Genomic DNA, 88,769 nt, shown 5'->3' with positions numbered 1-88,769 from the left:
TGAGTCCCGACAAAAAACCAGAAAAACTGGCAATCATCAAAAATACTCAAAGAAACCATAACCACCACAACACAAACCCACCACAAAGGCAGATCCATGAAGACAATGGCCACGGGTAAAAATTGGCATTGACCATAAAGCACGCTGTTGAGTTCTCAAGTTTCGGGTGCGACCCGCGCCCACATCCCTCGACGTGTGCTTGGGGCAACTCGATCAATCTTACCGGGCTTTCTGCGCCATTTCAAATCGGCGTTTCCGGCCTGGCTTGGAGAAACACATTGCTGTGTTTTCCCCGTTTCGTCACCTTGCGGCAACTCATTCTACTTTAGTGATCCGCATCGTCGGCGTCAAACCGGCGATCCTGACCGCTTCGGACGCACCGGTCCCCTCAGAATCGAGGTGGTTTGGTGTGCCGGCTCCAATCGCTGCTGCGATTTCGGCTTGAGAAGCTTAGCAGCTCTTGCGAGCCTCTGCCACTTGCGCCGATCGGTTCTGTGGGACCGAGGTCCGTCGTTCCGAGAGCTGGATCAGGATACACACATCTGGGTCGCAATTGCACATCCGCACGGCCAGATTCGAACGCATCGGCTCCTTGACCTTGCCAGAGGCGAATCAGGCGGTTCGAGCTGCGCCATCGCGCGCGCTGCCCGGCTCGGGGCGCGCCGCGATGTCCCGCTCCAGCAGGGTGCGCATCCGGTCCTCCTGCTCACCGGACTCCCACGCGATCTCGTCGAAGGCCTTGCGCGCCTCGTCCACGACGTGCTGCCACCCCGTGCTGCTGATCAGTCCGAGAGCCAGGGCCCGGTTCGCCGCACCCACGTAGGTGTCGTGGAACCAGATGCGGTGCTCGGCGTGCCCGCGTCGTTCCTCCTCGGGGGTGTCGACCACGTCGTGGATGAAGACGGCGTCCACCACGTCGGGGTGCAGCTCCCACAGCCGCTCCCCCACCTTCACGTCGCCCTGGCCCGAGTCACCCATGAAGGTCATCCGGTACTCGGGGAACAGGCGTACGTAGTGGTCGATGTTCTCCATCTTCTTGCCGGCCATCCGGTCCAGCGTGACCAGGCTGAACAGGCTGCCCGACATCACCGACAGGTCCGCGATGCCAGCCTTCTTGAGGCTCTCGCGGGAGTGGTTCTCCACCGGGCCGAAGAAGTCCATCGGTCGGGCGGTGACGAAGGTCAGGTCGCCCACGCTCTTCGGGTCGTCGTGCGGCCCCTGGTCCAGCGCCTCCTGGAAGGCCAGCACCCCGGGGTACATGGTCCCCTTCGGGTAGCGCTTGTCGTGGAGCTTGCAGAAGACGGTGTCATCGATGTCGGAGAGCACCTTCGCCTCGGTCACCGGCTCGTCGGGCACTGACTCGGCGAAGTGCGCCAGCAGCTCCTCGCGCACCTGCTCGTCGTCGATGTCGACGAAGACCAGCCCCTCCAGGTCGTGGTGGTCGTTGCGCAGGTTGAGGAGGTTCTTGAGGTGGGTGAGCTCCTCACCCCGCAGCTCCCGCACCAGGGACAGGATGACCTGCTCGTCCTTCGAGGAGGTCCGGCCCACCTGCAGGCCGTGGATCAGGTTCGCGCAGGACTGCAGGTCGAGCTCGCCACGTCGCTCCACGGCGAGCAGGCTGACCAGGGCCTCGTGGTTCCGGGCGCCGAGCAGATGGTCGTCGAGGGCCTCGAAGAGGCGCTCGGCCAGTTCGTCGTCGCCCATCAAGGCGTTGAGCTGCTCGGTGGGCAACTCCTGCAGCAGCGTCAGGATGCGCAGCTCCGCCTCCTGGTCGGTGTGGTCGGCGAGCAGGTCACGGACCAGGCTCAGGTCTGCGGTCATCGGGTCTTTCCTTCCGGAGTGTTCACCAGCAGGGATCTGGGGTGGACGGACAGCGTGGCCTCCACCACCGGGCCGAAGACGTCGCCGTCGAGCTGCAGCTCGGTGGGCTCGTCGGGCACCAGGCGGACGCGACGCGCGTCGTGGTGGACCAGACAGGGGCTCTCCGCCCGGCGACGCGCACCCGCCAGGGCGATCGGGAACCACTGCCGCAGCCGGGTGACCCGCACCTCCATCACGTCGAGCAGTCCGTCGTCGAGCTCTCGTGCGGGAAAGATGCTGATGCCCATGGGGATGCGGGGGGCATTGCCCACCAGACAGCTCCACAGCGCCCGCGGCAGCGCCGGCTGGTCGTCGAGCTGGACCAGCATCCTCACCGGTCTGCGCACCAGGTGCCGGCTGCCCGACTCGAAGTAGGCCAACCAGCCCAGACGACGCTTGAGACCGGGACGGGTGGCCGCGACGGTGAGGGCGTCATTGCCCAGCCCGGCCAGCACCAGGAAGAGGTGTTCGCGCGAGTCCTGGGTGGGAAGGGACTCGGTGCGGAAGCAGGCCACGCCCAGGTCCAACCGACGCGGGCTGCCGAACATGGCCACCCCGACAGCCGCCTCCAGCCGGCGGGGAGACAGCCCCAGGTTGCGCGCGAAGATGTTGGCCGTGCCCAGCGGGACGATCCCGATGGCGGTCTGCGTGCCACGCAGGCGCTCCGCAACGGCCCGCACGGTGCCGTCCCCACCGCCCACCACGACCAGGTCTGCGCCCAGCTCCAGCGCCTGCTCTGCCTGGCTGCCGCCGAAGTCGAATTCGGTGGTGGGCAGGTGGCGCCAGGCGGGCCAGCCGTGCTCGCGCGCCAACCGGTCGAGCAGCTCGACGGTGCGGGCATGACCGCGCGCCACCGGGTTCAGGATGGCCACCGGCCGCGCCGGGGCCGGACGGGTCGCGCTCACCGCAGCAGACCCTGCTGCAGCAGCCGGGCGATCGGCTCGTCGGCCTCCAGCCAGACCAGCGCGTCGAGGTCGACCGGAGCCACCCAGCTCAGCTCGTCATGGCTGTCACCGGGCAGGGGTTCACCGGCCACCAGGCTGGCGAAGAAGACGCGCAGCTCCAGCTCGTCGTTGATCGGCCAGGCCCCGTCGACGCTCTCGAACTCGGCGTGCACCTGGATCCGGCAGCCCAGCTCCTCGTGCACCTCGCGCTCCAGGGCCTGCTGCGGGCTCTCCCCTGGCTCGACCTTCCCGCCCGGGAACTCCCACTGCAGGGCCAGCTCGGCGGGGCGGTTGCGGCGGGCAGCGAGCACACGACGATCGTCGTCGACGATGATCGCGCCCACCACCAGCCGCGGGCTCATGCCGTCGTCTCCTGCTTGGCGGCACGGGCCGCAGCCTTGACCGCCTTCTTGGTCTCGCGCACCTTGAGCAGGGAGGCCTCGTCGGTGATGTCGGCCACGGAGCGGAAGCCGGGCTCGCCGAACTCCCCCGCCGCCTGCTGCCACCCCGAGGCCTGCAGGCCGCGGCGCTTGCCGAGCAGGGCCAGGAAGATCCGGGCCTTCTGGTCACCGAAGCCGGGCAGCTTCTTGAGCCGGGCCAGCACCTGGCGCCCGTCGCCGTCCGCCCAGAGGTTCGCGGCCCGGCCGTCGTACTCCTCGGTCAGCACGGTGCACAGCTGGTGCAGCCGCGCCCCCATCGAGCCGGGGAAACGGTGCACGGCCGGCTTGCGGGCGCACAGCTCCACGAAGTCCGCCTCGTCCATCGCGGCGATCGCCTCGACGTCGAAACGGCCGCCCATCCGCTCCGCGATCACCGCGGGGCCGGCGAAGGCCTTCTCCATCGAGATCTGCTGGTCCAGGCACATGCCGGCCAGCAGGGCGTTGTCGTCGCTGGCCAGCAGCTCGTCGGCCGTCTCGTCGCCGATGAGGTGGAAGTCGGTCATGCGCCACACCCTACTTACTCGAACAGGACGTACTCGGGCACCGGCTTGAGGCCCATCACCTCGGCCGGGGTCATCAGCCGCCCGCCGGTCTGCACATCCTCCTGGTAGAAGAGCTTGAAGCCGGCATGAACGAAGGCCGGCATGGTCTTGACCACGTTCTGGTAGGTGTCGATCTTGGCCCCGGGACCCCCGATGCCGTCCACGGACTTGATCATCACCACGCCCTTGGCCGGCTTGAGCGCCTTCTCGTTGCGCACCACGCCCGGGTTGAGCTGGTGGAAGACCATCACCTTCTCCGGCAGGCCGTGCTCGGCCACCAGGTCCGAGACCCAGGCCGCTGTCTCGTTCAGCTCCTGCGCGGTGACGTGGCCGAAGGTCTTCATCGGCACCTCCCCGGGGCCCATCCGCCACTCCGGGTCCAGCGCCAGGCCGACGTCGGGCTGGGTGAGCCACTTCTCGAAGGCCTTGACCTCCACCGGGAAGCTGCTGCGACCCGGCTGGATGTTGAGCAGCAGCATGGCCTTGTGCTTGCGCGCCACGGTCAGCCACTCCTGGATGACGGCGTCGTCGGTACGGCTGCGGTACATGCCGTCCTTGCCCGCGGAGCCGTGCACCGTGGTGGCGATCAGCTCCATGATGGGCATGATCTTGCGGCCCTTCGCGTACGGGGCGGCCCGCTTCTCCATCTCGATGACACGCTCGTCGAGGTCTCCGATGCCCAACCGACCCTGGCCCGGCGCGCCGGGCTGGCCGGAGTAGCCGAACAGGCGGTAGCTGGGGAACAACGTCCGTCCGCCTCGAGGCAGCTCGAGCTGCGGGGTGGGCGTGGGCGTCGGGCTGGCGGCAGAGCCCGCCGCGCCGCTCGCGGAGGCGGTGCTGGTGGAGGTGGCCGAGGTGGTCTTGTCCTCACCGGAGCAGGCCACCAGGCCGGCTGCCAGTGAGGCACCCAGCAGGGCTCGTCGGGTCATCGGAGTGGGGTGGGTCCAGGACATGCGCGCCACGCTACCGAGAACCGGCCCAGCCCCAGGAATCCGCCGCGATCCGTTCTCCGGTGGCAGAACGACACGCGCCCCGCAGGCACCCGGACGGGCACCTGCGGGGCGATGAATGCGCGTTGCTGCTGGGATCAGAAGTTGATCATGTGGCCGACGACACCCTCGGCGGCCTCCTTGATGGCCTCCGAGAGGGTGGGGTGGGCGTGCACGGTGCGACCGATCTCGTCGGCGCGCAGCTCGTACTGCTGGGCGAGCACCAGCTCGGGCAGCAGCTCGGTGACATCAGGGCCGATCATGTGGGCGCCGAGGATCTCATTGGTCTTGGCGTCCGCCACGATCTTCACGAAGCCGACGCCCTCGCCCAGGCCCCAGGCCTTGCCGTTGGCGGAGAAGGGGAACTTGCCCACCTTGACCTCGAAGCCCTTGTCCTTGGCCTGCTGCTCGGAGTATCCCATCGAGCCCACCTGCGGCTGGCAGTAGGTGGCGCGCGGGATCCAGTCGTAGTTGACCTGGAAGGTCTCCTCGCCGGCCAGGGTCTCGGCGGCGACGACGCCCTGGGCCTCGGCGACGTGGGCCAGCATCATCTTGCCGGTGCAGTCGCCGATGGCGTAGATGCCCTCGACATTGGTGCGCATGTAGTCGTCGATCGCGATGGCGCCGCGGTCGGTGAGCTGGACGCCGGTCTTGTCCAGGCCGTAGCCCTCGGTGCGCGGGGCGAAGCCCATCGCCTGCAGGAACTTGTCGGCCTCCAGCACCTGGGCCTCGCCACCCTTGGCGGGCTCGACGGTGACCTTGACGCCGGAGCCGGTGTCCTCGACGGTCTTCACGGCGGTGCCGGGCATCACCTTGATGCCGAGCTTCTTGTACTGCTTGGACAGCTCGGCGGAGATGTCCTTGTCCTCGGCCGGGACCATGCGGTCCAGGTACTCGACGATGGTGACGTCGACGCCGTAGGAGTTCAGGACATAGGCGAACTCGGTGCCGATGGCGCCGGAGCCGCCGATGATGATGCTCTTGGGCAGCTGGTCGGCCAGGATCGTCTCCTTGTAGGTGACGACGTTCTGGCTCACCTCGGTGCCGGGCAGCAGCTTGGTGGTGGCACCGGCGGCGATGATGCAGTTGTCGAAGGTGACGTCCTCGGTGGAGCCGTCGTCCTTGGTGACCTGGATGGTCTTGGCATCGGTGAAGGTGCCCCAGCCGGAGAACTCCTGGATCTTGTTCTTCTTCATCAGGAAGTGGATGCCCTTGACCATGCGGTCGCTCACCTGGCGGGAGCGGGTGAAGGCCTTGCCGTAGTCGGCGGTCATCTCACCGGACAGGCCGAAGGTGTCGGCCTCCTTGGTCACGATGTGCACGATCTCCGCGTTGCGGAGCAGCGACTTGGTGGGGATGCACCCCACGTTCAGGCAGACGCCACCCCAGTACTCCTTCTCGATGATGGCGGTCTTCTTGCCCAGCTGGGCGGCGCGAATGGCAGCCACGTACCCACCAGGGCCGGCGCCAAGGACAACAACGTCGAAATGTGCACTCATGGCGTCCACTCTAGGGCACCCCGGGAGCTCACCCGATGACCAGGACCGGCACCGCGGCGGAGGCCGGAACGGCCCGCCCGTGCACCGGTCCGCGGGGCCCCTGGACGCGGGTCGGCAGCGTCGCCGAACAGCAGGCGGTCGGCAAGGGCGTCACCGCCTTGGACTGATGACACTTGAGGGCAATTCTCACGTGCCACTCAGGCTTCTGGGCCATGGATATCTCAACTGTGAGTTATGTTGGGATGGTGACTGAAACCACACCCGCCTCCATCGGCCGCCTGATCCGTGACGCCCGCAAGCAGCGTGGACTGACCCAGAACCAGCTCGCCGAGGTGCTCAACACCTCGCAGAGCGCGATCCACCGGATCGAGGCCGGCAACCAGAACCTGAGCCTGGACATGATCAACCGCATCGCGGAGGCGCTGGAGTCGCCGCTGATCACCCCGGCCACCAGCGGCACCATGAACTTCCGGATCCAGGGCGGCACCAAGCTGGCCGGCTCCATCGAGGTGCGCTCCAGCAAGAATGCCGCCGTCGCCCTGCTGTGCGGCAGCCTGATCAACCGCGGCAAGACCGTGCTGCGCGGCATCGCCCGCATCGAGGAGGTCAACCGCCTGCTGGAGGTGCTGACCAGCATCGGGGTGCAGGCCACCTGGAACGAGGACCGCACCGACCTGACGCTGCAGCGCCCGGCCGAGCTGGACCTGGATGCCATGGATGTCACCGCGGCCCGCCGCACCCGCAGCATCATCATGTTCATGGGCCCGCTGCTGCAGCAGTACAAGGACTTCCGGCTCCCCTACGCGGGCGGCTGCAACCTGGGTGCCCGCACCATCGAGCCCCACCTGCAGGTGCTGCGCCCCTTCGGTCTCGAGGTGGAGGCCACCGAGGGCTACTACCAGGCCAACGTCGACGACGAGTCGGTGGCCGAGGTGCGACGCATCACGCTGACCGAGCGCGGCGACACCGTCACCGAGAACGCGCTGCTGGCCGCCGCCCAGACCCCCGGCACCACCATCCTGCGCAATGCCTCGCCGAACTACATGGTCCAGGACGTCTGCGTCTTCCTGCAGATGCTGGGCGTGGAGATCGAGGGCATCGGCACCACGACCCTGAAGGTGACCGGCCTGGAGCAGATCGACCGCGACGTCGAGTACCACATCTCCGAGGACCCGATCGAGGCGATGAGCCTGCTCACCGCCGCCATCGTGACCGAGAGCGAGATGACCATCACCCGCTGCCCGATCGAATTCCTGGAAATCGAGCTGGCGGTGCTCACCGAGATGGGTCTGAAGTACACGCTGAGCGAGGAGTACACCAGCCGCAACGGCTACACCCGCCTGGTGGACCTCACCGTGCACCCCTCCCAGCTCAAGGCGGCGCAGGACAAGATCCACCCGCTGCCCTTCCCCGGCCTGAACATCGACAACCTGCCCTTCTTCGCCGTGATCGCCGCGGTGGCCGAGGGCTCGACGATGATCCACGACTGGGTCTACGAGAACCGCGCCATCCATCTGCTGGAGCTCAACAAGCTGGGCGCCAACTGCCAGCTGCTGGATCCGCACCGCCTGATCGTGGGCGGACCCACCCGCTGGCGCGGACGCGACATCGTCTGCCCGCCGGCCCTGCGTCCCGCGGTCTGTCTGCTGCTGGCGGCGCTCGCCGCGCGCGGCGAGACCGTGCTGCGCGATGTCTACGTGATCAACCGCGGCTACGAGGACCTGCCGATGCGCCTGAACCGTCTGGGTGCGCGCATCGACGTCTTCCACGAGTGAGCCGCAGGCGCGTCACAGGCTGAAGGTCTCCACCAGCCGGGTGCCGCCCGACTCGTACCAGACCAGGTCCACCCGGTCTGCGACCACGAGCACGGGCAGCACCCGGCTGGTGGCTGTTCGGACCCAGTCCTCGTCGATCCCCGGGCCGACGGCGTCCAGCGTGACGTGAGGACGCACCGGGAACTCGCCACGGTAGGGCAGGACCTCGGGGAACTCGCGGCGCAGCACGGCGGTGAGGCCGCGCGCCCCGTCGTCGGGCTCGGGGACGGCGTGGATGATCCCGTTGGGAAAGGTGTCCAGACGACGCAGCCAGAAGCGCACCGGGCCGTGGCCCTGCAGCGCCCGACGCACGCGCTCGGAAGCAGGCAGCACGTCGAAGGGGCCCAGCAGGGTCAGATGGGCATGGACGAAGCTCTCCCCCGCCGGTCCCGGCTGGCCCAGGAAGGAGGGGTCGTAGTGGGATGTTCCACCGCGGACGAAGTCCTCCAGCGGCGGCACCGGCAGCTGCAGCACGCCGTGCCCGCGCCAGCCGGGCATCTCAGCCGATCTGCGTCGCGCTGAAGCGGTGGCTGGGCGTGACCAGCTCCTGCTGTGCCTCCACCAGCGCCAGCTCGCTGCGCCCCAGGTCTGCGGTGGCCCGCAGCACGCTGTAGACCACCGAGGCGGTCTGGGCCATGGCCTGCGCCGCGCTCTCGCCGCGCAGCAGGCCCGCGAGGAACATGGCGGCGGTCAGGTCTCCCGTTCCGGTGAAGTAGCCCTCGATCAGTGGGGTCTCCACCTGCCAGGCGCCCGCCTGGTCGACGACCACCATGCGCAGCACGTCGTCGGGCAGGTCCGGCGTGGTCACCGAGGTGACCATGACCGTGCCCGGCCCCCGACGGCGCAACTGCTGGGCGGCCTCGACCACCTCGGCGAGGCTGGCGGGGCTGCGGCCGGTGAGGAAGTCCAGCTCGAACAGGTTGGGAGTCAGCACATCGGCCTGCGGGACCACCTGGTCCCGCAGGAATTCCGGGATGCCGGGCAGGCAGTAGAAGCCGGTGGCGGTGTCGCCCATCACCGGGTCGCAGCAGTAGATCGCCCGCGGGTTGCGACGCCGCAGCAGCGCCAGGGTGTCCAGGATCACCTCGCCCATCCGCGCGTCGCCCTGGTAGCCGGTGAGCAGGGCGTCGGCCTGGCCCAGGAAGCCGCGGTCGTCGATCCCCTGCACCACCTCACGCACCTGGTCGGCCGGCAGCACCGGACCCCGCCAGGCGCCGTAGCCGGTGTGGTTGCTGAAGGTGACGGTGTGCACCGGCCACACCTCCACCCCCACCCGCTGCAGCGGGAAGACGGCGGCGGAGTTGCCGACGTGACCGTAGGCGACGTGGGACTGGACGGACAGGATGCTCACCCGCGCCATTCTGCCAGCCGACCGCACGCCCTCCGGGGAGGCACCGACCCCCGACCAGGGGAGGAGGTGGGATCCGCCTGTGGTCGCTTGGGAGGCCGACACCGGCTCTGGCACTCTGGTGCGCATGCACAACGAGCGTCACCAGGGCGAGCAGGTTCTGGACGAACCTGCCGGGGACGGATTCCCCGCCGACCTGGCCTCCGACGTGGAGCCCCGCCCGCACCTGCTGCGCACCGCGCAGGACGGTGACCGGTGGGCCTGGCGTGCCCGGATCCGGAGCAGCCCGGTGGCGCTGTTCTGGTACCGGATCGGCGTGGGTCTGGTCGGCGGCCTGCTGATGGTGGCCTCGGTGCTGACCGGATGGCTGCCCGGCCCCGGGGGCATCCCGCTGTTCATGCTGGGCCTGCTGGTGCTGTCCAGCGAGTTCAGCTGGGCGCACGGGGTGATGATGTGGTTCAAGAAGTGGCTCGACTGGTTCCAGAACTGGCCGCTGCCCGCCCGACGTGCCTTCTGGACCTTCGTGGTGGTGTGCATCCTGGCCACCTGGTACGCGATGGCCGCCTGGCACGGCCTGCCGGACTGGCTGCCCGAGGCCCTCGCCGCGCAGCTCGACCGCCTCCCCCTCGTGGAGCGCTGAGCCGCAAGCGGCCCACTAGGGTGGGCGCCATGCGTGCCCGTGACTTCGCCTACTTCGACCAGCCCTTCATCCCGCTGGCCCACCGCGGAGGCTCACTGCTGGAGGGCAACCAGGGCCGCGAGAACACCTTGGAGGCCTTCGGACGGGCCGTCGAGCTGGGCTACCGCTACCTGGAGACCGACGTGCACGCCACGCGCGACGGCCACCTGGTGGCCTTCCACGACGACCGGCTGGACCGCGTGAGCGACCGCACCGGCCTGATCGCCGAGCTCAGCCTGGCGGAGGTACGCAGCGCCCGGGTGGGCGGAGATGCCATCATCCCCACCCTCGACGAGGTGCTGGAGCGGTTCGGCCAGGCGCGCCTGAACATCGACATCAAGGCGCCGGGAGCCGTGGAGCCGCTGGCCCGCACGCTGGCTGACCACGGCGCCGAGGACCGGGTCTGTGTCGGTTCCTTCGGCGAGGACCGGCTGCGGCGCTTCCGACACCTCACGGGGGGCCGGGTGGCGACCTCCGCCGGCCCGGTGGGTGTGGCCTGGACCGCGCGGGTCCCGCTGCTCCCCCGCCTGCTGGCCAGCCCCGCGGTGGCCTTCCAGGTGCCGGAGGAGCACGTGGTGCGGGGACGACGGGTCAAGATTCTGACGCCATTCCTGCTGTCATCGGCGCACCGTCGTGGCAAGGTGGTGCATGTCTGGACCGTGAACGATGCGGACCGGATGGACGGACTGATCGACCAGGGCGTGGACGGGATCGTCACCGATGCCGTGGACGTGCTGCGTGGGGTGCTGGAGCGGCGGGGGATGTGGCCCCGGGGTCACCGCGAGCCGACCTCCCCGCAGCTCTGAGCCGACGTCGGCGGGGGAACAATCCAGCAGCAGCATTCGTTGTCAGTGGTGGATGGGGCAATCGCCCACGCCATCACCGGCGGGGGTTCACCGATCCGGGGCGAGAAGGAGGAAGAGGCATGGCAGATCGTGCACTGCGCGGCATGGGACTGGGAGCCAAGAGCTTCGAGGACGAGGAGGGCATCGAGTTCGCCGCCCGCCAGACCGTCGGCTTCGACTGCGCGAAGGAGCACCACTTCGAGGTGACCTTCGCCATGGAGGCCGAGCTCCCCGCCGAGTGGGAGTGCCCGCGCTGCGGCTCGCAGAGCCTGCGCAGCGACGGCACCCAGCCCGCGGAGAAGGTCACCAAGCCGCAGCGCACCCACTGGGACATGCTGCGCGAGCGTCGCAGCATCAAGGAGCTGGAGGTTCTCCTGGAGGAGCGCCTGGAGCTGCTGCGCAAGGACCAGTGACGGCTCGCGGGCCCGACGGCACCGCAGAGGACAGGCCCCCGACCATCACGGTCGGGGGCCTGTTCCGTCTGGGGGCCGGTGGTGCACTGCTCAGAGCACGGTGCCGGTGATCGCCGGCGGCTCGCCGCCATCCTGGTCGCGGCGCTGCTCGGGGCGCGACCCGGGGGCGGGCTCGTCGACGACCTGGCCGGGCACCGTGGCCCCGGGATCGCTGCGGGCCCGCAGCAGATCCATCTCGACGCCGGTGCGGGCCACCTGCCGGGCGGCGAAGAAGCCGACCACCGAGCGGGCCAGCGGCCTGGTGAAGGGCAGCAGGAAGATGAAGCCGAACAGGTCGGTGAAGAATCCCGGCAGCATCAGCAGCACCCCGCCGACCAGGATCAGGGCGGCGTCGGTGAGCTCCGCGGCCGGCATCCGGCCCGAGCCAAGGGTCTGCTTCAGCGCGGTCCACGCGCGGCTGCCCTCGCGGCGCATCAGCCAGGCGCCGAAGGCGGCCTCCACCACCAGGATCGCGATGGTGGGCAGGGCCCCGATCCAGTTCCCGACCTTGAGCAGCAGCCAGAGCTCCAGCAGGGGCAGGGCCACCAGGAGCGCCACCAGCACCGGCAGCGCCCACTGGTTGCGTCGCCGCGTGCCGGGGGCAGGTGCGGCAGACATGGCTCAGTCCTTCTTCTGCTCGCGGGCCTCGGTGACCTTGCGGCCCACCGTCTCCGCAGCCTGACGGGCCACCGGCTCGGCCTTCTCACGGGCGCCGAGGGCCAGGTTCTTGAGCTGGTTGGCCCGGTGCTCCGCGCCCCACAGCGTGGTGCGGATCAGGGCCTCGGTGACGATGTCCTTGCTCATCTTCGACTCGCCGCGCTCCCGCTCGATGAACTCGATCGGCACCTCGACGATCTTCAGGCCGGCCTTGTCGACACGCCAGGCCAGATCCAGCTGGAAGCAGTAGCCGGCGCTGGCGATCTCGTCCAGGTCGATGGCGCGCAGCGTGGAGGCACGGAAGGCGTTGAAGCCGCCGGTGATGTCCTTGACCTTCATGCCGGTGCACATCCGGGTCCACAGGCTGCCGCCGCGGCTGATCAGCAGCCGGCTGGTGGGCCAGTTCACCACCGAACCGCCCTTGACGTAACGCGAGCCCTTCACCATGTCGGCGTCCTCGAGCGCCTCCAGCAGGCTGGGCAGCTGCTCGGGCTGGTGCGAGCCGTCGGCGTCGTGCTCGACGAGCACGTCGTAGCCGTGGTCCAGGCCCCAGTGGAAGCCGGCCAGGTAGGCGGCACCCAGGCCCTGCTTGCCCTTGCGGTGCATCACGTGGACGTGCTCGGGATGCTGTTCGTGCAGCCGGTCGGCGATCTCGCCGGTGCCGTCGGGCGAGTTGTCGTCGGCCACCAGCACATGGGCGTCGGGGACGGCCCTGCGGAGGCGGTTGACGATGTTCTCGATGTTCTCGGCCTCGTTGTAGGTGGGAATGACCACCAGCACCTTGTCGAGCGATTCGGTGCGATCCACCATGATGTCCCCCATCGACTGTTCCCCGCCCGGATGTGTGCGGTCAGTCCATGCTACCCAGTGCGCCGGGTCCGACCTGCGGCGGCACGGGCCAGGGCCAGGACGACCAGGGCCACAGCGGCCAGGGAGGCCACCAGCTCGATCGCCGGCCCGGTCTGCACCGCCGGGGTGCGGCCCTCGCGGGTGGGCACGGTGAAGGTCTGCGCAGCTGCGGTGCCCTCCCGGGTGGCGCCGCTGACGCTGCCGTCGGCGTGGACCAGCCCGGACAGCGAGTTGGTGGTGGAGACGACGATCTCGCGGCGCAGCTCCATGGCACGGGCCCTGGTGATGGCGAACTGCTGTTGCGGCTGCCCGGTGCCGGTGTAGGTGCCGTTGTTGGACTGCACCACCAGCAGCTGGGCGCCGTTGGTCACGGTCTCGTGGACGGTGCGGTCCCAGGCCAGCTCGAAGCAGATGATGTCGCCGATCCGCAGCTCGCGCCCCCGGCCGTCGGCGCCCAACCGCACGTCGAGCACGCCCGGGCCGGTGCCCGGCACGGACTGTGCGCCCACCTGCTCCAGCACCGGCAGCACAGGCAGCAACTGCGCGCGCAGCGGGATCCATTCCCCGAAGGGCACCAGGTTGCGCTTGTCATAGCGGGCGGTGGTGGTGCCGTCGGCCAGCCACCACAGGGCGCTGGTCTGCCGCTCGTCGGCGCCCGGGCCCTCCATCACGGCGCCCACCAGGATGGGCAGGGCGCTGATCGCGCTCGCCCGTCGCACCAGGTCGCGGGTCTGGGCATCGCGGGTGGGGTCGATGTCGGTGGAGTTCTCCGGCCAGAGCACGAAGTCCGGCACCGGGTCGATGCCGGTGCGGGCCCGCGCCATCAGCGTGACGGTCTGGCTGACGTGGTTCTGGGTCACCGAGCGGGCATAGCCCATCGCCTCCGGGCCGGCGGAGCCGTCGACATTGCCCTGCACCATCCCGACGTTCACCGTCCCGGTGGCGCGGCCGGGGCCGATTGCACGCCCGACCAGCGCTCCCCCCAGCAGCAGCACCATCACCAGGCCGAGCGCCAGCAGCCGCTGGGCTCGGGCCAGGGCCGGCTGCAGCAGCACCAGCAGCAGCCCGGAGCACAGCGCGACCAGCCAGGACACGCCCCCCACGCCGAGCAGCGGCAGCCAGCCGGCCAGTGGGGAGTCCACCTGGGTGTAGCCCAGCCTCATCCAGCCGAACCCGCCGAAGGGGATGCGGGAGGCGCCGAATTCGGCCAGCGACCAGCCGCAGGCCACCAGGGCGGCGCGGGCCAGCGGCGAGCGGGTGAAGCGTGCCGCGGCGACGCTCACCAGGCCCACCAGGCCCTGCCACAGCGCCATCAGGCAGAGCAGCGGGGGCACCACATACCAGCCGATCACCGCCACCCAGGACAGCGAGACCAGCCCGAGGCCCAGACCGAAGATCCAGCCCAGTGAGAAGCCACGGCGCAGCGGCACCGCGCGCGCCCCGTCGGCCGAGGCGTGCTCGCCACGCAGCACCAGCCAGCCGAGCGCGGCCAGGGCCGGGAAGACGAGCTGCCACAGCGCGGTGGGCTGCCAGGCCAGGCCGGCCAGGCCACCGAGCAGCAGGGCCAGGGCGCGCTCGCCCCAGCTCGCGCTGCGCTCAGCTGGTCGGCGCATCGAGCATCGGGCGATCCTTGAAGATCGTGGTCAGCACGACGGTGGTGACCGTCGTGACATTGGCCTCGGTGCGGATCCGGGTGAGCAGCGCGTCCAGCTCGGCGGGGGTCCCCACCTGCACCATCAGCAGGTAGGAGGCGTCGCCGGCCACCGAGAAGCAGGAGGTGATCTCCGGCAGCGAGGTGAGCTTTCCGGGGGTGGCCTCGTCGGCACTGGGATCCAGCGGACGGATCGAGATGAAGGCCGTCAGGTTGCGGCCCAGCGCCTCCGGGTCGATCGTGGCGTGGTAGCCGGCGATGATGCCGCGCTGCTCCAGGCGTCGGACCCTCTGCTGGGCGGCCGAGGTGGACAGCCCTGTCTCGCGGCCGATGTCGGTATAGGACATCCGCCCATCGCGCGCCAACAGCGCCAAGATTTGTTGGTCAGTGCTCTCCATGGGGCAATCGTGACACTATTTGGTGGTGAATGGCTCACCGCTCATGATTTTTGATACCGCATCGATGTACTTCCGTGCTTTCTACGGTGTGCCCTCCTCGGTGCGAGCCCCCGACGGCAGCCCGGTGAATGCGGTGCGCGGTCTGCTCGACGCGATGACCCGGCTGGTGGAGCAGTACCGCCCCGGTTCGTTGGCCTGCGCCTGGGACAACGACTGGCGCCCGGCCTGGCGGGTGGAGCTGGTGCCCAGCTACAAGACCCACCGGGTGGCCGGCCAGCAGGAGCAGGCCACGGAGGCCGCAGAGGTGGTGGGCGCCGGGGCGCTGGCCGCCACCGGAGGGCTCGCGGAGGAGTCGCCTGAGGGCCTTGGTCCGCAGGTGCTGGTGATCCGCGAGGTGCTCGACGCCCTGGGGATCGCCGTGGTGGGCCGTGACCACCACGAGGCCGACGACGTGATCGGCTCGCTGGCCACCCAGTTCGGCGGCGAGAGCCTGGTGGTGACCGGCGACCGTGACCTCTTCCAGCTGGCCGACGAGAGCACCCGGATCATCTACATCGGCAAGGGTGTGGCCAAGCACGACCTGGTGGACCCCGCCTGGGTGGAGCAGAAGTACGGCGTGCCGGCCTCCAGCTACGTGGACTTCGCGGTACTGCGCGGCGACCCCTCCGACGGGCTGCCGGGTGTGAAGGGCATCGGCGACAAGTCCGCCGCCCAGCTGGTGGCGAAGTACGCCGATCTGGAGGGCATGGTGCAGGCCGCAGCGGATCCGGCCTCGACGATGAGCCCCTCGCTGCGCTCCAAGCTGGCCGGCCAGGTGGACTATCTGGGCCGCGCCCGCACCGTGGTGCAGGTGGTGCGCGACCTGGAGCTTCCGGAGCTGGGCGACGGCAGCCTGCTGCTGGGCCCGCAGCGGATGGACACCGACCGGCTGGAGGCGCTCGGCGAGCGCTGGGGCCTGGGCTCCTCGCTGGAGCGGATCACCGCCGCGCTCGCCCACTGAGCCGGACGCACGACGGCCCCGGATCCTGCCGCACGGGCAGGTCCGGGGCTGTCGTCGCGGTCAGGCGCGCTCGGCCAGGGCACGCACCCAGCGGTAGAGCGCGAGCACCAGCAGCACGAACAGGATCATGCCCAGCCACTCGGCGGTGCCGGCGAAGCCCTTGCCGACCACGGCCAGCGGACTGTCGTTGCCGGTGGCCGCCACGACGCCAGCGAACAGGACGCCGAACAGGCTCTCGCCCACGATCAGGCCGGTGGCCAGCAGCACGCCGGTGCGGCGGGCCCGGGCGGGATCGCTGGTGCGATCCGCCCAGCGGTCGTGGAACATGCCCAGCAGCGCGCCCAGCGGGATCATCAGGGTGAGGTTGATCGGCAGGTACATGCCCATGCCGACGGCCAGCGGCGGGAGCTGGCGTCGACCCTTGCTGGTGCGGCGCAGCAGCTCGTCGACGACCACCACGGCGACGCCGATCAGGGCGCCCAGGCCGATCAGGTTCCAGTCCAGGCCGCCACCCAGCACGCCCTTGGCCAGGGCGGAGATCAGCGAGGCCTGCGGGGCCGACAGCGCGTCGGGGCCCGCGCCGGGGGCGCCGGCGAAGCCGAAGGAGTGGTTCATCACCGAGAGGATCGGCGGGATGATGGCGGAGCCGAAGCCGACGCCGATCACCAGCGCCACCTGCTGCTTCCAGGGGGTGGCACCCACCAGCTGGCCGGTCTTCAGGTCCTGCAGGTTGTCATTGCTGATGGTGGCGACGCCGAAGACGATCGCGGTGGTGAACAGGGTGTAGCCCACCAGCGCGGCAGTGGTGTCACCGCTGGAGGCGCCGTGCACCGCCTTGATCAGCAGGGCGGCCAGGATGGAGACGATGATGCCCACACCGGAGATGGGCGAGTTGGAGGCGCCAATCAGGCCGGCCATGTAGCCGCAGACCGAGGCCACGAACAGCCCCACCAGCAGGATGAAGAGCACCGAGGTGGCCACCAGGCCGGCGGCCGAGCCCTGCAGCGGGGTGCCGCGGGTGAACAGCCACAGCAGCGCACCGATCGGCACCATGGAGGCCAGCGTGGTGCCGGCCACCACCTTCATGGACAGGTCGCGTTCCTCGACGGCGACCTCGAGGCCGTCGTGGCGGGCGCGCGAGGAGGCCAGCGAGTCGCTGATCCCCTTCAGGATGGGGCCGATCACCTTCAGCAGGGTCCACAGCGCGGCCACCGCCATGGTGCCGGCGCCGATCATGCGCACCTGCTTGCTGAAGACGCCCTGCACCGCGTCCAGCAGGGCGCCGTCGATCGGCACGCCCTGGCTGCGCAGCGGCAGGATGACGCCGAAGCTGATCAGCAGGCCCACCACCATGGCGATGCCCACGCCGATCCCTACCAGGTGGCCCACGCCGATCAGCGCCAGCGAGAGGGAGGTCCCCAGCCAGGTGCCGCCGGTGCCGATCCGCACCGCCTTGTCGACGCCCTCGGCGACCAGCTTGAGCTTGCCCAGCAGCATGAAGCCGAAGGCGGACAGGCCGGCCACCGTGATGGCGCGCAGGCCGCGGGCGTTCTCCGCGGCGCCGCCGGCGGAGTCACCCACGCGCAGCACCTCGGCCGCGGCCACGCCCTCCGGGTAGGGAAGGTCGGAACCGGTGACCAGCGCGCGGCGCAGCGGGATGGAGTACATGACGCCCAGCACGCCGCCCAGGAAGCAGACCGCCGCGGTGGTCCAGTAGGGGAAGCCGGTCCAGTAGCCCAGCATCACCAGGCCGGGCAGGACGAAGATGATGGCGCTCAGCGTGCCGGCCGCCGAGGCGATGGTCTGCACGATGTTGTTCTCGGCCAGGGTGTGGTCCGCGACGAAGCGCAGCACGGCCATGGAGATCACGGCGGCCGGGATGGAGGTGGCGAAGGTCAGGCCCACCTTGAGGCCCAGGTAGACGTTCGCGGCGGTGAAGACCAGGGTGATGACGCCGCCCAGCAGGACGGCGCGCAGCGTGAGCTCGCGCACCGGGGTGCGGGCGGCCACGGGTTCGGACACGGGAGGACCTTTCGTCGACATCGGTGCTCGACGTCGCGCAGCCCGTGCTGCGGCGACCGGGGGAACGGCCGACGGCGTCGATGTGCCCCGGCGCGGGCGGCGCGCGGTCACGCGACCGGTACGCCCGACCGGCGGGGGCGCCGACGAGGCTACTCCCCCGTCGGCGGCGCCACCCAATCCGGCGCCGGCTCAGCGGCCGGGAGCGCGCAGCACGTAGACCGCGGCACCGGCGGTGAGATTGGCCGCCCGCTCCCCCAGACGACTGCGCCGACCCTGTTCGTCGAGGGCGATCTTCTGCTCCACGAGCAGGCCCCGTTCATCGAACAGTTCCTCCAGGTCCACCAGCGTGGCGTGGTGCAGGTTGGGGGTGTCGTACCAGGTGAAGGGCAGGTCGCGGGAGCGTGGCATGTGGCCGGTGAGCAGCCGCAGCCGGTGGCGCCACAGCCCGAAGTTGGGCATGGAGACCACCATCCGCGGCGCGATCCGGGCCATTTCGTCCAGCACGTGCTGGGGGTGCAGGACGGCCTGCAGGGTGCGGGAGAGCACCACCACGTCGTAGGAGTCGTCGGCGAACTCGTCGAGCTGGTTGTCCAGGTCAAGCTCGATCACCGGCACCCCGCGCCAGATGGCGCGCAGCACCTCGGCCGGGTCCTTCTCCACGCCGGTGCCGGTGCATCCCCGCTCCCGGGAGAGCACGTCGAGCAGCTCGCCGGAGCCACAGCCCAGGTCGAGCACCCGGGAGCCCCGCGGCACCAGGTCGGCCACCAGCTGCAGGTCGGCGCGCAGACCCAGCGCCGCGGCGGTGGCGCCGTGGGAGGCGGTACTGCGGGGGGCGCTCATCGTCGACCTCCGGTGTGGGTGCCGGCGTGCACGTGCGGGTGCTGCGCCGAGGGGTTGGTGAGGAAGGCGCGCACGGTCTCGAGGTAGACCGGGACGTCGAGCAGGAAGGAGTCGTGGCCCCAGGGCGAGCGGATGTCGCGGAAGGTGACGCGCAGCCCGGCACGCTCCAGCTGGCGCACGATGCGCCGCGAGTGGTCGGTGGAGAAGCGCCAGTCGGAGTCGAAGCTCACCACCAGGTAGCTCACCGGGTGCTCGACCACCTGCTGCAGCGCGTCGGGGGCGCTGAACGGGTCGAAGTAGTCCATCACCCGGGTCAGGTAGAGGTAGCTCAGCGCGTCGAAGCGGGACAGGAAGGCGGTGCCCTGGTGGTCAAGGTAGCTCTCCACGGCGAAGTCGACGCCGAAGCCGGGGCTGGTGCCGGGGTTCTGGGGACGTCGGCCGAACTTCTCGGTGAAGCCCTCCTCGGAGGTGTAGGTGATGTGGGCCATCATCCGGGCGATGGCCAGCCCGACGTCGGGGCTGGTGCCCTGTTCGGCGAACTGGCCGTGGTGGAAGTCCTCGTCGCGCATGATGGCGCGTCGGCCGACCGCGCTGAAGGCGATGTTCTGGGCGGTGAGTCGGCTGGAGGAGGCGATCACCACGGCATGGCACATGTCGGTGGGATGGCGCAGCGACCAGTCGAGGGCCTGCATGCCCCCCATCGAGCCGCCCACCACCGCGTGCCAGCGCTTCACCCCGAGTTGGCGTCCCAGCTCGCGGTGCACCTCGACGAAGTCGCTGATGTCGAGCAGCGGGAAGTCCAGGCCCCAGGCGCGGCCGGTGGCGGGATTGGTGGAGCTGGGGCCGGTGGTGCCCGAGCAGCCGCCCAGCAGGTTGCTGCAGACCACGAAGAAGCGGTTGGTGTCGATCGGCTTGCCCGGCCCGATCATGGTGTCCCACCAGCCGGGGTGGCGGTCCCCCTCGTGCCAGCCGGCGGCATGGGCGTCGCCGGTCAGGGCATGGCAGATGTAGACCGCATTGGTGCCCTCCTCGTCCAGCTCGCCGTAGGTCTCGTAGGCGACGGTGACCGGACCCAGCTCCGCCCCGCCGGCCAGCCGCAGGGGCTGATCGGCGGAGAAGAGCTCGGCGGTGAGGGTGGTGGTGAGGCCGAGCTGGCGGGGGGCCTGGCTCACCGGGCGCCCTCCTGGCGGGTCCGTGCCAGCGCCTGGTCCAGGTCGGCCAGCAGGTCGTCGACGTTCTCGATGCCGACGCTGAGGCGCACCATCTCGCCCGGCACGCCCGCGGCCACCAGTTCGTCGGCGGTGAGCTGGGAGTGGGTGGTGGTGGCGTTGTGGATCACCAGGCTCTTGGTGTCGCCGATGTTGGCCAGGTGGCTGAACAGCTCCAGGGAGTCGACGAAGGTGCCGCCCGCCTCGCGTCCGGCCTTCAGGCCGAAGGAGACGATGCCGCCGTGGCCGTGGCCGGTGAGCACCCGGTCGGCGACGGCCTTGTGGGGGCTGGACTCCAGGCCGGGGTAGTTCACCCAGGCCACGTCGGGGTGCTGCTCCAGGTGCTGGGCGATGGCCAGCGCATTGGTCGAGTGGCGCTCCATGCGCAGGTGCAGGGTCTCCATGCCCTGCAGGAAGAGCCAGGAGTTCATCGGGGTCTGCGTGGCGCCGGTGTTGCGCAGCAGCACGGTGCGCGCCCGGGTGATGTAGGCGGCGGCGCCGGCGGCCTCGGTCCAGACCACCTCGTGGTAGGCGTGGTCGGGGCCGGTGAGGTTGGCGAAGCGCTCGGCGTGCGCGCTCCAGTCGAAGCGGCCGGCGTCGACGATCACGCCGCCGATGGCGGTGCCGTGGCCGCCCAGGTACTTGGTGGCGGAGTGCACCACCACGTCGACGCCGTGGTCGAAGGGACGGCACAGGTACGGGCTGGGCACGGTGTTGTCGACGATCACCGGAAGCCCCAGGGCGTGCGCGGCCTCGCTCCAGGCGTCGAGGTCCATCACGTTCAGGCTGGGATTGCCCATCGACTCGCCGAAGACCAGCTTGGTGCGCTCGTCCACCACGCCGGCCAGGGCCGCAGGGTCCGAGGGGTCGACGAAGCGGGTCTCGATGCCGAACTGCGGCAAGGTGTGGGCGAACAGGGCGTAGGTGCCGCCGTAGAGGGTGGACAGCGCGACGATGTTGTCGCCGGCGGCCGCGAGGTTCAGCACGGCATAGGTGACGGCCGCTGCGCCGGAGGCGGTGGCCAGCGCCCCGATGCCGCCCTCCAGGGCGGTGATCCGCTCCTCGAAGACGCTGGTGGTGGGGTTCATGATCCGGGCGTAGATGTTGCCCGGCTCGGCCAGCGAGAACAGGTTGGCGGCGTGCTCGGTGCTGTCGAAGGTGAAGGCGGCCGTCTGGTAGATCGGCACGGCGCGGGCCTTCGTCGTCGGGTCGGAGGTCTCCTGTCCGGCCTGGACGGCGAGGGTCTCGGGACGCAGGGTGCTGCTCATGGGGCCTCTTCCTGTGCGGGTGTTCTTGCTGGTCAGGCTAGTTGGTGCGGCGTCGGCCCGGCTCGCCCGGCCAGCATGCGGCGCGGATCGGCGGCGGACGCCGCCGCGGACCAGGCTGTTCGAGGATCGCGGATGTCGCTACCGTTGGTCCGTCCCCCGCGCACGGCAGCGCGAGGTGCTCGACTCCTGGAGGTCCCGTCCCGTGAAGCAGCCCACCGACCAGGCCGGTTTCGGCCTCGACCTGCCACTGACCGCGCAGGGGCGGGTCGACGGGCGCAGCGCCCGCAAGGTGGAGACTCGGCGGCGCATCATCACCGCCGCCAGCGAGCTGTTCGCCGAGCAGGGCTACACCGGCACCTCGATGGACCAGATCGCCGAGGCCGCCGGGGTGAGCAAGGGCACCATCTTCTACAACTACAAGAACAAGTCGGAGCTGTTCGAGCAGCTGATCCGCGCGGCCGCGCTCACCATCGCCGAGGAGATGGAGCGGGCCCGGGCAGGGCTGCGGGGCTGGGAGGCGCTGAACGCCGCCACCTGGGCCGTGGTCAAGGCGGTCTCGGTGGCGCCCGCCCCGGCGCAGATCGTGGTCACCGAGCTCTTCCGCACCCAACGCACCTGGGCCGCTTCGCTGGACGAGTCCCGCCGCATCCTGATGCGCCCGATGGTGGAGATCTTCGGCGAACTGGCCGAGGACCGCCATGCCGTCACCGGCACCACGCTGCTGCCCTCCGACCAGCTGCCGAACGTGGCGATGTCGGTGCTCGGTGCCCTGGTGGTGGCCACCCTGGACCGGCTGGCCTTCAGCCCGGAGCGTCCGCTGGAGGCGGTGCACCAGGTGCTGATGCAGGCGATCAGCGGCGTGCGGGTCTGAGTCAGGCCTTGTCGCCCTCGAAGAGCTGGCGGTAGCGCTCCTTCACCACACTCCAGCCGTGCTCCTGGGCGTCCTGGCCGACGCAGCGGCCGGTCTCCAGGCCTCGCAGCCGTCGCTCCAGCACCACCAGGCAGACGTGCCATCCTCCCGCCATGTCGGCCGCCAGCTGCGCATCGCGCAGCTCGTGCACCAGGTTGAGCTGCGTGCCCTCGCCCGAGGGCGCCAGCTGCCAGGTGAGGACCTCGGGGCCCCAGCGGTGCTCCAGGGCCCACGGCGCGCGCACGTCGCCGACCTCCGCATCGACCGCCTCTGCCCCGGGCTGCTCGCTGCTGGTGGCGGGGCCGCGGCTGGTCAGGGGCCGGTCGGGCACCACCGGGGACCACTGCTGCAGCAGCTCGGGCTCGGTGATCCAGCGCCACAGGTCGGCCTGTCCGGTGGGCAGCGCCACGGTGAGGGTCAGCACCCCCTGGTGGAGCCGGGCGGGGGTGAGTGCCTGCGTGACGGCCTGGGCCAGTTCCTCGTCGTGTGCCATGGGCGGTATTCCACCACAGCCGGGGCGGGCCGCTGGACGCACGACGTCCCCGCACCCGTGAGGGGTGCGGGGACGTCCCTGCGGAGCGGGTCAGCCGATCTTGTAGACGTGGTAGTCGTTGATGCTCACGAAGCTGTCCACGAAGCTGCCGTCGGCCTGCGGGGTGATGGTGCGCTGCTCGCCCACCACCTCGATCGTGCGGCCCTTCAGCTCGGCGTGCAGGGTGAAGCTGCGACGTCCGGCCGCGGCGTCGTCGGTGCTCATGGCGAAGACGTAGGCAGAGCCGTCGTGCACCTTGAGCATGGTCTCCAGGTCCTTGCCGAAGTCCCACTCGTAGCTCTGGGTGTTGAGCACCGGGGCCAGGGACTGGATCAGGGTGTTGACCTCGCTCATCGCCTGCACGGTGTCACGGCAGGCGTAGCCGGCCTGCTGCCCCGCGCGCAGGGCGTTGCCGGTGGAGCACTTGCCGCCGAAGGACTGGTTGAACCAGACCAGGCCGCGAGCCTCGTTGATGATCGAGCTCATCGCCGCCGCCTTCACGTCGGCCGGCTTGAGCGCATAGTGGCTGGTGCCGTCCACGGTCACGTCGACGTTCTCGATGAAGTTCCACACCGGGGTGAGCTTGCCGTCCTGGGCATCGCGCCAGCGCAGGGACTTCACGCTGCGGCCGTAGTTCTGCCCGGTGCGGCAGCTCGCCTTGGAGAAGGGCGTGGCATAGGCGTGGCCGTTGGGATTGGCCCAGTCGCACTGGTTGCTGGAGAACCAGTAGGTGTCCAGGCTAGTGGTGTCGGTGAAGTCGTTGGCATAGCTCCTGGCCGCCGCATCCCAGGCGCGGTTGCCGCCGTGCCAGGAGATCACCATGCCGGTGTAGTTGGCATAGCGGATCTTGTCGTGGTCGGGCAGCTTGCTGGTGAGCTTGCGCATCAGGGCCAGTCCCTCGGTGGCGCTGAAGCGGCCGTCCACCTCGTCGTCCAGGTAGTCACCCACCCAGGCCGGGTCGTCGCGGTCCATGGTGCGGGTGCCGTGACCGATGTAGCTCATCTTGTTGCGGCTGAACAGCTTCGCGTCCATCTGGTCGTTGGTGACGATGTAGGTGTTGATGCCCATCTTCTTGTCGGCCTGCAGCTCGGCGTCGGTGCTGCCACCGCCCCACCAGACGCTGATCGGGAAGTGCTTGGGGTCGTTCCAGCCGCCGCGCACCGCATCGGGGAACTTCGCGTAGTAGCCCGCACCGCCCTCCCAGGGGATGCGCGGCAGGGACAGGCTGGTCACCTGGCCGCCGGGCGCGGGCTGGCCGGTTCCCGGCCCGCCGGGGGCGGGAACCTCCGGCGTGGGCTGGGCGCTGGGCGCCGTGGTGGCCGGCGGCTCAGTGGGCGCGGGGGTGCTGGTGGAAGCGGAGAGCGCGACGACCACCTCCCGGCCGGCACCTGGAAGGTCCAGGGTGGCGGCCAGGCGGGGGGCCTCGCTGCCGGTGCGGTTGGCGCGGCCGGTGAGCCGCAGCGGCTGGCCGGCCATCTGGGCCGAGGTGGTGGCCACCACCTCCGCGCCGCCCTTCCAGCAGCCGGAGGCCTGCCAGTTGATGTCCACGTCCACCCAGCTGCCCTGTGCGGTGCCTCGCTGCAGCACCAGCCCGGTGCAGTCCAGGGTCGCGCCGGCGACGGGGGTGACACGCAGCGCGAGGCGCTGGCCGGAGCCGGCCGGCAGGTGGGCGGCGGTGGCGCTCCAGGTGAAGCCGGAGGGCAGGGACTCGGCCATGCCGGGCAGGTCGACCTGGCGCGTGCTGGTGCTCTGCCCCAGCGTGCTGCTGCCGGCCGGGGCCCGCTCCACGTCGTTCAGGGTGCCGACCAGACGCACCTGGCGCCCGACGAGGCTGCTGGTGACGGTGGTGACGAGGTTCACGCCGCCGCTCCAGCAGCCGGAGGCCTGCCAGTCGGTGGCGATGTCGGTCCACGCTCCCCCGTCGCCGCGGGCCTGCAGCTTGACGGTGGAGCACTGCAGGGTGCTGCGCCCGGCGGGGGTGACGCGCAGCGCCAGACGCTGGCCCCGGTGGGTGCTGGTCAGCTGGGGGGCGTCCATGGTGAAGCCGGTGCTGGTGCCGGCCGCCTGTGCCGGGGTGAGCGGGGCGAGCAGGGCGCCCACGGCGAGGGTGGAGGTGGTCAGCGCGAGGGCGCGTCGCAGGGGCATGGCGGAGCCATGCAGGATGCTGGTCATGGAGAGGGGATTCCTTGGTCGAGGGCTGTGGCGAGGTGGAGCCAAATCCCCCGAAATGACTGCCCGCGCCTGCGGGCCATCCGACGTGACGGTCGGGCCGGGCCAGTGCCGGGGAGGCGCTGGTTCCAGCCCCCCCGGCTCGTGGATTCCACTGGTTATGATGCTAGGCATAAAACGGTTAAGCACCAAATTCAGCAGCTCATCAGATCTTCACTTCTTCAACTCGCTGAACACTTGAGGCAGCAGAAGGCCACCTGACCAGTGCAAACACCTCAAAGCTCGTGCCAGCAGGGAATCCGACGAGACGACGGGCCGGTGCGCACGCCCGCACCGGCCCCTCGCTCTCCTGCCGCCCGCACGGCGCGGCGGGGCCTGTCAGCGTGAATTGATCCGGTAGATCTCCTCCTGGTAGGGGGCGGCGATCGCACCCGAGACCCGCAGGTCCAGCACCAGGAAGCGACGCTGCTGCACCGGCTCCTCGCGCCATGCCGCGAGCCGCTCCAGGTCCGCCAGGCTGCGCACCACCACGCCCTCGGCGCCCAGCGCGCTGCCGAGCGCCGCGAAGTCCACCTGCGGGATCATCATCGGCTCACGCACCACGCCCTTGCGCCCGTAGACGTGCACCTCGGCACCGTAGGCGGCGTCATTCCAGACCACCGCCATGCCACGGCCGCCCGAGCTGCGGATGGCGGACTCCAGGTCCGCCAGCGCCATCAGGCCCCCGCCGTCGCCGGTGGTCAGCACCACGGTGTCCTGCGGGCGGGCCAGCGCGGCCCCCACGACGCTCGGCCAGCCCAGGCCGATGGACTGGAAGGCGGTGCCCACCATCATCATCCGGTCCGGGGCGGCCACCGGCCAGTACATGTTCGCCCATCCGATGAAGTGGCCGCCGTCGGAGACCACCACGCGCTGCTCGGGCAGCAGCTCCGCGATCCGGCGGGCTGCGGAGCGTGGGTCCAGCAGCCCGTCGGCGGCCTGGTCGTCGCCGGGCTCGTAGCGGCGGGCCGCCGCGACGTCGACGGTCTCGCGCCATCCCGAGGAGGTCATGCCCTCAAGGCGTTGCACCAGCTGCTCGGCCACCAGCCGGGCGTCGCCGCGCACGAAGCCGCCCACGTGGGCATGGCTCGCCGAGGGTGCGATGTCCACCTGGAAGACCCTGGTGCCCGGGGCGAAGAGCTCACCGAAGCGCATCGTGAACTGGTTCAAGCCGGCCCCGAAGACCACCGCGACGTCGGCCTGGCGCACCAGCTCCATCGCACCCTCGGCCCCGAAGCCGCCGGCCACGCCCAGGTCGTGGGCCTGGTCGGGGAAGACACCCCGCCCCAGGGCGCTGCTGGTGGTCAGCGCACCGGTCAGCTCGGCCAGTCGGCCCAGGCCCTGCGAGGCACCGGCCAGCCAGGCGCCCCGCCCGGCCAGCAGCAGCGGTCGCTTCGCGGTGCGCAGCGCCTCGGCCAGCTCGTCGAGCAGGCCCAGTGCGAACTCGCCGCGCGGTGCCAGCGGCTCGGGCAGCGAGAGTCCCGGCAGCTGCGGCACCTCCCCCACCTCCAGGGTGGCGACGTCGTAGGGGATGGCCAGCACCACGGGCACCCGGTAGGTCAGCGCGTGCTCCAGCGCGATCACCGTGGTGGCAGCCGCGTCGGTGCGGCCCACGGTGTAGGTGCGCGCCCCCACGCCCGAGGACAGTGCGATCTGGTCCACGTCCCAGGGCCGGGGACCGCTGGTGGGCTCGTCGCCCACCACCAGCACCAGGGGCACCTGTGCCTGGACCGCCTCGGCCAGGCCGGTGAGGGTGTTGGTGAAACCGGCACCATAGGTGGCGGTGGCCGCCGCGATGCGTCCGCTGGCGCGGTAGTAGGCGTCGGCCGCCACCACGGCGCCCTGCTCGTGGCGCACGGCGGTGTACCTGGTGGAGGTCTCGCGCTCGAGGGCGTCGAGGAACCAGGCATTGCCATTGCCCATCACGCCGAAGACGGCGTCGACGTGCTGGGCCAGGGTGAGGGCGACGTGGGCAGAAGCGGTGGACATGGGTCTCTCCAGAAGGTTGTCAGCGGGTGGCGGCGCGGCGGTCGCGGGCACGCTTGCCCAGCCAGATCACCAGCAGGCCGAGGATCCACAGGGGCAGGGCCACCAGGCCGGCGCGGTAGTCGGGCAGGAAGAGCATCAGCACCAGCAGCATCGCGAAGTAGACCAGGCAGATGATGTTGGAGAGCGGGCTGAAGGGGGCACGGTAGGCGGAGCCCTCGCCGCTCTGGCGCAGCCGGGAGCGGAAGCGCAGGTGGGCCACCACGATGGAGGTCCAGCTGATCAGCTCGGCGCAGACGATGATCGAGATCAGCACGAAGAGCAGCTTGTCGCCGAAGACCATGGTGAGCGCCACCACCAGCCCCATCAGGGCGGCATTCACCAGCAGGGCGCGCAGCGGCACACCGCGTCGGTTGGTGTGGTCGAAGAAGTCCGGCGCCTGGCCGCCGCGGGCCAGGTCGCGCAGCATCCGGGCGCCGCTGTAGGTCATGGTGTTGAAGACCGACAGGGCAGCGGCGATCACCACGATGTTGAGCAGGGTGGCCGCTCCCCCGATGCCCAGGCCCACCAGGACGCGCACGAAGGGGCTGGAGTTGGCGTCGAGCTGGTTCCAGGGCCACAGCAGCAGCATGATGCCCACACCACCGACGTAGAAGATGATGATGCGCACCAGGACGGTGTTGATGGCGCGCGGGATGCTGCGCGAGGGCTCCTCCACCTCGCCGGCGGCGGTACCGATGGAGACGATGCCGCCGAAGGTGAACGAGACCGCCACCAGCGAGAGCAGGATGCCCTTGAGACCGGTGGGCGCGAAGCCGCCGTGCTGCCACAGGTTGCCGAAGCCGATGGCCGGCTCGGGCCCCAGGCCCATCACCAGGCACAGACCGAGCACGATCATGGCCACCAGGGCGACCACCTTGACCGCCGACATCCAGAACTCCACCTCACCGAAGGCGCCGACGTGGATCACGTTGAGCAGGGTGATGGCCACCAGGCAGACCACGGCGGTGAGCCACTTGGGATGACCGGGGAACCAGAAGTCCATGAAGGTGCCTGCCGCGGCCAGCTCCAGCATGCCCACCACGATGGTGGTGAACCACCAGTTCCAGCCCACGACGAAGCCGGCGGCGGGACCGATGTACTCGCGGGCATAGGCCGCGAAGGAGCCGGAGATGGGGTGGGCCACGGCCATCTCGCCCAGCATCCGCATGATGAAGAAGACGATGGTGCCCGCCAGCAGGAAGGCCAGCAGCACCGCCGGGCCGGCCAGCTGGATCGAGGCACCCGAACCCAGGAAGAGGCCGGTACCGATCGAGGAGCCGAGCGCGATCATCTGCAGGTGGCGGGCCTTCAGGCCCCGGGCCAGGCCCTCGTCGGGCAGCAGGGCGGTGTCGCTGGGCGGCAGGGCCGGGGGCAGACTGGCGCGGACCGGCCGGGCGGGGCTCCCGTCCGTCGCGGGGTGCTGGACCTCGTCGATGCTCATCGCGTCTCCTCGTCGAGAACTGTGGTGCAGAACGGTCGTCGCCTGTGAGCTATGTCACAGCAACGCCTCGACCATGCTTGGCCACAATGTCGCCCTTGTCAGCAGCCCGTTGTCGCAGCTAGCTTTGACAAATGTCGCAAAGCCAGATGGATGCCGGAGGCCTGAGCCGCCTGCAGTCCGTCGTGGACCAGCTCGCCGAGGAACTGGGACGCTCGGTGGAGGTGGACAACCCCTCCTTCGAGGTGCTGAGCACCAGCGCCCAGATCGGGCCGATCGACCAACGTCGCATCTCCTCGATCATCGACCGCACCCCGCCGCCCGAACCACTGCCCTGGCTGCTCGGCTTCGGCATCCAGCAGGCCACGGCACCGGTGCGCATCCCCGCCAATCCGCAGTACGGCATGCTGCCGCGGGTCTGCTTCCCGGTGCGCCGCGGCACCGAGCTGTGCGGGTACCTCTGGCTGATCGACGAGCCCCCGGTCAGCGCGGCGGAGATCGAACGCACCCTGCTCGCGGTGCGGGACCTCTCCCGGCTGGCCAAGCGGGTCGACGAGGACCTGCAGGAGCGCGCCGCACAGCTGGCCCGCCGCACCGCCGCGGTGCTGGCCGGAGCCCCAGGCGGGTTGGAGGAGGCACGACGCGAGGGACTGCTCCCCCATGACGGCCAGGTGGCGCTGCACCTGCTGCGGCTGGAGGAGGACGCCGAACCCGAGGCGGAGAGCGATCCCCCGGCCCGGCGGCTGCAGCTCGAGCTGAGCCGGATGCGCCGGCTGCGTCCGGTGCTGCCCGGTTGGGACCACGGGCAGGTCTACGTGCTCGAGGCCAGCCGGACCGAGGCCGAGCGGGCCCGGGCACTGGACGACGTGCGGGCCGCCCGGATGCTCTCCCGGGTGCGGGCCAAGGGCATCGGGTCGGTGGAACTGGACCAGGCAACACTGCCGATCGCCCTGCGACGAGCCCACTTCCTGGCCGAGTTGGCCGAACTGCTCGGCCGCGGCTCCGAGGCGCTGACCTGGCAGCAGGCCGGCGGCTGGCGGCTGCTGCAGGGCTGGCCGCAGACCGCCGCCAGTGTGGCCGCCATCAGCCCCGACGCGGAGCGCCTGCTGCAGGCCGGGAGCACCGGCCACTGGGCCACCGTGCTGGCCTGGCTGGAGCACGGCCGCGGCACCAATGCCACCAGTGAAGAGCTCTTCGTGCACCGCGCGACCCTGCACTACCGGCTCTCGCGGGCCCGCGAGGTGCTGGGCCCCGAGGTGCTCGACGACGGCTGGCGCAGCACCGCGCTGCATGCGGCGCTGAAACTGCACCAGGCGCTGCAGGCTCCCCGGACGGCCGACGCGCCGCGAGGCATCACCTGACAACCGGGGGAAGAGCTTGCTCACCCCGTGATAGAAGAGGCAGGTGAGCGAGCCCAACCTGATCCGCGTCGAGGGCACCGAGCGCACCTTCAACCGCCTCAAGGTGCTCTTCGTGCTGCTGCTGCCGCTGGCGATGTCCCTGATGGCGCTCAGCTCGGTGAACGTCGCCCTGCCCACCATCGAGCAGGGCCTGGAGGCCAGCTCCGGGGACGTGCAGTGGATCCTGTCGGGCTATGCGTTGAGCTTCGGCGTCGCGCTGACCCCGGCCGGCCGGCTGGGTGACCTGATGGGGCGCGGCACCTGGTTCCTGGTGGGGCTGGCGCTGTTCGTGCTGGCCTCGATCGCCTGCGCGCTGGCCCCCAGCCCGCTGCTGCTGAATGCGGGCCGGATCGTGCAGGGCCTGGGCGCCGGTCTGTTCAGCCCCCAGGTGACCGGCATGATCACCCAGTACTTCCAGGGCCGCGGCCGGGCGCGGGCCTTCTCCATGTTCGGCCTGGTGATCTCCGCCTCGGTGGCGGTGGGGCCGGTGCTCACCGGTGCCATCATCGGCTGGCTGGGCCCGGAGTGGGGCTGGCGCTGGGCCTTCCTGATCAACCTGCCGCTGGGCGTGCTGGGCATCGTGCTGGGCCTGGCCTGGTTCCCCTTCGAGACCGAGCGACGCCGCCGCTCCCGCCCGGCGGATCAGCCCTCGGCCCGGCTGGACCTGGACCCGATGGGCATGGTGCTGCTGACCGTCGCCATCCTGTGCCTGATGTACCCCTTCATGGCGCATGCCGCGTGGGCCTGGGCCCTGCTGCCGGTCGCGCCGGTGCTGCTGTGGGCGTGGGTGCGCTGGGAGCGCCGCTACCTGGACGGTGGCCGTGAGCCGATGGTCGACCTGCGGCTGTTCGACTTCCACTCCTTCCGCAACGGGATGCTGGTCTCGGGCGTGATGTTCCTGGGCGTGGCCAGCACCTTCGCCGTGGCGGCCGTCTACGTGCAGTCCGGCCTCCACGTGCCGGCGCTGCAGGCCGGGCTGATGGGCCTGCCCAATGCCGTGGCCAGCGCCTTCTCCGCGGTCTGGTCGGTGAAGTACGTGATGACCGCCGGGCGCCGCCTGGTGGTCTGGATGCTGGGGCTGATGGCGCTGGGCACCGCGCTCAGCATCGCGGTGATCCTGGGCGGGCTCTCGTGGTGGTGGCTGGCGGCCACCCTGACCCTGAACGGCTTCGGCATGGGTGCCATCGGATCGGCGAACCAGACGCTGAGCATGGAGGACGTGCCGCCCCGTCATGGTGGCACCGCGGGCGGCATCAAGCAGACCGTGGAGCGGATCGGTGCGGCGCTGGGCAATGCCATGATCACCGGCATCCTGTTCGGCATGGTCGGCGGCGGGCTGGGCTGGAACCTGGCCTTCGCCGGGGCCTTCGCGGGCATCGTGGTCTGTGTCCTGGCAGCCATGGCCATCGCGGTCCACGACGAGCGGGAGCACCGCATCCGTCGGGCCTGATGCCCCACCCTTGACCAGGCACCGCTCGGCCCGAAAGGTTGGAGGCCATGCGGATGAGCCAGACAGCAGACCTGTGGTGGAAGAACGGCGTCTTCTACTGCGCCCCGGTCCAGGCCTTCCTGGACACCGACGGTGACGGGACGGGCGACCTCCCGGGCATGACACGCCGCATCGACTACCTGGCAGACCTGGGTGTCACTGTGCTGTGGCTGATGCCCTTCTATCCCTCCGGCGGGGTGGACGACGGCTACGACGTCACCGACTTCTATGGCGTCGACCCGCGCTACGGCAACCTGGGTGACTTCGTGGAGCTGGTGCAGACCGCGCAGTCACGCGGCATCCGGGTGATCATCGACTTCGTCATGAACCACACCTCGGACCAGCACCCCTGGTTCAAGGAGTCGCGCAAGAGCGTCGACAACCCCTACCGCGACCACTACGTCTGGCGTTCCTCGACGCCACCGGACACCTCCGAGGCGGTCGTCTTCCCCGACGTGGAGGACAGCCTGTGGGAGCTCGACGAGCGAACCGGCGAGTACTACCTGCACAACTTCTACCGCCAGCAGCCGGACCTGAACGTCGCCAACCCGGTGGTGCGCGAGGAGATCACCAAGGTGATGGGCTTCTGGCTGCAGCTGGGCGTCTCCGGTTTCCGGGTGGACGCGGTGCCCTTCATGTTCTCCCGCGACGACCTGCCCGCCGAGGAGTCGAGGTTCCAGTACGACCCGCACGAGGCGTTGCGCCACCTGCGGTCCTTCTGCCAGCGCAAGGGTGCCGACATCGTGCTGCTGGGCGAGGTGAACGTGCCCTTCGCGGAGCAGAAGAAGTTCTTCGGCGGCAGCGACGGTGACGAGCTGACGATGCAGTTCGACTTCATCGGGATGCAGGCCTTCTGGCTCTCGCTCGCCCGCCAGGACGCCCGGCCGCTGGCCAAGGCGCTGCGTCGACGCCCCGAGACCGACGTGGTGAGCCAGTACGCGAACTTCGTGCGCAACCACGACGAGCTCACCCTGGACAAGCTCACCGAGAGCGAGCGCCAGGAGGTCTTCCAGGCCTTCGGCCCGGACCCGGACATGCAGATCTACGAGCGCGGCCTGCGCCGACGGCTTCCCACCATGCTTCAGGGCGACCCACGCCGTATCAAGATGGCCTACTCGCTGATGTTCAGCCTGCCCGGCACCCCCACGCTGTTCTACGGGGAGGAGATCGGGATGGGCGAGAACCTCGACGTCGAGGGTCGCTATGCGGTGCGCACCCCGATGCAGTGGAATGACGAGCCACTGGGCGGCTTCTCCACCGCCAGGCCCTCGCGACTGGTGCGCCCGCTGCCCGGCGGCGGCTACGGGCCCGAGCACGTCAACGTCGCCTCCCAGCGGCGCGACCCTGACTCGCTGTGGCGCTTCATCCGCAAGCTGGTGCGCGTGCGCCGCCAGTCACCGGAGGTGGGCTTCGGGGACTACACCGAACTGCGCTGCTCCGACAACCACGTGCTGGCCCATGCCGTGCAGGTGGACGACTGGAGCCTGGTGGCGGTGCACAACTTCTCCCCCGAGGCCACCACGGTGCGGCTCGACCTGGAGCCGACGGCCAGCGGTCGTCCCGCGATCCTGAGCCTGGTGGACCTGCTCTCGGATCGCTGCATCGTCGCGGATGTCGATGTCCTGGACCTGGAGGTGGCGGGCTACGACCATCACTGGTTCCGGGTGCACCGCGAGGGCGACGACCGGATCGGCTGAGCCGGGCTGACGACGGCCCCGGGTGCTGTTTAGGAGTGGACGTGATGGCAACTGAATGCCATCCGGCGGGCCCTCTTAACGACTGTCTGCGTGGAACGTTCAACTGATTTCGGTTCAGTTCGCCTAGTGGGCACCGGCTTGAACGCTCTACCCAGCCACACAGGCATTCCCGCGCCTGTTGCGGGGGCCTGCCCGGCTCGGTTCCACTGGCCACGGCCCGCGGACGTGGGCCACGGGACACCCCCGAACTCCTGTGGAGGAAGACATGAACAAGTCCATCGTGACCACCGCCATCCTTGGCCTGGTTGCCCTGCCCGTGCTTGGCGCAAGCCCGGCCCACGCCGATGCCGACTACCGCAACCCCAGCACCTACGAGGAGGCGATGGTCGGTTACGCCATGGCCACCCGCCACCTCACCGAGGCCCAGGCCAAGCAGCACCTGGCCCGCCAGGCCAGCCAGCAGGCCACCCTCGACAAGCTCCAGGCCTCCGGCATCACCGTCGACGGCTCCTACCTCGACGCCGACAACCAGCTCGTGGCCGTGCTGCCCAACGGCAAGCACGCCGCCACCGTGCGCCAGGCCGGGCTCGGCGTGCGCATCGGCCATGGCGCCGCCGCGCTGCAGAAGAAGGCCGACCGGATCGCCACCGCCCACCGCGGCAAGGCCTACGTCGCCTCCGTGATGCCCGACATCACCACCGGCAAGGTCCAGGTGACCCTCACCGACCAGGCCCCCTCCTCCCTGGCCCGCTCCCTGAAGGCCGACGCCGAGGTCAGCGTCGTGTCCGGGCGCCAGAACAGCGTCCAGGCCGACGTGCTGGCCGGCCAGGACATGATCATGCCCCTCAACGACGGCAGCAACCGGATGTCGGCCTGTTCGAACGGCTTCATGGGCACCCAGTCCAATGGCAACACCGTCATGCTCACCGCCGGCCACTGCATCGAGAACACCAGCCTGCAGGTCACCAATTCCGAGGGCGTCCACGTCGGCAGCATCCTGCACACCCGCTTCCACACCGGCCAGGCCAGCATCGACATGGGCCTGGTGGACATCGACGCCGACGACACCCCCTACGGCTGGGTGGACTCGCGGGGCTTCGACGGCTACTACGCCGTCAAGGGCATGAGCAAGAACGCCGTGGGCACCCAGCTGTGCAAGTCCGGGCGCACCACCGGCTGGACCTGCGGCTCCATCAAGGGCTACGGCACCAGCGTCAACTACGGCAACGGCACCACCGCCAGCGGCCTGATGACCACCACCGTGTGCACCGAGCAGGGCGACTCCGGCGGCGCCTACATCGGTGTCGGCGACCTGGCCCAGGGCATGACCTCCGGCGGCCCGACCCAGCAGAGCTGCGGCGGCTACAACACCGGTTACACCTCCAGCGGCACCTCCTACGTCCAGCCCGTGGTGGACGCCGCCAACTACTACGGGGTGAAGCTGATCCTGGCCAACTGATGCCCGCGGCGGCTCCAGCCCGCTGACCATCCGAGCACGACGAGGGGTTCCGGCTGACGGCCGGAACCCCTTCGTCGCCGCCTCGGCCCGACGGGGTGGCCCGGCGTCAGTGGGCGGGCTGCCCGGATCCCCTCCCCGGGGAAGCAGAGGCCTGCCGCGCCTGCTCGGCCACGGCGTCCAGGGATCGGCGCAGCTGGTCTGTGGGCTCGTCGTCGGTCAGCACCAAGGGCACGCCGAGGTCTCGCGCCACCCACATCAGGTGCCAGGCCAGAGTGTCCCAGTCGGCTCCCCCGACCCGCATCCGGCAGCCCGCGGACGTGGGCTCCAGGCCCTCGCGGTGGGCGGCGGGGATGCGCGCGGCCGCCCGGTCCGCGTCGACGGCGAGCTCGACGGCCACCACGCACGGGTAGCGCGAGGACAACGGGCAGTCGAAGCCCGGTGGCGGTGGCACGCGCACGGCGCAGCGCCAGGTGGTGGTCTGCAGCTGGTCGATCCGGTCCACACGGAAGACGCGCCACTGGTCGCGGTCCCGGTCGTGCGCCTGCAGATACCAGTGCTCGCCCTGGGTGAGCAGCCGGGCCGGCTCGACCTCACGCAGCGACTGCGAGCCGTCGGGCTTGGTGTAGCGGAAGCGCACCACGTGCTGGTCACGACGGGCCGTGGCCAGCGCGGAGAGCACCTGCCAGTCCACAGCGGGGCGGGTGCGCGGCAGGCTGCCGGTGGCCTCGTCGAGCGCCGTGGCCAGGGCGCGGAGCCGCGGCGGGAGCACCTGGTCGAGCTTGGCCAGCGCCCGCAGCGCCGCCTCCCCCATGGCGTCCTGTCCCTGCAGGGCGGCCATTCGCAGGCAGGCCACCAGAGCCACCGCCTCGTCGTCGTCCAGCATCAGCGGCGGCAGACGTCGTCCGGCTCCCAGCCGGTAGCCGCCGTCCAGACCACGATCCGCCTCCACCGGGTAGCCGATCTCCCGTAGCCGGGTCACGTCGCGCCGCACCGTGCGTTCGGTGACCTCGAGCCGATCGGCCAATTCGTGGCCCTGCCAGCACCTGCGAGACTCCAGCAGCGCCAGCAGGCGCAGCACTCGGTGGGTGGTCCGGGACATGAGCCCAGTCTGGCGCAGGCAGCGGACACATTCTGTCCGGATGGCTTGGTTCTGTGGTTCCACGACGCCCGGCACGGGCCCGACCAAGGAGACCGACATGTACCTGCCCGAGATCCACGACGAGCGTGAGACGCTGTGCAGCTCGCTGGCCGCGCAGCTCGACGGTGTGCGCGGCACTGTCCACGGCCTGAGCGACGAGCAGGCCCGGCTGCGGCCGCTGCGCAGCGCGCTGAGCCTGTCCGGCATCCTCAAGCACGTCACCTACGCGATGCTGCAATCGCTCGTGGGGGCTGGCCTGCGGAAGGCAGAGGAGGCTGACCAGGACTTCTACGCCAGCTTCGAGCCCACCGAGGCCGAGACCCTGGAGGCCCTGCTGCAGCGCTTCGACGAGGTGCGCGAGGAGTATCTGGAGATGTGCCGCGGCGGGGAGCTGGACGCGGTGCTTCCCGTGGGCCCGATGCCCTGGTACGGGCTCGACGAGCCGCAGCCGGCGCACCTGCGCTACCTGTACGTGCACCACATCGAGGAGTTCGCCCGTCATGCCGGGCATGCCGACATCATCCGCGAGCAGATCGACGGTGCCGATGCGGCCTCGCTGATGGCCACCATCGAAGGGCGCCCCGCCAACCAGTTCGTGACCCCCTGGGAGCCCTCGAACTGACAGCCGCCAAGCGGCCGGTGCGAGGCACGGCAGCACCGGCCGTCTGCCCGCGTGGCCTCACCCAGCGTCAGCCGCGCTGAGATCGCTTGAGTCGCGCACGATCAGCCAGCCCGCGAGGGCGGCGCCGCAGGTTCCGAGGCACAGGTCACCCAGGGTGTCGGTGTAGGCCGTCGTGAGTTCGGTGCCGAAGCGAATGAAGCTGGCCCACTCCCCCAGTTCCCAGACGATCGCGAGCATCGCCCCGAGCCCGGTGATGGCCAGGAAGCGTACCAGTCGCGGCGCCAGGCGTCGCGGGTCGAGCAGCAGGCCGAGGCCTGACATCAGCAGGAACCAGTTCAGGAAGTGGCACAGGTCGTCCCACCAGACGACGCGGTCGTAGAGATCCAGGCTGTTGCCCGTCACGTCCACCAGGAAGGGCGCCATGACGAAGGCCGAGGCCCGCCAGCCGAGCGCATCCCCGGCCCACGGGTACCGCAGCCGGCGCACCAGCGGCAGGGCCAGCATCATCACCGGATAGGCGACCAGCCGGGCCGCGAAGGCCTTGCCCGCGAAGTTCGACCACCACGGTGACAAGGGAGCCAGCACCAGCTGCCCCAGGGTGAGCACGAGGACCACCGCGCACCAACGGCGACACCGGGTCGCGAGGAGCTGCGAGCTGTTGCCATCCATCCGGTGATCCAAGCACAGGCGGGGCTCGGCATGGCGCTGTTCACATCGTTCGAGGCCATGGGTCCGTTCAAGGCCGGGGTCCTCGCCGGCCGGTTCGCCGGAGCCTCGCGCATCGGCTCGGGCCCGGGGCTATCCGGGGACAGGGCTCTGTTCGAGCCAGGCACCGGGTGAGCGTCTGGCATCGCCCGGACCCATCGGCCAATCCGTTCGAGCACCAACCAGGATCCACCCTGAGATGATCATTCACAGGGCGGGCAGTGCGGCTGCCTGGTGCTGTGGCTCGTCGACCAGCTGGGACTGCAGCTTCAGCAGGACGGTGGGTGCGTCGACAAGGCCAGCCTGGAGGAAGGCCACCTGTGGGTGCTCCCGGCCCGCCAAAAGGGCGACCAGTACCAGGTGCGCCACGGGGGGACACGCCCGCTGGACGTCGCCGGGACCCTGGCGAACATGCCCCAGGAGATCCGCGACAAGGCGCGCGAGCATGGCCCGAGCCGCGACTACGAGGTGACCGGAGAGGAGGGCGAGCCCGTGCCCCAGTCGCGGGTCGACAGGCGCCTGGAGGAGATGCGCGAGGAGTACGCCCAGCACGCCCAGATGGCCGTCGGTGAGCGGGACGCGCGTGGCTACGGCTGGGACATGCTGGTGGCCATCGCCGCGCTGAAGATCGGCGGCCTGACGCTGACCCCCACCACGAAGGACGGCCAGGAGTTCGAGCCCTACTCCGAGGAGGAGGCCAGGGAGATCTTCGAGGACGTCGTCCCCCAGGAGATGCGCGACGCAGTCCCGGACAAGTGGCTGGCCAAGCTCCCACACGCCGTCGCCTGGGAGTTCACCGACCCGCTGACGGGCTACGGCAAGCGTGTGGACGTCGAGGCCCTGGCCGACGGCAAGAAGCGCCCCCAGGACGAGCAGGAAGACCAGGACTGGCTGGCGCAGCTGGCCCGCAACGACAAGGGCTTCCTGGAGCGCACCACCGGAAACCTGGCCTCCGTCATGGAGCACGACGACGTCGTGCAGCACCTGGCGACCAACACCATGGGCGGCTTCCTAAGCTGGCGGCACCTGCCCCCGTGGCGATCCTCCAGCAGCGCCGCCGGGCTCTCACCCGAGGTGACCGACGCTGACCTGGTGCGCGTCCAGGACAAGCTGAAGGGCTACTTCGGCCCCGGCACCAGGGCGCTGACCAAGGAGGAGTGCACGGACGCCGTCGTGCGTCGGGCGGGCGACAACTCCTACAGCCCGTGGCGGGACCACCTGGACGCGCTCCCGGCCTGGGATGGCGTCGAGCGGATCCCGACGTGCATCGACAGCGTGGCGGACACCCCCTACAGCCGCCAGGTGCTGCTGAACTTCTTCCTGGCGATGATGGACAGGGCCTACCGGCCCGGCTGCCAGGTCGACAGCATGCTGGTGCTGTGGGGCGTGCCGGGCGTGCGCAAGTCGTCCTGGTTCCGCGCGCTCGCGCCGGACGGCATGCTGGCCGAGCTGGACGCCGTCCCGGACACCGGCCAGCAGAAGGACGCACTAGCGCGCGCTCACCGGGCCGCCATCGTGATGCTGGACGAGATGGACCGCATCACCCGCAAGGCCGACGTGGCCGCCCTGAAGGCCTTCCTGACGGGACGCGAGGACACCTGGCGAGCGCCCTACGGCAGGATGGACCACCGGCACCTCCGGCAGTTTGTGGTGGCGGGCACCACCAACGACGCCCAGTTCCTCATGGAGACCGACGGAGCCCGCCGCTACTGGCCCCTGGAGGTCACCGCACCAATCAGCCCTGACCGCCTCACCCGCGACTTCATGGACCTGCTCCTGGCCGAGGCCCGGGACCGCTACAGGCGCGGCGAGCGGATGGACTACTCCAGCAGCTTCGAGGCCCAGGCCGACCAGGTGCGGCTGGTCAACATGTTCGACCCCGTCGGCGACGCAATCGACCGGTGGCTGGCTGACGCTGACGAGGAGGAGACCGGGCGTCTGGCCCCGGCCATCCTGGTGCGGGAGGTCCCGGAGCTGCGTGATGTCAACCTGGTGCGTGACAAGGCCACCCAGACGAAGATCACCAACGCGATGAACCGCCGTAACGACTACCGCCGCCTGGGCGCTCCGGCCAAGATCGGGAACGTGAAGCACAAGACGGTCTGGGAGCGCGTCGACTGACCCACCAGCCCCCGTCTGCGATCTCAGGCGGGGGCTTCTTCATGCTCGAAGACCGGCGAACATAACAGGACTCTGACTAGGTGCGGTGCACGTAGCCCAGGCTATGAGCCCCCGTACGCGAGATACGGCCTGGGCACCCGGTGGCCCTGGTGGCCCTCCGGTGCCCCTTCCGCTAGGCCCAGGGCCACCGCTCGATGCCCTTGTACACAACGAAAAGCGCCACCCGGTGGCCCTGGTGGCTCTGGATCTCCTATAGAGGAGCTTCTACTAGCAGGCGACGTGAGGGGACGTAGGTGAGCGTAGCTGGGAACAATGGAAAATCAGGGCCACCAGGGCCACCGCGTTGGCTGAATCCGTTGAAGGTAAAAGAATCCGCGGGTGGCCCACCCGGTGGGCCTGTGGGACACCCCCGAGCAACGGCGCCGTCACCCCGCCCGCCGGCAGGCAGTCCTCCCCGGCGGGCGGGACGGACTACAGAAGGACCGGCCAGCCGACCATAGTCGACAGTTCGGACCGATCGGGCCTGGTCGATGGCGTTAATCGTGTGGGGCATCGCGTGCTAACGCCTGCCTGGCGCCATAGCAGGTGCACGTACCTGGAGGCAGCTACTCTCGGCCTGCTCGGCCTGGCGAACGGTCAGCAGATGGCCCGGCAGTGGCCCAAATAGGGAACGTGGGACACAGCTCGGCCACGCGTCAACCACGGAGACGGCGGTCCAGCTCCCACCGAGCGAGAACATCTGGCAGGAGCTCGGAGAACTTGAGGCCGGCGATCGCATCGTCGTCGATATCGAGCGGCATGTCCTCGAACTCGGCACCGTATTCGAGGCGTGCCAGCACCAGGGCCTCCTGCACCATGCCCAGCGTCGTTCCGGCACGCAGGCCGATCCAGGCGTCGCCGAAGGTGACCTTGCCGTCCATCAAGCCGGGGTTGACTCGGCCCAAGGCGGTGGCGAGGACCATGTTGCGCCGGCCCCCGGCCCAGTTCCACCAGCGCGCATCGGCCTCGCGCTGCACGACGCGCGTCGAGTGGGCGTCCACCTCCTCGGCGCGCTCGTCGCGTAGCCGTGCCAGCGCCGCCGCCGCGCGTTGGGACTGGCGCACCCCCGCAGGATCGGCTCCCAGCAGGACACGCCGCATGGCCTCGCACAGCTCGAGCGAGTCCATCGGGAGGGAGTTCTGCCAGCGCACCACTCCCCCGTGGTCGGCCGGCTCCACGCAGCAGCGGCGACGCGACCAGTCGATGTGCGTCACCCGCCACGGTCGTCCGCCCAGCGTGATGAACCGCGGTCCGTCCACCTTCCGCAGCAGCGTCAAGGGGTCGAGGAAGCCGATGTCGGCGCGCCCGTGCAGCACCAGGAACTGGGGCGGAGCGGTGAACACGGCCATCAGGTCGCGGAAGTAGGTCCTGCCGTAGCGCCGTTCCGCCGTCGGCCCGATGAACAGCAGGTGGCCGTCGCGGTCGAGGTGGCCCAGCTCTTCGAGGCCCTGCACGATCCGCTCCACCAGGGCGCCGTCCACCCAGCCCAACCCGCGCAGTCGCGCCACCAGCTCAGCCTGGCCCAACGTCCCCTGCTGGATGGTGATGCCCAGTGCCTGTTGCGCGATGATGTGCAGCGGTTCAGGCGGCGGCACCAGGGGCTCGACGTAGCCCTCGCCCCACAGCAAGGCGATGCCGGCGGCGCGCAGGAAGTCGTCGTCCTTGATGCCCAACACCAGCATGTTGCGGACGGTGCCAGGGCGTCGTCCGGTGCGGCCCAGCCGTTGCAGAAGTGAGGCCACGGTGCGAGTGGAGCCGACCTGGACGACGCGGTCGAGGTCGCCGACGTCGATGCCGAGCTCCAGCGTGGAGGTGGCAACGATGACGCAGTCGCGCTCCTGGGCGAAGGCTTCCTCGGCACGTCGCCGGTCCTCCTGGGACACTGACGAGTGGGACACGAAGGTGGTGACGCCGAGCCCGCCCAGTCGCTCGGCCAGCTCCTCCACCTGGCGCCGGGACTCGCAGAAGACGAGCCGCTTCTCGCCGTGGTGCAGGCCGGCGATCACCTTCGCTGCGTTGGCGAGGCTGCCCACGAAGTCGAGCTGCACGTCGGGTTCCGGGCCGCTCACCGCGACGGTCGGATTGACGAGGACCCCGGGAATGCCCTTGGCGCGATTGTTGCCCTGCAGCCAGCCGAGCAGCCAGTCCGCATTGCCCACCGTGGCGGACAGGCCGATGCGCTGCAGCGGGTGCCCGACCAGGTCTTCCAGTCGTTGGAGCACGCCGAGCAGGTGCCATCCCCGGTCGTCTCCGGCGAAGGCGTGGATCTCGTCGATGACGACGGCCTGAACCCCAGCGAAGATGGCCCGCGGGTCAGTCGTGGTCGAGATGAGCATTGCCTCGATTGATTCGGGCGTGGTGAGCAGCACATCGGGGTGGTCGAGCAGCATGCGCTTGCGCTGCCCAGCTGTCGTGTCGCCGTGGCGCACTGCCGAGGTGCGTCCCAGCCAGGCGGTGTAGCGCTCGGCGCGCAACTGGATGTTGTTCACCAGCGCCTTGAGCGGGGTGATGTAGAGCACCGAGGTGCCCTGCCAGTTCTGGGTGGTCATCCGCGTCAGCAGCGGGAACAACGCAGCCTCGGTCTTGCCGCCTGCGGTGGGTGCCAGCAGCAGTGCATCGTGGCCTGCCAACAGCGGCTCGATCGCCTGCTCCTGCAGGGGCCGCAGCGAGGGCCAGCCGAGGTCGTTGACGATGTGGTGCTGCAGCGACGGCGTCAGCCGCTCGAAGCCGCCCACCTCACTCGTCCAGCGTCAGGTCGATGTCGTCGACGCTGGTGGCCGGGGCCGGCGGAAGCGAGCCCATGGCGGCTCGTTCGGCGTCGGTGAGTTCGTCGGTGCGCACGGTGAGGGCGTAGTCGCGGCGGGGGTCGAAGTCGGGGAACTGGTCGACGCGGTCGAGCACCTCGCCCACCAGCTTCTTGATGAAGATGCGGGGCGCGACGCCCACCTGCCCACCCAGCCTGCCGCCAGTGGCAGCGGCGAGGTCTGCCACATAGGCCTGGTCGACCACCCGGCGCACCCGCTCCGGGTCGCCGGCACCGTCGGCGAAGAGCTCGACCACCTTCATGCCCACCTCGACCAGCTTGGCCTGGGTGAAGCCGCCGAGCCGGATCTGGATGGCGCGCGGATTGTCGAACCGGGCGTCGGTGGAGAAGTCGGTGGCCAGTCGCTGGGCCAGCGGGGCGAGCCGCTGCACGCCGGACGGCCCCTCGAAGAAGGCTGGGGTGCCGGTCAGCACCAGGTACAGCCCCGGGTAGCGGCCGGAGTCCACCTCGTCGATGAGCTGGCGCAATGCGTTCAGTGCCTTGTCGCGCACGTCGCCGCGAATCCGCTGCAGGGTCTCCACCTCGTCGAGCACCACCAGCAGGCCGGGGTGCCCGGCGTCGCGGAGCACCAGCAGCAGTCCCTGCAGGAAGCTCATGGCGCCGAAATGGTCGAGGTTGCCCTTGATGCCGGCGCTGCGCTTGGCGCTGGCCGCCACCGAGGGCTGCCCGCCGAGCCAGGCGGCGAGTCCGTCGGCGGTGGCGAGGTCACCGGCCACCACGGCTTCACGGTAGCCGCGCAAGGCCTGGGCGAAGGCGGGGGTGCGCGTGGATACGGCCGCCAGCCGCTCTTCAAGGATGCGGTTCACGGCGGCGTCGATGATGTCCTCGTCATCGCTGCCGCTGGTCTGGGCGGCCTCCTGCTCGAGAGCGAACAGCCAGGCGTCGAGCACACCGCGGAAGGCGCTGGGCGGCATGGAGGCGGTGCGCAGCGACTCGGTGATGCGACGGTAGACCGTCTCCAGCTTGTGCAGCGGGGTCTCGGTCTCGCTGATCTGGACCTCGGCGGTGGCGAATCCCTTGGCCAGGGCCTTCTCGGCCAGGTGGCGGGTGAAGAAGGTCTTTCCGGTGCCGTACTCCCCGCGGATCGCCTTGAAGACCGAACCGCCGGCGGCGACGGTGGTGATCTCCTCGTCGAGGGCGGTCTGGAAGGGGTCGAGCCCAACGGCGAGCAGGTCGAGGCCCTGCGCAGGCACGGTGCCGCGGCGCAGGGCGTCGATGACCTCGCGGCGGCGGCGAGCAGAGACGCTCATGTCACACCCCAAACTGTTCGGCGAGGATGTCGGTGTCGAGCACCACACTGCCAGCGTCATTGCGGATCACGGCGTAGCCCTCCACGTTGAGCAGCTTCTGCAACTGGGCAAAGGCCCCGACGAAGCTGCGCTCCGGTACACCCAGGGTCTGGGCCACCACCGGTGCGGGGAGCCGCTGGTCGGGCACCCCGGCCAGGCGGTCGATGAGCGCAGCGACCCGGTCGTCGGTGATGACGATGCGGCCCGCAATCTGGCGCTGCGCCAACCACACCGGGCTGGCGACCACGCGCGCCCCGATTCCGAGCGTCGCGGGCTGGGCGACCACCGGCTCGACCTCGTCGAAGAGGGTCTGCTCGGCAGGCGCCGGCACGGGTGCAGCCACGGCGGCCTTGGGCTGGATACTGAGGGGCGCATCCCACCAGTCGGGGTGCTGCGAGACGGCGGGCGCACAGCCGGCGAGCTGCACCCCCAGCGGCGCCATCAGGACGAGCGGCACCACCACTTCGGCAGGTGCCGCCCCGCCGTGGTAGCCGGCCTTGAGCGGTCCGTAGCGCAGCACCTCCGAGACGGCGAGGATCTTGGGACCACCGACGACGCGGGGCCCGTCGACCAGGACTTCGCCTTGGCCAGCCGGCGGCTCGGTGCTGCGCACCCGACCGCCCTCGCTGGTGATGCCGGGCAACTGCGAACCGGCTCGACGCTCCACGATGTGGCCGTGGTCGGAGGTGATGATCACGGCCCGGCCGGCCGCTGCAGCAGCAGTCAGCAGGGGCCGCAGGTGCTTGATGTCGTCGGAGGCCCAGCGCATGCCGCCCGGGTCGCTGCGGTCGAGGGCGTCATCGACGGTGTTGAGCACGCAGGTGACCACCGGGGTGCCGTTGACGTCGCGGACGGCCTCAGTCACGTCGCTGGCCAGCTGGTAGCCGTCGGCTGAGGTGTCGAGCTGCTTCTTGTGGAAGATCGCGGCATGGCCGCCGCCCAGCGAGGCGACCAGCTGCGGGTGCAGCTGCTTCTCGGTGGTCTGGCTGCCCGTCATTCGCTGCCCGCACAGCAGCGAGGTGCGGCTCACCGTGGTGAGCGTCGGCAGTACTGCGATGGCGGCGGCTCGGCGCTGGTGGCCGGGCAGCAGGTATTCGCTCCACCCGTCGGGGCGGTCGAGCAGCTCGTCGAGCAACTCGGCGGCGACGCGGCCGCTGAGCCCGTCGAGCACCAGGAAGAGCACCGGCTGCTGCTTGGCCTGCGGCACCACCACGGTCTCCACGACGCGTTCCAGCGGCAACACCGAATCGCCGTCCCCGGGGAATGGGCCGTTCAGGCCATCCTGGCTGGCGGTGGAGAGCACCAGCGCCTCGGCGAACTGCTGGTCGTGTGCGGCCCTGCGTGCGCGGGCTCGTGACACGAGGTCTCGCAGTGCGACGGCCGCATCCACGTCCTCGGTGCCGTGGGCAGCGTCGTGCAGGGCGGAGTCGACCCAGCTGTCGACGGCGAGCTGGCGCTTGGCGCCCTGGGCCACGGTCGTGACGGGCTGGTCGTCGGTGGCGAGCCAGCGGGCCAGCCGCAGGGAGGCGTGGCAGGCCTCGAGGTCGGGATCTCGGCGTAGCTGCTGGCCGCGGGCCAGGCTGTGCCGGGTGACCTCCAGCCAGGCCAGTTCGAGCTGGGTCAGGTCGGGGTCGGCCAGGTGGCGGCTGAACTCGCGGATGCGGGCTCGCAGGCCGCTGCGCAGCAGCGGGGAGAAGATGGCGAGATTGTCAGCGTCAAGCCCGGTGAGGATCTCGTCGGCCTGCAGCACGATGCGATGGCCGGTGGCGCGTCCGGCATCGCTGTCGAGCAGGTCCTGGGTGACCATGGCGGACAGGGTTCCCAGCGCGTCGGCGATGCTGGTGGTGCGCAGCTCCGGGTTGGTGGTGGTGGCCAGTCGTTCCAGGGCGGCGCGGGCAGCCGGCGCATGGATGGCATCGTCGCGCGCCGCGACCTTGCGCAGCAGGTCCACCACCAGTCCGAGGGGAACCAGCCGGCCCAGGTGTGCCTCCCGGAGGTGGGCGGTGACCACGGGTGCGGCGGGGCCGGTGCGGCCGGCCAGCCAGGTGAGGGTGGCCGAGGTGAGCGCGTCGCCGCCCTCGGTGCGCAGCCTGGCGATACGAGCCAGGGCGTGCTCGTCGGTGGTCCACCGGGCCACGGCCAGCCCGTCGATGGTGCCGGTGGGCAGGCCGAGACGACGTCGAGCTACGGCGCCCAGTGCATGGTCGCGGGTGAGCACTCCGGCAGGGGCGGCCGGCCAGTCGGCGACCACTGTTTCGTCCGACCCGCCAGCCGGCAGTTCGTCGGCCTGCAGTTCGTCGGCCTGCAGTTCGTCTGCATGGTGCAGCGCGATCAGGCCTTCGGCGATGGCGCGGTCATTGGGCAGGTGCGCCAATGACCGGTCGACGCCATGGGCGCCGAAGATGAGCCAGGCGCTCTGCCAGGGGTCGATGCCGCGCACCCGGGCGTCGATGAAGTGGGCGAGCACCCCGGCGCCGAGGTCTTCGTCTGGCCGGTCGGTGATGACCACCAGCCAGGTGCCTTCACCTCGTTCCTGCAGGGCTTCCAGGGCGGCCAGCGAGGAGACGCAGGGCCGCACCTTGACGGTGATCTCGCGCCCGGCCACCCGGTAGGTGAAGTCCTGCTGCAGCGACGGTTCCGGGACGGCGCGCAGCGCCATCACCGGGGCGTCCCCGGGCCGGGTGCCGTAGTCCTTGCTGACGGCCTTGTCGATCTCGCCGCGGATCACCGCGGGGGTGATGGTGGCGCCGGTGGTCCCGGTCAACGCTTGAGGTCCCACCGGACGGTGACCTCCTTGCCGGGATGGGCCCGCAGGAAGGCCTCTAGCTGCTGCAGGATCGTCTGCGATTGCCCACTGCTCGCGGTGAAGACGTGATCCACGCCGGCGGTGGACGTCACGTCGACCAGGGGCACCACGTTGGGATCCGTGATCGGAGCGGGGCTCGACCTCGAATCGACGGGGTGGGGCTCGGGATTGGGCACCACCGGCTGCACCGACACGGCCCAGTCGATGGCATCGTTCTCGGCCCGCCGCAGCGCCGGGGCAAGGGCGGTGGCGAACTCGTCGTTGCCGAAGGCGGCCAGCAGCGTGGTGCGGATCTCGGTGGGCCTGGCCTGTCCGTTGTCGAGGATGCCCATCAGCCGGTCCCAGTTGAGGTCGCGGATCTTGGCGGCCGTCGCCTCCGCGGTGGCGAGCGAAGTTCCGGTGGCCTGCTCGGTGCCCTTGAGGTCGAAGGAGGCGAGCGTCCGCACCAGGATCAGCCCGTCGAGCGGGGCGAGCGTCTTCACCAGTTCGTGTGCGTTGGCTGCGATCGCGAGCCGCTTGCCGGGCTCGACGCCGAGCCGGTGGCCGGCGGTGCCGAGTTCAGTGACCAGTGACGAGGCGGCAGGTCGCAGCTGGGTGGCCTTCTGCTTCACGTCGTTGGCGAGCTTGGCCATCACCGGCGGGGTCAGGTAGGGCTGGGCGTGGATGCCGAAGATGGCCCCGGCACGGCGCACCGCGAGGTCCCAGTCGGCCTTCTCGGGCAGTTCCAGCGGCCGCAGCTCCATGCCCGGCGTCAGCGACCCGGGTCGCGGCTGCTGGTCGGTCAGCGGCGCCCCGTCCTTGAACCAGGCACGCTGCCGCAGCAGGCCCCAGGCGATGATCACCAGGTCCTTCATCGGGTCGGTGAGGCCACGGGCGGGTTCCACCCGGTCCAGGATCTGGCGGAGCGCCCCCACCGAGACGGGCTTGCGGTCGGCCCCAGCCAGCGCGACGCCCTTCTCGATGATGGTGCCCCAGTCGCCGAAGTGCTCGTCGCCGAACAGGAAGTGGGTCTCGGCGGCATGGCCGGTCTTGAGCACATTGGCCACGCGCCGCACGGCGCGCTTGTCGCCGACCAGCTCGACGCGACGGTCGGGGTTGTCGATGGCGCGCACCAGGTGCTGTGCGACGAGGTTGAGCTCGCTGGTCTTCACCGGCTCGTCCTCGGGGACGAACTTCGGGTGGTCGGGGTAGGTGGCGTCGTAGGCGCCGCGCAGCAGCGAGTCCTTGGCGGTCTGGAAGCCGGTGCCTGAGACACCGTCGGGGGCGTAGACCGGGTCAAAGGAGCTGATCAGCCGCGGGGTGCGCTCGGCCGGGTCGATGACGCCCGGCTGGGCCTCGGTGATGCCGTATACCTGCTTCAGGGTCTCGCGCAGGCCGGCGCGCAGGCTGTCGCGCTGCGCGGCGAGGATGGCGCGGGCGGAGGCCCGGTCTGCCTCGCTGAGGTGGTCGGAGTGGTCGCGCCAGCGCTTGTCGTTCTCCAGCAGCCAGTCGAGCACGCCCAGCCGACGCAGCTCGATGCGCTTGCTCTCGGAGAGAAAGCTGGGCAGCCAGACCAGGGTGTAGGCCTGCAGGCCCTGCTCCTTGAGCCGCTCCACCCGGGCCAGGTCTTCGGTGGAGGAGAAGTTGCCCTCGTCGAGCGGGTAGTCGACCACCAGGCGCCAGGCACCGGTCTGGGCGGGCTCGAAGTAGCTGTCGGGCAGCCAGTCGCTGCGGCGCACGTTGCCGAAGATGATCTCCGTCGGGCGCTGGGTGCCGCGCCACATCACGGTGCTGGGCAGGGCGCCGGTGATGTCGGTGGCGCTCGGGTCCAGGCCCAGTTCGGCGCAGATCAGGTTGGAGACGGTGCTCTGCTGGTTCTCCAGCGAGTCGTGACCCTTGGCCTTGTCGACGACGGTCTCGTAGGCGACGTCGGTGAGCTGCACGTGGATGGTGGCGTCAGCCCGCTCCCCTTCGACCCGCACCTCGGGGATGCGCTGCGCCCACTGCCGCACCTTGGAGAGCACCATCGGTGCCTCCGCGCCGGGCAGCGGCGAGGCGATGGAGCCGTGATTCAGCGAGGCGAGGCGGCCCGCGTCGAGGTTCTTCAGGGCCGGCACCTTGGGGGCGACGGCGCTGAGCAACAGCGTCTTGGCGAGCCGGTCGTCGGCCTGGTACGGCTTGGGCAGTTCAGCGCCGGAGGCCAACTGCTCCTCGGTCATCTTGTGGGCCTGCAGCACCTGGGGCCGCAGCTTCTCCAGGTAGAGGGTGTCGGCATTGCGGAACTGGCGGGCGGTCTGCTCGTCGATGGCCTGCCCGATGGTGCCCTGCACCAGGTAGGGGTAGGCGTCACCAACCGGGATCACGTCGTCGACGGTGAGGGTCTCGCGCTGGTCCACCAGCATCTGCTGCATCACCTTGAGCGCGGTGCGTTCCCGCTGCATCACCGAGGCCAGCGACTTCAGCGTGCTGACCAGCGCCGGCGAGAAGGGGTAGGTCATCCGGAAGGTGGCCTCGCTGGCGCCGCGGTGCTCGTCATCGGTGTTGGACCCGTCGAGCAGCACGTCCCACACCCGCGGGTCACGGTCGATGCGACGGAAGGCCTCGTCGAGCACGGCCTGCGCGGCCGCGTCCTTGGGCGCGAGCAGTCGCTTGCTGGCCACGTAGGGCAGGTTGTCGTCGCCGAGCGTGATCTTGGCGAAGCGGCCCTCCTGGAAGCGGAAGCCCTGCTCGATGAGTTCTTGTTCCTGGCCGCTGGCGCCGGAGTCGGCGAACCACTTGCGCAGGTCCATCTGGCGCGCCACGAAGGAGATGATCGGGATGTCGCGGCGGCCTCGGGAGCTCTCCACCAGCTTGGTGAGCTTCTGGCTTTCCCGCCCGAAGCGTTCCCGCTCCTGCGCCATGAAGGCCAGCCACAGCACGAGTTCGTCGAGGAAGAAGACGACGGCGTCGTGGCCAAGGCTCTTGGCGTGTGTGGCGATGACCGCCAGGCCGCCCTCCAGGTCGATGAAGTCGTTGGAGTCCTTGGCCTGGGTGAAGTAGCGCTCCACCAGCGCGGTGACGAGCTTCTGGCGGGTTTCGCTGTCGGGCGCGGCGGCCACGGCGGCGTCGTAGCTCTCGGCGGTCCACGAGTCGTCGAGCACGTCGGCCCACGGGTCGTCGGGGTCAGCGGAGCCGCCCAGACCTTCGAAGAAGGCCGTGTCGCCCATCCGGTGGCGCAGCGTGGCGGCGTCCCGCAGCAGGCCGTCGGAGCGGTGCAGCGCAGGCAGCAGGCAGGTGGGGTGCAGCTCGCGGATCTGACGCAGGTAGCCGGAGAAGATGGCCTCCTCCATGCTCTTGGAGTCGAGCAGGTGGAAGGCCAGCGGCAGGATGTTCCTGCCGGCCAGGTCGGCGTCGTGACGGGCGATCACCGGGGCCAGCTCGGCCTTCTCGCGGGCAGCGGGTTCGTGGCGCAGCATGGCGTGCAGCACGGCCATGAAGTGGCTCTTGCCGGAGCCGAAGGAGCCGGCCAGGAAGGCGGCCTTGCTCTCGCGCTCCCGGATGGCGCTGCCCACCAGCCCGAGGGCCTGGTCGAAGGATTCGGTCAGCTGGTCGGTGACCACGTAGTTGTCGATGGTGCGCCGCACCGCGTCGCTGCCGACGGAGTCGGTGAGCTTGAGGACGTAGTCGTTGGCCTCGACACGTTCGGGAATGTCGATGACGTCCTTGAGCTTGGTGCTCATTGCCGGCTCCTTGGGCTGGTGATGGGTCAGGCCCGGGGCTTGCGGCCGCGGGTGGTGGGGGCGGGACGCCAGGCGTCCAGCTCGTCGAGGGTCCTGTCAACCTGCTGGCTGCGCTGGCGCAGCTGCTCGCGGGTGAACTCGGCCATGCTCATGCCGTAGGTCGGGTCGTAGTCGCCGTGCCACTGCTCCACCCAGGGTTGCAGTTCGACCAACCCGGCGACTAGCGGCACCAGCCGCTCCTCGTCCCAGCCCTCGGCCTGCCGGGCGCCGATGATGATGCCCAACGCCAGCGCCTGCTCCAAGTGGTTCCAGCCGGCCCAGCCCAACAGCTCGCTGGTGTCGGTGGACCGCCCGGCCTCCGGGTACAGGACGAAGCGCTCCTTGGGCACGTCGAGCTTGCCGCGGGCCTGCCACCACTCGGTCTTTCGGAAGTCGGCCGAAGTGTACTTCGGCGGCACCGGAATGGTGCCAACATCCACACCGGCATCTTCCTGCCGCTGCAGCTCCCAGGTCTTCTTCCACGCCTCGAACTTCCGCAGCCCGGTGTCCTTGAGCCGCAGTGCTGCCAGGTAGGGCACCGCCTCGGGCACGAGCAGCTTGCGCAGGGACTGGCTGGGCAGCACGCCGGCGCGCCCCTCCCACAGCCGCAGCACCTTCACCAGTTCCGTGTCACGACCCACCAGGTCGGCCAGCTCATTCACCGACCGCGGCGCCGGACGACCCTGGGCGTCGAACCAGTACTCCCGGCTCTCCAGGCGATCCAGCAGCCAGGTGCGCAGTGCCTTCCCCTGCTTCTTCTCCCACGGCTCCGACGCCCAGCGTCGCTTGTACTCCGGCCGCTCCAACAGGTTGATCGCCTTGTCAGACTCGATCAGGTCGATCCGCCGCTGCACCAGCGCCCGATAGTCCTCCGGCCAGTGTGTCGGGATCTCGGTGACCGGGGTGGAGCCATGACGCGCGAACCATTCCCCGTCAGCCTCACCCGCTGCGACCCGACGAGCCAACACGATCTCGAAGGCACGTTCACCTAGCTCGACCCGCGGCGGCTCTCCAGCGCAGGTGAGGTCTGCGTCGATCAGGCCGTAGAGCCGGTAGCACTCCCAGTCCAGTTCTTCCTGGTGCGCGATCATCTCCTGCTGGAGCCCATCGGCCGCAGCCCGCGCCTCGTGGAGGGCCTGGACGTGCGGACGATCCCCGAGAACCGCGGCTGGCTGGTGCGCCGCCAGATCGCTGGCGAGGCGATCCAGGATTCGGCCGCGCTCCAGGGGCACCCGCGAGGGCAGCGGGAAGTCCTTCAGCGTGGTGCCGGTGAACTCGTACCGATCGGACCACGGCTGCTGAGACACTCGGGCGCCGTCTTGCCCCACGGGGTCACCGCCCTTGGGATAGCTGTTTTGCTTGAGCCAGAAGCAGGCCGTCGACGAGTTGAGCACCCCCAGCAGCGCAAGGTGGTCGTCCTCGGTGGCCTCCGCCGGCAGCTTGATCACCGGCGCGGACTGCTTGAACACCTTCCCGCCCCGGTCCAGCACGAAGTGGTTGTGCGTCGCCACGAAGGCGAAGGTGAGCGTCCACTGGTGTGCCCCGGGATCCTTGGGCAGCTGGTGCCACTCGTAGAAGGGTCGCCCATCCGAGAAGTACGTGCCACCCGAGAAGGTTGCTCGAGCTCCAAGTTCCGTCCGGCAGACCCAGAGTCGGTTCGCCCATCCAGGAAAGGCGCTCAGAGGCTGGAGCTCGTGCTTGGCGTTGTACGGGAACCACGTCGGTACCGATTCCGTCACAGCGAAGTCGCGCACGTTCTCACCGATGACCAGATCCCTGACAGCCAGTGGCTCCAAGGAGTGGTCCCGGACCGTGTTGGGGGTCACCATCATGGAGTCGTCGGAACCCATGATGCCGAACACTCCGATTCGGTAGGCCCGGGGGCCCAACCGTTCGTGCGCAGCATCGATATGTGTCAAGACGTCGGTGGCGCCGCCACCGCTCAGGCTCCACGGGTGTGCCGCCAATGAAGCCCGAGGCAGGTCGCTGATACTGACGAAATCGCCATCGAAGCCGGGGTGCTCAACCTGCTCGACCAATTGCCGCCACACGAGGCCGCTCGCCGGTTCGGCGGGCTGGCCCGGTTCACCGCGAACGCCGAGGACAGCGCGCACGGTGTCGGTGGTCGGAATCTCGGCTTGCCCCACGATGATCACCGTCGGGGTGCCGTGACCGGGGATGTAGGCGCCCGACGTATCGGCGACCAGCCGAAGGTCAAGGCTTGGCAGGACCTCCTCGATCAGGCGCGAGCCGAATTCGCGTTTCATGAACGAGTTCGAGGTGATCTGTCCCACCCAGCCAGCCGGGCCATTCTTGGGCTTGGCCAGCTGGAAGAAGCGCTCCATGAAGGGCGCGGACAGCGCGTACTTGCCCTTGCAGCTCTTCGGGTACAGGGCTCGATAGGTCTTGTTGAGCGCCTTGTCCTTCACGGTGATGTAGGGCGGGTTGCCCACCACCACGTCGTACTGGCGCGGCTCCAGGATGCGGGCCAGCGCGGCGGTGTCTTCGGTCTCGAAGGAGAAGAGGTTCTCCTCCTCCACCAGGGTGTCCTGGGTGTAGCTGAGCAGGCTGTCACCCGCGGCCAGGTTCAGATCCAGCTCCGGAGCACCCTCCAGCGAGGTGCGGCCCATCGCCTGCAGCGCCGCCACCGTCAGCCGGAAGCGGGCGACGGCCACGGCGAAGCCATTGATGTCCACGCCATGGACCGACGCCAGCGCACGGCGCACCACCTCGTCGTCCGGCAGGTCGGACTGCTGCTCGCGCCACAGCGCGACAAAGCGATCGAAGGCGCCCAGCAGGAAGTGGCCCGATCCACAGGTGGGGTCGATCAGCGTGAAGCCTTCCAGTGGACGCTCCTCGAGAGCCGGGGTGAGGGTCTGGTCGAGGATGAACTCCTCCACGAAGACCGGGGTCTGAAGCAGCGCGAAGGTCTTCTTCGCATACTCCGACAGGTCCTGGTACAGGTCACCGAGGAAGCGCGTCGACAGGCTCTCATCACGCAGGTCGTGCACCAGCTCACCATCGCTGGTGCGGCGGCGCCAGAACTGCAACACCTCGCCCGCCATGTCACCCGACGGCGCGATCAGGTTCAGCGCGGCCGGCGGGGCCACCAGCCCCTTGGTCGCAGGCAGCGCGGCGAGGTGCTTGATGCCCTGACCGATCCACTCGCGGTAGGTCAGCGTCGGGAACTCGCGGAAGAAGGCGTTCTCCGCATCCAGGGCCTCCTGCCGTCGCTCCGGCGGGCCGGCGATCCACACCGGCGAGAGCAGCGCGTTGTCCTCGCAGAACCGGATGAAGACGGTGGTCAGCACCCAGCTCACCGCGGCCTGGGTCAGTCGGTCATCACGGAAGGTCTCCCACGCCGCGGCGGAACGCTCGGCCTTGTTCGCCTCACGATGCTCGTCCTGCCATTGCTTCGTGAGATTCGCGTCCTCCGCCAGCCGCCGGCGCAGATCATCCTCGACGCGCAGCACCAGCGCCTTGAGTTCGGTGGTGAGCTGCGAGGTGGCGGTCATGCGGTCGCTCCTGAGGCGTCTGGTGCGGGGGTCTGGGAGAACAGGCGGTTCCACTGGATGTCGAGCCACGTGGGGTCGATCGGGACGAACTGGTTCGGGGAGCCCTGCACCGGGTGTCCGTCGAGCACCGGGCCGCGGTTCGACTGGGTCTGCGGCAGCACCAGCCAGATGGCCTGCGGCCGAGTGGCGGCCAGGTCGTTCCAGTGGGTGAGCACGTCCAGGTGGCCGTAGCGGGCCAGCAGCGAGCCCTCGGCCAGCACCACCGGAGTGTTGCCCTGGAGCGCCGCGATGGTTTTGTCGAGCTGCTGACGGACGGCCTCGGCCACCCGGCCCATCAGGGCCTGCACGCCGCGTCTGTCACGGCTGCCGGGCTCGGCCGCGTCAGAGGCGAGGATCAACTGCCACGGAATGGGGCGAGCACCGGCGGAGGCCACCTGCTTCAGCTGGGCCAGGGTGAGTGCGGCCAGGTCGATGACGTGGGCCTCGAAGTCGTGGGCCAGCACGCGGTGCAGCCGGTCCTGCTGCTGCGCGGCGACGCCCAGCGCCAGGAAGGAGCGGCTGCGGCGCGAGTCCAGCAGTCGTTGCCCGGTGACGCCGGAGACGGAGACCGGTGCCAGGTCTTCTGAGATGCGGGTGGCGTGGCGGGAGGCCAGGCCGGTGGCGCGGTCGGTGAGTTGGCGGGAGATGAACCGCTTCGCGCCCTCGTTCCACTCAAGATCCAGCTGGGCCTCGCGCAGAAGCTGGTCCAGTCGGGGACGTTCCGGCAGCTGCTCCAGGGCCGGGAAGCGGTTGGCCACCCGGGAGGTGATGTCGGGCGTGGTGAGCGTGCTGCTCGGGGCCAGGGTGCCCAGGGTGAGCTGCAGTGCGCGGGCTGGCTGCAGGCGTCGGTGGTGCAGTTCACCGATCGCTGAGGCTGCCGTGATGGTGGAGAGCCCGGCCGCCAGCTGGGCCAGCCGTGGTGTTGCCAGCAGGGCCTCGGGCAGCTCGCCCTTGGGCAGTGCCTGGCGCAGCTGCTCCTGGGCACGCTCGGCGGGCACCACCACGGTCTCCATCGCGCCCTGGTCGGGGGTGTTCTTGACGATGTCATCGGCGATCTGGCCGAGGTGGTCGACCGCGTCGAGCAGGGCGCTGTCGGAGCCCACCAGTGACATGGTGCGGCCACGGCGACGCCAGACCAGCGCCGAGCTGTCCTCGTCGGCGCGCTGCAGGTTGCGCTGCCGATCGCTCGCGATGCGCACCAGGCCGCGGGCCCGGACGAACTCGTCCTCATTGTCCTTCAGGCCACCCGGGACTGCCGCGAGGACGGCGCGGGTCAGCTCGTCGACGGTCGCGACACCGCCCAGCGCCTCGACCTGGCTGCGCATCAGCTGGTCCAGCTGGCGCAGCACCTCCAGCGACTCCGGCTTCTTGGCCCAGCGCTCCTGCAGGTCGGCGATCAGCTGGGTGGTGCGGGCCAGTGTCGGTGGCTTGGGAGCGGACGCGGTGATCTCGGCCTGGGTGGCGAAGGGGTCCACCTGCGAGTTGTCGCCCAGCAGGCAGTGCACGACGTGGCTGCGCAGCTGGGACGGCTTGGCGACCGCCACCCGCAGCAACGCCTCGTACATCTCGTCCAGCGGCGGCAGCGTCGCCTCGGCCTGCAGGTCGAGCGTCTTGGGGTCTCCGAACCGGGCGATCCACTGCTTGACGCGCGCGCGGACCTGCTTGCGGGTGTTGTCCGAGGTGCCGATCCGCATCAGTGCCACCGGGTCCACCGCCAGCAGGTCGCCGACCGTGTCCACGCCGAACTGCTCGACGGCCGACAGCATGCGCGGGCCGAACCCAGCCTGGTTGAGCGGCGTGGTCAGCTCGGCGCGGGCCGCCAGTTCGTCGTCATCGTCGGGAGCGACGGTGACCGTCTGGGTGAAGGCCTGGTGCCACTGGGCGCGCATCACCGAGGCGCTGGCGAAGCGCTGGGCGGCGTCACGCGACAGGGCGCGGGCGAAGTAGCCCAGCAGGTGTTGCGCCACGGCAGGGTCGAACATGCCGGTGGAGAGCGTGATGTCGGCCGCCACCGCGCGGGGGTGGGCCGAGGGATCGTCGCCGTAGACCGGGGTGGTGCCGGTGGCCATCTCGAAGAGCACCACCGAGGCGGCATACAGGTCGGCCGCGGCGTCGTAGACCGGGCGGTCATCGCCCAGGAAGGGGTCCAGGTAGGGGGCGGTGCCGGCCGCGATGGCGCGCGGTGACACCGAGGACAGCGAGAAGTCGAAGAGCACCAGGTGGCGGGCCCGCTTGGACTGGATGCCCAGGTTGGCGGGCTTGATGTCGCGGTGGTGCAGGCCCAGCTTCTCCAGGTCCTCCACCGCGGCCAGCAGGTCGTCGCCCCAGCGGTCCAGCATGTCCAGTGACAGGCGAGGACGCAGCGCCAGCTCCTCGGCCAGGGTCTGGGAGCCGGCGTCGCTGAGCAGCAGGGCGTCGCGGCCGCCGACGCGCAGCGGCCCTTCCTCCAGCCGCACGATGTGCGAGGAACGGATGCCGCGCAGGATGTCGGCCTCGGCCTGCAGGCGACGCGCCGCGTCGTCGTTGAGGGCCGTCTTGAGCACCCTGTCTTCCTTGGTGCGTGCCAGGTTGTCCTGCACCAACAGCCCGACCGCCGTGGAGCCGGCGCCCAGCCGACGGACCAGGGTGAAGCGCTGGTCAAGTGACTCCCCCGGGCGCGCCTCCAGCGGATCGGTGGCGTGGTTCGTGTCGGGATTGAGCGTGACGCGCTGGGCGGCGGCCAGCAGCTCCAGGATGTCGCCGACGTCGCTGGTGCGCTGCGACGGGACACCCTGGGTGGCGGCCAGCACCAGGTTGCGCAGCTCGGTGGAGGCGGCGGGCAGGTCGACGCTGATGTCGAGGCCGGACTGGTCTCGCAGCCGCGCCAGCAGGGCATTGCGGTCATTGGCCGGCAGGTGGCCGGTGAGCACGAAGTAGGCGGTGGCGCCCAGCCCGAACATGTCCAGCCGGATCCGGTTGGCCGTGGTCGACCAGACGCCCTCGGGGGCCTGGAAGACGGCCTCCTGGTCCTCCTCCTCGTCGATGCCCTGGGCGTGGAGCACGGTGACACCACGGGTGGCGGTGGCGAGGTCGCCGGCCGAGCCGACGCTGCGCCACTCCCCCACCAGCACCTTCACGCCACCGTCGGGGCGCTCGCGCACCCACAGCGCGTAGGGGCTCAGCCCGCGGTGCACCACCTTGTTGCGGTGGGCGTACTGCAGCGCCTCGGCGACCTGCCGGATCACGCTCAAGCGGGTGTCCAGCGAGATGGTCTGGCCGCGGCGGGCCAGCCACAGGTCCAGTCGTTCGGCCTTGTCGTCGAAGGGGAAGACCAGGCCGTGGCCCAGCTCCTCGTGCACGACCAGTTCCTTGGGCCGCAGCAGGCCGTCGTGGGACAGGCCCTGCATCACCTTGTACTCGTGGTCGACGACCTTGTTGATGTCGGCGATGTGCTGGGCGGAGTCGTTGTCGTGCAGGATCGGGAAGCGGATCCGCGCGCGCTCCTCGGTGACGGCAATGTGATTGGCCAGCCAGTCCTGGTGGGTCTCGGTGGGCTCCAGCCGCTCGAAGAGGTTCCAGCTGCCGACGGTGAGTTCGCGGCGCTCCACCAGGCCCATGCGGGCGAGCAGGTGGCCGACGATGTCGTCCGGCAGCTGCGGCTTGCCCTGCGACTCCTCCAGCAGCCGATCCGAGATCGAAGCCAGGTGCGTCTGGTACTCGTGATCGTCCAGCCCGAAGATGCCGATGCCGGCACTGCCCACCAGGGCACTGCGGATCATCGGGTGGTGGATGAAGACCGACTCCTGCACCCACGGCATGAGCCGGGCATAGGTGCCGGGCTGGACCCCCAACTCACGCTCCAACGCGACGAGCTGCTCCTTCATCTTCGACGCGAACCGCTGCGCCTTGCGGCGGGCCAGCAGCAGCGGTGACTTCTCCGCCGGATGGCCGCTGCGGAACCAGTCGGTGTCAGTGCCCTGAAGCAGCCCCGAGTAGTACTTCAGCTCCACCAGGTGCAGCCTGCGCCGCCCCAGCACCAACGCATCCACCTCGTGCCAGTGCCCGTGGCCGTCCTTGAACTCGAAGTTCGTCCAGGCCCGGAAGGGCGGCTCGTCGGGCAGCAGCTGCCGCAGGATCTGGAGGCCCTCCTGCTCGTGCGCATGGTTCGACGGGGTGACCTCCACCCATCGACCATCCGACAGCACGTTGCTCCCATTCGCCTACCCTGTATGTCGAACACTGTAGCCAGGTAGATCGTTTACTCGTGTGTTCCCTCGTTGACGCCTGGGCCATTCGAGGCCGTTCGCCCATCCTCGAGCTGTCGGTCAACTTGCGATCGCGCCACTTCAGGTTCCGGATCCCAACTCGTGGTCCTCGCCTTGGGTCTCGTCTTCAGCCCTTACCGAGTCATCGTGGATCAAATCAACAAGGGGGAGTTCGGAACGGCCCAATTCGTCACGGGCAGCATTCAAGAAGGCGGTGAGCGCCCTCTCTGGATCGTCGCCAAGCACGTTGAGCGCGAGGTTGCTTACCTGTTCCGAGTCGGTGACCAGCTGCACGCCAGCGACCGCTGCATAGAGCCGAGCCTCGTCTTCATGCTGCTCAGCCACCAGCTGGGGGCGCAGGCGGCGAGCTTCAGTCTTCCGCTCCTCGGTCGTCCCACCCTCGAACACCCGCTGCCAGTCGACACCAACACCGAAGAGGATGCGATCGAGACGCTTGATCTCGCGCTGACGTCCCCGACCAACGCGAACCCAGTGCTGCCCCTGAGAGATCAACTCTGCGTACGCTGATCGGCGCAAGGACTCCAACCGGGTGGCCTCCGAACGAATGAAGGCCTGCTCTTCTCGGCGCGCGGTCAACCGAGACGTGACGTAGATGCCCCCGACAGCGATGAAGGCAGCCGTCACCGATCCCCAAAATGCGGAGCTTCGGACAACCTCGCCCGTGAGTGCGCCGAACCGACGAGCGCCAACTCGTCGCACCGCTCGACCGACCGCGAAGCCGAGGAGGCCCGTCGTCAGCCCGAAAAGAGGGACCCAAGCTCTGCGCACCGGCCCAGGCTGGCAGCCAGCTCCGCGGCGGTCAAGCTCATGCAAAGGCGCTCCTCATGCTGAGGATCCCTGGAAGTCCATCCCAGAAACGACCGATATCTAGCACATCGGGACGGCCGCCTGCGACACTGTCTCTAAACAGTCCCGAAACTGTCGGGAACTGGGACACCGTTATGGAGACACTTCATGGCACGCGTCGCGTACATCCGCACCAGCACCGACCACCAGGACGTCGCCATGCAGCGTCACGCCCTAGCAGCCACCGGAACCTTCGACCGCGAATTCGTCGACGCCGGCATCTCAGGACGGAAGGCCAGTCGGCCCGCCCTCGACGAGATGCGCGGCTGGGTCCGCGACGGCGACGAGGTGGTCGTCTACAGCCTCAGCCGGCTAGGTCGCTCCACAATCGACCTCCTCACCTTGATGCAGGACCTCGATAGGCGCGGCGTCAAGGTTTCCAGCCTGTCCGAGCAGTTGGACACCAGCACCCCCGCCGGGCGCCTGGTCCTGACCGTCCTGGCTGCCGTCGGCGAGATGGAGGTCGCCCAGACCAGGGAGCGCACCATGGCCGGCCTAGCCGCGGCTAGGGCCGAGGGACGCGTGGGCGGGCGCCCAGGGGTACCGGGCACCAAGGTCGAGGAGCTGCGCAGGCTGGTTGCCGACGGATCCACCATCACAGCGGCGGCCAAGCAGGTCGGCGTCGGGCGCAGCACTGCATACCGGCTCCTAGGCGGGTAGCGCCCGATCCACTGGTGCCGTCGCTCAACCGGGACATGCCGCCACGCACCAGCCCCAGGACGCCCCGGTAGGTCAGACTGTCGTCATGGCGCTACCCGAAATCAACCAGCAGGCCGTGCAAGCAGCCATAGCCGAGTTCGACCAGCTCGGGCGCGAGGCGTTCCTAGCCAAGTACGGCTTCCGTCATGCTCGCGAGTACTACATCACCGAGAACGGGAACCGGTACGACTCCAAGGCGATCGTCGGCGCAGCGGCCGGGTTCATGCCCGGCGGGGCACCGGTGACCTACTCCGAATTCTCTGGCGGAGCAGCCACCGTGGTCCCCCTGCTCACGAGCTTGGGCTTCCGCGTCACCAGGGACCCCGACCGACGGCCCACGCAGGACGCAACCTGGGACCTTCAAGTCGGCGAGAGCATCCGCCGAGTAGAGCTCCACGAACGATTCGGTGGCAGCGGGCAGAACGGGATCACCGCCAGCTCAACGACGCCCAATGTCTTCCTCTTCAGCGCCGCATCCTCGGGCCACCAGCACGGCTACTTCGACCAATGGGAAGGCGAGTACTTCTACTACACCGGCGACGGCCAGAAGGGCGACCAGCAGTTCGTCAGAGGCAACCGCAGCATCCTGCAGCACGTCGAGGACGGCAAGGCCCTGCGCCTCTTCAACGGGGCTCGCGGCACCGTCACCTACGCAGGCGAATTCGAGCTCGCCGACGAACAGCCATGGATCTACCGCCAGGCTCCCGAGAGCGGCGGCGGTCCCCTGCGCCGAGTCATCGTGTTCCGCCTTGCGCCTGTCCTCAGCGACCGGCAAGCGGCCAACAGCGCCGGTGACATCGGTCGGACGTTCGATCGACGGAACGATGAGGTGTCCCCCGCAGCCGCCGACCCAGCAGCCCCCGACCGCGACGCCGTCGAGCGTGGACTCCGAAGCCACCGCAGCCTCGAGAACCTGCTCGCCGACGCCATCACCGAGCGTGACCTCGAAGCCCTGGAGCCGGAGGTCCAGGATCCCCCCTTCGACGTCGCATGGAAGGCGACCGACGGCACCATCAACGTCGTGGAGGTCAAGAGCACCACGCCGGCCAACCAGACCGCCCAGCTCCGCCGCGGCCTCGGCCAGGTCCTGGACTACGACCACACCCTGCGCCAACGGGGACACACCCAAATCCAGCCGATCCTGTTCATCGAGGCTGAGCCCGCAGGCGACCACTGGCAGACGCTCTGTGCTCGCCACGGCGTCAAGCTCGCGTGGCCCGAGGTGCTCGCCCAGCTGTTCTGAGGTCGGCGGGCCCTGGAAGCTACGTGCTCAAAGCGTGTAACAGAGAGCGGATTTCAGCAGGGCGACCCATCGCTCAAGTGGGCTCCCAGGTGTTGGGGATTAGCGGCCACGCGTACTCAAGATGCCCGACGGACCGCGAGCCAGCGTGCAGCCACCCCACCACCCTTAAGTCCAAGCCTGGAAGGAATCGCGCCAGGGCACACAGCCGAGCGGTGCTCGAAGGTCGACGCAGTGGCCCACCTGTCTGCAACAGCCAGGCTCCCCGGGCGACCGTAGAGGCGCGCTCCCCGCGACCAAGGCCCGCGCTCCCCGCATCGAGCGTTGGAACCGGCGGGGTCCTGGCCACCGCGACGTTCCACCTTCCCCGACCGGTCGTCCGATCCTGTTGCACGCGGAGCGTCATCTTGCACGGTTGTTGCACGAAGAAGGGCCTTGCCGGAGCGATTCCCGCTCTGACAAGGCCCTCGGCGTGTCGGGCTGACAGGATTTGAACCTGCGACCCCTTGACCCCCAGTCAAGTGCGCTACCAAGCTGCGCTACAGCCCGTCCAGGTCGTTGCCGACCCGAGGAGAAACACTACCCGACCAGCACCGTCGGCGCCAATCGAACCCCAGATCATCTTTCTGGACCGAGTGGTCCTACCATTGCACGGTCCCCGCTGACCGGCGGGGCCGTTCATCGTGGAAAGGCCTTGCGGATGCTGTTGGAAACACTGATCGACGCGAAGGCGGTGGACTACCTCATCCTGGTGGTCTACTTCGCCTTCGTGCTGGGCGTCGGGTGGCTGGCGCGCCACCAGATCGCCGACGCCTCTGACTACTTCCAGTCCGGACGCTCCCTGCCGGCCTGGGTCACCGGGCTGGCCTTCGTCTCGGCCAACCTGGGAGCCGTCGAGATCATGGGCATGTCGGCCACCGCCGCCCAGATCGGCATCCCGACGGTGCACTACTTCTGGATCGGTGCCGTGCCCGCCATGGTCTTCCTGGGCGTGGTGATGATGCCCTTCTACTACGGCTCCAAGGTGCGGTCCGTGCCGGAGTTCATGCTGCGCCGCTTCGGCCCCGGCGCGCACCTGGTCAACGCCATCTCCTTCGCGCTGGCCCAGCTGCTGATCGCAGGCATCAACCTCTACCTGCTGGGCTCCATCGTCCACGCCCTGCTGGGCTGGCCGCTGTGGGTGGCCCTGATCGTGGCCGCTGCCGTCGTGCTGGCCTACATCACCATGGGTGGGCTCTCGGCAGCCATCTACAACGAGGTGCTGCAGTTCTTCGTCATCATCGCCTCCCTGCTGCCGCTGGTGATGATCGGCCTGCACCGGGTCGGCGGCTGGGGCGGACTGAAGCAGAAGATCACCGACGCCGCCGTCAGCGCACCCGCCTCGGCGCACGTGCCGTCCGCCGAGCAGCAACTGCACTCCTGGCCCGGCCAGGCCCTGTCCGGCTTCACCAGCCCGGCACTGAGCACCGTCGGCATCATCTTCGGCCTGGGCTTCGTGCTCTCCTTCGGCTACTGGACCACCAACTTCGTCGAGGTGCAGCGTGCCATGGCCTCGGAGTCGCTGTCCGCAGCACGCAAGACGCCCATCATCGGCGCCTTCCCCAAGATGCTGGTGCCCGCCGTCACCATCCTGCCGGGCATGATCGCCGGCGTCCTGGTGCCCGAGATCGCCCAGCTGAAGGCCGGCGGCAGCCCCGCCGGCGGCTCGAGCGGCACCGGTGTCACCTACAACGACGCCCTGCTGCTGCTGATGCGTGACCTGCTGCCCAACGGCCTGCTGGGCCTGGCCATCACCGGCCTGCTCGCTGCCTTCATGGCCGGCATGGCCGCCAACGTCTCCGCCTTCAACACCGTGCTGAGCATCGACATCTGGGGCACCTACGTGCAGAAGGGCCGCAGCGACGACTACTACGTGGGCGTGGGCCGCATCGCCACCGCCGTCGCGGTCGTCGTGGCCATCTTCACCGCCATGATCGCCGGCAGCTTCAGCAACATCATGGACTACCTGCAGACGCTCTTCGGCTTCTTCAACGCACCGCTGTTCGCCACCTTCATCCTGGGCATGTTCTGGCGCCGCTCGACGCCGGCTGCCGGCTGGATCGGGCTGCTGACCGGCACCACCTCGGCCATCCTGGTCTGGCTGGGTGGCAATGCCGAGGTGGGCTTCGGCTGGTACAGCCTGCCCGGCCAGGGCCTCGCCTTCGTGGCCGCCTCCGCCGGTTTCGTGATGGACCTGGTGGTCAGCGTGCTGGTCTCGCTGGTCACCACGCCCAAGCCCCGTGAGCAGCTGCGCGGTTTCGTCTACTCCGAGACCCCGCGCGCGGACCTGGCCGACGAGGACGAGCAGGGCCAGCCCTGGTACCACCGCACCCTTCCCCTGGCGGGCCTGGCGATGGCCATGGTCGTCGCCCTGAACGCGATCTTCTGAGGAGCAGACCATGTCATCACTGCACGCCAAGCCGCTCGACATCCGTGCCCTGATCGGCTCGATGCTGGCCATCATCGGAACCATCATCACGCTGATGGGCCTGTTCGCCGATCCCGAGCTCGCCAAGACCGGCGGCGTCAACGCCAACCTGTTCGCAGGCCTGGCGCTGCTGCTGGGCGGCCTGCTCTTCCTGCTGCGCTGCCGCCAGCGCCCGCTGGCGCCGCGCACCAGGCACCAGGACTGAGCACCCGGTCGAGTCCGGAAGCGACAATGGACAGGGCCCGCAGGCATCACGCCTGCGGGCCCTGTCGCTCGTCCGGTGACGGCTACTTCTTGCCGCGCTTCTCCCGTGCCCGGACCTCGACGTGCACCGGCGAGCCAACGAAGCCGAAGTCCTCGCGCAGGCGTCGCTCCACGAAGCGCTGGTAGCCGGCGTCGATGTTGCCGCTGGTGAACAGCACGAAGGTGGGCGGGCAGTTCTGCGCCTGGGTGCCGAAGAGCACACGGGGCTGCTTGCCGCCGCGCAGCGGGTGCGGGTGCGCCGCGGTGACCCGACCCAGGAAGGCATTGAGCTTGCCGGTGGACACCCGGGTCTCCCAACCCTCCAGCGCCGCCTCGATGGCCTTGCTCAGCTTGTCGACATTGCGGCCGGTGAGCGCGGAGATGTTCACGCTGGGCGCCCAGGCGAAGGCCTGCAGGTCGCGCTCGACCTCGCGCTCCAGGTAGCGGCGACGCTCGTCGTCGGTGAGGTCCCACTTGTTGTAGGCGATCACCAGCGCACGGCCGGTGTCCTCCACATTGCTCAGGATGCGCAGGTCCTGCTCGGTGACCGGCTCGGAGGCGTCGATCACCACGACGCAGACCTCGGCGCGCTCGATGGCGCCCTGGGTGCGCAGCGAGGCGTAGTACTCGTGCCCGCTGGCCTCCTTGACCCGCTTGCGGATGCCGGCGGTGTCGATCAGCCGGTAGAGCTGGCCGCCCACCTCGCACAGCTCGTCGACCGGATCGACGGTGGTGCCGGACATGTCGGAGACCACGGCGCGCTGCTGGCCGGACAGCTTGTTCAGCAGCGAGGACTTGCCCACATTGGGCTTGCCGACGATGGCGACGCGGCGCGGGCCGCCCACCTCACGGAAGCTCTCGCGGGGCGCCTCGGGCAGCGCATCGAGCAGCGCGTCGAGCATGTCGCCGGTGCCGCGTCCGTGGATCGCGGAGATCGCCCAGGGCTGGCCCAGGCCCAGGTTCCACATGCTGGCGGCCTCGGCCTCGGTGCGCTGGTCGTCCACCTTGTTGGCGGCCAGCACCACGGGCTTCTTGCTGCGGCGCAGCACCTGCACCACGGCCTCGTCCTCGTCGGTGGTGCCCACCTGGGCGTCGACCACGAAGAGCACCGCATCGGCGGTGCCGATGGCCAGCTCGGCCTGCTCGGCGATCTGGTGCGCGAGGCCGCGGGCATCGCTCACCCAGCCGCCGGTGTCGACCACGACGAACTCGCGGCCGTTCCAATTGGCGTCATAGGACACGCGGTCACGGGTGACGCCGGGGGTGTCCTGGACGACGGCCTCGCGGCGGCCCAGGATGCGGTTGACCAGGGTGGACTTGCCCACATTGGGGCGTCCGACCACGGCCACGACGGGCTTGATGGCGATCTCGCCACCGTCGCCGGTCAGGTCGGTGAAGTCGACGCCGTCGAAATCGGCGTCGGTGAAGTCGGTCATGATGGGGTCCTTCAGGGCAGTTCCAGGCCCACTTCTGCTTGGGCCTGCTGGATGTGCTGCTGGCACACGCCTCGCAGCATCTCGGTGACGTCGGCGACGTCAGCGGCTGTGCGGGGCCACGCTTTCGGCTCCACCTCAACCTTGTCACCGTACACGACGTGCACCTCGCCCCTAGGCCTCGGAAGCGAGGCCAGTCCCCTGCCGCCCACGCTGGTTCCCAGCAGGGCCACAGGAACCACCGGCACGCCGGTGACCATGGCCAGGTAGGCGGCGCCGCCCTTGAAGTTCTCGAAGTCGCCCTTGCCGCGGTGCATCTCGGGGAAGATCACCAGCTTGCGCCCGGCATCCAGCAGCTGGATGCAGCGCCGCAGGCAGCCCGGATCAGGATTCCAGCGGTCGATCGGCACCTGGCCCAGCGCGTCCAGCAGCCGTCCCAGTGGGCCGACCGACCACAGCTCCTTCTTCGCCATTGCCTGGGCCTGCGGCAGCAGGGCCACCGCCAGCGGTCCGTCGAAGAGCCCGACATGGTTGCAGGCGAAGATCGCCGGGCCGTCGGGCACCCGCTCCGGGTGATGCACCGTGGTCTTCCAGACCAGGTGGATCAGCTTGTCGACGCCGGGTTGGGCGGCGTCGAGCAGGCGGGTGCTGGGCACACGCACCCGGCTCAGGTCCGGCAGGTCGGGCAGGTGGGCTGGCAGGTCCGGGCGGGAGAGCTCGTCCACCTCAGGACTCCCGGCCGGGCACCATCGCGCAGATGGTCTCGATCACCTCGTCGAGGCCCATGTGGGTGGAGTCCACCAGCTCGACCCCCTCGGCGGGCTGCTCGAACTGGCTCACCGTGGCGTCGTCCCGGTCGCGGCGCACCACCTGGTCGGTGACGGCGGAGGCGTCCACCTGGCCGCCCAGTTCGGCCTGGCGGCGTGCGATCCGGGCGGCGGGGTCGGCCACCAGCAGGACGCGCAGGTCGGCGTCGGGGGCGACGACGGTGGTGATGTCTCGCCCCTCCACCACGATCCGGCGGTCCTGGGCGTCGATGATGCTGCGGAACCGCTCGTTGAGCCACTGGCGAACCGGCAGGATCGTGGCCACCACGGAGACCTTCTCGCTGACGCGGGGCTCACGGATGGCCTCGGTGACGTCGCGGCCGTTGACGGTGGTCGACGGGTGCAGCGGGTCGGTGCCGGGCTCGATCTTCGCGGTGGTGACCAGCTCGGTGATCAGCTCGGTCTGGGCGGCGTCCAGACCCGACTCCAGGAAGACGATGGCGGCGGCGCGGTAGAGGGAACCGGTGTCCAGGTAGGCCAGGCCGAGGCGCTGGGCCACCCCGCGGGAGGTGCTGGACTTGCCGGACCCGCTGGGTCCGTCAATGGCGATCAGGAGGCTGTCAGTCACGTGCAGAAGGCTACCGGGGTGCACCGACAGTTTGCGCCGCTCGCAACGCCCGGATCCCGCCGCGGCGACGTCGATCCGCACTGTCAGTGGCGTGTGCTTGGCTGGTGCCATGAGCCTCGACGCCTTCGGCCAGCCCAGCGGCCAGCAGAGCCCTGACGACTTCTTCACCTCCGCCGGTGGCGGCAGCGAGATCGAGGTGCCCGTCGTGCCACGGGCCACCCGCGCCGGGCGGTCGGAGGACCTGGAGGCACTCGGCCTGCCGGCGGGCAGCTGGGTGACCAGCCGCGCCAACCCGCAGGCCGGCCGCTTCGCCTGGCTCAGCGACGAGCCGATGCCCTTGCGGCGCTGGTGGCCCCGCCTGGTCTCCGCCTTCCCGCAGACCGGCTGGTGGCCGATGATCGTCCCGGTGGAGAACGAGATGCTCGCCATGGTGCGCGAGGGCGAGCTGGACGGCCCGCAGCCGGTGGAGGGCAGCTATGCCGAGCTGCTGGACGAGCTGCGCGAGGCCGCCCGCGAGGAGTGGGCCGCCGACGCCCCCGCCGACCAGGCCTGGAAGTACCACGCCGCTCCCCCCGCCGTCGGGATCCACCGCGGCGAGGTCATGACCACCCAGTACCCGGTCCAGGAGCACCTGCTGCTGGTGCCGGTGCAGCGTCCCGCCGACGCGCTCGCCGCGATCGGGTGGCCCGGCTGCGAGGAGTCCGGGCTCAGCGTGGCCGAGTTCACCCTGGCGCTGCGCAGCCTCGAGGAGCGCTTCGGCGCCGTCGTCGGCGAGATGGGCCCCTCCTCGCTGATGATCGACGTCACCACGCCGCCCACCGACGTGGCCCAGCAGACCGACCTGCTGCGCGAGTTCAACGCCCTGTGCCCCGACGCCTACGTCGAGGGCGAGCTGGAGGACTTCCTGGACTCCGTGGGCTACGGCCCGTGGATGTTCTGGTGGGAGTGAGCCTCAGGCCCGCAGCGCCCAGCCCTTCGCCTTCATGGCGGTGCGCAGCCGCTCCGCAAACGGCGGGCTGACCTCCACCGACAGGTAGCCGACCTCGCGGGTGGCGTCGTGCTCGATGGACAGGTCCTCGACGTTGACGCCCTCCGCGCCGATGTCGTGGAAGAGCCGCCCCAGGGCACCGGGAGTGTCGGGGATCTCGATGACCACAGCCACCCAGTCGGCCGGGTGGGCGCCGTGCTTGCCGGGCAGCAGCCGGGCGCCGCTGCGCCCACGGGCCATGAACTCTTCCAGCGCCTGCGGGTCGTCGAGCACCGCGAAGAGCTCGTCCAGGTCGGCCCGGACCCCCTCCAGCTCGTGGCGGATCGCCTCGGCATTGGCGCTGATGATCTGGCGCCACAGCTGCGGGTCGGAGGCCGCGATCCGGGTCACGTCGCGGATGCCCTGGCCGGCCAGACGCAGGTGGTCGCCTGGCACCTGGCGCAGGTGGCCGGCGGTCAGCGTGCTCATCAGCTGCGGCAGGTGGCTCACCTGGGCCACCGCCTCGTCGTGCTGCTCGGCCGGCATGGCCACCACTTGGGCGCCGCACAGCTCCGCCATCCGCCGCACCCGCGCCACGTCGTCGGGCTGGTTGTCCGGCCCGGCGCTGACCACCCAGGTGCGGTCCACGAAGAGCTCGGCGACGGCCGTCAGTGGCCCGGCATGCTGCGAGCCCGCCATCGGGTGCCCGCCCACGTAGCGCGACAGGTCGGCCCCGCTGGCGCGCAGCTCGTCGAGGATCCGTCCCTTCACCGAGCCGACATCGGTCACCACGGCGCTGCGATAGCGGTGCAGCGACTCCAGGACGGTGCGCGCGATGGCATCCGGCGGGGTCGCCACCACCACCAGGCGCACCTCGTCGGGCTCGGCACGGTCCACGACGCCGGCACCCAGGCCGGCGGCCACCACGGCATGGCTGGCGGAGCGGTCCACCAGGTGCACCTGCTCACCGGAGGTGCGCAGCGCCAGCCCGATCGAGGTGCCCACCAGACCGGCGCCGATCACCACCACCGGCCCGACGCTGTGCGGCAGCGCAGCGCTCACTGGCCGCCCTTCTGCACGAAGGAGCGCACGTACTCGGCGGCATTGGTCTCCAGCAGGCCGTCGATCTCGTCGAGCAGGGCGTCGAAGCCGGCGTCGTCGTGCTGCGCGGCCTGCTCCACCTGCTCGGTGGTCTCCTCCTGGCGCCGCTGGGGGCGCTGGACGCGGTGCTGCTCGCTCACGCCTGCTCTCCTGTCTGCTCGGAGGTCCAGCCTACTGCCGCGCCCAGCTGGGCCAGGGCCTGCGGCCCGTCGATGGACGCCAGCCGCTGCTCCCACTGCTCCCGGGTGCCCTGCAGTGGGCTGGTGAGCGCGAAGCTGTGCGGCCCGTCGGGCAGCTCGAAGGTGATCCGGTCCCAGTTGGCCTGCACCACCCATGGCTGGAAACGGGTCAGCAGGGTGCCGCGCAGCCAGGCGCGGGTGCTCGACGGCGGCTCGGTGCAGGCCCGCTGCACCTCGGCCGGGTCCACCAGCGTCTGCACCGCCCCACTGGCCTCGAGCCGGGCGAAGAGTCCCTCGACCAGGTCGGCCCAGCGAAGATCCAGGGCGAGCAGGCGCGGATCGGTCCAGTCGGAGCCGTGGCGGGCGCGCAGGGCCTCCAGCATCCGCAGCTTCGCCACCCAGTCCAGCCGGTCGGCGCAGCGCATCGGGTCGACGGCCAGGTCCTCCAGCACCCCGGACCAGTGGTGCAGCACCAGCTCGGCATCGGCGATGGAGCCCGGGCGCCCTGCCTGGCGGGCGGCGGCCTCCAGCCAGAGCCGCTGCAGCTCCACCGCGGTGCGCTCCACCCCGTCGCTGCAGGGCAGGCGGGTGCGGCAGCCGGGATCCTGCGACCAGGCCTGCATCGCCGCCACCGGGTCGAGCGGTTGCGGCAGCCGCTGGCCCGCGGCGATCGCCCGCAGCACCAGCTGGGCCGAGCCCACCTTGACCAGGCCGGCCACCTGGCACAGGTTGGCGTCGCCGGTGATGACGTGCAGCCGTCGGTGCACCTCCCGGTCCGCGTGGGGCTCGTCGCGGGCGTTGACGAGGGGCCGGTTGACGGTGGTCTCCAGCCCCACCAGGCGTTCGAAGAAGTCGGCGCGCTGGCTGGTCTGGAAGCCCGGCCGCTCGCCCTGGACGCCGATGCCCACCCGGCCGGCGCCGGTGACCACCACGCGGGAGGCCAGGAAGCCGGCGAACTGCTCGACGATGCGGGTGAAGGGCAGCTCGCGCGGCAGCAGGTAGTTCTCGTGGCAGCCGTAGCTGCGCCCCTTGTTGTCGGTGGTGTTCTTGACCAGGCGGATGTCCAGGCCGGTGGCCTCGGCCGCGCGACGGGCGGCGCGGGCGTGCACCAGGTCACCGGCACGGTCCCAGACCAGCGCCTCGGTGGCCGTGGCGACCTCGGGCCCGGACCACTCCGGGTGGGCGTGGTCCACATAGCTGCGGCCGCCGTTGCCGAGCAGCCGGTTGGGCTGGCGCACCATGTCGGTGAGCAGGTCGGGATGGGCGATGCGACGTGGCAGAACGGCGCCGCGGGCGTCCACCAGCGGGTGCTCGTCGGCATAGTCCCAGCGGGTGCCGGGCGCCTCGACGGCCTGCACCACCGCCTCCGAGAGGCTGATCGGGTCCGGCTGGCGCTCCTGGTGGGCCACCAGCACGCCGTACTCGGTCTCCAGGCCCATCACGCTCATGCGCCACACCCTACGGCCGCTGGCTAGGCTGGGGGCATGACGAAGCAAGTGGCGCTGGCCATCGACCTGGTCCTCGTGGTGGTCTTCGCGGCGCTGGGCCGCGCCTCGCACCAGGAGAACATCTTCGCCGGCCTGGTGCACACCGCCTGGCCCTTCCTGGTGGCCTGCATGGTGGGCTGGGCCATCCTGCTGCTGCGCCGCCGTCCGGCGCTCACCGTGGCCTCGGGCGTCTTCCTGTGGCTGGTGACCGCCTGGGGCGGTCTGGCGCTGCGGATGGCCACCGGAACCAGCGCACGGGTGCCCTTCTGGATCGTCACCACCGTGGTGCTGGGGCTCTTCCTGGTGGGCTGGCGTCTGCTGGCCCGCCGTCGCGTCGCCCAGGCCTGAGCCCCAGCCCCGACCTGGGGTGAGGCGGACAGCCGGTCAGTCCAGCTCGCGGGCCCGCTGGTGCACCAGGCTGCGGATGAAGACGATCCGCTCCCCCTTGCGGCCGCTGATCCGGGCCCAGTCGTCCGGGTTGGTGGTGTTGGGCAGGTCCTCGTTCTCGGTGTACTCGGCGCGGCAGGCCGCGACGATCCCCTCCCGACTGACGCCTCCCGGCCCGCCGGCCAGCTCGTCCTTGATGGCGGCCTTCTTGGCGCGGTCCACCACATTGCGCACCATCGCGCCGGAGGCGAAGTCGCTGAACCAGAGCACCTCCTTGTCGCCGGAGGCATAGGTGACCTCCAGGAAGCGGTTCTCCTCGGTGCGGTCGTAGATGGTGGCCACCGCCAGCTCCACCAGCTCCTCGAGTCCGGCGACGTCGGGGTGCAGCGGGGTCTCGGGGGTGAGGTACTTGGCGAAGATCTCGCGGGCCCCCTCGCGGCTGGGCCGTTCCAGCTTGATCTTCACGTCCAGCCGACCGGGGCGCAGGATGGCGGGGTCGATCATGTCCTCCCGGTTGGAGGCGCCGATGATGATGACATTGTCGATGCCCTCCACCCCGTCGATCTCGCTGAGCAGCTGCGGCACGACGGTGTTCTCCACGTCGGAGCTGACGCCCGAGCCGCGGGTGCGGAACAGGGAGTCCATCTCGTCGAAGAAGACGATCACCGGCTTGCCCTCACCGGCGTGCTCGCGGGCCCGGGCGAAGATGGCGCGGATCTGGCGTTCCGACTCCCCCACGTACTTGTTCAGCAGCTCGGGGCCCTTGATGTTGAGGAAGTAGGAGCCACCTCGCCCGTCGGTACCGGCGCCCAGCGAGTTGGCCACCGCCTTGGCGATCATCGTCTTGCCGCAGCCGGGCGGGCCGTAGAGCAGGATCCCCTTGGGGGCGGTCAGCTGGTAGCGACGGTAGGCCTCGCGCTGCAGGAAGGGCAGCTCGACGGCATCGCGGATCTGCTCGATCTGCTCGCCCAGGCCACCGATGTCGGCATAGCAGACGTCCGGCACCTCCTCCAGGACCAGCTCCTCCACCTCACTGCGGGCCACCCGACCCAGGGCCAGTCCGGCACGACGGTCCACCAGCACGCTCTGGCCCGCCTGCGGCGGGTCGGCGGCCAGCTCCGGCACGGGCAGCAGCAGGCTCTCCTCACCGCCGGGTGAGCCCACCACCACGCCGCCGGGGCCCGCCTCCACGACGACGGCCAGCTCGCCGCTGGGCATCGGATCGGCCAACGCGACGGCCACCGTGGACTCGTTGAGCAGGACGGCGTCTCCCACGCCGGCGGCCTCGACCACCTCGGGCAGGGCGGCCACCCGGACCAGCCGTCCGAAGACGCTCACCTCCAGCATGGCGGCCTGCTCGCCCTCGGCCGCGACGGTGTGCACCACCAGGGCGCGGTTCAGCGGGGCGCGGCTCAGCGCATCCACCTCGGCCTTCAGGGTGACCAGCTTCTGGCGGGCCTCGCGCAGGGTCTGGTTCAGCTTCTCGTTCTGCTGGGCCAGGTTGCGGGCGTCGGCGCGCGCATCGTTCATGCGGCGTTCGGCCACCTCCAGGCGGTGGTTGTAGCCCTGGCCCGGGGAGAAGCTCGCGTCAAAGCCCTGCGGCACCTCAGTCCTCCTGCTCCTGCGGGGCGTCCTCGGGGACGTCCTGGTTGCTCATCGGGATGTTCGCGGGCCGGGGGCCGTGGTAGTCGGGGCCGTAGGCACCCGGGGCGGGGCGACGCTTGCGCATCGGCGCGGTGATGCCGGGGGCCAGCCGACGGCTGTGCACCAGGAAACCGGTGTGGCCGGTGGAGCCGTGGCCCGGGCGGATGGCCAGGCCCTCGGCGTGCCAGTCGCGCATGGTGGTCTCGGTGGCCTGCGGCTCGGTGAAGCCGCCGTGCACCCGCAGGGTGTCGGCCACCCGTCCCAGCTGGGTGGCGGTGGCCACGTAGCAGGTGAGCACGCCACCGGGCTGCAGCACCTCGCCCACCGCGTCGACGCACTCCCAGGGGGCCAGCATGTCCAGCACGGCCCGGTCGATCGGCTCGTCGGCGATGTTCTCCACCAGGTCACCGACGGTCAGCGTCCAGCCGGGGTGCGCCATGCCCAGGAAGTTCTCCACATTGGTGCGGGCCACGTCGGCGAACTCCTGGCGTCGCTCGTAGGAGTGCAGGCTGCCTGCCGGACCGATGGCGCGCAGCAGCGCGATGCTGAGCGCGCCGGAGCCCACGCCGGCCTCCAGTACGCGGGCGCCGGGGAAGATGTCTCCCCACATCAGGATCTGGGCCGCGTCCTTGGGGTAGATCACGGCGGCCTCGCGGGGCATGGCGACGGTGTAGTCGCTCATCAGCGGGCGCAGGGCCAGGAAGGTCATGCCGCCGGCCTCCACGGTGACGCCCTCGGGGCGGCCGATCAGCTCGTCGTGCAGGAAGCCGCCCTTGCTGCTGTGGAAGGCCTTGCCGGGGGTGAGCTGGATGGAGTGCCTGCGTCCCTTCTGGTCGCTCAGCGTCACCCGCTCGCCGGGCTGCAGCGGCCCGGTGCGCACACCGGAGAAGTTCTCGGTGGGCGGGGTGGGCGGGGCCACCATCTTGGCGGGGCGCCCGATGCTGCGTCGGTAGAGCTGGAAGAGCAGGGTGCAGGTGACCCCGTCCAGGGAGTCGATCACCACGCGCCGCCGGGCCTCGGGCACGGGGATGGTCGACGGGATGGCCACCACCACGGCGCCGGAGGCCTGGCCGGCATCCGCGCCGGTGGGCGAGTCCTCCAGGACCAGGCAGTTGGCGGCATCGACGCCCAGCAGCTCGGCGGCCTTCAGGTAGCCGTCCGGGGCGGGCTTGTTCTGGGACACCTCGTCGCCGCCGACGATGGCCGCGAAGCCCAGCTCGGGCAGGTTCGCGAGGATCGCGTCGATGATGTAGCGCGGCGTGGAGCTCACCAGGGCGGTGCGCACCCCCTGCTCGCGCATCTCGGTCAGCAGCTCGTGGGCGCCGGGCAGGAAGAGCTTCTCCCCCTCGTCGGCCATCGCCGCGACGGCGCGACGCTCCAGGTCCTCCCGCACGTCGTCGGCGCTGACCTCGGGCCGGCCCAGGCGCTCGGCCATCAGGTCCGCCAGGCCCCAGACCGACATCCCGACGATGGCCTGGGAGTCCGCCTCGCTCCACTCCAGGCCGAAGTGCTGCGCGGTCTGCACCTCGCAGCGCATCCAGATGGGCTCGGTGTCGACCAGGGTGCTGTCGAAGTCCCACAGCACCGCCTCGGGGCGGGCTGCGGTGGCAAAGGGCTTGGCGCTGTTCGTCATGGTCCTGCCATTCTTCCATCCGGCAGTGACATTCCTCCCAGACGCGCACAGCAGTACCTTCGGATACTGCACAACCAGCGCCTGACCAGCGATGATGTGACCAACAGCCTCGAGCCAAGGAGCTTCCCCCGATGAACGACGAGCAGCAGCACCCGAGCGATCCCGTCCGCGACGAGGCCCGGCGTCCCGTCCAGCCGGCGCAGCAGGACCGCCCGGCCGGCGCCACGGCGGCACCCCACCCCGCCCCGGCCCCCTATCCCGTCACCCCGGCGCAGGGCGTCGCGAACCCTCAGCAGCCCTTCTACCAGCCCGGACCGCCCTCGCAGGGCTGGTTCCGCAAGGGCTTCGGCCTGGGGGCCGGCGGCGCGCTCGGCGCCGGGCTGGTGCTGGCCGGTGTCACGCTGGCCACCGGCTTCGCGTCGATGATGATGTTGGCCGGGATCGGCGCGGCCATGGGCGACCCCGGCTCCTCGTCGATGGAGATGCCGCTGGAGACCGTCTGGGGCTCCGAGAACGCCGGCAAGACGCTGCGCGGCATCGACGTGCACGGCGCCATCATGGCCGCCTCCTCCGACGGGATGGGACTGACCGCCTCCACCTACGGCTACGAGGTGGCCGACATGATCGACCAGATCGACGCCGAGCAGGCCGACGGTCTGGTGCTCTTCATGGACACCCCGGGCGGCACCATCAACGGCTCGCGCGCCATCGGCGACGCGGTGGACCGCTACCAGGAGCGCACCGGCAAGAAGGTGGTGGCCTTCGTCGAGGGGATGAGCGCCTCGGGCGGCATGTTCGCCATGGCCCCGGTGGACAAGGTGATCGCCGACCACGGGACCCTGGTGGGCTCGATCGGCGTCATCTCCGGACCCTTCCAGCACTACGGGGAGGTGGTGGCCACCGACGGTGGCCTGCTGGGCGGCGGCGTGACCACCAAGGGCGGCATCACCAGCGAGTACCTCACCCAGGGCAAGGGCAAGGACTTCGGCAACCCCTACCGCGAGATGACCGCCGAGGAGCGTGCGGTGTGGACCAAGGGCCTGGCCAACGAGTACGGCGAGTTCGTCAGCTGGGTCAGCGAGCACCGCAAGATCCCGGCCGCCACGATCCGCGACGACCTGGGCGCCCATCTCTATGACGCGAAGACCGCCAAGGAGAAGAAGCTGGTCGACGAGGTGATGAACCGCGAGGACGCGATGCGCGAGGCGGCGAAGCTGAACGGTCTCGACCCGGCCGACACCCGCGTCGAGAAGGCCACCACTCCCGGGCTGCTGGACTCCCTGCTCGGTGCCGACGACTCCCGGGTGCGCGGCCAGGCGCCCGCGGTGAGCGCCAAGGAGGGCCAGCCGCTGGTGGTGACCAGCGTCATCTGCTCCGGCGCGCCGCAGGTGCTGGCCTGGAGCGGGCCCACCACCTCGCTGTGCGGGAAGTGACCCGGCGGCAGTGACTCAGCCGCGACGCACGGCGCCCAGGAGCCTTGCCTTCCGGGCGCCGAGCTCGTGGCGCAGCCCCGGCCGGTAGGTGCCGCGCAGGGTGGCGCTGTCCACCACGTGGCCCCGGGTGGCGGCGTCGAAGTCGGCCCGGGTGAAGCCCTCGGACAGCCGGGGATCGATGTCCAGGGCCAGCAGCGTGAAGACATAGTGGTGGGTGCCCGAGGGCGGGCAGGGGCCCTCGTAGCCCAGTGAACGGGTGCCCTGGCCCACCACCGCGCCGCGCGGCAGCAGCCCCTCCTCCAGCTCGGAGGTCTGCAGCGGCAGCACCACCAGCCAGTGGTCGTAGCCGGGGGCGTCGTCGTCGGTCAGCGTGATCGCCCAGGCCGTGGTGCCCACCGGCGGCACGCCCCAGTCCAGGTGCGGAGAGATGTCGTCGCCGTGTCCGGGGCCCAGGTGCTTGCGCGGGATCGGGGTGGCGTCGGTGAAGGCGCGCGAGGTGAGGCTGATCATGGCGCCAGCCTAGATCCGCCTCCTGGGGGTCCCAGGGCGCGGGTCGACGGCATTGGGCCGTGGGCGAACGAGGCTGTCCCGTGCCCGGTCTGCGGGCCACAGTGGGAGGGTCATCCGACCCATCGAGAGGAGCCACCACCATGGCCACCAGCAAGCCCGCGAAGAAGCCCACCAAGAGCACCGCGAAGAAGCCCACCACCCCGGCCGGCCCTCGCAACGAGAAGCTCTCCTACACCGTTCCCGGCGTCCCGGTGAAGGACGGCCAGGCCCTGGCGCAGAAGCTCCAGATGCGCCTGCACGCCCTCAACGACCTGCACCTCACCCTGAAGCATGCCCACTGGAACGTGGTCGGACCCAAGTTCATCGGCGTGCACGAGATGCTCGACCCCCAGGTGGAGGCGGTGCGCGCCATGGTGGACGTGATCGCCGAGCGGATGCGCACCATGGGCGTGGCCCCGGTGGGCACGCCGGGCGCGCTGGTGCAGGCCCGCAGCTGGGAGGACTACCCGGTGATGACGGCGCAGGCCGCCGAGCACCTGGCCGCGCTGGACCTGGTCTACTCCGGCGTCATCGAGGACCACCGCAGCCTGGTCGACGAGTCCGAGCAGGTGGATCCCATCACCCAGGACATCCTGATCGGCCAGGTCACCGAGCTGGAGAAGTTCCAGTGGTTCGTCCGCTCCCACCTGATCGACGACTCCGGCAAGCTCGCCACCGACGGCGCCACCACCATCGATCAGGCCGTGAAGCAGGGCATCGCGGCCGACCGTTCGGTCGACTGACAGGTCGACTGACAGCTCCCCGACGCCTGCCGGGGAGCTGCGGCGCTCACTTCGCGTTGAAGTACTTCGCCTCCGGGTGGTGCACCACGATCGCGTCGGTGGACTGCTCGGGGTGCAGCTGCAGCTCCTCGGACAGGTGCACCCCGATCCGCTCCGGCTCCAGCAGCGTCACCAGCTTGGCGCGGTCCTCCAGCTCCGGGCAGGCCGGGTAGCCGAAGGAGTAGCGCGATCCGCGGTAGTCCTGGTCGCGGATCGCGCGATCCACGTCGGACTGGGTGGCCGCATAGCCCAGCTCCTCGCGGGTGCGGGCGTGCCACATCTCCGCCAGCGCCTCGGTGAGCTGCACGCTCAGGCCGTGCAGCTCCAGGTAGTCACGGTAGGAGTTGAGCTCGAAGAGCCGTTGCGTCTCGCGCGCCACCGCCGAGCCCATCGTCACCAGCTGCATGGCCAGCACGTCGGGGCCGTGCTGGTCGAACTCCTCGCGGTCGCGGAAGAAGTCGGCCAGGCAGAGCCGACGGTCGCGGCGCTGGCGCGGGAAGGTGAAGCTGGTCAGCTCGCGCTCGTGGTCCTCGGGATCCAGCACGTGCAGCGTCTCGTCCTCGGAGTAGACCGGGAAGTAGCCGTGCACCACCGCGAACTCGGCCAGCGAGTCGGTCTTGATCCGGTCCAGCCAGGCGCGCAGGTGCGGCCGGCCCTCGGTCTCCACCAGCTCTTCGTAGGAGGCGCCGTCGCGCAGGCCCTTGAGGCCCCACTGGCCCAGGAAGGTGGCCCGCTCGTCGAGCCACTCCACCACATCGGCGGTCTGGATGCCCTTGACCACCCGGCTTCCCCAGAAGGGCGGGGTGGGCACGTCGACGCCGCCGGCGGGCGTGGGGCGGGCGACGTCGGAGCGCACGCCCAGCTCCGGCTCGGCGATCTCCACCGCAGGCCCCTTCGGCACGCGTCGCGGCTTGACGGCCGGCAGCTGCGCGCCGGGCACCCCGCGCTTGACCGCCATCACGGCGTCCATCAGGTGGAGGCCCTCGAAGGCATCCTTGGCATAGCGGACCTCGCCGGAGAAGGTGTCGTTCAGGTCGTGCTCGACGAAGGCGCGGGTCAGCGCGGCACCGCCCAGCAGCACCGGGTACTTCGTGCCCAGGCCCAGCTGGTCCAGCTCGGCCAGGTTGTCCTTCATCACCATGGTTGACTTCACCAGCAGCCCGCTCATGCCGATGGCATCGGCCTGGCTGGCCTCGGCGGCCTCGACGATGGCGCCGATGGGCTGCTTGATGCCCAGGTTGACCACCTTGTAGCCGTTGTTTGAGACGATGATGTCCACCAGGTTCTTGCCGATGTCGTGGACATCGCCCTTCACCGTGGCCAGCACGATGGTGCCCTTGCCGGAGGTGTCCTCGGTCTTCTCCATGTGCGGTTCCAGGTAGGCCACCGCGGTCTTCATCACCTCGGCGCTCTGCAGCACGAAGGGCAGCTGCATCTGGCCGGAGCCGAACAGGTCGCCCACGATCTTCATGCCGGCCAGCAGGTCGGAGTTGATGATCTCCAGCGCGGGCTTGAGCGCCAGCGCCTCGTCCAGGTCCGCCTCCAGGCCCTTGGCCTCGCCGTCGACGATGCGTCGCTGCAGCCGCTCCTCCAGCGGCAGGGCGGCCAGCTCCTGGGCGCGCGAGGCGCGCAGGTCTGCGGCGGTCACGCCCTCGAAGAGCTCCAGGAAGCGCTGCAGCGGGTCGTAGCCCTCTCGGCGCCGGTCGTGCACCAGGTCGAGGGCCACCTCGCGCTGCTCGTCGGGGATGCGGTCCATCGGGACGATCTTGGCGGCGTGGACGATGGCGGAGTCCAACCCGGCCTGCACGCACTCGTGCAGGAAGACCGAGTTGAGCACGATCCGGGCGGCGGGGTTCAGGCCGAAGGAGATGTTGGAGACGCCCAGCGTGGTGCGCACCCCGGGGTGCAGCTCCTTGAGCCGTCGGATCGCCTCGATGGTCTCCAGACCGTCGCGTCGGGTCTCCTCCTGGCCGGTGGCGATCGGGAAGGTGAGGCAGTCCACCAGGATGTCGCCCACCTGCAGGCCCCAGTTCTGGGTGAGGTCGGTGACCAGGCGGGAGGCGACGCGCACCTTCCACTCGGCGGTGCGGGCCTGGCCCTCCTCGTCGATGGTCAGCGCGACCACCGCGGCGCCGTGCTCGGCGACGACAGGCATCACGCGGGCATAGCGGCTGGTGGGGCCGTCCCCGTCCTCGAAGTTCACCGAGTTGATGACGCAGCGCCCGGCCAGGCTCTCCAGCCCGGCCTCGATCACCTCGGGCTCGGTGGAGTCCAGCACGATGGGCAGCGTGACGGCGGTGGAGAAGCGGCTGGCCAGGGTGCGCATGTCGGCCGAGCCGTCGCGGCCGACGTAGTCGGTGCACAGGTCGAGCAGGTGGGCGCCGTCGCGGACCTGCGCCTTGGCGATCTCGACGCACTCGTCGATGTTGCCGGCCAGCATGGCCTCACGGAAGGCCTTGGAGCCGTTGGCATTGGTGCGCTCACCGATGGACAGGTAGCTGGCGTCCTGGGCGAAGGCGACGTCGGAGTAGAGGCTGGAGGCGCCGTTGACGTGCTCCGGGCTGCGGGGCGCCACCTCGCGACCGCCGATGGCCTCTGCGAGCTGGCGGATGTGCTCCGGCGTGGTGCCGCAGCAGCCGCCCACCACGGCCAGGCCGTAGTCGGTGGCATAGCGGTCCAGGGCGGTGGCCAGTCCCTCGGCGTCCAGCGGGTAGCTGGCCCCGTCGGGGCCGAGCACCGGCAGGCCGGCATTGGGCATGCAGCCGACGCCGGCGCGCGAGTACTTGGCCAGGTGGCGCAGGTGCTCGCTCATCTCGGCGGGGCCGGTGGCGCAGTTCAGGCCGATCACGTCGACGCCCAGCGGCTCGATGGCGGTCAGCGCGGCGCCGATCTCACTGCCCAGCAGCATGGTGCCGGTGGTCTCGACGGTGATGTTGACCAGGATCGGCAGGTCGACGCCCAGCTTCGCGCGGGCCCGCTTGGTGGCGATGATGGCGGCCTTGGCCTGCAGCAGGTCCTGGCAGGTCTCGATCTGCACTGCGTCGATGCCGCCGGCGACCATGGCCTCCACCTGGCGCTGGTAGGCGTCGCGGACATCGGCGAAGGCGACATGACCCAGGGTGGGCAGCTTGGTGCCCGGGCCGATGGAGCCCAGCACGAAGCGGGGACGATCCGGGGTGGAGATCTCGTCGGCCACCTGGCGGGCGATCCGGGCGCTGGCGGTGGCCAGCTCCTCGATCCGGTCGCTGATGCCGTACTCCCCCAGCGCGGACAGGTTGGTGCCGAAGGTGTTGGTCTCCACCAGGTCGGCCCCGGCCTCGAGGTAGGCCCGGTGGATGTCGGCGATCACCTCGGGCCGGGTGACGCTGAGCACCTCGTTGCAGCCCTCCAGGCCCTCGAAGTCGTCGAGGGTGAGGTCGACGGCCTGCAGCATCGTGCCCATCGCCCCGTCAGCCACGAGGACGCGATGGTGGAGCAGGTCACGAAGCGCAGTAGTCATGGTTTCCACACTACGGCGATGTGACAAACCGTCACGTCCACAGCCCCAGGAATGGACCCCTGGGGGTGGGATCGGTCCTCCTGTGGTGAACACGCCCCTGACGTGGGCTTTTGTGAGGGCTCCGGAGCCTAGTGTCGAGCCGACCGCAGTACGGAACCGACGGAGGACCGATGACCACCACCCATGACGCGGCCTCGCCGCAACCGGCTCTGCGGCGCAGCGTCGGCACCTTCCAGCTCTTCCTGTTCATCCTGGGCGACGTGCTCGGCGCGGGTGTCTACGTGCTGGCCGGCCAGGTGGCGGACCGCTCCGGCGGGGCGGTCTGGGTGCCGCTGGTGGCGGCTCTGCTGCTGGCGCTGCTGACGGCCGGCTCCTATGCCGAGCTGGCCACCCGCTACCCGCACGCGGGCGGCTCGTCGTACTACGCCCACCGCGCCTTCGGCAGCTGGGCCGGGTTCCTGGTGGGCTTCTGCATGCTGGCCGCCGGGATCGTCTCGGTGGGAGCGCTCGCGCTGGGCTTCGCCGGCGACTACCTGGCCGCCTTCGTCGACCTGCCGGTGCCGGTGACGGTGACCGTCTTCCTGGTGCTGCTGGCGCTGCTCAACCTGCGCGGGATCAACGAGTCGTTGGCGGCCAACTCCGTGGCCACCGTGATCGAGGTGGCCGGCCTGCTGCTGGTGATCGCCCTTGGCGCCTGGGTGGTGCTGCGCGGTGACGCCGACCTGTCGCGGCTGGGCCAGCTGGGTACCCCGGAGCACGGTCCGCTCGGCGCGGTGCTGGCCGGTGCGGTGCTGGCCTACTACTCCTACGTCGGTTTCGAGACCTCGGTGAACCTCGCCGAGGAGGCGCGCGACCCGCGACGTTCCTACCCGCGCGCGCTGTTCGGGGCGCTCATGGTGGCCGGCGTGGTCTATGCGCTGGTGGGCGCCGCGGCCAGCGCCGTGGTCCCCACCGAGCAGCTGGCCGCCTCCAGTGGCCCGCTGCTGGAGGTAGTGCGCCGCGCCGGTGGCGTCCCGCTGGTGCTGTTCAGCGCGATCGCCCTGGTGGCGGTGGCCAACGGCGCCCTGCTGACCGGCATCATGTCCTCCCGGCTGGCCTACGGGATGGCGCGCGACGGCCTGCTGCCCTCCGCGCTGGGGCGGGTGCTGCCGGTGCGCCGCACCCCGTGGCTGGCCATCATCGTCACCACGGCGCTCTCGCTGCTGCTGGCCCTGCTGGGCAGCATCGAGGTGCTGGCCTCCACGCTGGTGGTGCTGCTGCTGGTGGTCTTCAGCGCGGTCAATCTGGCCGTGCTGGTGCTGCGACGACGCGGCGGCTCCGACCCCGACGCGCAGGCCGACCACTTCCGGGTGCCCACCGCGCTGCCGGTGCTCGGCCTGGCCTCCTGCCTGCTGCTGGCCACCCAGGTGGAGGCCGCCACCTGGCGCTTCGCCCTGCCCATGCTCGCGGTGGGCGCGCTGCTGGCCGTGCTGGCCGCCCGACGCACCCACCGCTGAGGCTCAGCCCACCACGTCGCGGTCGCGCTCCAGCAGCGCGGCATAGCGCCCGTGGCCGGCCAGATCGGCGGGCGGGCCCTGCTGCACCACCCGTGCCTGGTCCAGCACGACGACGTGGTCAGCCTCCAACGAGGAGGCCACGTGGTGGGTCACCTCAACGACGGTGCCTCCCGCCATGGCCTCGCGGACCGCGGCGCGCACCCGGGCCGCCAGCTCGGGATCCAGGTGGGCGGTGTACTCGTCGAGCACCAGCACCCGGGGCCGCATCAGCAGGGCCCGGGCCAGGGCCAGCCGCTGGCGCTGGCCGCCGGAGACCTGCTGGCCACCCTCGCCCACCTCGGTTGCCAGGCCCTCAGGCATCGCCGCCACCTCGTCGTCGATCTGGGCCACCCGCAGCACGCCCCACAACTCCTCGTCGCAGGCCTCGGGGGCTGCCAGCCGGAGGTTGTCGGCGATGCTGCCGCGGAAGAGCTGGGCCTGCTGGGTCACCAGGGCGACGGCCCGGTGCAGGTCGTCGCCGGCCAGGTCGCGCAGGTCCGTCCCGCCCAGCCGGATGCTGCCGGCCTGCGGGTCGTCGGCGCGCAGCAGCAGCCGCAGCAGGGTGGACTTGCCGGAGCCCGAGGCACCCACCAGGCAGCTGTGCCGCCCGGCCGGCAGCTCGACGTCCGCCTCACGCAGCGCGGCCTCGCGTCGTCCGCCCTGGCCGGGGTGGGTGTAGGTGACGCCCTGCGCGCTGAGACCCAGCGGGCCGGCGGGCAGCGCTTGCGGCACCGCGGCTTCCGGCAGGCCGCCGTCGGCATGGGTGGTCTCGTGGACCCGCCGGGCGGCGGCGAAGGCATTGTCCAGCTCGGCAACCAGGTCCTCGACGGGCCGGGTGACGGCGAAGCAGCGCAGCACCACGGCCACCGACATGGCCAGCTGGGCCAGCGGCAGCCGCTCGGGGACTGCCACCAGCGCCATCAGCACCGGGGTGGCCACCAGGGCGGCGCGGGCCAGGCCACGGCGCAGCGCCACCAGCACCACCCCGCTGCGCTGGACCCGCACGATGCGCTCGTCGAGGACGGCCATCTCGGCCAACCGTTCAGCCTCACGGCCGTAGCCGGTGACCTCCACCATCCCCTGCACCGAGTCGGTGAGGTGGTGCGCCAGCTCACCGCGCAGGCCGGCCAGCTGCTGGGCCGCGAGCTGCCCGCGGCGCGCCCCGGCCAGCGGCAGCAGCCAGGTGGCGGCCAGGCCGAGACCCGCCACCAGCGCCAGGCGCCAGGAGGTGGTCCAACCGATGCCGAGCACGGCGATGGTCGGCACCACCAGCGCCGCCAGCCACGGTGCGAAGGTGTGGGCGAAGAAGGACTCGATGCGGTCGATGTCCTTGGTGGCGCGGTTCAGCAGGTCCCCCGAGCGCACGTCGGCCAGCCGCGACGGGGGCCAGAGCCTGGCGAAGAAGTCCGCACGCAGCAGCTCCAGCGCCCGGAAGGCCACCAGGTGGCCGAGGAACTGTTCCGGATAGCGCATCGCGGCCTTGGCCAGGGCGATGGCGAGCAGCCAGCAGACCAGGCCGACGGCGCTGCCCGGCAACCAGCCGGGACCCTGGCCGGTAGCGGCCCGCGCGATGGCACCGGCGGCCACGGCGAACAGCGCCAGTCCCAGCAGCTGGTCGGCCAGCCGCGCCAGGCTGGAAGCGGCCAGCGGGGCCAGCACCGGGCGGGTGGTGCCGAGCAGCCAGCGGCTCAGCTCGCGTCGTGAGGTGTTCATCGCTGCTCCTCCAGACGTCCGTCGCGCAGCACCAGCACCCGGTCGGCACCGCGGGCCAGGGATGGCCGGTGGGTGACCAGCACGACGCTGGCCTCTCCCTGCAGCGCGGCAACGGCCTGGTGCAGCACCCGTTCGCTGTCCAGGTCCACCTGCGAGCTGGGCTCGTCGAGCAGCAGCAGTGGGCGTCGGCTGAGCAGGGCCCGGGCCATCGACAGCCGCTGCGCCTGGCCACCGGAGACGGTCTGTCCTCGTTCCCCCAGCCAGGTGTCCAGCCCGTCGGGCAGGCCGGCGACGAAGTCATCCAGGCCGACACGGCGCAGCGAGCGCCAGAGCTCCTCGTCGGTGGCCTGCGGGGCGGCCAGCCGCAGGTTGTCGGCGAGCGTCCCGGTGAACAGCCAGGTGCTCTGCGCCACCACGGCGCTGGCGGCGCGCACCTCGCGTCGCCCGCACGGGGAGACGGGGTGGCCGGCCACCCGGGCACTGCCGGCGTGCGGCAGCAGGTCTGCCTTGAGCAGCGAGAGCAGGGTGGACTTGCCCGAGCCCGACGGGCCCAGGATGGCCACCCGCTCCAGCGGTCGCAGCTGCAGCGAGGCCTCGGGCAGCACGACATTCTCACCGTGGCGCACCTCGGCGCCCTCGACGTCCACCACCGAGGTGGTCTCGGTGCCCGGCTGCGGGTCGGGGCCGTGCGCCCGGTCCAGCGGTTGCGCGAGCACGCCCCGCACCGCCCGCTCCGAGGCCATGCCGCCCATCCCGACGTAGAAGAAGGAGCCCACCTTGTCGAGCGGTTCCAGCAGCAGCACCGAGGCGAGTACGACGCTGAGCGCCCCGGCCGCGTCGATGGCGCCGCTGCGCAGCCGCCACCAGGCCAGACAGGCCGCCAGGGTGACCATCAGCAGCGAGAAGACGATGTCGGTGACCAGCAGCACCACCTGGTTGCGGGCCAGCAGGCGCATGGTGGCCTGCCGGTTGCGCTCCCCCGCCTGGGCCAGCTCGTCGGCAGTGCGGGCGGCGGCGCGCAGCAGGCGCAGCGTCTCCAGTCCCTGGATCGCCTCCAGGAAGCGGGCGCTGAGCGCCATCCGTGCCGCCCGCGACTGCGAGGAGACGCCACGAAAGGCCTTCTGGAAGCCCACCACGACGAGCGGCACCAGCGGCAGGCAGAGCGCCAGCAGCCCGGCGGTCACCGGGTCGACGGCCAGGCCCAGCGCCAGCAGCACCAGCAGCGGCCCCAGGAAGGCGCCGAACAGGGAGCCGAAGAAGGTCTGGCGGTAGGCGGCGACCCGTTCCACGGAGTCGGTGGCCAGCGAGACCAGATTGCCTGAGCGGCGGCCGCGCTGCCGGGCCGGGCCCAGGTCGAGGATGTGGGAGAGCAGGCGGCGACGCAGCAGCCCCTCCTCGGTGGCGGCGCTGGAGCGCTGCACCAGCACGCCACCGGCCTCGGCCAGGGCGGAGAGGACACCGGCCAGGGCGGCGACCCCCAGCAGTCTAGACGATGCAGGGCGCCCGGCGCTGGCATCGACCAGCAGCCGGGCCACCGCCCAGAAGACCCAGAAGGCACCCTGCGAGGCCAGCAACGCCAGCAGCACCTGGACGGCCACGGCCCGTCGCCCGGCGCTCGAGGTGGTGCGGATCTCGTGGCCCGGCCCCCTGCCCCCGCCGGGTCGCCCTCCCGGGTGCCCGCCGGGGTGCCCTCCCGGGTGTCCACCGTGCGCGGGGGCCTGTGGGCTGCTGTGACGGGAAGGGGCCATGGGGACGATTCTCGCCCCTCATGGCCCCTGCACCGTTAATCGAGCGCCTCAGGGACGCAGCAGCACCTTGGTGGCGCGACGCTCGTCCATGGCGGCATAGGCCTCGGCCACCTCCGAGAGCGGCAGCTCCAGGTCGAAGACCTCGCCGGGGGTGATCCGGCGCTCCAGCACCATGGCCAGCAGCTGCTCCAGGTAGGCGCGCACCGGGGCGACGCCGCCGTGGATGCCCTTGTTGTCCCAGAACATCTGCTCGATGTCGATGCCGCCGTGGGGCACGCCCACCACGCCCATCATCCCGCCGGGCCGCAGCGCGGCGACCGCCTGGCTGCGGGCGTCCTCGGTGCCGACGCACTCCAGCACGACGTCGGCGCCGATCCCCTCGGTCATCTCCCGGATCTTCGCGACGCCCTCGTCGCCGCGCTCGGCGACGATGTCGGTGGCGCCGAAGTCCCGCGCGATCTTCTGACGGTCGGCGTGGCGGCTCATCGCGATCACCCGCTCGGCCCCGAGCTGGACGCTGGCCAGCACCGCGGACAGGCCCACCGCGCCGTCGCCCACGACGGCGACGGTCTTGCCGGGGCCGACACCGCCGGAGACGGCGGCGTGCCAGCCGGTGCACATCACGTCGGACAGCGCCAGCAGCGAGGGAACAAGGTCCTCGTCGGGCTGGCCAGGGGTCGCGAGCAGGGTGCCATCGGCCTGCGGGATGCGGATCTTCTCGGCCTGGCAGCCGTCGTAGCCGCCGCCGTTCTGGCAGTTGGCGTGCGCCCCCTTGCGGCAGACCGGGCAGGTGTTGTCGCTGTAGGTGAAGCCGCCGACGACGAAGTCGCCGACCTCGACGCTGGTGACGGCCTCGCCCACCTGCTCGACGATGCCGACGTACTCGTGGCCGATCGGGGTGGGCTTCTTCACCTCGGCGATGCCGCGGTAGCGCCACAGGTCGGAGCCGCAGACGCAGGCGGCGACGGTGCGGATCACCGCATCGGTGGGTTCGCTGATGGTGGGATCGTCGCGCTCCTCGAAGCGGACATCACCCTTTCCGTAGATCACTGCTCCATGCATGGCACCAGTCCAGCACACCGGCACAGGCCTGAGTGGCGCCGGGCCAGGCTTGGGCGCGCGCACTAGGGTGTCGGCATGCCTGACTCCCTGTCGAACCTGCGCCGGCCCGTGGTGGTGGTGGCCTTCGAGGGCTGGAACGACGCCTCCGACTCCGCCACCAATGTGGTGAACCACCTGGGCGTCACCTATGACGCGGACGTGGTCTTCGAGGTGGATGGCGAGGAGTACTACGACTTCCAGATGAACCGCCCCCGGATCACCTCTCCCGACGGCATGGGCCGCGAGATCGAGTGGCCGGCGGTTCAGATCGCCGTCGCGGCCCTGTCGGAGCGCGACGTGGTGCTGGTCAGCGGCCCGGAGCCGAACCTGCGCTGGCGCTCCTTCACCCGGGCCCTGGTCTCGGCACTGCGCACGGTGCGGCCCGAGATGGTGGTGCTGCTGGGCGCCATGCTCACCGACTCCCCGCACTCGCGGCCGCTGCCGGTCACCGGCACCGCCAACGACGTGGAGCTGGCCACCCGGCTGGGCCTGGAGCCGTCGAACTACGAGGGGCCGACCGGCATCGTGGGGATCCTGTCCGATGCGGTGCGACGGGCCGGCATGCCGGTGGTCTCGTTGTGGGCGCAGGTGCCGCACTATGTCTCCGATCCGCCGAACCCGAAGGCGACGCTGGCCCTGCTGGTGCGCATCGAGGACCTGCTGGACACACCGCTGGACCTGGGTGACCTGCCCGAGGAGGCGCTGGCCTGGGAGCGCGGCGTCGACGAGCTGGCCTCGGAGGATCCCGACGTCGCCGAGTACATCGCGCGTCTGGAGGCCGCCCAGGACGAGGAGGACCTGCCGGCCGCGACGGGTGACTCGATCGCGGCGGAGTTCCAGCGCTACCTGCGCCGCCGCAACGAGGGCCGCTGAACCCGGAAGATCCGGCTCCTCAGCCTCCGCCTCTGGTTGCGTGGTTGGATCTGGGCATGAGCGAAACTTTCACCATGGCCGGCCACAGCGTCGGTCGCGTCGGCTTCGGCGCCATGCAGCTTCCCGGTCCCGGCGTGATGGGTGCCCCGAACGACCACAACCAGGCCGTCGCCGTGCTGCGACGGGCCGTCGAGCTGGGCATCAACCACATCGACACCGCCGAGTTCTACGGCCCGCACGTGGCCAACCAGCTGATCCGTGAGGCGCTGCACCCCTATGGCGAGGACCTGGTGCTGGTCAGCAAGACCGGCGCCTGTCGCGACGAGGCCGGCGCCTGGCTGCCGGCGCAGACGCCGGAGCAGCTTGTCGCCGACACCCACCAGAACCTGGAGACCCTGGGCATCGAGCGGCTGCAGGTGATGAACCTGCGCGTGATGCCGAAGGACGAGCACTCCCCTGCCGACTACGTCGAGGTGCCCCTGGACGAGCAGCTCGACGCGATGCGCCGGCTGGTGGACGAGGGCGCGATCGAGGCCTTCGGCGTCTCCACCGTCACCGTCGACCAGGCCAGCCAGGCCATCGACGCCGGTGCGGTGTGCGTCCAGAATGCCTACAACCTGCTGGCCCGCACCGACGAGGACACCCTGGAGATGTGCGCGGCCCGTGGCGTGGCCTATGTGCCCTACTTCCCGCTGGGCTCGGCCTTCGGCTGGTTCCCCCGCGTGGACGAGGCGCCGCAGGTGAAGGCCGTGGCCGAGCGGCTGGGCCACACGCCCGCGCAGGTGGGCCTGGCCTGGCTGCTGCACCGGGCGCCGAACATCCTGCTGATCCCGGGCACCGGCTCGCTGGCTCACCTGGAGGAGAACACCGCGGTGCGCGAGATCACCTTGGACGAGGCAGACATGGCCGAGCTGGAGGGCCGTCAGGCCTGAGCCGACCCGTGCGCGGGGCCGCTGGTCAGGAGAACTTGCCGGCGGCCTCGCGCGCGGCCATCACGCCCTTGATGACGCAGAAGCAGACCAGGGCGTAGAAGGGCAGCGCCACCAGGTTGAGCCCGGCCGGCTGCACCTGCTGCAGGCCGCAGACCAGCACCAGCAGGCCGCCCACGAAGCAGGCCCAGGCACCGCGCCCGAACCAGCGTCCGGCCGCCTCGTGCCCGGCATACCAGGCCTCGTCATTGGCCAGCGTGGCGGGCATCCTGATCCCGAGCGGCGAATTCGGCGACAGCCTGCGCCGGTTGGCGCTCCAGGTGATCAGCCCGAGCGCGGCGCAGGCCAGCAGCATGGCGCCGCTGATCATCAGTGCGAGGTGCATGGTGCCATCCTGCCAGCGTCGACGGGCAGCACACGTCAGCGACGATGTGCGCTCGCCGGCCCGCCGTGCCTATCATGGGACCATGACCTGGCCCACTGCTCGCACCTCCCGGTGCCACAGCACCTCGGCCGGTCACGTCTGTCGGCTCGTCGCGCAGTCCTGAGACTGCGCCAGGCCCGGACCTCTGAGTGTCCGGTCCTCGACCCGCGCCCCTGTCGGCGCCCAGCACCCCGCCATCGCGACCCTTCGTGGTCCCGCGACCCGCCGCGCGTCGCGTGTCAGCGTGCTGCCCGATCCTGAACACCATCGAAATCCCTTTGAGGTCCCCGTGTCGTCGGTACCCGACATCCCGGTGGACGACGAGCTTCGTTCGTCCTCACCGGTCCCTCAGACTGTCCATCCGCCCGAAGCTGCGTCCCCGGCCCTGCGCTCCCGTGCCTGGCGACGACTGCGGCGTGATCCTGCGGCCCTCGCCGGCGGGGTCGTCGTGCTGCTCGCCGTGGCCGTGGCCCTGCTGGCGCCGCTGATCAGCCGGCTGGTCGGCGTCGATCCGTACACCTACCACCTGGATCTGCTCCAGGGCTCCGGCATCCCGGAGGGGCGCTTCGGCGGTGTCAGTGCCGAGCATCCTTTCGGTGTGGAACCGCAGACCGGTCGCGACCTGTTCGCGATCGTCGTCGAGGGCACCAGGGTCTCCTTGGCGATCGGCCTGGGCGCCACCCTCCTGTCCATGCTGATCGCCGTGCTGCTGGGGCTCTCGGCCGGTTACTTCGGTGGATGGTGGGATGCGCTGGTCTCCCGGCTCACCGACATCACCTTGGGCTTCCCGCACCTGGTCTTCATGATCGCCGTCTCCGCGGTGGTCCCCGCCGGCGCTCCTCGGGTTCCGGTGATGATCGCCATCATCGGGCTGCTCGGCTGGCCGGCTGCAGCCC

General features: G+C 70.3%; 67 protein-coding genes and 1 tRNA gene (1 of these 68 cut by a window edge). 25 read left to right on the top strand and 43 right to left on the bottom strand.

Features of this window, described 5'->3' with window-relative positions; all coding sequences use genetic code 11:
* Positions 1-612: 612 nt before the first annotated feature.
* The 6 genes from ABD073_RS08220 to lpdA form a co-directional block, all read right to left on the bottom strand.
* On the bottom strand, positions 613-1,821 hold the full coding sequence (locus ABD073_RS08220) for a phosphatase domain-containing protein (RefSeq protein WP_343873547.1): 1,209 nt from the start codon (positions 1,819-1,821) through the stop codon (positions 613-615).
* Positions 1,818-2,765 carry a diacylglycerol/lipid kinase family protein gene (locus ABD073_RS08215; RefSeq protein ID WP_343873546.1) on the bottom strand — a complete coding sequence of 316 codons (948 nt, stop codon included), beginning with the start codon at positions 2,763-2,765 and terminating at the stop codon, positions 1,818-1,820. The genes ABD073_RS08220 and ABD073_RS08215 overlap by 4 nt, the downstream gene beginning before the upstream one ends.
* Positions 2,762-3,166, bottom strand: coding sequence for a (deoxy)nucleoside triphosphate pyrophosphohydrolase (locus ABD073_RS08210; protein WP_343873545.1), 405 nt, complete (start codon positions 3,164-3,166; stop codon positions 2,762-2,764). Before ABD073_RS08210 ends, ABD073_RS08215 begins: the two co-directional genes overlap by 4 nt.
* On the bottom strand, positions 3,163-3,747 hold the full coding sequence (locus ABD073_RS08205; RefSeq protein WP_343873544.1) for an HhH-GPD-type base excision DNA repair protein: 585 nt from the start codon (positions 3,745-3,747) through the stop codon (positions 3,163-3,165). Before ABD073_RS08205 ends, ABD073_RS08210 begins: the two co-directional genes overlap by 4 nt.
* 14 nt (positions 3,748-3,761) lie before the next feature.
* Positions 3,762-4,739 (bottom strand): hypothetical protein, encoded by a 978-nt coding sequence (locus ABD073_RS08200; protein ID WP_343873543.1) that lies wholly within the window; start codon positions 4,737-4,739, stop codon positions 3,762-3,764.
* Between the two features lie 134 nt (positions 4,740-4,873).
* Positions 4,874-6,274, bottom strand: a complete 1,401-nt coding sequence (lpdA, locus tag ABD073_RS08195) for a dihydrolipoyl dehydrogenase (protein ID WP_343873542.1) — start codon at positions 6,272-6,274, stop codon at positions 4,874-4,876.
* 245 nt (positions 6,275-6,519) lie between these two features.
* On the opposite strand from lpdA, the gene ABD073_RS08190 reads away from it, so the two are divergent.
* Positions 6,520-8,049 (top strand): helix-turn-helix domain-containing protein, encoded by a 1,530-nt coding sequence (locus tag ABD073_RS08190; protein ID WP_343873541.1) that lies wholly within the window; start codon positions 6,520-6,522, stop codon positions 8,047-8,049.
* A gap of 12 nt (positions 8,050-8,061) precedes the next feature.
* Here the strand turns inward: ABD073_RS08190 and ABD073_RS08185 are convergent, their stop codons facing one another.
* Positions 8,062-8,586, bottom strand: a complete 525-nt coding sequence (locus ABD073_RS08185; protein ID WP_343873540.1) for a 2'-5' RNA ligase family protein — start codon at positions 8,584-8,586, stop codon at positions 8,062-8,064.
* Between the two features lies 1 nt (position 8,587).
* Entirely contained in the window at positions 8,588-9,448 is an 861-nt protein-coding gene (gene pdxY / locus ABD073_RS08180) for a pyridoxal kinase PdxY (RefSeq protein ID WP_343873538.1), read from the bottom strand.
* Positions 9,449-9,563: 115 nt separating this feature from the next.
* Here pdxY and ABD073_RS08175 point away from each other — a divergent pair, with 115 nt between their 5' ends.
* The 3 genes from ABD073_RS08175 to ABD073_RS08165 all read left to right on the top strand — a co-directional run bounded on the left by ABD073_RS08175 (position 9,564) and on the right by ABD073_RS08165 (position 11,373).
* Complete coding sequence (locus ABD073_RS08175) at positions 9,564-10,076, top strand: PGPGW domain-containing protein (protein ID WP_343873537.1); 513 nt, start codon at positions 9,564-9,566, stop codon at positions 10,074-10,076.
* A 29-nt stretch (positions 10,077-10,105) separates the two neighbouring features.
* The gene (locus ABD073_RS08170) at positions 10,106-10,921 is read left to right on the top strand and encodes a glycerophosphodiester phosphodiesterase family protein (RefSeq protein ID WP_343873535.1); all 816 of its coding nucleotides are present in this window, start codon (positions 10,106-10,108) and stop codon (positions 10,919-10,921) included.
* Between the two features lie 119 nt (positions 10,922-11,040).
* Entirely contained in the window at positions 11,041-11,373 is a 333-nt protein-coding gene (locus ABD073_RS08165; protein WP_343873533.1) for an RNA polymerase-binding protein RbpA, read from the top strand.
* A gap of 90 nt (positions 11,374-11,463) precedes the next feature.
* Here ABD073_RS08165 and ABD073_RS08160 read toward each other — a convergent pair whose 3' ends face one another.
* The 4 genes from ABD073_RS08160 to ABD073_RS08145 are packed head-to-tail and all read right to left on the bottom strand — an operon-like array spanning position 11,464 to position 14,967.
* Complete coding sequence (locus tag ABD073_RS08160; RefSeq protein WP_343873531.1) at positions 11,464-12,030, bottom strand: FxsA family protein; 567 nt, start codon at positions 12,028-12,030, stop codon at positions 11,464-11,466.
* Between the two features lie 3 nt (positions 12,031-12,033).
* Positions 12,034-12,879: a polyprenol monophosphomannose synthase gene (locus ABD073_RS08155; protein WP_343873529.1), complete on the bottom strand. Its 846-nt coding sequence runs from the start codon at positions 12,877-12,879 to the stop codon at positions 12,034-12,036.
* Between the two features lie 50 nt (positions 12,880-12,929).
* Entirely contained in the window at positions 12,930-14,531 is a 1,602-nt protein-coding gene (gene lnt, locus ABD073_RS08150; protein ID WP_343873527.1) for an apolipoprotein N-acyltransferase, read from the bottom strand.
* Positions 14,515-14,967 carry an Lrp/AsnC family transcriptional regulator gene (locus ABD073_RS08145; protein ID WP_343873526.1) on the bottom strand — a complete coding sequence of 151 codons (453 nt, stop codon included), beginning with the start codon at positions 14,965-14,967 and terminating at the stop codon, positions 14,515-14,517. Before ABD073_RS08145 ends, lnt begins: the two co-directional genes overlap by 17 nt.
* A gap of 43 nt (positions 14,968-15,010) precedes the next feature.
* Here ABD073_RS08145 and ABD073_RS08140 point away from each other — a divergent pair, with 43 nt between their 5' ends.
* A complete protein-coding gene (locus ABD073_RS08140) occupies positions 15,011-15,967 on the top strand; it encodes a 5'-3' exonuclease (protein WP_343873524.1) in 957 nt (318 codons plus the stop codon).
* Positions 15,968-16,027: 60 nt separating this feature from the next.
* On the opposite strand, the gene ABD073_RS08135 is transcribed toward ABD073_RS08140, so the two are convergent.
* The 4 genes from ABD073_RS08135 to ABD073_RS08120 all read right to left on the bottom strand — a co-directional run bounded on the left by ABD073_RS08135 (position 16,028) and on the right by ABD073_RS08120 (position 21,305).
* Positions 16,028-17,989, bottom strand: coding sequence for an OPT family oligopeptide transporter (locus tag ABD073_RS08135; protein WP_343873523.1), 1,962 nt, complete (start codon positions 17,987-17,989; stop codon positions 16,028-16,030).
* A gap of 189 nt (positions 17,990-18,178) precedes the next feature.
* Positions 18,179-18,829 (bottom strand): methionine biosynthesis protein MetW, encoded by a 651-nt coding sequence (gene metW, locus ABD073_RS08130; protein ID WP_343873521.1) that lies wholly within the window; start codon positions 18,827-18,829, stop codon positions 18,179-18,181.
* Positions 18,826-20,001, bottom strand: a complete 1,176-nt coding sequence (gene metX, locus ABD073_RS08125; protein WP_343873519.1) for a homoserine O-acetyltransferase MetX — start codon at positions 19,999-20,001, stop codon at positions 18,826-18,828. Before metX ends, metW begins: the two co-directional genes overlap by 4 nt.
* Positions 19,998-21,305, bottom strand: a complete 1,308-nt coding sequence (locus ABD073_RS08120; RefSeq protein ID WP_343873518.1) for an O-acetylhomoserine aminocarboxypropyltransferase/cysteine synthase family protein — start codon at positions 21,303-21,305, stop codon at positions 19,998-20,000. The genes metX and ABD073_RS08120 overlap by 4 nt, the downstream gene beginning before the upstream one ends.
* Before the next feature lie 202 nt (positions 21,306-21,507).
* Here ABD073_RS08120 and ABD073_RS08115 point away from each other — a divergent pair, with 202 nt between their 5' ends.
* Entirely contained in the window at positions 21,508-22,176 is a 669-nt protein-coding gene (locus tag ABD073_RS08115; protein ID WP_343873517.1) for a TetR/AcrR family transcriptional regulator, read from the top strand.
* Position 22,177: 1 nt separating this feature from the next.
* Here the strand turns inward: ABD073_RS08115 and ABD073_RS08110 are convergent, their stop codons facing one another.
* From ABD073_RS08110 to ABD073_RS08095, 4 genes are all read right to left on the bottom strand, one after another.
* A complete protein-coding gene (locus ABD073_RS08110; RefSeq protein ID WP_343873516.1) occupies positions 22,178-22,708 on the bottom strand; it encodes an SRPBCC domain-containing protein in 531 nt (176 codons plus the stop codon).
* A gap of 90 nt (positions 22,709-22,798) precedes the next feature.
* Positions 22,799-24,919, bottom strand: a complete 2,121-nt coding sequence (locus tag ABD073_RS08105) for a hypothetical protein (protein ID WP_343873515.1) — start codon at positions 24,917-24,919, stop codon at positions 22,799-22,801.
* 375 nt (positions 24,920-25,294) lie between these two features.
* Positions 25,295-26,944, bottom strand: coding sequence for a thiamine pyrophosphate-binding protein (locus tag ABD073_RS08100; protein WP_343873514.1), 1,650 nt, complete (start codon positions 26,942-26,944; stop codon positions 25,295-25,297).
* 19 nt (positions 26,945-26,963) lie between these two features.
* A complete protein-coding gene (locus ABD073_RS08095) occupies positions 26,964-28,424 on the bottom strand; it encodes an amino acid permease (protein ID WP_343873513.1) in 1,461 nt (486 codons plus the stop codon).
* Positions 28,425-28,555: 131 nt separating this feature from the next.
* On the opposite strand from ABD073_RS08095, the gene ABD073_RS08090 reads away from it, so the two are divergent.
* From ABD073_RS08090 to ABD073_RS08075, 4 genes are all read left to right on the top strand, one after another.
* Positions 28,556-29,782, top strand: a complete 1,227-nt coding sequence (locus ABD073_RS08090) for a PucR family transcriptional regulator (protein ID WP_343873512.1) — start codon at positions 28,556-28,558, stop codon at positions 29,780-29,782.
* Between the two features lie 43 nt (positions 29,783-29,825).
* A complete protein-coding gene (locus ABD073_RS08085; protein WP_343873511.1) occupies positions 29,826-31,271 on the top strand; it encodes an MFS transporter in 1,446 nt (481 codons plus the stop codon).
* Between the two features lie 53 nt (positions 31,272-31,324).
* Positions 31,325-33,007 carry an alpha-amylase family protein gene (locus ABD073_RS08080; RefSeq protein WP_343873510.1) on the top strand — a complete coding sequence of 561 codons (1,683 nt, stop codon included), beginning with the start codon at positions 31,325-31,327 and terminating at the stop codon, positions 33,005-33,007.
* A 265-nt stretch (positions 33,008-33,272) separates the two neighbouring features.
* Positions 33,273-34,466, top strand: a complete 1,194-nt coding sequence (locus ABD073_RS08075) for a S1 family peptidase (RefSeq protein ID WP_343873509.1) — start codon at positions 33,273-33,275, stop codon at positions 34,464-34,466.
* Between the two features lie 106 nt (positions 34,467-34,572).
* Here the strand turns inward: ABD073_RS08075 and ABD073_RS08070 are convergent, their stop codons facing one another.
* The gene (locus ABD073_RS08070; protein WP_343873508.1) at positions 34,573-35,565 is read right to left on the bottom strand and encodes a helix-turn-helix transcriptional regulator; all 993 of its coding nucleotides are present in this window, start codon (positions 35,563-35,565) and stop codon (positions 34,573-34,575) included.
* Positions 35,566-35,662: 97 nt separating this feature from the next.
* Between ABD073_RS08070 and ABD073_RS08065 the strand changes: the two genes are divergently transcribed.
* On the top strand, positions 35,663-36,226 hold the full coding sequence (locus ABD073_RS08065) for a DinB family protein (RefSeq protein ID WP_343873507.1): 564 nt from the start codon (positions 35,663-35,665) through the stop codon (positions 36,224-36,226).
* A gap of 57 nt (positions 36,227-36,283) precedes the next feature.
* Here the strand turns inward: ABD073_RS08065 and ABD073_RS08060 are convergent, their stop codons facing one another.
* Positions 36,284-36,841: a DUF2238 domain-containing protein gene (locus tag ABD073_RS08060; RefSeq protein WP_343873506.1), complete on the bottom strand. Its 558-nt coding sequence runs from the start codon at positions 36,839-36,841 to the stop codon at positions 36,284-36,286.
* A 324-nt stretch (positions 36,842-37,165) separates the two neighbouring features.
* Here ABD073_RS08060 and ABD073_RS08055 point away from each other — a divergent pair, with 324 nt between their 5' ends.
* Positions 37,166-39,052 (top strand): VapE domain-containing protein, encoded by a 1,887-nt coding sequence (locus ABD073_RS08055; protein WP_343873505.1) that lies wholly within the window; start codon positions 37,166-37,168, stop codon positions 39,050-39,052.
* A 695-nt stretch (positions 39,053-39,747) separates the two neighbouring features.
* On the opposite strand, the gene ABD073_RS08050 is transcribed toward ABD073_RS08055, so the two are convergent.
* Genes ABD073_RS08050 through pglW form a run of 6 tightly spaced genes read right to left on the bottom strand, consistent with a single transcriptional unit; the run spans position 39,748 to position 57,464 of the window.
* Complete coding sequence (locus ABD073_RS08050; protein WP_343873504.1) at positions 39,748-41,826, bottom strand: DEAD/DEAH box helicase; 2,079 nt, start codon at positions 41,824-41,826, stop codon at positions 39,748-39,750.
* A 1-nt stretch (position 41,827) separates the two neighbouring features.
* On the bottom strand, positions 41,828-43,165 hold the full coding sequence (brxD, locus tag ABD073_RS08045) for a BREX system ATP-binding protein BrxD (RefSeq protein ID WP_343873503.1): 1,338 nt from the start codon (positions 43,163-43,165) through the stop codon (positions 41,828-41,830).
* Position 43,166: 1 nt separating this feature from the next.
* A complete protein-coding gene (gene pglZ / locus ABD073_RS08040) occupies positions 43,167-45,968 on the bottom strand; it encodes a BREX-2 system phosphatase PglZ (protein WP_343873502.1) in 2,802 nt (933 codons plus the stop codon).
* Positions 45,965-49,708 (bottom strand): BREX-2 system ATPase PglY family protein, encoded by a 3,744-nt coding sequence (locus tag ABD073_RS08035; protein ID WP_343873501.1) that lies wholly within the window; start codon positions 49,706-49,708, stop codon positions 45,965-45,967. The genes pglZ and ABD073_RS08035 overlap by 4 nt, the downstream gene beginning before the upstream one ends.
* Before the next feature lie 26 nt (positions 49,709-49,734).
* Positions 49,735-53,262: a BREX-2 system adenine-specific DNA-methyltransferase PglX gene (gene pglX / locus ABD073_RS08030; protein WP_343873500.1), complete on the bottom strand. Its 3,528-nt coding sequence runs from the start codon at positions 53,260-53,262 to the stop codon at positions 49,735-49,737.
* Positions 53,259-57,464 carry a BREX system serine/threonine kinase PglW gene (pglW, locus tag ABD073_RS08025; protein ID WP_343873499.1) on the bottom strand — a complete coding sequence of 1,402 codons (4,206 nt, stop codon included), beginning with the start codon at positions 57,462-57,464 and terminating at the stop codon, positions 53,259-53,261. Before pglW ends, pglX begins: the two co-directional genes overlap by 4 nt.
* A 228-nt stretch (positions 57,465-57,692) precedes the next feature.
* Between pglW and ABD073_RS08020 the strand changes: the two genes are divergently transcribed.
* The 3 genes from ABD073_RS08020 (at position 57,693) to ABD073_RS08010 (ending at position 60,354) form a co-directional block, all read left to right on the top strand.
* Positions 57,693-58,073, top strand: a complete 381-nt coding sequence (locus ABD073_RS08020) for a hypothetical protein (RefSeq protein ID WP_343873498.1) — start codon at positions 57,693-57,695, stop codon at positions 58,071-58,073.
* A 447-nt stretch (positions 58,074-58,520) separates the two neighbouring features.
* A complete protein-coding gene (locus ABD073_RS08015) occupies positions 58,521-59,072 on the top strand; it encodes a recombinase family protein (RefSeq protein ID WP_343873497.1) in 552 nt (183 codons plus the stop codon).
* Positions 59,073-59,157: 85 nt separating this feature from the next.
* Entirely contained in the window at positions 59,158-60,354 is a 1,197-nt protein-coding gene (locus ABD073_RS08010; protein ID WP_343873496.1) for a ScoMcrA-related endonuclease, read from the top strand.
* Between the two features lie 472 nt (positions 60,355-60,826).
* Here ABD073_RS08010 and ABD073_RS08005 read toward each other — a convergent pair.
* A tRNA-Pro gene (locus ABD073_RS08005) sits at positions 60,827-60,900 on the bottom strand.
* 151 nt (positions 60,901-61,051) lie between these two features.
* Here ABD073_RS08005 and ABD073_RS08000 point away from each other — a divergent pair.
* Positions 61,052-62,779 (top strand): sodium:solute symporter family protein, encoded by a 1,728-nt coding sequence (locus tag ABD073_RS08000; RefSeq protein WP_343873495.1) that lies wholly within the window; start codon positions 61,052-61,054, stop codon positions 62,777-62,779.
* 10 nt (positions 62,780-62,789) lie between these two features.
* A complete protein-coding gene (locus ABD073_RS07995) occupies positions 62,790-63,023 on the top strand; it encodes an LPXTG cell wall anchor domain-containing protein (protein ID WP_343873494.1) in 234 nt (77 codons plus the stop codon).
* 82 nt (positions 63,024-63,105) lie between these two features.
* On the opposite strand, the gene der is transcribed toward ABD073_RS07995, so the two are convergent.
* From der to cmk, 3 genes are read right to left on the bottom strand one after another with little or no spacing between them, the layout of a single operon-like run.
* Positions 63,106-64,497, bottom strand: a complete 1,392-nt coding sequence (gene der / locus ABD073_RS07990) for a ribosome biogenesis GTPase Der (RefSeq protein ID WP_343873493.1) — start codon at positions 64,495-64,497, stop codon at positions 63,106-63,108.
* A gap of 11 nt (positions 64,498-64,508) precedes the next feature.
* A complete protein-coding gene (locus ABD073_RS07985) occupies positions 64,509-65,219 on the bottom strand; it encodes a lysophospholipid acyltransferase family protein (protein ID WP_343873492.1) in 711 nt (236 codons plus the stop codon).
* Position 65,220: 1 nt separating this feature from the next.
* On the bottom strand, positions 65,221-65,889 hold the full coding sequence (cmk, locus tag ABD073_RS07980) for a (d)CMP kinase (protein ID WP_343873491.1): 669 nt from the start codon (positions 65,887-65,889) through the stop codon (positions 65,221-65,223).
* Between the two features lie 109 nt (positions 65,890-65,998).
* On the opposite strand from cmk, the gene ABD073_RS07975 reads away from it, so the two are divergent.
* Positions 65,999-66,838, top strand: a complete 840-nt coding sequence (locus tag ABD073_RS07975) for a DUF4253 domain-containing protein (protein ID WP_343873490.1) — start codon at positions 65,999-66,001, stop codon at positions 66,836-66,838.
* A gap of 3 nt (positions 66,839-66,841) precedes the next feature.
* Here ABD073_RS07975 and ABD073_RS07970 read toward each other — a convergent pair whose 3' ends face one another.
* Genes ABD073_RS07970 through dop form a run of 3 tightly spaced genes read right to left on the bottom strand, consistent with a single transcriptional unit; the run spans position 66,842 to position 69,584 of the window.
* Positions 66,842-67,918, bottom strand: a complete 1,077-nt coding sequence (locus tag ABD073_RS07970; protein WP_343873489.1) for a prephenate dehydrogenase — start codon at positions 67,916-67,918, stop codon at positions 66,842-66,844.
* Positions 67,915-68,097, bottom strand: coding sequence for a ubiquitin-like protein Pup (locus tag ABD073_RS07965; protein WP_386751635.1), 183 nt, complete (start codon positions 68,095-68,097; stop codon positions 67,915-67,917). The genes ABD073_RS07970 and ABD073_RS07965 overlap by 4 nt, the downstream gene beginning before the upstream one ends.
* A complete protein-coding gene (gene dop, locus ABD073_RS07960) occupies positions 68,094-69,584 on the bottom strand; it encodes a depupylase/deamidase Dop (RefSeq protein ID WP_343873488.1) in 1,491 nt (496 codons plus the stop codon). Before dop ends, ABD073_RS07965 begins: the two co-directional genes overlap by 4 nt.
* Before the next feature lie 36 nt (positions 69,585-69,620).
* Here dop and ABD073_RS07955 point away from each other — a divergent pair, with 36 nt between their 5' ends.
* On the top strand, positions 69,621-69,971 hold the full coding sequence (locus ABD073_RS07955; RefSeq protein WP_343873487.1) for a DUF3054 domain-containing protein: 351 nt from the start codon (positions 69,621-69,623) through the stop codon (positions 69,969-69,971).
* 36 nt (positions 69,972-70,007) lie between these two features.
* Here the strand turns inward: ABD073_RS07955 and arc are convergent, their stop codons facing one another.
* Both arc and ABD073_RS07945 read right to left on the bottom strand, forming a co-directional pair.
* Positions 70,008-71,615, bottom strand: coding sequence for a proteasome ATPase (gene arc, locus ABD073_RS07950; RefSeq protein WP_343873486.1), 1,608 nt, complete (start codon positions 71,613-71,615; stop codon positions 70,008-70,010).
* 1 nt (position 71,616) lies between these two features.
* Complete coding sequence (locus tag ABD073_RS07945; RefSeq protein ID WP_343873485.1) at positions 71,617-73,287, bottom strand: HAD-IA family hydrolase; 1,671 nt, start codon at positions 73,285-73,287, stop codon at positions 71,617-71,619.
* Positions 73,288-73,418: 131 nt separating this feature from the next.
* Between ABD073_RS07945 and ABD073_RS07940 the strand changes: the two genes are divergently transcribed.
* Positions 73,419-74,720 (top strand): S49 family peptidase, encoded by a 1,302-nt coding sequence (locus ABD073_RS07940; RefSeq protein ID WP_343873484.1) that lies wholly within the window; start codon positions 73,419-73,421, stop codon positions 74,718-74,720.
* Between the two features lie 15 nt (positions 74,721-74,735).
* Here ABD073_RS07940 and ABD073_RS07935 read toward each other — a convergent pair whose 3' ends face one another.
* Positions 74,736-75,230, bottom strand: a complete 495-nt coding sequence (locus tag ABD073_RS07935) for a YbhB/YbcL family Raf kinase inhibitor-like protein (protein WP_343873483.1) — start codon at positions 75,228-75,230, stop codon at positions 74,736-74,738.
* Between the two features lie 140 nt (positions 75,231-75,370).
* Between ABD073_RS07935 and ABD073_RS07930 the strand changes: the two genes are divergently transcribed.
* Positions 75,371-76,012, top strand: a complete 642-nt coding sequence (locus tag ABD073_RS07930) for a Dps family protein (RefSeq protein ID WP_343873482.1) — start codon at positions 75,371-75,373, stop codon at positions 76,010-76,012.
* A 46-nt stretch (positions 76,013-76,058) separates the two neighbouring features.
* On the opposite strand, the gene metH is transcribed toward ABD073_RS07930, so the two are convergent.
* The gene (gene metH, locus ABD073_RS07925) at positions 76,059-79,550 is read right to left on the bottom strand and encodes a methionine synthase (RefSeq protein ID WP_343873481.1); all 3,492 of its coding nucleotides are present in this window, start codon (positions 79,548-79,550) and stop codon (positions 76,059-76,061) included.
* A 170-nt stretch (positions 79,551-79,720) separates the two neighbouring features.
* Here metH and ABD073_RS07920 point away from each other — a divergent pair, with 170 nt between their 5' ends.
* Positions 79,721-81,046 carry an APC family permease gene (locus tag ABD073_RS07920; protein WP_343873480.1) on the top strand — a complete coding sequence of 442 codons (1,326 nt, stop codon included), beginning with the start codon at positions 79,721-79,723 and terminating at the stop codon, positions 81,044-81,046.
* Between the two features lie 3 nt (positions 81,047-81,049).
* Here the strand turns inward: ABD073_RS07920 and ABD073_RS07915 are convergent, their stop codons facing one another.
* From ABD073_RS07915 to ABD073_RS07905, 3 genes are all read right to left on the bottom strand, one after another.
* Positions 81,050-82,798: an amino acid ABC transporter ATP-binding/permease protein gene (locus tag ABD073_RS07915; RefSeq protein WP_343873478.1), complete on the bottom strand. Its 1,749-nt coding sequence runs from the start codon at positions 82,796-82,798 to the stop codon at positions 81,050-81,052.
* On the bottom strand, positions 82,795-84,396 hold the full coding sequence (locus ABD073_RS07910) for an ABC transporter ATP-binding protein/permease (protein ID WP_343873477.1): 1,602 nt from the start codon (positions 84,394-84,396) through the stop codon (positions 82,795-82,797). Before ABD073_RS07910 ends, ABD073_RS07915 begins: the two co-directional genes overlap by 4 nt.
* 198 nt (positions 84,397-84,594) lie before the next feature.
* Positions 84,595-85,608 carry a zinc-dependent alcohol dehydrogenase family protein gene (locus tag ABD073_RS07905; protein WP_343873476.1) on the bottom strand — a complete coding sequence of 338 codons (1,014 nt, stop codon included), beginning with the start codon at positions 85,606-85,608 and terminating at the stop codon, positions 84,595-84,597.
* A 75-nt stretch (positions 85,609-85,683) separates the two neighbouring features.
* Between ABD073_RS07905 and ABD073_RS07900 the strand changes: the two genes are divergently transcribed.
* Together ABD073_RS07900 and ABD073_RS07895 are read left to right on the top strand one after the other, a co-directional pair.
* The gene (locus tag ABD073_RS07900) at positions 85,684-86,520 is read left to right on the top strand and encodes a PAC2 family protein (protein ID WP_343873475.1); all 837 of its coding nucleotides are present in this window, start codon (positions 85,684-85,686) and stop codon (positions 86,518-86,520) included.
* A gap of 56 nt (positions 86,521-86,576) precedes the next feature.
* Positions 86,577-87,452 (top strand): oxidoreductase, encoded by an 876-nt coding sequence (locus ABD073_RS07895; RefSeq protein WP_343873474.1) that lies wholly within the window; start codon positions 86,577-86,579, stop codon positions 87,450-87,452.
* Positions 87,453-87,477: 25 nt separating this feature from the next.
* On the opposite strand, the gene ABD073_RS07890 is transcribed toward ABD073_RS07895, so the two are convergent.
* Positions 87,478-87,834, bottom strand: a complete 357-nt coding sequence (locus tag ABD073_RS07890) for an SdpI family protein (protein WP_343873473.1) — start codon at positions 87,832-87,834, stop codon at positions 87,478-87,480.
* Positions 87,835-88,186: 352 nt separating this feature from the next.
* Between ABD073_RS07890 and ABD073_RS07885 the strand changes: the two genes are divergently transcribed.
* Positions 88,187-88,769: the 5' portion of an ABC transporter permease gene (locus ABD073_RS07885; RefSeq protein WP_343873555.1), read on the top strand. It continues 377 nt past the right edge of the window; the window shows 583 of its 960 coding nt (coding positions 1-583); it begins with the start codon at positions 88,187-88,189; its stop codon lies beyond the right edge, outside the window.

This window comes from Luteococcus peritonei (genome assembly GCF_039526385.1).
Lineage (GTDB): Bacteria > Actinomycetota > Actinomycetes > Propionibacteriales > Propionibacteriaceae > Luteococcus > Luteococcus peritonei.
The sequence above is the reverse complement of the archived record's forward strand: the minus strand, read 5'-3'. Positions and strand labels throughout refer to the sequence as shown.

Coding starts and splice junctions, on each gene's coding strand:
- ABD073_RS08220 (WP_343873547.1), bottom strand. CDS start 1,821: ATGACCGCAGACCTGAGCCTGGTCCGTGACCTGCTCGCCGACCACACC.
- ABD073_RS08210 (WP_343873545.1), bottom strand. CDS start 3,166: ATGAGCCCGCGGCTGGTGGTGGGCGCGATCATCGTCGACGACGATCGT.
- ABD073_RS08205 (WP_343873544.1), bottom strand. CDS start 3,747: ATGACCGACTTCCACCTCATCGGCGACGAGACGGCCGACGAGCTGCTG.
- ABD073_RS08200 (WP_343873543.1), bottom strand. CDS start 4,739: ATGTCCTGGACCCACCCCACTCCGATGACCCGACGAGCCCTGCTGGGT.
- lpdA (WP_343873542.1), bottom strand. CDS start 6,274: ATGAGTGCACATTTCGACGTTGTTGTCCTTGGCGCCGGCCCTGGTGGG.
- ABD073_RS08185 (WP_343873540.1), bottom strand. CDS start 8,586: ATGCCCGGCTGGCGCGGGCACGGCGTGCTGCAGCTGCCGGTGCCGCCG.
- pdxY (WP_343873538.1), bottom strand. CDS start 9,448: ATGGCGCGGGTGAGCATCCTGTCCGTCCAGTCCCACGTCGCCTACGGT.
- ABD073_RS08175 (WP_343873537.1), top strand. CDS start 9,564: ATGCACAACGAGCGTCACCAGGGCGAGCAGGTTCTGGACGAACCTGCC.
- ABD073_RS08170 (WP_343873535.1), top strand. CDS start 10,106: ATGCGTGCCCGTGACTTCGCCTACTTCGACCAGCCCTTCATCCCGCTG.
- ABD073_RS08165 (WP_343873533.1), top strand. CDS start 11,041: ATGGCAGATCGTGCACTGCGCGGCATGGGACTGGGAGCCAAGAGCTTC.
- ABD073_RS08160 (WP_343873531.1), bottom strand. CDS start 12,030: ATGTCTGCCGCACCTGCCCCCGGCACGCGGCGACGCAACCAGTGGGCG.
- ABD073_RS08155 (WP_343873529.1), bottom strand. CDS start 12,879: ATGGTGGATCGCACCGAATCGCTCGACAAGGTGCTGGTGGTCATTCCC.
- lnt (WP_343873527.1), bottom strand. CDS start 14,531: ATGCGCCGACCAGCTGAGCGCAGCGCGAGCTGGGGCGAGCGCGCCCTG.
- ABD073_RS08145 (WP_343873526.1), bottom strand. CDS start 14,967: ATGGAGAGCACTGACCAACAAATCTTGGCGCTGTTGGCGCGCGATGGG.
- ABD073_RS08140 (WP_343873524.1), top strand. CDS start 15,011: ATGATTTTTGATACCGCATCGATGTACTTCCGTGCTTTCTACGGTGTG.
- metW (WP_343873521.1), bottom strand. CDS start 18,829: ATGAGCGCCCCCCGCAGTACCGCCTCCCACGGCGCCACCGCCGCGGCG.
- ABD073_RS08120 (WP_343873518.1), bottom strand. CDS start 21,305: ATGAGCAGCACCCTGCGTCCCGAGACCCTCGCCGTCCAGGCCGGACAG.
- ABD073_RS08110 (WP_343873516.1), bottom strand. CDS start 22,708: ATGGCACACGACGAGGAACTGGCCCAGGCCGTCACGCAGGCACTCACC.
- ABD073_RS08105 (WP_343873515.1), bottom strand. CDS start 24,919: ATGACCAGCATCCTGCATGGCTCCGCCATGCCCCTGCGACGCGCCCTC.
- ABD073_RS08100 (WP_343873514.1), bottom strand. CDS start 26,944: ATGTCCACCGCTTCTGCCCACGTCGCCCTCACCCTGGCCCAGCACGTC.
- ABD073_RS08095 (WP_343873513.1), bottom strand. CDS start 28,424: ATGAGCATCGACGAGGTCCAGCACCCCGCGACGGACGGGAGCCCCGCC.
- ABD073_RS08090 (WP_343873512.1), top strand. CDS start 28,556: ATGTCGCAAAGCCAGATGGATGCCGGAGGCCTGAGCCGCCTGCAGTCC.
- ABD073_RS08080 (WP_343873510.1), top strand. CDS start 31,325: ATGAGCCAGACAGCAGACCTGTGGTGGAAGAACGGCGTCTTCTACTGC.
- ABD073_RS08075 (WP_343873509.1), top strand. CDS start 33,273: ATGAACAAGTCCATCGTGACCACCGCCATCCTTGGCCTGGTTGCCCTG.
- ABD073_RS08070 (WP_343873508.1), bottom strand. CDS start 35,565: ATGTCCCGGACCACCCACCGAGTGCTGCGCCTGCTGGCGCTGCTGGAG.
- ABD073_RS08065 (WP_343873507.1), top strand. CDS start 35,663: ATGTACCTGCCCGAGATCCACGACGAGCGTGAGACGCTGTGCAGCTCG.
- brxD (WP_343873503.1), bottom strand. CDS start 43,165: ATGAGCGTCTCTGCTCGCCGCCGCCGCGAGGTCATCGACGCCCTGCGC.
- ABD073_RS08035 (WP_343873501.1), bottom strand. CDS start 49,708: ATGAGCACCAAGCTCAAGGACGTCATCGACATTCCCGAACGTGTCGAG.
- pglX (WP_343873500.1), bottom strand. CDS start 53,262: ATGACCGCCACCTCGCAGCTCACCACCGAACTCAAGGCGCTGGTGCTG.
- ABD073_RS08015 (WP_343873497.1), top strand. CDS start 58,521: ATGGCACGCGTCGCGTACATCCGCACCAGCACCGACCACCAGGACGTC.
- ABD073_RS08010 (WP_343873496.1), top strand. CDS start 59,158: ATGGCGCTACCCGAAATCAACCAGCAGGCCGTGCAAGCAGCCATAGCC.
- ABD073_RS08000 (WP_343873495.1), top strand. CDS start 61,052: ATGCTGTTGGAAACACTGATCGACGCGAAGGCGGTGGACTACCTCATC.
- ABD073_RS07995 (WP_343873494.1), top strand. CDS start 62,790: ATGTCATCACTGCACGCCAAGCCGCTCGACATCCGTGCCCTGATCGGC.
- der (WP_343873493.1), bottom strand. CDS start 64,497: ATGACCGACTTCACCGACGCCGATTTCGACGGCGTCGACTTCACCGAC.
- ABD073_RS07975 (WP_343873490.1), top strand. CDS start 65,999: ATGAGCCTCGACGCCTTCGGCCAGCCCAGCGGCCAGCAGAGCCCTGAC.
- dop (WP_343873488.1), bottom strand. CDS start 69,584: ATGAGCGTGATGGGCCTGGAGACCGAGTACGGCGTGCTGGTGGCCCAC.
- ABD073_RS07955 (WP_343873487.1), top strand. CDS start 69,621: ATGACGAAGCAAGTGGCGCTGGCCATCGACCTGGTCCTCGTGGTGGTC.
- ABD073_RS07945 (WP_343873485.1), bottom strand. CDS start 73,287: ATGACGAACAGCGCCAAGCCCTTTGCCACCGCAGCCCGCCCCGAGGCG.
- ABD073_RS07940 (WP_343873484.1), top strand. CDS start 73,419: ATGAACGACGAGCAGCAGCACCCGAGCGATCCCGTCCGCGACGAGGCC.
- ABD073_RS07935 (WP_343873483.1), bottom strand. CDS start 75,230: ATGATCAGCCTCACCTCGCGCGCCTTCACCGACGCCACCCCGATCCCG.
- ABD073_RS07930 (WP_343873482.1), top strand. CDS start 75,371: ATGGCCACCAGCAAGCCCGCGAAGAAGCCCACCAAGAGCACCGCGAAG.
- metH (WP_343873481.1), bottom strand. CDS start 79,550: ATGACTACTGCGCTTCGTGACCTGCTCCACCATCGCGTCCTCGTGGCT.
- ABD073_RS07920 (WP_343873480.1), top strand. CDS start 79,721: ATGACCACCACCCATGACGCGGCCTCGCCGCAACCGGCTCTGCGGCGC.
- ABD073_RS07915 (WP_343873478.1), bottom strand. CDS start 82,798: ATGAACACCTCACGACGCGAGCTGAGCCGCTGGCTGCTCGGCACCACC.
- ABD073_RS07905 (WP_343873476.1), bottom strand. CDS start 85,608: ATGCATGGAGCAGTGATCTACGGAAAGGGTGATGTCCGCTTCGAGGAG.
- ABD073_RS07900 (WP_343873475.1), top strand. CDS start 85,684: ATGCCTGACTCCCTGTCGAACCTGCGCCGGCCCGTGGTGGTGGTGGCC.
- ABD073_RS07895 (WP_343873474.1), top strand. CDS start 86,577: ATGAGCGAAACTTTCACCATGGCCGGCCACAGCGTCGGTCGCGTCGGC.
- ABD073_RS07890 (WP_343873473.1), bottom strand. CDS start 87,834: ATGCACCTCGCACTGATGATCAGCGGCGCCATGCTGCTGGCCTGCGCC.